This window comes from Ruegeria sp. AM9 (assembly GCF_056540565.1).
In genome coordinates this window covers 169,314-272,878 of record NZ_JBQFWY010000004.1, presented here as the reverse complement: position 1 = coordinate 272,878, position 103,565 = coordinate 169,314, and the positions used below count along the sequence as shown (strand labels likewise).

General features: G+C 60.2%; 105 protein-coding genes, 2 tRNA genes and 1 pseudogene (1 of these 108 only partly in view). 42 read left to right on the top strand and 66 right to left on the bottom strand.

What is annotated here, in order from left to right:
* A pseudogene (gene glyA / locus ACR0DO_RS10695) lies at window positions 1-143 on the top strand (serine hydroxymethyltransferase); the annotation flags it as partial.
* Window positions 144-204: 61 nt separating this feature from the next.
* Here glyA and ACR0DO_RS10690 read toward each other — a convergent pair.
* Window positions 205-579, bottom strand: coding sequence for a hypothetical protein (locus tag ACR0DO_RS10690; protein ID WP_480558568.1), 375 nt, complete (start codon window positions 577-579; stop codon window positions 205-207).
* A gap of 49 nt (window positions 580-628) precedes the next feature.
* Between ACR0DO_RS10690 and ACR0DO_RS10685 the strand changes: the two genes are divergently transcribed.
* Entirely contained in the window at window positions 629-1,429 is an 801-nt protein-coding gene (locus tag ACR0DO_RS10685) for an alpha/beta fold hydrolase (RefSeq protein WP_480558566.1), read from the top strand.
* Between the two features lie 89 nt (window positions 1,430-1,518).
* Here ACR0DO_RS10685 and ACR0DO_RS10680 read toward each other — a convergent pair whose 3' ends face one another.
* The 4 genes from ACR0DO_RS10680 to ACR0DO_RS10665 form a co-directional block, all read right to left on the bottom strand.
* Complete coding sequence (locus ACR0DO_RS10680; protein WP_480558564.1) at window positions 1,519-2,871, bottom strand: HlyD family type I secretion periplasmic adaptor subunit; 1,353 nt, start codon at window positions 2,869-2,871, stop codon at window positions 1,519-1,521.
* An 11-nt stretch (window positions 2,872-2,882) separates the two neighbouring features.
* Window positions 2,883-4,781, bottom strand: a complete 1,899-nt coding sequence (locus ACR0DO_RS10675) for a type I secretion system permease/ATPase (protein ID WP_480558562.1) — start codon at window positions 4,779-4,781, stop codon at window positions 2,883-2,885.
* Between the two features lie 373 nt (window positions 4,782-5,154).
* Window positions 5,155-7,098: a type I secretion protein gene (locus ACR0DO_RS10670; RefSeq protein ID WP_480558560.1), complete on the bottom strand. Its 1,944-nt coding sequence runs from the start codon at window positions 7,096-7,098 to the stop codon at window positions 5,155-5,157.
* A 129-nt stretch (window positions 7,099-7,227) separates the two neighbouring features.
* Entirely contained in the window at window positions 7,228-9,564 is a 2,337-nt protein-coding gene (locus tag ACR0DO_RS10665) for a hypothetical protein (RefSeq protein WP_480558558.1), read from the bottom strand.
* A gap of 604 nt (window positions 9,565-10,168) precedes the next feature.
* Between ACR0DO_RS10665 and ACR0DO_RS10660 the strand changes: the two genes are divergently transcribed.
* Both ACR0DO_RS10660 and ACR0DO_RS10655 read left to right on the top strand, forming a co-directional pair.
* Entirely contained in the window at window positions 10,169-10,939 is a 771-nt protein-coding gene (locus ACR0DO_RS10660; RefSeq protein WP_480558557.1) for a helix-turn-helix transcriptional regulator, read from the top strand.
* Entirely contained in the window at window positions 10,932-11,429 is a 498-nt protein-coding gene (locus ACR0DO_RS10655) for a hypothetical protein (protein WP_170445072.1), read from the top strand. The genes ACR0DO_RS10660 and ACR0DO_RS10655 overlap by 8 nt, the downstream gene beginning before the upstream one ends.
* A gap of 9 nt (window positions 11,430-11,438) precedes the next feature.
* Here ACR0DO_RS10655 and ACR0DO_RS10650 read toward each other — a convergent pair.
* Window positions 11,439-11,523, bottom strand: a tRNA-Leu gene (locus tag ACR0DO_RS10650).
* A 285-nt stretch (window positions 11,524-11,808) separates the two neighbouring features.
* Window positions 11,809-11,884 (bottom strand) — tRNA-Thr (locus tag ACR0DO_RS10645).
* A 182-nt stretch (window positions 11,885-12,066) separates the two neighbouring features.
* On the opposite strand from ACR0DO_RS10645, the gene ACR0DO_RS10640 reads away from it, so the two are divergent.
* Window positions 12,067-12,942: a hypothetical protein gene (locus ACR0DO_RS10640; protein ID WP_480558555.1), complete on the top strand. Its 876-nt coding sequence runs from the start codon at window positions 12,067-12,069 to the stop codon at window positions 12,940-12,942.
* 195 nt (window positions 12,943-13,137) lie between these two features.
* Here the strand turns inward: ACR0DO_RS10640 and ACR0DO_RS10635 are convergent, their stop codons facing one another.
* Complete coding sequence (locus tag ACR0DO_RS10635) at window positions 13,138-13,407, bottom strand: DUF2312 domain-containing protein (protein WP_170445087.1); 270 nt, start codon at window positions 13,405-13,407, stop codon at window positions 13,138-13,140.
* Between the two features lie 162 nt (window positions 13,408-13,569).
* Here ACR0DO_RS10635 and ACR0DO_RS10630 point away from each other — a divergent pair, with 162 nt between their 5' ends.
* Complete coding sequence (locus tag ACR0DO_RS10630) at window positions 13,570-13,788, top strand: hypothetical protein (RefSeq protein ID WP_170445090.1); 219 nt, start codon at window positions 13,570-13,572, stop codon at window positions 13,786-13,788.
* Window positions 13,789-13,797: 9 nt separating this feature from the next.
* On the opposite strand, the gene ACR0DO_RS10625 is transcribed toward ACR0DO_RS10630, so the two are convergent.
* The gene (locus ACR0DO_RS10625; RefSeq protein ID WP_170445093.1) at window positions 13,798-14,013 is read right to left on the bottom strand and encodes a hypothetical protein; all 216 of its coding nucleotides are present in this window, start codon (window positions 14,011-14,013) and stop codon (window positions 13,798-13,800) included.
* A 244-nt stretch (window positions 14,014-14,257) separates the two neighbouring features.
* Between ACR0DO_RS10625 and ACR0DO_RS10620 the strand changes: the two genes are divergently transcribed.
* Genes ACR0DO_RS10620 through ACR0DO_RS10605 form a run of 4 tightly spaced genes read left to right on the top strand, consistent with a single transcriptional unit; the run spans window position 14,258 to window position 16,447 of the window.
* A complete protein-coding gene (locus ACR0DO_RS10620; RefSeq protein WP_480558553.1) occupies window positions 14,258-15,121 on the top strand; it encodes an MBL fold metallo-hydrolase in 864 nt (287 codons plus the stop codon).
* 31 nt (window positions 15,122-15,152) lie between these two features.
* The gene (locus ACR0DO_RS10615) at window positions 15,153-15,575 is read left to right on the top strand and encodes a YeeE/YedE family protein (RefSeq protein ID WP_480558551.1); all 423 of its coding nucleotides are present in this window, start codon (window positions 15,153-15,155) and stop codon (window positions 15,573-15,575) included.
* Window positions 15,575-16,006, top strand: coding sequence for a DUF6691 family protein (locus ACR0DO_RS10610; protein ID WP_480558549.1), 432 nt, complete (start codon window positions 15,575-15,577; stop codon window positions 16,004-16,006). Before ACR0DO_RS10615 ends, ACR0DO_RS10610 begins: the two co-directional genes overlap by 1 nt.
* Window positions 16,007-16,015: 9 nt before the next feature.
* Complete coding sequence (locus tag ACR0DO_RS10605) at window positions 16,016-16,447, top strand: protein tyrosine phosphatase family protein (RefSeq protein ID WP_480558547.1); 432 nt, start codon at window positions 16,016-16,018, stop codon at window positions 16,445-16,447.
* Between the two features lies 1 nt (window position 16,448).
* Here ACR0DO_RS10605 and ACR0DO_RS10600 read toward each other — a convergent pair whose 3' ends face one another.
* From ACR0DO_RS10600 to ACR0DO_RS10580, 5 genes are all read right to left on the bottom strand, one after another.
* A complete protein-coding gene (locus tag ACR0DO_RS10600) occupies window positions 16,449-17,555 on the bottom strand; it encodes a FliM/FliN family flagellar motor C-terminal domain-containing protein (RefSeq protein WP_480558545.1) in 1,107 nt (368 codons plus the stop codon).
* A 77-nt stretch (window positions 17,556-17,632) separates the two neighbouring features.
* A complete protein-coding gene (locus ACR0DO_RS10595) occupies window positions 17,633-20,311 on the bottom strand; it encodes an ATP-binding protein (RefSeq protein WP_480558543.1) in 2,679 nt (892 codons plus the stop codon).
* A complete protein-coding gene (locus tag ACR0DO_RS10590; RefSeq protein ID WP_170445115.1) occupies window positions 20,299-20,613 on the bottom strand; it encodes a hypothetical protein in 315 nt (104 codons plus the stop codon). The genes ACR0DO_RS10595 and ACR0DO_RS10590 overlap by 13 nt, the downstream gene beginning before the upstream one ends.
* Window positions 20,610-20,990 (bottom strand): response regulator, encoded by a 381-nt coding sequence (locus ACR0DO_RS10585; protein ID WP_170445119.1) that lies wholly within the window; start codon window positions 20,988-20,990, stop codon window positions 20,610-20,612. The genes ACR0DO_RS10590 and ACR0DO_RS10585 overlap by 4 nt, the downstream gene beginning before the upstream one ends.
* Window positions 20,991-21,068: 78 nt before the next feature.
* Window positions 21,069-22,364 carry a helix-turn-helix domain-containing protein gene (locus ACR0DO_RS10580; RefSeq protein ID WP_480558541.1) on the bottom strand — a complete coding sequence of 432 codons (1,296 nt, stop codon included), beginning with the start codon at window positions 22,362-22,364 and terminating at the stop codon, window positions 21,069-21,071.
* Window positions 22,365-22,569: 205 nt separating this feature from the next.
* Between ACR0DO_RS10580 and ACR0DO_RS10575 the strand changes: the two genes are divergently transcribed.
* The 4 genes from ACR0DO_RS10575 to aat all read left to right on the top strand — a co-directional run bounded on the left by ACR0DO_RS10575 (window position 22,570) and on the right by aat (window position 25,799).
* Window positions 22,570-23,106 carry a LuxR C-terminal-related transcriptional regulator gene (locus ACR0DO_RS10575; RefSeq protein WP_480558539.1) on the top strand — a complete coding sequence of 179 codons (537 nt, stop codon included), beginning with the start codon at window positions 22,570-22,572 and terminating at the stop codon, window positions 23,104-23,106.
* A gap of 152 nt (window positions 23,107-23,258) precedes the next feature.
* The gene (accB, locus tag ACR0DO_RS10570) at window positions 23,259-23,759 is read left to right on the top strand and encodes an acetyl-CoA carboxylase biotin carboxyl carrier protein (protein ID WP_480558537.1); all 501 of its coding nucleotides are present in this window, start codon (window positions 23,259-23,261) and stop codon (window positions 23,757-23,759) included.
* A 9-nt stretch (window positions 23,760-23,768) separates the two neighbouring features.
* Window positions 23,769-25,118, top strand: coding sequence for an acetyl-CoA carboxylase biotin carboxylase subunit (gene accC, locus ACR0DO_RS10565; protein WP_170445129.1), 1,350 nt, complete (start codon window positions 23,769-23,771; stop codon window positions 25,116-25,118).
* Window positions 25,119-25,166: 48 nt separating this feature from the next.
* Window positions 25,167-25,799, top strand: coding sequence for a leucyl/phenylalanyl-tRNA--protein transferase (gene aat, locus ACR0DO_RS10560; protein WP_480558535.1), 633 nt, complete (start codon window positions 25,167-25,169; stop codon window positions 25,797-25,799).
* On the opposite strand, the gene ACR0DO_RS10555 is transcribed toward aat, so the two are convergent.
* The 6 genes from ACR0DO_RS10555 to ACR0DO_RS10530 form a co-directional block, all read right to left on the bottom strand.
* Window positions 25,754-26,122, bottom strand: a complete 369-nt coding sequence (locus ACR0DO_RS10555; RefSeq protein WP_480558533.1) for a DUF2155 domain-containing protein — start codon at window positions 26,120-26,122, stop codon at window positions 25,754-25,756. The genes aat and ACR0DO_RS10555 overlap by 46 nt on opposite strands.
* On the bottom strand, window positions 26,119-26,571 hold the full coding sequence (gene mlaD, locus ACR0DO_RS10550; RefSeq protein WP_170445138.1) for an outer membrane lipid asymmetry maintenance protein MlaD: 453 nt from the start codon (window positions 26,569-26,571) through the stop codon (window positions 26,119-26,121). The genes ACR0DO_RS10555 and mlaD overlap by 4 nt, the downstream gene beginning before the upstream one ends.
* A gap of 12 nt (window positions 26,572-26,583) precedes the next feature.
* Window positions 26,584-26,967 carry an NADH:ubiquinone oxidoreductase subunit NDUFA12 gene (locus ACR0DO_RS10545; protein WP_170445141.1) on the bottom strand — a complete coding sequence of 128 codons (384 nt, stop codon included), beginning with the start codon at window positions 26,965-26,967 and terminating at the stop codon, window positions 26,584-26,586.
* A 79-nt stretch (window positions 26,968-27,046) separates the two neighbouring features.
* The gene (locus ACR0DO_RS10540) at window positions 27,047-27,421 is read right to left on the bottom strand and encodes a Rid family hydrolase (RefSeq protein WP_170672191.1); all 375 of its coding nucleotides are present in this window, start codon (window positions 27,419-27,421) and stop codon (window positions 27,047-27,049) included.
* 63 nt (window positions 27,422-27,484) lie between these two features.
* Window positions 27,485-28,750: an ATP-dependent Clp protease ATP-binding subunit ClpX gene (gene clpX, locus ACR0DO_RS10535; RefSeq protein WP_058282413.1), complete on the bottom strand. Its 1,266-nt coding sequence runs from the start codon at window positions 28,748-28,750 to the stop codon at window positions 27,485-27,487.
* Between the two features lie 133 nt (window positions 28,751-28,883).
* The gene (locus ACR0DO_RS10530; RefSeq protein WP_170326811.1) at window positions 28,884-29,516 is read right to left on the bottom strand and encodes an ATP-dependent Clp protease proteolytic subunit; all 633 of its coding nucleotides are present in this window, start codon (window positions 29,514-29,516) and stop codon (window positions 28,884-28,886) included.
* Window positions 29,517-29,823: 307 nt separating this feature from the next.
* Here ACR0DO_RS10530 and ACR0DO_RS10525 point away from each other — a divergent pair, with 307 nt between their 5' ends.
* Window positions 29,824-30,165, top strand: coding sequence for a metalloregulator ArsR/SmtB family transcription factor (locus ACR0DO_RS10525; protein WP_170445147.1), 342 nt, complete (start codon window positions 29,824-29,826; stop codon window positions 30,163-30,165).
* Between the two features lie 133 nt (window positions 30,166-30,298).
* Entirely contained in the window at window positions 30,299-30,436 is a 138-nt protein-coding gene (locus tag ACR0DO_RS10520; protein WP_170445788.1) for an entericidin A/B family lipoprotein, read from the top strand.
* A 1,088-nt stretch (window positions 30,437-31,524) separates the two neighbouring features.
* Here ACR0DO_RS10520 and ACR0DO_RS10515 read toward each other — a convergent pair.
* The 4 genes from ACR0DO_RS10515 to ACR0DO_RS10500 all read right to left on the bottom strand — a co-directional run bounded on the left by ACR0DO_RS10515 (window position 31,525) and on the right by ACR0DO_RS10500 (window position 33,331).
* The gene (locus ACR0DO_RS10515; RefSeq protein WP_480558530.1) at window positions 31,525-31,971 is read right to left on the bottom strand and encodes a hypothetical protein; all 447 of its coding nucleotides are present in this window, start codon (window positions 31,969-31,971) and stop codon (window positions 31,525-31,527) included.
* A 169-nt stretch (window positions 31,972-32,140) separates the two neighbouring features.
* Complete coding sequence (locus ACR0DO_RS10510) at window positions 32,141-32,626, bottom strand: hypothetical protein (RefSeq protein WP_480558528.1); 486 nt, start codon at window positions 32,624-32,626, stop codon at window positions 32,141-32,143.
* Window positions 32,627-32,741: 115 nt separating this feature from the next.
* A complete protein-coding gene (locus ACR0DO_RS10505; protein WP_480558526.1) occupies window positions 32,742-32,921 on the bottom strand; it encodes a CTP synthetase in 180 nt (59 codons plus the stop codon).
* Window positions 32,922-33,010: 89 nt separating this feature from the next.
* Window positions 33,011-33,331, bottom strand: coding sequence for a hypothetical protein (locus ACR0DO_RS10500; RefSeq protein ID WP_170672202.1), 321 nt, complete (start codon window positions 33,329-33,331; stop codon window positions 33,011-33,013).
* 345 nt (window positions 33,332-33,676) lie between these two features.
* Between ACR0DO_RS10500 and ACR0DO_RS10495 the strand changes: the two genes are divergently transcribed.
* Window positions 33,677-34,477 (top strand): FRG domain-containing protein, encoded by an 801-nt coding sequence (locus ACR0DO_RS10495; RefSeq protein WP_170672204.1) that lies wholly within the window; start codon window positions 33,677-33,679, stop codon window positions 34,475-34,477.
* A 74-nt stretch (window positions 34,478-34,551) separates the two neighbouring features.
* Here ACR0DO_RS10495 and lepA read toward each other — a convergent pair whose 3' ends face one another.
* Both lepA and ACR0DO_RS10485 read right to left on the bottom strand, forming a co-directional pair.
* The gene (lepA, locus tag ACR0DO_RS10490) at window positions 34,552-36,351 is read right to left on the bottom strand and encodes a translation elongation factor 4 (RefSeq protein ID WP_480558524.1); all 1,800 of its coding nucleotides are present in this window, start codon (window positions 36,349-36,351) and stop codon (window positions 34,552-34,554) included.
* Between the two features lie 163 nt (window positions 36,352-36,514).
* Window positions 36,515-37,528 carry a hypothetical protein gene (locus ACR0DO_RS10485; protein WP_480558522.1) on the bottom strand — a complete coding sequence of 338 codons (1,014 nt, stop codon included), beginning with the start codon at window positions 37,526-37,528 and terminating at the stop codon, window positions 36,515-36,517.
* 193 nt (window positions 37,529-37,721) lie between these two features.
* On the opposite strand from ACR0DO_RS10485, the gene ACR0DO_RS10480 reads away from it, so the two are divergent.
* Together ACR0DO_RS10480 and ACR0DO_RS10475 are read left to right on the top strand one after the other, a co-directional pair.
* Entirely contained in the window at window positions 37,722-38,033 is a 312-nt protein-coding gene (locus tag ACR0DO_RS10480) for a hypothetical protein (RefSeq protein WP_480558520.1), read from the top strand.
* Between the two features lie 66 nt (window positions 38,034-38,099).
* Window positions 38,100-39,041 (top strand): LysR family transcriptional regulator, encoded by a 942-nt coding sequence (locus ACR0DO_RS10475; RefSeq protein WP_170445791.1) that lies wholly within the window; start codon window positions 38,100-38,102, stop codon window positions 39,039-39,041.
* On the opposite strand, the gene ACR0DO_RS10470 is transcribed toward ACR0DO_RS10475, so the two are convergent.
* Window positions 39,038-39,481 carry a low molecular weight protein-tyrosine-phosphatase gene (locus ACR0DO_RS10470; RefSeq protein WP_480558518.1) on the bottom strand — a complete coding sequence of 148 codons (444 nt, stop codon included), beginning with the start codon at window positions 39,479-39,481 and terminating at the stop codon, window positions 39,038-39,040. The genes ACR0DO_RS10475 and ACR0DO_RS10470 overlap by 4 nt on opposite strands.
* Before the next feature lie 28 nt (window positions 39,482-39,509).
* Between ACR0DO_RS10470 and ACR0DO_RS10465 the strand changes: the two genes are divergently transcribed.
* Window positions 39,510-40,205 (top strand): NAD-dependent deacylase, encoded by a 696-nt coding sequence (locus ACR0DO_RS10465; protein ID WP_480558582.1) that lies wholly within the window; start codon window positions 39,510-39,512, stop codon window positions 40,203-40,205.
* A gap of 69 nt (window positions 40,206-40,274) precedes the next feature.
* A complete protein-coding gene (locus tag ACR0DO_RS10460) occupies window positions 40,275-40,883 on the top strand; it encodes an HdeD family acid-resistance protein (RefSeq protein WP_480558516.1) in 609 nt (202 codons plus the stop codon).
* A gap of 88 nt (window positions 40,884-40,971) precedes the next feature.
* Here the strand turns inward: ACR0DO_RS10460 and ACR0DO_RS10455 are convergent, their stop codons facing one another.
* The 5 genes from ACR0DO_RS10455 to meaB form a co-directional block, all read right to left on the bottom strand.
* Complete coding sequence (locus ACR0DO_RS10455; RefSeq protein ID WP_480558514.1) at window positions 40,972-41,445, bottom strand: copper chaperone PCu(A)C; 474 nt, start codon at window positions 41,443-41,445, stop codon at window positions 40,972-40,974.
* Window positions 41,446-41,483: 38 nt separating this feature from the next.
* Window positions 41,484-41,834 carry a hypothetical protein gene (locus ACR0DO_RS10450; protein WP_480558512.1) on the bottom strand — a complete coding sequence of 117 codons (351 nt, stop codon included), beginning with the start codon at window positions 41,832-41,834 and terminating at the stop codon, window positions 41,484-41,486.
* A 404-nt stretch (window positions 41,835-42,238) separates the two neighbouring features.
* On the bottom strand, window positions 42,239-42,526 hold the full coding sequence (gene rpmB, locus ACR0DO_RS10445) for a 50S ribosomal protein L28 (protein WP_170445188.1): 288 nt from the start codon (window positions 42,524-42,526) through the stop codon (window positions 42,239-42,241).
* Window positions 42,527-42,679: 153 nt separating this feature from the next.
* The gene (locus tag ACR0DO_RS10440; protein WP_480558510.1) at window positions 42,680-43,831 is read right to left on the bottom strand and encodes a Hint domain-containing protein; all 1,152 of its coding nucleotides are present in this window, start codon (window positions 43,829-43,831) and stop codon (window positions 42,680-42,682) included.
* Between the two features lie 111 nt (window positions 43,832-43,942).
* A complete protein-coding gene (gene meaB, locus ACR0DO_RS10435) occupies window positions 43,943-44,920 on the bottom strand; it encodes a methylmalonyl Co-A mutase-associated GTPase MeaB (RefSeq protein WP_480558508.1) in 978 nt (325 codons plus the stop codon).
* Between the two features lie 130 nt (window positions 44,921-45,050).
* On the opposite strand from meaB, the gene hrpB reads away from it, so the two are divergent.
* From hrpB to ACR0DO_RS10420, 3 genes are all read left to right on the top strand, one after another.
* Window positions 45,051-47,504 (top strand): ATP-dependent helicase HrpB, encoded by a 2,454-nt coding sequence (hrpB, locus tag ACR0DO_RS10430; RefSeq protein ID WP_480558580.1) that lies wholly within the window; start codon window positions 45,051-45,053, stop codon window positions 47,502-47,504.
* Window positions 47,505-47,640: 136 nt separating this feature from the next.
* On the top strand, window positions 47,641-48,099 hold the full coding sequence (locus ACR0DO_RS10425) for an NUDIX hydrolase (protein ID WP_480558506.1): 459 nt from the start codon (window positions 47,641-47,643) through the stop codon (window positions 48,097-48,099).
* Between the two features lie 90 nt (window positions 48,100-48,189).
* Window positions 48,190-49,668: an inorganic phosphate transporter gene (locus ACR0DO_RS10420; RefSeq protein ID WP_480558504.1), complete on the top strand. Its 1,479-nt coding sequence runs from the start codon at window positions 48,190-48,192 to the stop codon at window positions 49,666-49,668.
* A gap of 6 nt (window positions 49,669-49,674) precedes the next feature.
* Here ACR0DO_RS10420 and ACR0DO_RS10415 read toward each other — a convergent pair whose 3' ends face one another.
* From ACR0DO_RS10415 to ACR0DO_RS10405, 3 genes are all read right to left on the bottom strand, one after another.
* The gene (locus tag ACR0DO_RS10415) at window positions 49,675-50,649 is read right to left on the bottom strand and encodes a 2-dehydropantoate 2-reductase (RefSeq protein WP_480558502.1); all 975 of its coding nucleotides are present in this window, start codon (window positions 50,647-50,649) and stop codon (window positions 49,675-49,677) included.
* A 66-nt stretch (window positions 50,650-50,715) separates the two neighbouring features.
* Entirely contained in the window at window positions 50,716-51,678 is a 963-nt protein-coding gene (locus tag ACR0DO_RS10410; protein WP_480558500.1) for a pirin family protein, read from the bottom strand.
* Between the two features lie 113 nt (window positions 51,679-51,791).
* Complete coding sequence (locus ACR0DO_RS10405; RefSeq protein ID WP_480558498.1) at window positions 51,792-52,622, bottom strand: phytanoyl-CoA dioxygenase family protein; 831 nt, start codon at window positions 52,620-52,622, stop codon at window positions 51,792-51,794.
* A 180-nt stretch (window positions 52,623-52,802) separates the two neighbouring features.
* Between ACR0DO_RS10405 and ACR0DO_RS10400 the strand changes: the two genes are divergently transcribed.
* Window positions 52,803-53,291: a twin-arginine translocation pathway signal gene (locus ACR0DO_RS10400; RefSeq protein WP_480558496.1), complete on the top strand. Its 489-nt coding sequence runs from the start codon at window positions 52,803-52,805 to the stop codon at window positions 53,289-53,291.
* A 6-nt stretch (window positions 53,292-53,297) separates the two neighbouring features.
* On the top strand, window positions 53,298-53,894 hold the full coding sequence (locus tag ACR0DO_RS10395) for a ferric reductase-like transmembrane domain-containing protein (RefSeq protein ID WP_480558494.1): 597 nt from the start codon (window positions 53,298-53,300) through the stop codon (window positions 53,892-53,894).
* Here the strand turns inward: ACR0DO_RS10395 and argF are convergent.
* Both argF and ACR0DO_RS10385 read right to left on the bottom strand, forming a co-directional pair.
* Window positions 53,891-54,817 carry an ornithine carbamoyltransferase gene (gene argF, locus ACR0DO_RS10390; protein WP_480558492.1) on the bottom strand — a complete coding sequence of 309 codons (927 nt, stop codon included), beginning with the start codon at window positions 54,815-54,817 and terminating at the stop codon, window positions 53,891-53,893. The genes ACR0DO_RS10395 and argF overlap by 4 nt on opposite strands.
* Window positions 54,818-54,890: 73 nt before the next feature.
* Window positions 54,891-56,078, bottom strand: coding sequence for an acetylornithine transaminase (locus ACR0DO_RS10385; RefSeq protein ID WP_480558490.1), 1,188 nt, complete (start codon window positions 56,076-56,078; stop codon window positions 54,891-54,893).
* 293 nt (window positions 56,079-56,371) lie between these two features.
* Between ACR0DO_RS10385 and ACR0DO_RS10380 the strand changes: the two genes are divergently transcribed.
* Window positions 56,372-57,262 (top strand): DMT family transporter, encoded by an 891-nt coding sequence (locus ACR0DO_RS10380; RefSeq protein WP_480558488.1) that lies wholly within the window; start codon window positions 56,372-56,374, stop codon window positions 57,260-57,262.
* On the opposite strand, the gene ACR0DO_RS10375 is transcribed toward ACR0DO_RS10380, so the two are convergent.
* A complete protein-coding gene (locus ACR0DO_RS10375; protein WP_480558486.1) occupies window positions 57,244-58,047 on the bottom strand; it encodes an ABC transporter permease in 804 nt (267 codons plus the stop codon). The two genes, ACR0DO_RS10380 and ACR0DO_RS10375, sit on opposite strands and share 19 nt — an antisense overlap.
* A 125-nt stretch (window positions 58,048-58,172) precedes the next feature.
* Here ACR0DO_RS10375 and ACR0DO_RS10370 point away from each other — a divergent pair, with 125 nt between their 5' ends.
* Entirely contained in the window at window positions 58,173-58,748 is a 576-nt protein-coding gene (locus ACR0DO_RS10370) for a GcrA family cell cycle regulator (RefSeq protein WP_170445228.1), read from the top strand.
* 222 nt (window positions 58,749-58,970) lie between these two features.
* On the opposite strand, the gene ACR0DO_RS10365 is transcribed toward ACR0DO_RS10370, so the two are convergent.
* The 3 genes from ACR0DO_RS10365 to ACR0DO_RS10355 all read right to left on the bottom strand — a co-directional run bounded on the left by ACR0DO_RS10365 (window position 58,971) and on the right by ACR0DO_RS10355 (window position 62,796).
* Window positions 58,971-59,234: a hypothetical protein gene (locus ACR0DO_RS10365; RefSeq protein ID WP_480558484.1), complete on the bottom strand. Its 264-nt coding sequence runs from the start codon at window positions 59,232-59,234 to the stop codon at window positions 58,971-58,973.
* A 216-nt stretch (window positions 59,235-59,450) separates the two neighbouring features.
* The gene (locus ACR0DO_RS10360) at window positions 59,451-60,527 is read right to left on the bottom strand and encodes a DUF2235 domain-containing protein (RefSeq protein WP_480558482.1); all 1,077 of its coding nucleotides are present in this window, start codon (window positions 60,525-60,527) and stop codon (window positions 59,451-59,453) included.
* Window positions 60,505-62,796 carry a xanthine dehydrogenase family protein molybdopterin-binding subunit gene (locus ACR0DO_RS10355; protein ID WP_480558480.1) on the bottom strand — a complete coding sequence of 764 codons (2,292 nt, stop codon included), beginning with the start codon at window positions 62,794-62,796 and terminating at the stop codon, window positions 60,505-60,507. The genes ACR0DO_RS10360 and ACR0DO_RS10355 overlap by 23 nt, the downstream gene beginning before the upstream one ends.
* Window positions 62,797-62,937: 141 nt before the next feature.
* Between ACR0DO_RS10355 and ACR0DO_RS10350 the strand changes: the two genes are divergently transcribed.
* The 3 genes from ACR0DO_RS10350 to ACR0DO_RS10340 all read left to right on the top strand — a co-directional run bounded on the left by ACR0DO_RS10350 (window position 62,938) and on the right by ACR0DO_RS10340 (window position 67,774).
* On the top strand, window positions 62,938-66,108 hold the full coding sequence (locus ACR0DO_RS10350) for a valine--tRNA ligase (protein ID WP_480558478.1): 3,171 nt from the start codon (window positions 62,938-62,940) through the stop codon (window positions 66,106-66,108).
* Between the two features lie 121 nt (window positions 66,109-66,229).
* The gene (locus tag ACR0DO_RS10345) at window positions 66,230-67,402 is read left to right on the top strand and encodes a benzoate/H(+) symporter BenE family transporter (RefSeq protein WP_480558476.1); all 1,173 of its coding nucleotides are present in this window, start codon (window positions 66,230-66,232) and stop codon (window positions 67,400-67,402) included.
* 39 nt (window positions 67,403-67,441) lie between these two features.
* The gene (locus ACR0DO_RS10340) at window positions 67,442-67,774 is read left to right on the top strand and encodes a DnaJ family domain-containing protein (protein ID WP_170445244.1); all 333 of its coding nucleotides are present in this window, start codon (window positions 67,442-67,444) and stop codon (window positions 67,772-67,774) included.
* Here the strand turns inward: ACR0DO_RS10340 and ACR0DO_RS10335 are convergent, their stop codons facing one another.
* The gene (locus tag ACR0DO_RS10335) at window positions 67,775-68,557 is read right to left on the bottom strand and encodes a crotonase/enoyl-CoA hydratase family protein (RefSeq protein WP_480558474.1); all 783 of its coding nucleotides are present in this window, start codon (window positions 68,555-68,557) and stop codon (window positions 67,775-67,777) included.
* Window positions 68,558-68,689: 132 nt separating this feature from the next.
* Here ACR0DO_RS10335 and ACR0DO_RS10330 point away from each other — a divergent pair, with 132 nt between their 5' ends.
* Complete coding sequence (locus tag ACR0DO_RS10330; RefSeq protein WP_480558472.1) at window positions 68,690-69,793, top strand: pyridoxal phosphate-dependent aminotransferase; 1,104 nt, start codon at window positions 68,690-68,692, stop codon at window positions 69,791-69,793.
* A gap of 7 nt (window positions 69,794-69,800) precedes the next feature.
* Here the strand turns inward: ACR0DO_RS10330 and ACR0DO_RS10325 are convergent, their stop codons facing one another.
* The 6 genes from ACR0DO_RS10325 to ACR0DO_RS10300 all read right to left on the bottom strand — a co-directional run bounded on the left by ACR0DO_RS10325 (window position 69,801) and on the right by ACR0DO_RS10300 (window position 78,600).
* Window positions 69,801-70,991, bottom strand: a complete 1,191-nt coding sequence (locus ACR0DO_RS10325; protein WP_480558470.1) for a pyridoxal-phosphate-dependent aminotransferase family protein — start codon at window positions 70,989-70,991, stop codon at window positions 69,801-69,803.
* 51 nt (window positions 70,992-71,042) lie between these two features.
* Window positions 71,043-71,675, bottom strand: coding sequence for a bifunctional 4-hydroxy-2-oxoglutarate aldolase/2-dehydro-3-deoxy-phosphogluconate aldolase (locus ACR0DO_RS10320; RefSeq protein ID WP_480558468.1), 633 nt, complete (start codon window positions 71,673-71,675; stop codon window positions 71,043-71,045).
* 5 nt (window positions 71,676-71,680) lie between these two features.
* The gene (gene edd, locus ACR0DO_RS10315) at window positions 71,681-73,519 is read right to left on the bottom strand and encodes a phosphogluconate dehydratase (protein ID WP_480558466.1); all 1,839 of its coding nucleotides are present in this window, start codon (window positions 73,517-73,519) and stop codon (window positions 71,681-71,683) included.
* Window positions 73,488-74,933, bottom strand: a complete 1,446-nt coding sequence (gene zwf, locus ACR0DO_RS10310; RefSeq protein WP_480558464.1) for a glucose-6-phosphate dehydrogenase — start codon at window positions 74,931-74,933, stop codon at window positions 73,488-73,490. Before zwf ends, edd begins: the two co-directional genes overlap by 32 nt.
* 138 nt (window positions 74,934-75,071) lie before the next feature.
* Window positions 75,072-77,315 (bottom strand): phosphoenolpyruvate--protein phosphotransferase, encoded by a 2,244-nt coding sequence (ptsP, locus tag ACR0DO_RS10305; protein ID WP_480558462.1) that lies wholly within the window; start codon window positions 77,313-77,315, stop codon window positions 75,072-75,074.
* A 46-nt stretch (window positions 77,316-77,361) separates the two neighbouring features.
* Window positions 77,362-78,600 (bottom strand): aspartate kinase, encoded by a 1,239-nt coding sequence (locus tag ACR0DO_RS10300; protein WP_170445267.1) that lies wholly within the window; start codon window positions 78,598-78,600, stop codon window positions 77,362-77,364.
* Between the two features lie 163 nt (window positions 78,601-78,763).
* On the opposite strand from ACR0DO_RS10300, the gene ACR0DO_RS10295 reads away from it, so the two are divergent.
* Entirely contained in the window at window positions 78,764-79,117 is a 354-nt protein-coding gene (locus ACR0DO_RS10295; RefSeq protein ID WP_480558459.1) for a hypothetical protein, read from the top strand.
* Between the two features lie 293 nt (window positions 79,118-79,410).
* On the opposite strand, the gene ACR0DO_RS10290 is transcribed toward ACR0DO_RS10295, so the two are convergent.
* From ACR0DO_RS10290 to ACR0DO_RS10275, 4 genes are all read right to left on the bottom strand, one after another.
* Window positions 79,411-79,866, bottom strand: a complete 456-nt coding sequence (locus ACR0DO_RS10290; protein ID WP_480558457.1) for a DUF1178 family protein — start codon at window positions 79,864-79,866, stop codon at window positions 79,411-79,413.
* Window positions 79,867-79,937: 71 nt separating this feature from the next.
* Entirely contained in the window at window positions 79,938-80,348 is a 411-nt protein-coding gene (locus ACR0DO_RS10285; RefSeq protein WP_480558578.1) for an NUDIX hydrolase, read from the bottom strand.
* 172 nt (window positions 80,349-80,520) lie between these two features.
* Window positions 80,521-81,264 carry an EcsC family protein gene (locus ACR0DO_RS10280; RefSeq protein ID WP_480558455.1) on the bottom strand — a complete coding sequence of 248 codons (744 nt, stop codon included), beginning with the start codon at window positions 81,262-81,264 and terminating at the stop codon, window positions 80,521-80,523.
* Between the two features lie 53 nt (window positions 81,265-81,317).
* Window positions 81,318-81,812, bottom strand: a complete 495-nt coding sequence (locus ACR0DO_RS10275; protein ID WP_170445282.1) for a GNAT family N-acetyltransferase — start codon at window positions 81,810-81,812, stop codon at window positions 81,318-81,320.
* A gap of 72 nt (window positions 81,813-81,884) precedes the next feature.
* Between ACR0DO_RS10275 and ACR0DO_RS10270 the strand changes: the two genes are divergently transcribed.
* Complete coding sequence (locus ACR0DO_RS10270; RefSeq protein ID WP_480558453.1) at window positions 81,885-82,490, top strand: flavin reductase family protein; 606 nt, start codon at window positions 81,885-81,887, stop codon at window positions 82,488-82,490.
* Between the two features lie 134 nt (window positions 82,491-82,624).
* Here the strand turns inward: ACR0DO_RS10270 and ACR0DO_RS10265 are convergent, their stop codons facing one another.
* Window positions 82,625-84,259 carry a SulP family inorganic anion transporter gene (locus ACR0DO_RS10265; protein ID WP_480558451.1) on the bottom strand — a complete coding sequence of 545 codons (1,635 nt, stop codon included), beginning with the start codon at window positions 84,257-84,259 and terminating at the stop codon, window positions 82,625-82,627.
* A 207-nt stretch (window positions 84,260-84,466) separates the two neighbouring features.
* On the opposite strand from ACR0DO_RS10265, the gene ACR0DO_RS10260 reads away from it, so the two are divergent.
* Window positions 84,467-85,339, top strand: coding sequence for an S-methyl-5'-thioadenosine phosphorylase (locus tag ACR0DO_RS10260; RefSeq protein ID WP_480558449.1), 873 nt, complete (start codon window positions 84,467-84,469; stop codon window positions 85,337-85,339).
* Here the strand turns inward: ACR0DO_RS10260 and ACR0DO_RS10255 are convergent.
* Window positions 85,336-86,208, bottom strand: coding sequence for an alpha/beta hydrolase (locus tag ACR0DO_RS10255; RefSeq protein ID WP_480558447.1), 873 nt, complete (start codon window positions 86,206-86,208; stop codon window positions 85,336-85,338). The genes ACR0DO_RS10260 and ACR0DO_RS10255 overlap by 4 nt on opposite strands.
* 247 nt (window positions 86,209-86,455) lie before the next feature.
* Here ACR0DO_RS10255 and ACR0DO_RS10250 point away from each other — a divergent pair, with 247 nt between their 5' ends.
* Complete coding sequence (locus ACR0DO_RS10250) at window positions 86,456-87,085, top strand: LysE family translocator (protein ID WP_480558445.1); 630 nt, start codon at window positions 86,456-86,458, stop codon at window positions 87,083-87,085.
* 4 nt (window positions 87,086-87,089) lie between these two features.
* On the opposite strand, the gene ACR0DO_RS10245 is transcribed toward ACR0DO_RS10250, so the two are convergent.
* A complete protein-coding gene (locus ACR0DO_RS10245) occupies window positions 87,090-87,263 on the bottom strand; it encodes a hypothetical protein (RefSeq protein WP_170445302.1) in 174 nt (57 codons plus the stop codon).
* Window positions 87,264-87,370: 107 nt separating this feature from the next.
* Between ACR0DO_RS10245 and ACR0DO_RS10240 the strand changes: the two genes are divergently transcribed.
* The 3 genes from ACR0DO_RS10240 to ACR0DO_RS10230 all read left to right on the top strand — a co-directional run bounded on the left by ACR0DO_RS10240 (window position 87,371) and on the right by ACR0DO_RS10230 (window position 88,773).
* Window positions 87,371-87,505 carry a hypothetical protein gene (locus tag ACR0DO_RS10240; protein WP_480558443.1) on the top strand — a complete coding sequence of 45 codons (135 nt, stop codon included), beginning with the start codon at window positions 87,371-87,373 and terminating at the stop codon, window positions 87,503-87,505.
* A gap of 80 nt (window positions 87,506-87,585) precedes the next feature.
* A complete protein-coding gene (locus ACR0DO_RS10235; protein WP_170332709.1) occupies window positions 87,586-88,125 on the top strand; it encodes an adenine phosphoribosyltransferase in 540 nt (179 codons plus the stop codon).
* Window positions 88,126-88,293: 168 nt separating this feature from the next.
* Window positions 88,294-88,773 (top strand): fasciclin domain-containing protein, encoded by a 480-nt coding sequence (locus ACR0DO_RS10230; RefSeq protein WP_480558441.1) that lies wholly within the window; start codon window positions 88,294-88,296, stop codon window positions 88,771-88,773.
* Window positions 88,774-88,812: 39 nt separating this feature from the next.
* On the opposite strand, the gene ACR0DO_RS10225 is transcribed toward ACR0DO_RS10230, so the two are convergent.
* The 11 genes from ACR0DO_RS10225 to coxB form a co-directional block, all read right to left on the bottom strand.
* Window positions 88,813-90,225 carry an FAD-binding oxidoreductase gene (locus ACR0DO_RS10225; RefSeq protein ID WP_480558439.1) on the bottom strand — a complete coding sequence of 471 codons (1,413 nt, stop codon included), beginning with the start codon at window positions 90,223-90,225 and terminating at the stop codon, window positions 88,813-88,815.
* A gap of 38 nt (window positions 90,226-90,263) precedes the next feature.
* Window positions 90,264-91,082, bottom strand: coding sequence for an MBL fold metallo-hydrolase (locus ACR0DO_RS10220; RefSeq protein WP_480558437.1), 819 nt, complete (start codon window positions 91,080-91,082; stop codon window positions 90,264-90,266).
* Window positions 91,083-91,184: 102 nt separating this feature from the next.
* Window positions 91,185-91,769: a GNAT family N-acetyltransferase gene (locus ACR0DO_RS10215; RefSeq protein ID WP_170445314.1), complete on the bottom strand. Its 585-nt coding sequence runs from the start codon at window positions 91,767-91,769 to the stop codon at window positions 91,185-91,187.
* Complete coding sequence (locus ACR0DO_RS10210) at window positions 91,769-93,031, bottom strand: M16 family metallopeptidase (protein ID WP_170445317.1); 1,263 nt, start codon at window positions 93,029-93,031, stop codon at window positions 91,769-91,771. The genes ACR0DO_RS10215 and ACR0DO_RS10210 overlap by 1 nt, the downstream gene beginning before the upstream one ends.
* On the bottom strand, window positions 93,028-94,416 hold the full coding sequence (gene thrC / locus ACR0DO_RS10205; protein WP_480558435.1) for a threonine synthase: 1,389 nt from the start codon (window positions 94,414-94,416) through the stop codon (window positions 93,028-93,030). The genes ACR0DO_RS10210 and thrC overlap by 4 nt, the downstream gene beginning before the upstream one ends.
* On the bottom strand, window positions 94,413-95,090 hold the full coding sequence (locus ACR0DO_RS10200; protein ID WP_480558433.1) for an SURF1 family protein: 678 nt from the start codon (window positions 95,088-95,090) through the stop codon (window positions 94,413-94,415). Before ACR0DO_RS10200 ends, thrC begins: the two co-directional genes overlap by 4 nt.
* Window positions 95,091-95,241: 151 nt before the next feature.
* Window positions 95,242-96,057 (bottom strand): cytochrome c oxidase subunit 3, encoded by an 816-nt coding sequence (locus tag ACR0DO_RS10195; RefSeq protein ID WP_170445325.1) that lies wholly within the window; start codon window positions 96,055-96,057, stop codon window positions 95,242-95,244.
* 22 nt (window positions 96,058-96,079) lie between these two features.
* On the bottom strand, window positions 96,080-96,655 hold the full coding sequence (locus ACR0DO_RS10190; protein ID WP_480558431.1) for a cytochrome c oxidase assembly protein: 576 nt from the start codon (window positions 96,653-96,655) through the stop codon (window positions 96,080-96,082).
* Window positions 96,655-96,816, bottom strand: a complete 162-nt coding sequence (locus tag ACR0DO_RS10185) for a hypothetical protein (RefSeq protein WP_170445328.1) — start codon at window positions 96,814-96,816, stop codon at window positions 96,655-96,657. Before ACR0DO_RS10185 ends, ACR0DO_RS10190 begins: the two co-directional genes overlap by 1 nt.
* Window positions 96,813-97,769 (bottom strand): heme o synthase, encoded by a 957-nt coding sequence (gene cyoE / locus ACR0DO_RS10180; RefSeq protein WP_170445330.1) that lies wholly within the window; start codon window positions 97,767-97,769, stop codon window positions 96,813-96,815. The genes ACR0DO_RS10185 and cyoE overlap by 4 nt, the downstream gene beginning before the upstream one ends.
* Window positions 97,770-97,842: 73 nt before the next feature.
* Window positions 97,843-98,754, bottom strand: coding sequence for a cytochrome c oxidase subunit II (gene coxB / locus ACR0DO_RS10175; protein ID WP_480558429.1), 912 nt, complete (start codon window positions 98,752-98,754; stop codon window positions 97,843-97,845).
* A 176-nt stretch (window positions 98,755-98,930) separates the two neighbouring features.
* Between coxB and tldD the strand changes: the two genes are divergently transcribed.
* The 3 genes from tldD to topA all read left to right on the top strand — a co-directional run.
* Window positions 98,931-100,352 (top strand): metalloprotease TldD, encoded by a 1,422-nt coding sequence (gene tldD / locus ACR0DO_RS10170; protein ID WP_480558427.1) that lies wholly within the window; start codon window positions 98,931-98,933, stop codon window positions 100,350-100,352.
* Window positions 100,353-100,581: 229 nt separating this feature from the next.
* The gene (dprA, locus tag ACR0DO_RS10165) at window positions 100,582-101,709 is read left to right on the top strand and encodes a DNA-processing protein DprA (protein ID WP_480558425.1); all 1,128 of its coding nucleotides are present in this window, start codon (window positions 100,582-100,584) and stop codon (window positions 101,707-101,709) included.
* Between the two features lie 154 nt (window positions 101,710-101,863).
* Window positions 101,864-103,565 carry the 5' portion of a type I DNA topoisomerase gene (gene topA, locus ACR0DO_RS10160; protein ID WP_480558423.1) on the top strand. The gene runs 917 nt beyond the window's last position, so 1,702 of the gene's 2,619 nt are visible here — the first part of the coding sequence; its start codon is at window positions 101,864-101,866; the stop codon falls past the right edge of the window.

Genomic DNA, 103,565 nt, shown 5'->3' with positions numbered 1-103,565 from the left:
TCCGCCAGATCGCCGACTGGATCATCGAAGTGGTCGATGGCCTGGCCGCCAATGGCGAGGACGGCAACGGCGAAGTCGAAGCCAAGGTCAAAGCCGAGGTCGCAGACCTCTGCGCCAAATTCCCGATCTATCCTAACTTGTAATTGGGTTTAAAATCAAAGACCTGAGCGGCGCCTTTTGGGCGCCGTTCTTTTTTGCCGCAGGTCAGATGAACCCCTGCCATCGCAGAAAAACGATCAGCAGCACAAACAAGGCCAGCAGATTGAACGCCAGCCCGCCCAGCATCCCCAGAAACCACCCCAGTCGCCGATCGGCACGGTTGATACCACTTAGATGCGCTTGAACCTCTTCGGACGCGCGCGCGAGTTTCGGAGTATCCAGCACCAGCCGCAGCTTGGGATGTGCCGCCATTTGCTCGGCATTCGCCAGCATCAGCGCCTGCTTGTATATACGTCGGGGCAGCAGCCGTTTGGCCTTGCGGATCGAGACCGCCAGCGTCTTGTCCTTCACACCCAGTTTCTTGCGCAATAACTGAACCGTTTGCGCAATCTGGCTTTGGATATCTATACTTTCCGACATGGCGGGGCCTCCGAAGCTGCCAACTTAACCCCCATAGGCGAAGGCGACAATGGGGCTGGTTGTTTCGGATCGCGGCAGGTATCACAGCCGCATGCTGAACACGATCATACATGGCGAACCGACTGCGAACCCACCTCTGCTGATTGCCCATGGGCTATATGGTTCAGCCCGGAACTGGGGCGTGATTGCCCGGCGTCTGGCGGATGAGCGGCAGGTTGTAGCCGTCGACATGCGCAACCACGCCAACAGCATGTGGACCGATCAGCACAGCTATCCCGAATTGGCCAATGATCTGGCCGAGGTGATCGAACATTTCGGCGGCAAGGCCGACGTGGTGGGTCACTCGATGGGCGGCAAGGCGGCGATGACGCTGGCCCTGCAACATGGGCATCTGCTGCGAAAGCTGGTGGTGGCCGATATCGCACCGGTGACCTACACACACAGCCAGATTCAGTTCATCGAAGCCATGCGCGCCGTCGATTTCTCGGCGATCGAACGGCGCTCGGACGCGGCGCAACAGCTGGCCGATCAGGGCGTCGAACCGGCATTGCAGAGCTTTTTCACGCAATCGCTTGATATCAAGGGAAAACGCTGGCTGCTGAACCTCGATGTTCTGGCGGCCGAGATGCCAAAGATCATGGGTTTTCCGGAACTGGACGGGTCGTGGGGCGGCCCGGCGCTGTTTCTGTCGGGCGGAGATTCGGAGTATGTCCTGCCCGAGCATCGCGATCTGATCCGTGCGCTGTTTCCGGCTGCCAAATTCGCGAAAATCCCCGGCGCGGGCCATTGGCTGCACGCCGAAAAACCCCGCGAGTTCGAAGCCGCCGTCCGGGCGTTTCTGAACGCCTGATCCTCAAGAACAAAATTTACCCTCCGGCACTTATCACCGGAGGGAAATCTCGTTAGCAGAGGGTACGGGCAGGTCTTTTGGCCAGCCCGTTACTGTTCGCGGAAGGCGCGCGACATGCTGTCTGTCACAGGTTTCGCGATATAGGCTGCGAATGTGCGCTCTTCGGTCTGGATCATGATCTCGGCGGGCATACCTGGGGTCGGGATAAAGCCCCGCACGCGCTCGATCTCTTCGGGCTCCAGTGAGATACGAGCCAGATAAACCTCTTGCGGTGCACCGGCGGAATCCTCGATCACCGAGTCCGCCGACAGATAGAACACCTGTCCGTTCAGCACCGGCGTCGTCCGCTGGTTCAGGGCGATCAGACGCACGGTGGCGTCCTGCCCGGTCACGACACTGTCGATCTCGGTGCGCGGGATTTGCGCTTCGATGATCAGGGGGGCATCTGCGGGCAGAATCTCGGCAATGGGTTCACCGGTTTCGATCACACCACCGGGCGTGTGATAGTGCAGCCGCACCACCGTGCCAGTCACCGGAGCACGCACGACCGCGCGGTCCAGAACACTGCGGGCCTGACGGGCTTTTTCGCGGACACTTTCCAGATCCGCTTCGATCACACCCAGCTCGTCCAAGGCCGCCTCACGATAGGCTGCCCGGGTACGGGAAATCTGTTCTTCGTATTTCAACAGCATCTGGCTGATTTCAGCCGCCTCGGCCGCTAGCCGCGCCTGCTGGCCTTCGGCTTCGGCCTGAACCCGGCGAATGGTGTTCAACTCGCCCTTGCGCACCAGCCCTTTTTCGAAAAGCGCCTGCTTGGTATCGAACTCTTCCTGAAGGATTTCCGACCGCCGCACCATGCTCTCCAACTGCGCCTGGAACCCGCTGGAGCGAATGCGCAGAGCTTCCATGTTGCGTTCCAGCAATGCGATGTCGTTCAGCAGGGTCTTGCGGGACAAGTCGAAGGTGATCTTCTGCCCGTCAAGGATGCTCATCACTTCGGTATCATCCGAAGCGGTGATCAGGTTCGGAGAAAACTCCAGCCGTTGTTTTTCACCGTACTCGGCGCTCAGGCGTTCCGACATCGCCTGCAGGCGGATTTTACGAATGAACAATTCGCGCTCATTGGCTTCGGCCGAAGTCTGGTCCAGCGTCATCATCACCTGCCCGGCCTTGACGGACTGACCTTCGACAACCTGGATTTCCTGAATGATTCCGCCTTCCAGGTGCTGAACGATCTTGTTGCGGCCAGTGGCGACAAAGCTGCCCTGCGCAATCACCGCAGCCGCCAGAGGCGCACGGAAGGACCAGACGCCAAAGCCGCCAAAGCACGCAATCAGCAGGACAAATCCGACAACGATCAGACGATTGATCGAGCGCGGCACCTCGGCGTACCAGACCGTCGGATCCTTGGGGTCGTTGTTCACGGGTACCAGTTCATTCATATCGCACCCCCTTACTGCTTCTGAATGCCGGGCGCATTGTTACGCGGCCCGTTCAATTGTTGCAGAACCTGTTCACGATGGCCAAACAGCGCCACCCGGCCATCCGTCAGCAGCATGATCTTGTCGACCACGTTCAGCAGAGTTGGCTTCTGGGTGATCACCACCACGGTGATTTTGCTTTCCTTGGCCTGCTCGATGGCCCGCGCCAGCGCCTTGTCGCCAGCGACATCCAGGTTCGAGTTCGGCTCGTCCAGCACCACCATCCGCGGATTGCCGAAGAAGGCGCGTGCCAGCGCGATGCGCTGTTTCTGACCGCCAGACAGCGGTGAGCCGTCCGCGGCCACCACGGTTTCATAGCCCTGCGGCAGCGTCGCGATCATGTTGTGCACATCGGCCAGAACGGCGGCGTCGTGGATTTGCTCATCCGTCGCGTCCGAGCGCATCCGGCCGATATTGTCCTTGATAGTGCCGGGGAACAGCTGCACGTCCTGCGGCAGGTACCCGATACTTTCGCCAAACTGACGCGGGTCCCAGTTGCGGATATCCATCAGGTCAAGGCGGACACTGCCCGATGTCGGCAGGATCGAACCAACCAACGTTTTACCCAACGTGGTTTTACCCGCACCGGAATTTCCGATGATTGCCAGCGTCTCGCCCGGATTCAGCGAGAAACTGATCCCGTTCAGGACGACGCGCTTGGTGCCGCCGGGCACGTAAAGCAGGCGCTCTACGTCCAGTCGGCCTTCAGGGCGCGGCAGGCGCAGTTTTTCGAATTGCAGCGCCGAGTTGGACAACAACTGATTGATCCGCCCAAAGGCCCCGCGCGTCAGCAGGAAGCTGTTCCACCCTTCGATCGACCCTTCGATCGGAGCAAAAGCACGGCCTGCGATGATCGAGGCCGCGATGACCATGCCGCCGGTAATCTCGCCCTGCAGCGCCAGAAATGCGCCCCAGCCCAGAATGGTGATCTGTGTCAGCAAACGCACCGCCCGGGAAATGGCGGCGAAAATCACGTTCCGGTCCTGCGCCCGAACCTGCCATGTCAGGGATTGCGCGGTGTCGCGGCCCCAGATGCGCACGGCCTCGGGGATCATGGCCAGAGCGTTGATGATCTGGCTGTTTCGCGACATCGAGTCCAGATGCAGGTTGGCCATGGATTGCGCCTTGTTGGCCTCGGCAAAGGGCTTGGCCGTCATGCGCTGGTTGATGAATGCAATCGTCATCAACAGCAGGGCCGTGACGATCACGATCATCCCAAGCTGCGGATGCACTAGAAAGATCATCAGGATGAACAAGGGGGCGAAGGGCACATCAAGGAAGGATATCAACGTGCCCGACGTCAGAAATCCGCGTACTTGTTGAAGGTCGCCCAGTGTTTGATATTCACGCCCGCTGCCATGCAGCGAGGCATGCGCCGCCGCACTGAGGATCGGGGCGCCCAGACGGGCGGCAACCTCGACCGCAGTCCGCATCAGCATGAACCGCCGTACCGCGTCAAAGGCCGATTGGAAAATCACCGCCCCGGCGACAATGGCCGTCAACATGATCAGCGTGTCCAGCGATCGGCTGGTCAGAACACGGTCACTGATCTGGAACAGATAGATCGGAATCGCCAGAATCAGGATGTTCGTCGCGCAGGTCAGAACCAGTACAAAGGCCAGATTGCGATAGATCGCCCGCAACGAGGTGCGCAGCGTTTTGCGAAAATCCTCGGGCGGGGTCCGTTTGTGAAATGTTTGGGGTGGCCCTTTCCCATCGCCGCCACCTGGATTGCTGCGCAGCAATGGTTCATTTGCTTTGGCCTCGATAGTGGTGCCCATGCGATCACCGCCATTCGAGCGCGACGCGGGGGGTATACGGTCGCTCGTCTTGTTGACGGGTTCGGGATCGGGGCTCTCAGCGTCGGCCACCCCAGCGCCGCTGCCCTGTTGGTCACTGTCTTCGGCAGGCTGCGGCTGCTTGCGCCGGGGGGGAGGTCCGGCGCGCAATTGCGGTTCCTCTTTCGCTTGAAGATGAGCTGGTTTTGCTTTCACGGTATTTTCGGCGCTCGCATCGCTTTGGGCGACTGCCTCCCGTTTACCGTCTTGCGGATCACTGATGCGTAATTCTTCGCTAAGGCGTAATCCGGGGGTTTTCTTAGATTTCTTATCAGACTGGCCCGCGCGAGGCGGTTTTGAAACGCCGCCGCCGTTACGATCCAATGGACTGGCGTATCGACTCGGGCGCGACGGAAAAACAATCGACATGTCAAAACTTTCAGGTCACTCGTAACAAACAGGGTTACTACGCTAGCATAGTTTGCAGGCCGTCGTCGATGGCTGCCATCTCAGAGGAGGTCAGAGTAGAGGCGCCGGACTGGTTTTCAGCGTCGCCTGCTGCATCGACCTCTTCCATCAGGATCGCGATCGCTTCGTTGACCAGCTCACTGTTTTCCTCTTCCGGGCTGTCGATCAGGCTTGCCTGATGCAACATCACTTCCGAATACTCTTCTTCCTGCGCCATAACGACAGAGTCGACGCCAATTTTGTGCACATTGGCCGAGTTCAGGAGCGCGTTGCCGGCACCCAGGGCGGAAACTTCTTGCCCGCCGGGGGTTTCGACATAAACGTCGTCATCGTCCTGCAGCAGGGTCACCTGTTCGATCACGTTGACCTGCAACAGGTCGCCCTCGATCTTGAGAACCCGGATCAGTTCGGTTCCGGCATACATGGGATCGTTCAGCAGTGCATCCTCGAGCGCATCGGAATCGACTTCCTGCATACCGATGGTACTGGCCATGCTCTGGCTCAGCGCTTCGTGGGTGTCTTCACCCTCGGCCGTCAGCGAGACCTGATTCATCACCAGATTGTCTTCTGCATCGGTCGGGCTTGCACCATGAACCACATCACTGTCCATCAAGACGATGGTCTGGTTCACAACATCGATCGAGATCATGTCACCGCCGATGATGATCAGGTCATAGAAAGTGCCAAGCTGAAGGATATCGGTCACGTTTGTCAGGATGTTTTCACCCAACGTATATGCAGTGGACGATGCCGTGATTTCAGTGGAAATTTGATCGATATCCGTGGCGTCGATAACTTGCTTGATAAAGTTCGTCACCAACAGGTCACCGCTGATCCAGTCGATCATAACAATCGGATCTTCGCCTTCCTCGTCGGCGACATTGTCTTCCAACCATGGGGCAACACTCGATTCAGAACTGATTTCTGACGCCTGAACCACATGCGTTTCACTCTGGACGCCATCCTCACCTTCGTCGACGTCCACAACAACAGCGACCTGGCTTACCACGGTCAGGTTCACCGAGTTTCCGCCAACCACGATATTGGGTGCGTCAACCCAACCCACAGAGACCGAAACCTCGTTGACGGCCCAATTGCCGCCCGCGACGACGGAATGGCCGTCCTCGAAATCGGGGTCTTCAGACTGATCCCACTCGGCGGGCAACGCCTCGGAGATCTCGTCCTCTTCTTCTTCCTCGATGTCCGCTTTGTGGTGCTCTGGGATCAATTCCAGGAAATCAGGCATTTCATCGACATGCTCGCCGTTCACGATCATGCCCGTGGCGCCCTCACCCAGGAACTGATGCACCGTGACACCGTCAACTTCGACATTCACGGGCGAATAAATCTGATCCAGCAAAAGCTCGACCGCTTCGCCGGTCTGGTAATCCAGAATATGGATCGACGGGGTTGAAATCGCGTGCAAGGACTGCGCCACCTGCAGCATCCCCTCACCCTGCGCCATCAGCGCCTCGACGTCGCGGAAGTCCCCTTCACCCACGGTGTCGTTGTCATTCAGGCGAATTTTCTGGACCGTGTATGTCACCGCCGAGCCGATCAGTTCGGTAATGAAAACCGGCTTCATCACGATGTTGATCTGCGTCATGGCCGCAAATTGCGCATCGGGAAAATATGCATCCGGGCCAAAAGCCGGGCCAGAGGACACGCTGGAGTCATGGATCGGGCCAGGGATCGGAGGTGGTGGGGGTACGTCGGCTTTCACGTCGGCAAATTTGTAGGGCAGCGGGTCGTATTCACCCGGGTCCATCTTCAAATGTGCTTTAACCTGAACTCGTGTCGGATCTTCCAGTTCTTCAAGTTCCGCTTTCCGTCTCAGAGCAACAAATTCTTCATACTGATCACGCCACCGGGCCTGCTCGGTCGTTAACTCAAATGTTCCAACGAAATGTGCAATCTGTTCCGTAATACTGTCGAGAGACATTTTTGTTTTCCTTTCCCCGCCCCGGCCTAAAATTTCCGGATTAGGTTCAGCTGGGCCGAGGCCGCCTGGTGCGGCCCCGGCGTTTTCTTGGAAGGGGTAAGAGCCCGCCGAAGCGGGCTCTGTTTCCGTTTATACGTCGGTGTCGTCGCTGGAGTAGCTGGACGACATGTTACCGCCAACCATCGTGGTATCGACATCGTTGCCAAGAACGTTGGCACCCATGACGATCGACTGGTTGAAGGCCGATGTGTCAACTACCGCAGCAGCCGATGCGTGCGACTCGCCGTTCACGATGCCGTCGCCACCGTTGTTCGAGCCCCAGGTTCCAGCGTTGCCACCGGCACCACCAGCGCCCGAGTTCGCGCCCCATGCATCGCCGCCGTCAACAGCGCCGCCAAAGGTGTTGCCCGTTTCAGCCATCCCGTGTGCGTTACCGCTGGTTCCGCCGAATGCCTGAGCAGCACCGCCGCCGCCACCGATGCCCGACTCGGATGTGCCTTCAGAATGGCCGTATCCGGTCGAAGTCGCATCGTTGTCCGAGTTGCCGGCACCGCCGTAACCCGAGATCGCCGAGGCCAGGCTGTCTGCGCTTCCGTCAGTGTCCGCTTTCGCGAATACTTCGGAATCTCCGCCGTAACCGGCGTCGTTGTCGGCATCTACAGAACCGGTGCCGGTGGAGTTCGCATCCTGATCGAGTGCGCCACCGCCGCCGCCGACGCCATTAGCCGTCGCCGTACCGATTCCGTCCGCGTCTGCAGTACCGTCGGTATCGTTGGTTCCACCGTTGCCGGCTTTCGAGTCCGCGTCCTGGTCGTTGCGGGCCGTACCGTCGACATCACCAGCAGTCGGGGTAACAACCGGACCAGTAGCGTCCTGATTGCCTACGCCTTGGGCGTCTGCGTCAGCATCGACGTTACCGCCGTTGCCGTTACCGCCATCGCCGTCACCGCCAGGACCGTCACCACCGGTACCGTCACCACCGCGGCCTTCACCAGCGTCACCGCCACCTGCTTTGACGTCACCACCATCGTTGGTGTCACTACCGCCGTTGTCGGCATCTGCGTCGCCTTTGTTCAGACCGACCAGACCGTTAAGCTGCTTATTGGCTGCAACTGCTACGTCAGTTTGGTTGGCATCGCCGGCGTCACCGCCGCCACCGTTGGCGTCGCCGCCATCACCCATGGCACCGCTGCCTTCGCCGCCGTCACCAGAACCACCAGTACCGGTTCCGCCGTCGGTGTCTGTGATACCTCCGGCACCAGCACCCGCGAGGCCGAGACCGATGTTGCCACCCGAAGCGTTTTCATTCCCTTCGGCTTCACTTTCGGCATCGTTTTTGGCCAAGCCAATGTTGCCGGCACCGCTGTCGCCGCCATCTGCGCCGTCAGCCGATGCATCGTTGTCAGCAAGTGCTCCGCCTTTGGCAAGCGCAACGCTGTCATTGTCACCACCGGTCGACTGACCGCTGTTGCCAGCGCCCGACAGACCCAGGCCCAAGCCCAGCGATGCAGCAGTTCCGCCGTCACCACCGGCGCCGTCGACATCCGACACGTCGGACGAACCGTTGTTGTTGGCATTGGATGCGCTGGCCGCATCACCAGAGTCGCCACCGTATCCGTCACCATCGGCGCTTGCGTCCGACTTGCCAACGTTCAGACCCAGGGTCTTTGCGTCACCCGAGTCGCCACCGTCTCCGGCATATGCGTCAGCATCAGCATCGCCGGTTTCACCGCCGTCAGCATAGGCAGAGCCGCCCTTGGTGAATGACAGAGCCTTGCCGCCTTCGGTTGAGCCGCCATCACCGGAGTTTCCTCCGTCCGCTTGCGATCCGATACCTTCGTCGGCGTAAGCTTCACCGCCATGGGCGTTACCTGACTGCGAGAAGTTACCATAGTCATTCGAGACACTGGCGTTACCCAGATGGTCATCGTCACTCAACTCAGCCAGTTGGTTGTTGATCGACAACATATCGTTGCCTTCGCCGTTCAGCGAAATGTCCAGGTTCATATCGTCGCCCGGATCATAGTCGAAGTCATTGCCAACAGAGATAACGTCTTCGACAGACCCAACGTTTTGCAGATCGACATCGATCTGATCATCGTCGCGCGGAATCCATTCGCCGCCGCCAAAGTCGATATTGACTTGGTTCGAGTTGTCGTTGTCATTGTCGCCGTTTTTCTGGGCTTGCTTCTGGCCTTGATCCTGACCCTGATCGTTGTTGTTTTTCACGTCGTTGTCGTTCTTGTTGTCAACGTCGTTTGCGTTATCAACGTCGGTCTTCTGACCCTGCAGCTGACCCTGTTGCTGGCCCTGATCCTGGTCATTGCTGTTGTCGTTGTCTTGCTTGTTCACATCAGCATCAATTTCAGCGTGCTTGATATCCACGTCTGCTTTGACCGGAACATATGCCTTGTCGACATTAACTTCGCCGATTGCGGTATTATTATACGGTTGACGTTTAGCCATTTCAAAATTCCACTTTTTAAGCGCACGACCGTCATTCATCTACAAAACGGCTACTGGCGCAGTTGAAACAAAATTTAAGCATTCAAGCGCAACACGCGCATGATGCGGTCTTGTTCAGTGAATTCGTCTCGCACCTCCCTTTCCCGGCTAAGCCGATGTGTTGCCCGCTGAATTGATAAGTCGCGTAAATGCGCGATTCGCAGGCACGTCAGGAAATTTGCTTCCCAAATTGAAGCAGGATCATGGTCGCAGCAGGAAGGCGGCGTGAATAGCTGCCCTAAAGCATTAGACAGGTTATCGATTTGATTTTAATCGCAAACTTTAGAAGATTATCGGGAAAAGCCGGGCGCAGGCACGAAAATGCGGCGGAAATTCGGCCAATCGGTTAAAACCATATTTTTGCACTACTTTTGCGAGAAGGCCGATGATGGACCTATACAAAAGTTCTAGTCCCTATCGGCAGGACAACACGGAATGTTGATGAAAAATAGACTTTAAGGTATAGTTACTAAGCAATAGCAGTTAATTTACCGTTAATTTACGCTCCGCGTTTTGTTTACGATTTCGCCACAGATTTGGTGGCGTGTGTTTATAGGGGGAAGTTATGAGCAATCCGTTGCAGGATAGTGTTGCCCAAATAAATGTTTGTTCCGAGGATTTTTCGATCAACTTCATCGGCAAAGAACTGTTCTACTCCAATCAAACTCTACGAAGTGTTCAGTCGGAGTTCGGCGTGTCCGCGCACCGCTATGAAGATGTCGCCGATCTGAAAGCGACAGCTGAGCCGGGATCGCTTGCTGGCACGGTGGTGGTGGTTGATCAGATCATGCTGGATGATCTGCTTGCCCGTCCGAGCGCCTATACCGAGGCCGCGGGGACAGGCTGCCTTGCTTTTGCATACCGCAAAGAAGACGCCGCACGGACTTTGTTCGAGACCTGGGACCGAGCCCAGTTCGGAGATATCGGATACCTGCCGATGAACGTTGCGCCGGATGTGTGGCGCTCGATCCTGCGACTGCTGATGCATGAAGAGCTTTACCTGCCCAGCTTTCTGGCCGATTGCGTCTCTGCGCCCCGCCGCCCTCACAGCAAACCCCGCCTGCTGAGCGAAAGCCGCGCAGAGCCGACATCGAAGCCAAGGGAACCTCATCCGGTTTATTCGCGGCTGACGCGACGGGAAAAGCAGGTACTGCAATTGGTTTCGAAAGGTCAAAGCAACAAGATCATCGCGGCGAACCTCGGCATTACCGAACACACGGTGAAGCTGCACATGCACAATGTTGCGGGCAAGATTGGTGTCAGCAACAGAACGGCGGCCGCGCAGTTCTATTTCGAAGTGACTGCAGATCAAACGCACGGCCAGACCGTTGACTGAAACACTAGAATCCCGTTTTGACCGCCTGATCTTGCTGGTCGGCAAGTTGAATTACATGTGGACCAACACTGAAAGCTTGTTGATCCACCTGATTGCCGGCCTGAGCGGCACCAACAAGGATATCGCGGTCATCATCTTCCTGACCCTCAACACCACACGCGCCCGGATCGATCTGGTCGAACGTCTGGCCAAGATGGAAGGTCGACCAGCCGAAATCCGCGATCCGATCCTGGAGCACACCCAGCGACTGAGCAAACTGTCCTTTATCCGCAACAGGTACAATCACTGCATCTACTCGTTCGATGCCAACAGCGGAAACCCCAAGACCATCCTGATGCGGATTGCGGATCGAAAGACAGACATAAAACTTGGGCGCGAAGACACCGTTGACGAGAAGGCCATTCAGGAGATCGAGGACATTGTCGCGCAGCTCTCGACCGCGAACCGCGACATCTGGCGCCTGATCACTCAGTTGGGTTTCCCGGTTTGACGGGGTGAGTGGTGCGGATGGCGGGGATCGAACCCGCAAGTCCTAGGACGAGGGATTTTAAGTCCCTTGCGTTTACCAGTTTCGCCACATCCGCGCGTCACCGAGGCCTCGGGGCCAGTGACGTCTGAAACCTCTTACTGCCAACCAAACTGATTGAAAAGCCGCTAAGTGGGCCTTTGCAAAGGGAACCGATAGAACCTTCCTGCCAACCGGGCCGACATTCGCCTTTGCCCGTCCTTTCACACAGAAGGGAAAGTGGGGTCGTTTCAGATTTCACAGTGCTGATTTGACGATCTTCACCGCCCTTGCGTACGGCAATTTTCACAAAAACCCGCCGGTCACCAACGCCAGCATCCATTCACATCAGTCTCTTGAAAAGTGGTGCCCCCACACGGACTCGAACCGCGGACCTACTGATTACAAATCAGTTGCTCTACCAGCTGAGCTATAGGGGCACTTGGTGTCGATTACTTTCTCTTGTTGTGGACTGCAAGCCCATATTTTTATCTTAACTTAGGGATTGGCGGATTTCCTGACAGCATAAAGAACGCTTTGTCCATGACGGCGCGGGTTTGACTGTTCCGGTCGCAGACTGTAACCCGGCAAGCGGGGCAAAAAGCAAGGACAAGAACCGAAAATGCAGGTTGCTATCCACGCAGGCGCAGCTTTTACCGACGAAGGTCGGGTGTTGGCCTCGTTGACAAAAAACGCACCCGCCTTGGCGACACACGGGGTCGCTCTTTTTGGTCCACGACGATACAACCGCGCGTTCAAGCCGGCATTTGACAGGCTCGAAGCCGCACCGGACGTGTTCTCCGTCCCGCCAAGTTTCAATAGTATTCTTCCGGGCGGCGGCGACAACCGGCGTGCAGTATACTCAAACCGCAGTTTTGCTGGTGACCCGGAATCGGCGTTGCGGGACGGGCAGTTGTACCCTCTTGCAGGCCGCAGAATGGCCTTGCTGGAACATGGCTTTCACGATCACCAGGTTGAGCTATTCATTGGGCTGAGAAATCCCGGCAGCTTTGTCCCAAAATTGCTGATGTCTCTGCCTCAGGAAGCGCGCACCAACGCAATGCGGGATACCGATCTGAGCTGCCTGAGCTGGATTGGCATGATAGAAGACATCCGTGATCTTGCGCCCAGTGTTCAGATTACATTGTGGAGCAACGAAGACACCCCCTTTATCTGGGGCGATATCATCCGTGCCCTGGCTGGCCTTGACGAAGACACACCCGTAGAAGGCGAGCACGATCTGTTGCTTTCATTGCTGGACGAAACAGGCCGGAACGAAGTGCTGACGCTGACCGATCCGGATGCCGGGCACAGCAAGGTGAGTCTGCACGAAAACATGGCTCGGATATTCGAAGAACATGCTCAGCCGGAAGAAATCGAAGAAGAGCTGGACCTGCCCGGTTGGAGCACCGAGATCGTCGATGCGTTTTCCGAACTGTATGAGCAGGATCTTGAACGGCTTGGCGCAATTCCCGGAGTTCGGGTTCTAAAGCCCTGATCGCGTCCCGGGAAACCGGAATTGCGTAGGCACCCGGATCATATCACGCACGACCGGCAAAAGTGATGACCCAAGTTGCAGTCACTTCAACGCCTTCATGAAGGGGAAAAGCGGTCATATGGTGCGTGCCCCGGATGGGCGTATTCCCTGCGGGACACGCATGAGTCGCACATCTGAAGAAACCCGTTAGGCGCCTCAGCTCATGCCCAGTGCTTCTTTGTACATTTCCAGTACGGCTTCTTCCTCGGCGATATCGTCTTTGTCACGTTTTCGCAGAGCGATCACCTTGCGCATGACCTTGGTGTCGTAACCGCGGGCTTTGGCCTCGGCCATCACCTCTTTCTGCTGTTCCGCCAGATCCTTCTTTTCCGCGTCCAGCCGCTCGAAGCGTTCGATGAACTGGCGCAGTTCGCCTGCGGTTACGCGATAGTTGGCAGAGGCCTGATCTTCGGTCATGTCATCCATTTACGTCTCTCCCAGAGGGTAATTTCTGTTTCTTTGGCAGCGGGCAATATGCCGGATACATTGCCACCGCCCGCGCCGCAAGCGCCCAATCGCAGGCGGGCTTGTATGCGCAGAGGTTCTCGGCTAAGCGCAGAGGAACGTGACAAGCAAATGTGGGGAACCATGTTCGAATTCATCACCTGGGGCGGTGCCGCCCTGTCGCTTGCCGGGCTTGTGGGCCTGGTCTGGTGTATTGCACACGTGATGAAAGCGCGCAAATCCGGCCTCTCGGACGAAGAGCTGCGCGCCGTTGTTCAGGGTGTTCTGCCGTGGAATCTGGCGTCGTTGTTTCTGTCAGTGATTGGCTTGATGGTGGTAATCTTGGGGATTTCCTTTGGCTAACCTGCCAGCCTAAACCGGCAGATTATCAAACTGCGCTTCCATGGCATCTTCGCACAGGGCCGCATCCAGTTGCCGCAGGCGCGACGGTATGTGCATACCCTCCTGACGCATCCGTTCGATCACTTTGGTCACACTTGGCTGAAGGGCCAGTCGCGTATCCAGGCACGCGCCGTTGAGTTTCTTTTCAAGTTGTTCAGCTTCCGAATATAAATTGATTGATGACATTTCCATCCTCCCAAATGTCTTTATTTACTCTGATATATGTGACCATTTTAAGACTGGCCGAGATTACCCGAAAATCGCGCGGGAATCCGCCTGCTGGTCCTGCCGTTCCGGTTGTCCAAAAGCAGATTGACTAAATTTTACCCATAGTGAGACTTCAGTGCCTTGACCAGCATCAAATTATGCATGTTGATTATGACATATTCCGTAATTAATATATGAAATGGCGGCACTGGCGGAGAGCAACATGACACCCATAGTAAAAGCGTTTTTCGACCCCGAGACCTTTACGGTTTCCTATCTGGTACAAGAGCCCGCAGGCCTTGCCTGTGCGATCATCGACAGTGTTCTGGATTTCGACCACGCCTCGGGTCGCACCAACACGCGCTCGGCGGATCAGATCATCGACCATGTGCGTAAGAATGATCTGCGGGTCGACTGGATTCTGGAAAGCCACGTCCACGCGGATCACCTGTCAGCGGCGCCCTACCTGCAGCAGGAATTGGGCGGCAAGATCGGTATCGGTGATCAGATCGTCACCATTCAGGAAACCTTCGGAAAAATCTTCAACGAAGGCACCGAGTTTCAGCGCGACGGCAGCCAGTTCGACGCCCTCTTCCGCGAAGGCGACAGTTTCCACGTCGGCCAGATGCGCGGTGACGTGTTGCACACGCCCGGTCATACGCCCGCCTGCCTGACCTATGTGATCGGCGACGCGGCTTTTGTCGGGGACACGCTCTTCATGCCGGATTTCGGCACGGCGCGCTGCGACTTTCCGGGCGGGTCCTCTGCCATGTTGTATGACTCGATCCAGAAAATCCTGTCGCTGCCGGATGAGACACGGGTTTTTGTTGGCCATGATTACAAGGCACCGGGGCGCGATGAATATGCCTGGGAAACGACGGTTGGCGAGCAGAAGGCGCTGAATGTTCATATCGGTCAGGGCCGCTCAATCGAGGAATTTGTCGAGATGCGCGACACCCGGGATGCAACGCTGTCCATGCCGCGTCTGATCCTGCCGTCCCTGCAGATCAACATGCGTGCGGGGCAGATGCCTCCGGCGGATGAACATGGTGACGTGTTTTTGAAGCTTCCCCTGAACAAGCTCTGAACCTCTGGCCGCGAACGGTAAAGGACACAAAATGCATACAGACTGGATTTGGGGCCTTGGCGGAGGCATTCTGATTGGCCTTGGCGCCGCCATTTACCTGTTGGGCAACGGTCGCATCATGGGGGCCAGCGGCATTCTGGGCGGGTTGGTCGACCAAAGCGACCGTTCGCTGGAACGGCTGAGCTTTCTGGCGGGCGTGATTGGGACGCCCCTGTTGCTGCGGCCCCTGCTCTCTCCGGCACCCGAAACAAATTTGACCAGCAATTTCACCGTAGTGATCATCGCCGGTCTGCTTGTGGGCGCCGGCACACGCATCGCCAACGGGTGTACCTCCGGCCACGGTGTCTGCGGGATTTCGCGGTTCTCGCTGCGCGGTATTGTTGCCACACTGATCTATATCGGGGCCGGCGTTGTGACGATTACCTTGTTCCGCCATGTTTGGGGGGTGATCTGATGCGTGCGCTCGTTTCCCTTCTCGCAGGGTCCCTGTTCGGCGCGGGCCTGCTGCTGTCCGGTATGACCAACACCGCCAAGGTACAGGGTTGGCTGGATTTCTTCGGGCAATGGGACCCGACACTTGCCTTTGTGATGGGTGGAGCGATCCTGCCAATGCTGATCGCCTGGCGCTTGACGGCCCATCGACGCCCCCTGACCGGCGGACAGTTTCCTAAACCCGCCGCACCCGAACTGGACCGCCGCCTGATCCTGGGTTCGGTACTTTTCGGAATGGGCTGGGCGCTGGCTGGGTTGTGTCCCGGGCCTGCCCTCGCCTCGCTCAGTTATGGCGGGATCGGCGGGGTTGTCTTTGTGCTAGCCATGATCGCGGGCATGTTCGCGGCGCCGACGTTGAGCGCCCAACTGGACAGAGTCGCAAACGCGGCCTAATCAATTGGCATGGAGATTCGCCCGATTACCCCCCGCTACGCCGTCTCGCCGCAAATCACGGTCGAGGACGTTCCAGCAATTGCCGAGGCCGGCTTTGTCAAAGTGATCTGCAATCGGCCCAATGTCGAGGTTCCGGCCAACATGCAGTCAGACGCGATCGGTGAAGCAGTGCGCGCGGCGGGGCTGGAATACGAAGTTCTGGAGCTGACCCATCAGACCATGACGCCCGAGAATGTGGCCCTGCAACGCCAGTTGGCCGAAAGCTGCGGCGGACCGGTTCTGGCCTATTGCGCCTCGGGCACGCGCTGTTCCGTGGTTTGGGCGCTGGGTCAGTGCGACCGGATGAGCACGGATGACATTCTGGATGCCACCACCAAAGCGGGTTACGCGCTGGAAAACCTGCGCCCGACCCTGGACCAGATCCGCGGCGGTGCAGACTGATTTAACTCAGCGCATCCGGATCCGTGTCTGATAGTTTCAGACCGGCCAGTTGCGAAATCTCGGCCACCATCTGATCTGAATCGGCGAAATTCAGGTTGGACTCTATGTCGCTTGTTGCGCCCGGATCGAATGCGACCGGCATCCGCGCTGGCTCCGTTGGCGGGGGCATGTCCGGGTCAGGTTGCGGGGTTGGGGTCGAGCGAGCCTCAAGAAATTCCTCAGCTTCGGATTGGGTCAACGCCGTCAGCGGCGCGTATTCGTTCAGACGTACCGCGCGCATTCCGCCACATTGTCCCAACCGGCCAATCGCGGCGCGATTGCGGTCAATCGTCAGGACCTCTGCCCGGTCCAGCCTTGCCCCCGTCAGGGGCAGGACGTCCCCCGCCATGAGATGAGAAAGTGACGCCAGAGGCAGCGACATGCGGCAGATCACCGTATTCAGCTCGGCCCGCAATACCCCCGATGCCTGTTCCAGATTTGGACCTGTGTCCTCTTGCGTGTTCTCGTCGGCATCTTCTGCGGTCCGGTCTGGCAGAAACACGGAAATCTGCCCTTGCCGCAAACCGCCGCCCAGTTCCACGGTCAGATCAAACACCCGATACGCGTCTTCGACCATGGCCAGCGACAATGTACGCAGATCTGCAAGACGGGTGGAAAACTCTAACCCGGACAAGCTGGATTGATCCACCGGGGCCTCTACCAGATCGACCGCACGCGCCAAGGCGTCTTCGACCAGTGGTGCCACCATTGCTCCGTCCGTATGCGTAAACGTGCGGGGGGTGGGCTCGTCCGCCATCACCTCGCCAATGGTTTGCACTTGAACAATGGCGGAAACCGCCCCCAGATCCATGCAGATGGCCGCCGACATCCCGTCGCCATCCACAAACTGCAACAGCAGCCAGTCTTCCCCGACCTGATCCGCCAACAGGTCCGGAGTTCGGTAGGATTGCCTGGCGCCAATGACAACCATGGGCAGTTGCAATCGATCCCCGGCAGCGCGGGCAAAGGCCAACCGCAGCGCGCGCAGAACCGAACGCGGCTTGTCGCCCTGCTCTTCCTGTCCCACTGAAAGCTTGCGCGTCAAAGCTGCGCTGACCGTTTGCGTCATGCCCGAAACCGCTGTTGATTGCTGTATCCGACATCCGGTCTAACCCGGTTTAGGTTACGAATGTCTTTACACCCGTGTCACTGCGCCGCCTGTTGATACGCCATTGGCAACCTGACACGAAACGCCGCCCCGCCCTGCCCCGGCAGATAGGTGATCTCGCCCCCCAGCCGCTGCATGATCTCGCGGCAGATTGCCAGGCCCAGCCCGGCCCCACCGGCCTTGTCGACGCCCACGCGGGCAAATTTCTCGAACACCATCGAGCGGGCCTCGGGCGGGATACCGCTGCCATTGTCGGCAAAATCAATCACCACCTGCCCGCCGACATCATGGGCCGAGATCGTCAGCACCGGCTCGTCGGCGTCGCAGTATTTCTGCGCATTGGAAATCAGGTTGATAAAGACCTGCCCCAACCGATCCAGATCGGTGTGTAGCGGAATGCGCTCTGCGGTCTTCGACCGCCGGACTGTGAGAACCCGACTTGATCCGGCCAGAGCGCTGGGCACAGCCCGATCCAGTACCGAGCGAAGCGTATCATCTCCAACATTCAAATGAACCCGTCCGCTTTCCAAAACGCTCAGATCAAGAAGATCGTCCAGCAACCGGGTCAGGCGCAGGGCTTCGTCGTGAATGATCGCGGCATAGCGCGTCTGTTCTTCCCCACTCAGCCCCTCGGTATCGCGCATGATCTCGGAAAACGCGCGGATCGAGGTCATGGGTGTGCGCAACTCGTGACTGACCTGGCTGAGGAAGCTGTCCTTCTGCTCCGAGATTTGCGTCAGCTTGGTATTCGCCTCGCGCAATTGCCGTGCGGTTCGGGTCAGTTCGGCGGATTTCACCTCTAGCTGGCTGGAATACTCCAGCAACTGTGCCGATTCGTCGGCCACGGCCAGCAGGTCCTCGACCGACACGGACGAGCCGCCGACGATCTGGCCAATCATCGCGTGGGCTGTGGCAGCGCCCACTGAACCGCTCAGCTCGCGCTCCAGCCGTTCCAGAAAGGCGGGGGTGGGTTCCGGAAGACCGGAGCGTCCGCCCTGCAAGTCCACCTCGGCCTGAAAGAACTCCTGTGCGGGGCCTGCCCCCAGTATTCGCTGGGTCATGATCATCAGGTCTTCGCTCTGTGCAACCGAGCCGGACCAACCGCGGGGCGCGACAGAGTGATCGAAGACATTGACGAATTGCGCGCCCTGCAGGCGCTCCAGCGGGCTGGGAAAGCTCAGCAGCGACGCAACGCAGAATGCGATAGTGTTCAGGGACAGGGACCACATTACCGTGTGCACCATCGGGTCCATGCCCTCGATCCCGAACAGGGCCTGCGGGCGCAGCCAACCCAAGCCGAACGGACCGTTTTGCAGCACCGTCTCGGGCATCAACACGCCGTCCATCCCCGGCAGCAACAAGGTGTAGACCCACAGCAGAAACCCTACCGTCAACCCCACCAAGGCGCCGATCCGCGTCGCCCCACGCCAGAACAGGCCACCGACCAGAGCGGGCAGAATCTGGGAAACCCCGGCAAAGGCAATCAACCCGATCGAGGCCAGAGCCGCACCGCCGCCGGATAGGCGATAATAATAGTAACCCAGCGCCATGATCACCGCGATCGACACCCGCCTTGCCAACAGCACGACGTTCCTGACATCGCCGGATACGGAACCGGACCCTTCCTGCGTGCTCAGCCAGATCGGCATGACCACGTGGTTCGACACCATCGTCGACAGCGCCATGGCCGTCACGATGACCATGGACGTGGCCGAAGAAAACCCGCCGATAAAGGACAGCATCGCCAGCCAGTCATTGCCTTGCGACAGCGGCACGGTCAAAACGAACAGGTCGGGGTTCGAGCCTTCGGGCAACAGGTCCAGACCGACAACGGCAATTGGCACAACGAAAAGGCTCATCAGCAGCAGGTACAGTGGGAAAGCCCATGCTGCGGTTCTCAGGTGACCTTCATCGGCGTTTTCAACGACCATGACCTGAAACATGCGCGGCAGGCATATGAAGGCTGCCGCAGACAAAAAGATGAAAGTGGTCCAGCGCCCGGCATCCACGTTCCATTGGCCGATCTCGGACGCGTCGATCTGGTCCATCATGGGACCGACACCCCCTGCGATGCCCCAAACCACAAACGCGCCCACGGCCAGCAAGGCGAACAGCTTCACCACCGATTCCAGCGCAATGGCGGTCACAACACCGTGGTGGCGTTCGTTGACGTCCAGATTGCGGGTGCCGAAAAGGATGGCAAAGACCGCCAGACCGGCGGCCACCCAGAACACGCTGGAACCTTCGCGATAAAGACCCGTGGGGTCAGCCTCGGCAAAGATCGAAAACGAAAGGGTGATGGATTGCAGTTGCAGCGCGATATAAGGGGTACCACCCAGCACCGCCAGAATGGTCACACAGATCGCCAGCGTGTTGGACTTGCCGTAGCGCGAGGAGATCAGGTCGGCGATCGAGGTCACCCGCTGGCTACGCCCGACCCGCACCAGCTTGCGCAGGCCCCACCACCAGCTGATCATGACCAGCGTCGGGCCCAGATAGATCGTGACGAACTCCAGCCCCGACCGCGCGGCATTGCCGACGGCCCCGTAAAACGTCCAGGCTGTGCAGTAGATTGACAGCGACAGCGTATAGATCAGCGGCGACCGCAACCACGCCCCCCGCCCGGCGGCAGCCAGTCTGTCGGCGGCAAAGGCGACACCGAACAGCAGCACCACATAGCCCAGACATACCAGGATCAGAACGTTCAGCGTTGCCATCGGTCCGTCTCGGGTTCGGATTCGTCATGGGTTCCCATGCGCCTGGCGGCAAATCCAAACACCAGGCTGGCCACGATCATGGCGCCCCAGCAGGTGAAGATGTAAAAGATCGCCGAGGACAGAGATACACCCTCCTGCGTGTTCTGGCCATCGGGCCATAACAATGGGATGGCCACCAGGGCCGCCCCCAGAAACGGCAACAGCCGTGCGGCATCCGACAACCTGCGCCGACGATAGCTCTGCCGTTCGAGAAACAGCGAAGGCCGGATGCCCGAAGGCTGACGGTCTTCGTCCGAACTCATGACTGGGTCGCCTGCGCATACAGGTCCCGTACTGCAGTCAGCATCTCGGTATTGGAAAAAGGTTTGGTCATGAAACGACTGACACCCGCGTTTTCGGCCATTTCCCGATCCCGAGACTGCCCCCGCGCGGTCAGCATCAGAACCGGCAGGCTCTGCATACCGTCCACTTCGCGCAGGTCTCGTAAAATCTCCATCCCGCTTTTGCCCGGCAGCATCACGTCCAGGATCACAAGATCCGGGCTTGCGCCCTGGATGACCTGCAATGCGTCGCTGCCTTCGGCGTGCGTCTCGACCAGCCAACCCTCACGTGTCAGCAGAAACCGAATGGCCTCGGCGATGTTCGGCTCATCCTCAATTAGCAGAACCTTGCGGCTCATGATTATCTGTCCTCCCCGTGACGGGACATAAACTTTTCGACCCATCTCAGCCAGCTTACGCGTTCTGTCAGGAAACTGTCAAAAACGTTCGCTCAGGATTGACGGTTCACGGCGCGACACACAATCGCTGCTGGGGCAGACCCGGCAGCTGGGACCAACCCGAGCAACTGCTTGTTCACCCTGCGCAACGTCCTCGACCGACCGCACCAGCATCACCGAGCGATAGACCGGCCCGTCATCAAAACCGGATATGTGCTGTGGCCACGCATAGGCATAACAATCGAATACCGCCGCCGTCCGCCCAAGCTGTACGATACGTTTGCGGATCGGCACCAACGGCCGGTTCAGCGCCTGAAACAGCGGCCACAGAGGGCAGGCCTCACCAAAGCGCGGCATGGCAAAACCGGGCACAGATTTGCTGAAAAGGATACTGCCAGAGGCATCGCACACCACCAGCCCGGTCGGTCGCCCCAGATACCCGCCCGGCAAAGCCGCCAGCCTCCTCAGCACCGTCGCGACATTCACCGAAAACCGCGCCGCCAGTTGCAACGGGTCCAGCGGGGCTTGGTCCAAGGCGGCCTGCAACTGGTCCAGCGGCATGGCGCGGGCATCCGCGGCATAGACTTTAAGGAAATCCATGGCCACGGTTTTTGCAGCCGTCGATTCCAGAGCACTCAGGTCGATGTCCGCGTCGCGCCCACCCTCTTCGACCTCTGGGAAATGGTGCCCACGGGCTTCGAAAAACGCTTCGACATCTTCCATCGGCACGCCGCGATGATCGCCGTCAGAATCGCTTTCATCCAGATAAGCGACCAGCGATTTGGAGCTTTCGGCCAAACGCTCGGCATCCTGGTGCAGGTTGCTGTGAAAGCGGTCCTGCCATTCGGGTTCAATGTCCTGCGTGTCCGCCAGAATCGCGGCGGTTGACCGAATCGCAGCCGCTGTCGACAGAACCTCGTGCATTGAGGCCGCCAGATGCGGGTCGTGGGTCAGACGGTCCGACAGGGTTTCAACGGTCCGCTCCAGCGACACGACCCGGCGGTGCATCTGCGCCAGCACACCTGCCCATCCGGGAAACCGCCCGGCGAACTCTTCGAGCCCGTCCAGTTCTGCCTGCTGGCCAACGGCATCGGCGGCAGCCTCGCGCAGCGCCGCGATCAGCGTGGCCTCAATCCCCTGCGTCAGCACCGACGGCTCTACCGCCAGCGCCCCGGCGATATCAACCAGCAGCTTGCCACCAATCCGGCGGCGGTTATGCTCGATAAGATTTAGATAAGATGCTGAAATCCCGACCTGACGCGCAAGTTCCGCCTGCCGCAGACCCGCGATCTGACGCCTTTCCCGGATACGGCTGCCCGTCAGCGTATCGCGCATGTTCCCACCCTTCCCAAAGCGAAACCAACCAAATTTCACTCTGACTGATTTTCAGAACTCTTGATGTATTTCTATCGGTTAAGGCAGAGTTTTCATAGACCATTTACAAGCTTGACAAAACACGCCCGCCCGACGTGGGCAAGGACGGCGCAGAATCTGCGCAGGCCCCCTTCTATTTCCCCTGAAATCCCTGCACGATAGCCGCATGAGCGACCCCGCCTTTGAATATGCACCAATCGGGCTTGTCGAATTGGAGAACCGGATCATCCGGCGCTGCAATTTGCAGTTTGCCCGCACCTTTGGCGGTGAGGCCGTGGATTACCGCAATATGCCACTGTTGCACCTGTATCCCTCTGTGGCCGATTGGGAACGTATCGGTGCGCGCAGCCTGCAGGTGATGCGCGACACCGGGTATTACACCGATGAACGCGTCATGCGGCGGCGCAACAGCGATCTGTTCTGGTGCCGCGCACGTGGGCGCTCACTCACCCCGGATGACCCGTTCCGCCACGGTATCTGGAGCTTTTCCGACATTTCGGAAGAACGCCCCCTGGTCGAGTTGACAGCACGTGAACGTGAGGTGGCGATCCTGTCCTGCCGCGGCCTGTCCGCCAAGGAAATCGGCGCGGAACTGGACCTCAGCTATCGCACGATCGAGGCCTACCGCGCCCGCCTTTTGGAGAAATTCGGAGCCCGCAAACTGCCCGAACTGGTGGCGAAACTTTCGGGAATGCCGCTTTAGGCCCTTTCGCCCCCTGAAATCTTCTTTAAAACCCTTACATCACACGCTCAGACTGCGCTTTTCATGACCGGGCGCATGGCTTATAACGCTGCGTAATCAGACCAAAGCCCGCATGGAACAGACGGGCCAAAGGGGAACCGTCGAGGACACTCATGACAGACACCAAACACGAAGCGGATGTGGCATTCATCAAGGCACTGGCAGAATTGCTGCGCGAAAACGACCTGACCGAGCTGCAGGTCAAACGCGAATATGGCGAGGAAGACAGCCTGAACGTGCGCGTCAGCCGCATGACCCAGGTCGCTGCCGCTCCGGTTCAGGTCGCGGTTCCGACCGCAGCGCCTGCAGCAGCGCCGGCGGCCGCTCCGGCCCCTGCCGCAGCCGAGGCGCCCGCCGCACAGGAAGATCCGGCCAGCCATCCCGGCGCCGTGACCTCGCCCATGGTCGGCACCGTTTACATGCAGGCCGAGCCAGGCGCGCCCGCATTCATCTCGGTTGGTGCATCGGTGTCCGAAGGCGACACGCTGCTGATCGTCGAAGCGATGAAAACCATGAACCACATCCACGCGCCCAAGTCGGGTACCATCAAGCGTATCCTTGTGGGCGACGGCGACGCGGTGGAATTCGGCACCCCTCTGGTCATCGTTGAGTAAGGCGGGCCCATGTTCGACAAAATCCTGATTGCCAACCGAGGCGAGATCGCCCTGCGTGTGATCCGCGCCGCGCGCGAGATGGGGATTAAGACGGTCGCCGTGCATTCGACCGCCGACAGCGACGCGATGCATGTGCGCATGGCGGACGAATCGGTGTGCATCGGCCCTCCGCCCAGTCCGCAAAGCTATCTCTCGGTGCCTGCCATCATTTCGGCCTGTGAGATCACCGGCGCACAGGCGATCCATCCCGGCTATGGCTTCCTGTCCGAGAATGCCGAGTTCGTGCAAATCGTCGAAGACCACGGCATCACCTTCATCGGCCCCACCGCCGAGCATATCCGCGTGATGGGCGACAAGATCACCGCCAAGGATACGATGAAAGCGCTGGGTGTTCCCTGTGTACCCGGTTCCGACGGCGGCGTCCCCACGCTGGCCGATGCCAAGCGTATTGGTGAGGAATTCGGCTATCCCGTCATCATTAAGGCCACCGCCGGCGGCGGCGGTCGCGGCATGAAAGTCGCCAACAGCGCCGCCGAGATGGAAAGCGCCTTCATGACCGCGCGCGCCGAGGGCAAAGCCGCCTTTGGCAATGACGAGGTCTATATCGAGAAATACCTGACCACGCCGCGCCATATCGAGATTCAGGTCTTTGGCGATGGCAAGGGCAAGGCAGTCCATCTGGGCGAGCGCGACTGTTCCCTGCAGCGCCGTCACCAGAAGGTCTTCGAAGAGGCTCCCGGCCCCGCGATCAGCCCGGAAGAACGCGCCAAGATCGGTAAGATCTGCGCCGACGCCGTGGCCAAGATCAACTATATCGGCGCAGGCACCATCGAATTCCTGTATGAGAATGGCGAGTTCTATTTCATCGAAATGAACACCCGCCTGCAGGTGGAACACCCGGTGACCGAGGGCATCTTTGGCGTCGATCTGGTGCGCGAACAAATCCTTGTCGCCGCCGGCGAGGACATGTCGTTCGGTCAGGACGATCTGGAAATCAACGGCCACGCCATCGAGGTTCGGATCAACGCCGAAAAGCTGCCCAACTTCTCGCCCTGCCCGGGCAAAATCTCGGCCTATCATGCGCCGGGTGGTCTGGGCGTGCGGATGGATTCTGCGCTGTATGACGGGTACTCGATCCCGCCCTATTACGACTCGCTGATCGCCAAGCTGATCGTGCAGGGCCGCGACCGGGCCGAGGCGCTGGCGCGTCTGGAACGGGCCTTGGGTGAACTGATCGTGGATGGCATCGATACCACCGTACCACTGTTCCACGCCTTGTTGCAGGAGCCTGACATTCACAGCGGCAACTACAACATCCACTGGCTGGAGCGTTGGCTTGCGGAGCATATGGCCGATTAAAACAACAGGGTCGAAGGGCACCAGCCCTTCGGCCTTCGGGCATTTCCAATGAGCCTTTCCCCGGAACTCCTACTCCACAGCTATTCCATCGGCATTTTTCCGATGGCTGAACACCGTGACGCACCCGAACTGTTCTGGGTTGATCCCAAATTTCGCGGCGTTTTTCCCCTGGATGGCTTTCACGTCTCGCGTAGCCTTGCACGGCGCATCCGCAAATGCGGCTTCACGGTAACGATCAATCAGGATTTCGCCGGTGTCGTCGACGGCTGCGCAGATCGCGCGGACACATGGATCAACGCCGAGTTGCGGGATCTCTACCAGCAGATCCACCGCTTAGGCCACGCGCATTCATTGGAGATATGGGAGGCGGACCATCTGGTCGGGGGCGTCTACGGTGTCGCATTGGGGGCGGCGTTTTTCGGAGAAAGCATGTTCTCGCGCCGGACGGACGCGTCGAAAATCGCTCTGGCCTATCTGGTGGACCGCCTGCGGCAGACCGGGTTTCAACTGTTCGACACGCAGTTTCTGACCGCGCATCTGGCCTCACTGGGCGCGATCGAAATTCCCCGAACGCAATACCGGCAAGAGCTGGAAGAGGCGATCAACGCCAGCGCGGATTTCACCGCGCCGCTGGCTCAGTCGCCCGAAGCAGTCATACAGCGGATCACCCAGACGTCGTAACGCGCATGATCCAGCGCGTTCAGCGCCGGTGAGGTGGCAATCATCCAGCCGTCAAACAATTCATCCGACTTGCCTTTTTCCCAGATCGTCAAATAGGCAAAGGCATCACCGGTCGGGTTCTCGGCCGGATAGCGGCAATCCCCAAGTGCAACGTCCAGACCAAAAACCGCTGCGGTCTCACCGTTTTGCATTTCCACGTCGACGGTCTGACCGCTGACCTTGTCGAGCCCCCGCAGGATCGCCCCGGGGCCTGACTGCGCCTTTTGCTGTGCCATTGCACCCGAGGCGGCCAATAGCGCTGCGATCAGGGCAAAACGCCTCATTCGCCGCCGTCTCCGGCCACGAATTTGACCAGCAGCGAGATCAGGCTGACCGCGCCCTGCGTGTCTTCGACCTGATCGCCGGGCTCAAAAAAGAAGGGCGAGCCACCCGGCATCACCTCAACGAAATTGCCACCCAGCAATCCTTCGGAGGAAATCACGATGGCGCTGTCATCCGGCACCAGAATGCCGTCCGCAATCGAAAATGTGGTGTCCGCGCGATAGGTATCCGGGTTCAGGGTCACGCCCGTCACAGTGCCGATCTTGACCCCGGCCAGACGCACATCCGTGCCAACGCCCACACCTTCGAGCGAGCGGAAAGAAGCCTCAAGCTGATATCCAGCACCGCCCTGCGACAGGCCGGTGGACTGGCTGGCATAAACGCCAAAAGCAACGGCGCAGGCCAGAACGGCCCCACCGACAAGAACTTCGGTAACGTTATAGGTCGACATCGCTCGCCTCGTTTATTCCGGGCTCCAGGCCTCGTAATCCGTGCGCTCGACGGGGTCGACGCGGCGCAGAGACCCTGCAGGGGTATAGGCCAGAGCCGTCCCCGTCAGGTTTTCCTGATGCGGTTTTTCCCAGGACTTATGCTGCAACGGCTTATCGGTCGGCGGCTCATCCCAGGTGCGGTGCAGCCAGCCGTGCCAGTCGGGGTCGATCCGGCTGGCCTCGGCCTCACCGTTGAAAATCACCCAGCGTTTGCTGTCGTCGGCATTGCGGTAGAAGACATTGCCTTCGTTGTCTTCGCCGACTTTCTCACCTTTCCGCGCAGTATAGATCTGCGTGTTCAAGGTGGCTCCGTTCCACCAGGTTACGGCCCGCAATAGACTGTTCAGGATACCCATCGGCTGCCTCCGACATTTCTGTTCCCGCAGATATGGACCAAAGGCTCGCCAAGGTCCAGAGCCACTAGGGCCGCACCTGCTATTCCGGCAAAACTGCGGTCACTTCGATTTCGATGCGGTCTTCAGGGGTTATCAGATTGCATTCGGTCACTGTCGCCGCCGGAGGATTGGCACCGAATGCTTCGACCAACAGAGGCCAACATAGTTCAAATTCGCTCATGTCGGGCAGGTAATAGTTCACACGGACCACATGCGCGAAATCCGTCCCAGCCTCAGCCAGCGCTTTTTCAATGGCATCAAGAGCGGATTTGCACTGACCGACAGTATCTTTGGGAATGTTGTCGCCCTGCGCGCAGGTTCCGGCAACAAAGACAAATCCATTCGCAACCACGGCGCGGCAATATCCGACTTTGGCCTCGTATTCTCCGCCCGAGGAAATACGTCTGATCGTCATGATGCCCCCCACAAGAAAACGGCGCGGTCAGTGCCGCGCCGTGATTGGTAAATCCGTTAGAACTTAACCGGCCGAGGCCGATTCCGCCGCATCCGCGTAGATGATCAACGGCTGTTTGTCGGACGATACCGCCTCTTCGTTGACCACAACCTCGGTTACGTTCTTCATGCCGGGCAGCTCGAACATCGTGTCCAGCAGAATATCTTCGAGGATCGATCGCAGACCACGTGCGCCGGTTTTCCGTTCGATGGCCTTCTTGGCAATCGACTTCAGCGCGTCGTCGGTAAAGGCCAGTTCGGCGTCTTCCAGTTCGAACAGGCGCTGGTACTGCTTGACCAGAGCGTTCTTGGGCTTGGTCAGGATGGTGACCAGAGCATCCTCATCCAGGTCCTCCAGCGTCGCCAGAACCGGCAGACGGCCGACGAATTCCGGGATCAGACCGAATTTCAGCAGATCTTCGGGCTCCAGATCCTTGAAAATCTCGCCCACGCCGCGTTCGTCATTGTCACGCACATCGGCGCCAAAGCCCATGGCCGAGCCTTTGCCGCGCTGCGCGATGATCTTGTCCAAACCGGCAAACGCGCCACCGCAGATGAACAGGATGTTCGTGGTGTCGACTTGCAGGAATTCCTGCTGCGGATGCTTGCGCCCACCCTGCGGAGGAACGCTGGCAACAGTACCTTCCATCAGCTTCAACAGCGCCTGCTGCACGCCCTCACCCGACACGTCCCGCGTGATCGAGGGGTTTTCGGACTTGCGCGTGATCTTGTCGACCTCATCGATATAAACGATGCCGCGCTGCGCGCGTTCGACGTTGTATTCGCTGGCCTGCAGCAGCTTGAGAATGATGTTCTCGACATCTTCACCCACATAACCGGCCTCGGTCAGCGTGGTTGCATCGGCCATGGTGAACGGCACGTCCAGAATCCGCGCCAGCGTCTGCGCCAGCAGCGTCTTGCCGCAACCGGTCGGGCCGATCAGCAGGATGTTGGATTTCGCCAGCTCAATATCGCTGCCCGCTTTCTGGGCATGGTTCAGACGCTTGTAGTGGTTGTGCACCGCGACCGACAGAACCCGCTTGGCCGTCGCCTGACCGATCACGTAATCGTCCAGGACCTCGCAAATATCCTTGGGCGTCGGCACACCGTCCGAGGATTTCAGCCCGCTGGCCTTGGTTTCCTCGCGGATGATGTCCATGCACAGTTCGACGCATTCATCGCAGATAAACACGGTCGGGCCGGCAATCAGCTTGCGTACCTCATGCTGGCTCTTGCCGCAGAAGCTACAGTAGAGCGTGTTCTTGCCGTCACCGCCTGAATTCGTCGCCATGTTCTACCTTTCGGGCTTCGTCCCTGCGGCCCGTCCTGAACCGCGCTTGCCGCCTGTTGGTGCAGCTTAGGACAGCACCGAGACAGCTACAATCTCAAAATGCGCCCCGCGCAATGCGCGCGGGGGCTCAACGTCAGGCCTCGTCGCCGTCCAATTTGGCGCGGTTTTCGACGATTTCGTCGATGTGGCCCCAATCCTTCGCCTCTTCCGGGCTCATGAAATTGTCACGATCCAGCGCTTTTTCAACCGCCTTTTTGGTCTGGCCGGTATGACGCACGTAGATGTCATACAGGCGATCTTTCAGTTTTTGCGTTTCGGCGGCGTGAATCATGATGTCACTGGCCTGGCCCTGGTAACCGCCGCTGGGCTGGTGCACCATGATACGGCTGTTGGGCAGCGAGAACCGCATTCCCTTCTCGCCACCGGCCAGCAGAACCGACCCCATCGAGGCCGCCTGACCGATCACCAATGTCGAACATTTCGGCTTGATATACTGCATTGTGTCGTAAATCGACAAACCGCTGGTCACAACACCGCCGGGCGAATTGATGTAGATCGAGATCTCTTTGCTGGGATTTTCCGCCTCGAGATGCAGCAGCTGGGCGACGACCAGATGGCTCATCCCGTCGTGGATCGGGCCGTTGATGAAGATGATCCGCTCTTTCAGAAGGCGCGAGAAAATATCATAGGCGCGTTCGCCACGGCTGGTCTGTTCGACCACCATCGGGACGAGCGTATTCATATAGGTATCAACTGGATCGAACATTCTGAACCTGCCTGCTTTGCTATGGATCGGGACATTACCCGAAGAAACGTTACCCGAGTCTTAGTGTTGCCACCGGGGGGCTGCAAGGGGGACCGGAGACTTCGTGCCTCGCGGCCGTGATTTGAATGCTGTACCCGCTCTTATGAAATCAGCGCGAACAGCGCTCAACACATATTTCCGACGTCACATCACATCATTTTGATTCATGCATATGGAAATACATGCGCAAAATATGTACGCAAGAACCTCGCGTCAGCGAACCCGCACTCAGCGTCCACTAAGTTTGCGCGTAAACAAGGAAAACACGATGGCCCTTCCACAGCTTTCCCAAGATATGTCCCCCGAGTCGTTCGACAAGATGGTTGAAAACGCAACGCGTGCGTCGAATTTTCTGAAAGCCATCAGCCACGAAGGCCGCCTGATGATCCTGTGCCATCTGGTGTCGGGCGAAAAATCCGTAACCGAGCTGGAAGAGCTGCTGTCCGCTCGTCAGGCGGCAGTGTCTCAACAACTGTCGCGTTTGCGCCTCGAAGGTTTGGTGACGCCCCGCCGCGAGGGCAAGGCGATCTATTACCGCCTGGCCGATGACCGCCCCCGCCGCATGATCGAACTGGTTTACGACATGTTCTGCGGCGAGGAAAATGGCTGATCGCACAGCTCTGCCGCGTGCCGGTTAGCGTAATTGCCCCACCGACCTTCAGAGCCTGAACCGGCTTCAAAGCACTGGTTCCATTCAAGGAAAGCTGTTACGCAACACGGGACTGACACGAATGGAGACACTGATGATCCGTGCAATTCTGATTGGGCTTGCCCTTTTCACCCTCACCGCCTGCGAAACTGCAAAAGGCGCTGGCAAAGACATCGAGAAAGCGGGTGACGCGATTCAGAACGCGGCCACGGACGTTCAGCAGAACCTTTAATACACCATATATCGACTTTCCGCGACCAGTGCCCCCGGCATATTGCTGAAAACCCAGCCGACCTGGCGTAGGGTACAGGTGCATGGACGTGGTATTGCCTTTCTGACAAGACGACGGGGTTCTTGTGAACGCACAAGAACCCCGTAGTTTTTTGACAAGGGTAAAGTGGCAGCCTGTTTCACGTCTAAAGGAAAAGGCGTCAGGTGCGCAGACGCGGTCTATGCACGTATCCTCTCAGACACTCCTGACGCCTTGCCGGGTCGACACGTCCGGGGGACGTCCCGAGCCAGTTGCCCTGACCCTGACAAGGGCCACGGCTGCTATGCCGCGCCAAAAGGCGCCTCACAGCACGCGTCGGCCTTCTGAGAGGCTGGTCATCTGATCCGGATGCAATATCCCGATCACAAGACCACCCACCGGTAAGTCTCTGCGTAACAAGTCAGATCCTAAAACCCGCCCTCACCGCGCCGACCCCCTGGCCTTTGCGTACCACTCAGGTTCCCAAGAACCGATGTGGTTGGGTGATGGTTGCACCGGCGCCGGGATCCGACAAGAAATTAGCACTGCAGCATGAAAATTAGACGGGGATAACGTGTTGATATCCTCTGGGAGAATTTTGGGGATAAGTCCGGAAGTCGCGCGACTCTGCCAGTTTGAGGCAGGAAAACTCTGAATCACGTCAAAACGCCCGTTCAGGCCGCTTTTCTGCAACTGCGAAGGGGGTAAGCAGGCTTCTATGCGCGCAATCAGAACGCCCTGCCCCCGAATTTTTGATTTTGCGATTCGTCTCCCGGCTCCTGACGGTCGAGAGACATGGAAACGGAACCATGGTCGGACGCACCCCACCTGCGACGCCGCGCTGAAGGTTCACGAGGTCCGGACCGCCCGTGCCGGGCTACGCCGTATTCCGGCATGTGCCGATCCAAACCCTGTCGCAGGTGATGCAATGGTCGTCCGACCCGTCTCCATTCGTCGGAGACAATGGTTCCGTTTCCTGAGAAGCGCTCTGGCCAGACCGGGATTACCAATTCCACGCTGCACCGAACAGCAGCCAGTACCCCCTACAGACCGATCGGGCCAGAGACGCTTCAGTTCACCTGACGTTCCAGAACGGTGCTGTAGGTCGTTCCATTACGCAGGCTACGGAAATCCGCAAATATCTTTCCGTCTTCGTACCGGGCATCGATCAACGCATTCGCGCCGATGACCAGTGGTGAGGTTTCGACGATCCCGATACTGCCGGACCCGTCCAGGCTGATGGTGCCGGTGGCCTCGTTCTCATTCCATTCGGTGTCGCCATCGCGCCGCCACTTGCTTGGGCCCCAAAAGACGTTTTCTTCCTGAATCTGAATATCCAGCATCCACTCGGCCTGATTGAACCGGGGCTCATCGCCGCGCTGGGCATGAGATGGCGAGACGGTCGTGTACGACCCCAGCCATGTGCCGCGCAAATCCGGCGCGTCGGCCAAAGCGGCCGTTCCAAGGGTGAGGGTCGCGGCCAGAGCGGCTGCTCCGGCAGTCATGTATCTGGTCATTGGCTCTCTCCTCCAAACGGTGGCCGTCCTTGGCCTGCTGAACAGATTGGAAGCGAGAAAGCCGGTTGCAACTTACGTGAGGGAAACTTCATCTGTGGTTCATTGAACCCTCAGACGTTTCCGGTGGACGGGGATATACTCCCCGTCCTAAGCCATTGTGAAAAATTACTTATTCCACCGTAATACTACCAGAGATCGTATTGACGAATTTCTTGGTATCGGGGTCGGTCAGAGACGAAAAGCTGCCGCCCCCGGTTGCACTCGCCCAATTGCCCGAGCCGCCCGAGACCGTCCAGTCACCGGTCAACGCGCCACCCTCGCCAAGCCCAGTGGCCGTCCAGGTCATCACCGCCTTGTCGCCCGATGCGGTGTCGAACACGCAATTCCCAGTGCCCGACACCCCGGCCCCATTGATCAGCACCGCGCCGAAACACGACCCGCTCGCGCCTTCCAGAGGGTGCCCGGCGGCGACCTCGAAACTGTCATAATCGGTTTGCGATTTGATCACCGCGTGACCGTCCGAGATGCCGTAGACCTGGTTCTCATTTGTCCCCATGCCCTTGCCGGTGGCGTCAAAAGTCTCTGCCATGGCCGGGCCTGCGAACAGGCCCAGAGTCAAGGCTGTGGTTGCGGTCGCAATTAAGAACTTGTGCATAATAACCTCTCATTTCTGAGGGTCTGGCGTTGCAAGCATGTAAAGAAAAAACCGCCTGAACGCGGTCCCCCGCGCGGAGGATAACACATTCCGTTCTTTGCGTCTAAACCGGGCCTCAGCCTTCCAGCTTGCGTGCCACCAGAAACGAGACCGGGAACGCCGCGACAAAGCCGACAACCGCAGCGATCAGGATGGTCGTCCACGCGGAATACCCCATGGCCAGAACCGCAATCACAGCGGACCCGGCGAGGGTGGAACCAAGGAAAATGTGAAGGATCAGCGTCAGGGGCGACATAGGGGCCTCGTTGTTTTCGGTGTGTTTTCGCAGAGCCTAGAACCGAGGCCGGGAGCGGTCCTTGATCTGGGTCAGAAATCGCAGCGCAATCAGGCCCATGCCAGTGCGGTTCCGACCAGGACAAGGCCAATCCCTATAGCTTCGCGATAAGAGAAATTCTCACCAAACAGGAAGTACGACGCGATGGCGATCAGGATGACCTCGGCCCCCAGAATGCCGGTATAGATGATGCCCAACCTCTCCTCACGCAGGGCGGCGAGTTCCAGCGATGCGGCGGCTAGCAAAGTTGCAACGATCAGCAGGCTGAGGCCGATCCCGGGGATTTTCCACCAGAACTTCATCGCGATCATGGCAATGGAATAGAGACCCGCCGATCCGAAGGCGATAAGGGGGATGAGCGATGTAGACATAGGGACCTCCCACTGAGGTTGCCGCTAGGTCAACGATAGCAGGCGGGAGGGGTTGGGGCTGTGAGGTGGGTCACAGAGGGTCAATCAGCAGAACTGAGGGCCGCGACCAACCCGAGGGGAGGCGCAAACGCGCCGCCCATTTTGCCGAAGGCAAACCTCCGGTTTGACGGGGGCGGGTCATGCCAGAGGCATGCTTTCAGCATGACGCGGTCCGGCGGTGCCACCGGGTGGGTGGGTTGGTACGAGACAAATGTAACTGACGTTTTCTAACGACTTGCAAGCTATTCAACGCGATGATTTATCTGCGAAGCCATTCGCTTCAAGCAGACAAATAGGCCCTACTCTATGAAACCAAAACTAGCTGAAACAAAACTATTTGGAAAAATTAGAGCACCAGTCTGCTTCGAAGAATTGATAAGTAGTGTTTGTGAGATGGACAATAGCGCCTACTTTTCCTCAAGATTCTGGAGGGGGCAAGCAGAAGCGGATTGGCCGATTGAGACCACGTCGATGAGGCGCGTCAAAAACTCCATGAGGTTCTCGATTGAGAATTTTAACGACCAGGCGATAGCAAACGATGTAAGTATGCTCAAACGGGCAAAGCACAGCGGCTTTAGCTTTACGGATGGTCGCGAACTAAACGATTGGGAATTAATCACAAAACTACGGCACTACGGTGCCTCTACATGCTTATTGGATGTGAGCAAGAACCCACTTGTTGGCCTCTGGTTTGCCTGTTCCAGCAAACCAAAATCTCCAGGAATCTTATTTGGACTGCATTGCGATCAAGTCGGCGGAATGGAAAAAGAACATCCTAGTGAAGAATACCGCGCTGAGTTGGTGATCGCTAAGAGCTTTAAGCATCCAATGCTCTATGATCCGTCGACAGTAACACCTCGTGTCGCGGCTCAATCATCATGTTTTCTGTTTGGATCGGCCAGTAGCAGTCAAATGGGGTCGATGGTTTATGAAGAAACTAATGAAGGCCAATGCTTCTATTACATTTCACCTGAACTAAAGTCAGACTGTCTCAAAAAGCTTGATCAAGTGTTTTGCATCAACCGACTGTCTTTGTTTCCAGACATTGAGGGATTTTCTCAAGCCAATTCGAGTGAATACGATGCTTCATCTGACTACAGGTGGTAGTCAATCGCTTGGATGGCCCACCTTTCCATCTTAAATATTGAAGTCATCCAACGTCGGTCCGACGTTGGATGACTTCAACTATCCATCTTCAACGCAGAAATAAACGCCTCCTGCGGGATATCGACCTTCCCGAACTGGCGCATCTTTTTCTTACCGGCCTTCTGCTTCTCCAGCAGTTTGCGTTTCCGCGTGGCGTCGCCGCCATAACACTTCGCGGTCACGTCCTTGCGCAGGGCCGAGAGGGTCTCGCGGGCGATGACCTTGCCTCCGATGGCGGCCTGGATCGGGATTTTGAACATGTGGCGCGGGATCAGGTCCTTGAGCTTTTCGCACATTGCCCGGCCCCGCATCTCGGCCCGGTCGCGGTGAACCATGGTCGAGAGCGCGTCCACCGGCTCGTCATTCACCAGCACCGACATCTTGACCAGATTGTCCTCGCGATACCCGGTCATCTGATAGTCGAACGAGGCATAGCCCTTGGTCACCGATTTCAGGCGGTCGTAAAAGTCGAACACGACCTCGTTCAGCGGCAGGTCATAGACGACCATGGCGCGGCTGCCCGCATAGGTCAGGTCCATCTGGATGCCGCGGCGGTCCTGACAGAGTTTCAGCACGTCGCCAAGGTATTCGTCGGGCACCAGAATGGTCGCCTTGATGCGCGGTTCCTCAAGGTGGTCGACCTTGGACAGATCCGGCATGTCGGCGGGGTTGTGCAGCTCGATCATCTCGCCGTCTTTCATGAAGACGTGGTAGATCACGCTGGGCGCGGTGGTGATGAGCTCGATATCGTATTCGCGTTCGATCCGGTCACGGATGACCTCAAGGTGCAGCAGGCCCAGGAAGCCGCAGCGGAAGCCAAAGCCCAGCGCCGCCGAGGTTTCCATTTCGTATGAGAACGAGGCGTCGTTCAGGGCCAGCTTTTCGATCGCGTCGCGCAGGTCTTCGAATTCGGCGCTGTCCACCGGGAAGAGGCCACAGAACACCACAGGCTGCGCGGGTTTGAAGCCCGGCAAAGCGACCTCGGTGCCGTTGCGATCATTGGTGATGGTGTCACCAACGCGGGTGTCGCGGACCTGTTTGATGGAAGCCGTCAAGAAGCCGATCTCACCGGGGCCCAGTGAGTCGACCATCTCCATCTCGGGGCGGAAGACGCCGACGCGGTCGACATGGTGCAGGGTGCCGTTCGACATGAACTTGACCCGCATCCCCTTTTTCAACGTGCCGTCCATGATGCGGACCAGAACGATGACGCCGAGATAGGCGTCGTACCACGAATCCACCAGCATCGCCTTGAGCGGCGCGTCCAGATTGCCCTGCGGGGCGGGCAGATGGGTGACGATGGCCTCAAGCGTCTCGTGAATGCCCTGCCCCGTCTTGGCGCTGACCTGAATGGCGTCGGTCGCGTCGATGCCGATCACATCCTCGATTTGCTCCGCCACGCGGTCACAATCGGACGCAGGCAGGTCGATCTTGTTCAGCACCGGCACGATCTCATGATCGGCGTCGATGGCCTGATACACGTTCGCCAGCGTCTGCGCCTCGACCCCTTGGGTCGAGTCCACAACCAGCAGAGAGCCCTCAACCGCACGCATGGATCGCGAGACCTCATAGGCAAAGTCCACGTGGCCCGGGGTGTCGATCAGGTTCAGCACATAGGCCTCGCCATTGTCGGCGGTGTAGTCGATGCGGACCGTGTTGGCCTTGATGGTGATGCCGCGCTCGCGCTCGATATCCATGCTGTCGAGCAGCTGTTCCTTCATGTCGCGATCCTTGACCGTTCCGGTCTCTTGAATGAGCCGGTCAGCAAGGGTGGATTTGCCATGGTCGATATGCGCGACGATGGAGAAATTGCGGATATGAGCGAGGTCTGTCATGGGTTGGGGATATGCGTCGGAAATGGGCTGTGGTCAATGGTTCTAGGCGATCTGCGATGTCCAAAATAATCTCATGGCCAATTGCATACAAATCGGTTCTAGAAATATACTTAGATTCACACCTGATGCTAAAGCTCAACTTGTTTTGAGGTAACGCGCCAGTTCATGGCCAGTGCGCTCGCTGAAGTGCCTGCATGTTGGATGTAAAGCACTGATTGTAAGTATACTCTGAAGCAAATTCCACATCCCGAATGTCCCGAATTGAACGCGCAACGTCGCCCTCTATGCGATCACTCGACCAATAGTCTCCATTGGCGATCAAGCTCTGGAGCGGGCTTCTTGGAGAATAAGGTGAGGCGAGCAACGCAGCAGCAGTCACCGTACAATCGGCGACCTCATCCGCACAGTAACTACTACATAAGTTACGAATGGGGGTCCAGGCCGCTATCTCTGAGCTAAGTTTAGTTGCCCTATCCCTGATGGCGGCGTCGCTAATCAATTCTCTTGGAGTAAATAAGCCCCAAGCGAGTTCGGAAGATAAGAAGCGATCATCTCCAGTATTAAGCCAAGCGAGCGATGCCGAACCTCCCAGATTGAAACCCTCCGAATTATGTTTCTGCAGGTACAATGCCCAGAACAAGAAGACGCTGGCGTCTTGGGGCAGTTTGTGGTCGAGGCCTTGCAAAACCTCAACCAAATCAGTCCCTTCACCATCGTAGAGCATAGATTGCGCTGCAAGCATCGCGGTAACTGGTTCACCAAGTTCGACCAATACTGCAATCGCAGGCGCTTTATTCTCGAATTTGGCAACTTGCAGCAGGGCAAGGGCCAGAGGCTCAGAGTTCTGAGCTTCGGTCAGCCATGATTTACCGGACAAACCGCCGGGTTTTCGCAATAGCGCGATGCGCTCCTTTCGCTCTAGATCAGATGTTACATGAGCGTGAAACCGGCTTTGGCTTGCTATACTCGCCAGCAAGATCTGAGCTGCAGCATTTCCATTTTGGGCCTGCTCAGAGAGGCTTCTCAGTGCAACCAGATCTTCGCCATCCAACCAAGTTTGAACCGCTTCTTTGAATTCCGGCGCGTCTTCACCTTGCAAAGGTGGCACTTGCGACAAGGCTGCCATTGGAAAAACCCAAACTAACGCTGACACAAATATATTTTTAATCGAAATCAATACCCTAACCCTTGTATTCGCCGATCTAAATCGCTTGTGGCGCATCCCGAAGCGCGGCTTTTGTCCCGGTCAAATCAACACCGTTTGATCTGACTGTCAAAACAATTGATCCCGATTCCAGTTTGATTCATACTCCCACCCAGACCGAGAGGGGCATAAGACCCGTCCGGGCAGGCAAAAACGAGGCTCGAGCATGAAACAGTTCCTCCTAATCGCACTCTGTGCCACGTCGATCTCGGCGGTGGCACCTAAGACCGCCGAGGCGGCGCAGATCAAGCGGGCGTGTCTGGCGTCCGACCGCACAGCCGCGACGCGGGACCGGTGCAGCTGCATCCAGCGGGTGGCCAATCAGGCGCTGACCCGCAGCGATCAGAAGACGGTCGCCAAGTGGTTCAGCGACCCCCATCAGGCGCAGGAGTTGAAGATGTCGAAAACCGCGCGCGACGATGCGTTGTGGGATCGGTATCGAAACTTTGGCCAGATGGCGCAGGCGATCTGCAGCTAAGCTGACCTCAATCCTTGACCTGATCGACACTGCGCCCCAGAAAAGGCGCAGCGAAAGGTGTATCAGATGGTAATGAAAGGGCTGACCCTGCGCGGGCTCGAAGTGTTCGAGGCCCTGGCGCGGACGGGATCGGTGGCGCAGGCTGCCGAGATCACGGGGCTCAGCCAGCCCTCGGTATCGCAGCAATTGCGCAATCTGGAAAATGCCCTGGGGACCGAACTGGTCGATCACGGACGTCGCCCCATGCGGCTGACGCAGGCGGGGCGCAGCTTTCTGGCCCGGACCGAGGCGGTGCTGGCTGAATTACAGATGGCCCAAAGCGAGTTGACCGTGATGGACCTGGGCCATCTGACCACTCTGTCCATCGGGCTGATCGACGATTTCGACAACGACCTGACCCCGCGGCTGGCGACTCTGCTGGCCGACAGCCTGACCCGTTCGAACTTCAAGCTGCTCACCCTGCCCAGCCTGGATCTGTTCCAAGAGTTGGAGGCCCAGCGCCTGCATCTTATGGTCTCGGCCCATTCCGGCGAGGTGCTGGAAGGCGTGGTCGAATACCCCTTGGTTCAGGACCCGTTCATTCTGGTGACGCCCAAAGGGGTTGAGAACGCCGTTCAGGACCTGCCCTTTCTACGCTATGCCCGCGAACAACTGATCAGCCGCCAGATCGAGGCACATCTGGCCCGGCAGCGGCTGGAATACGAAGAACGGTTCGAAATCGGCTCGCATCTGGCACTGATGGCGATGGTCGCACGAGGGCTGGGTTGGGCGATAACGACGCCGCTGGGCTATATGCGGGCAACCCGGTTTCACGACGCGCTTGAGGCACACCCCGCCCCGTTCGGGGATTTTTCGCGCACGATTTCCCTGTTTACCCGCACCGACTGGTCCGATCAGGTACCGCGAGAGGTTGCCGACATGATGCGCCGCCTGATGCGCAACCAGATCGTCGATCCGGCACTGGCGCAGCTGCCGTGGCTTACCGACCGCCTGAAGGTGATGGGCTAGGCCCGCAAATGCGCATCGAGTCCCGCCACGGCGACCTCGATCAGATCCAGCGCCCCGTCAAAATCCCGCGTATAGTACGGGTCGGACACGTGATCCGCCCCTGTCTCAGGCGCGAAATCGGTCAGCAGACGGACGGGGGTCTCATTCCCTGCGGGCCGCAAGGCTTCGATGTTCCTGATGTTCTCGGCGTCCATGCCGACGATCAGGTCGAACTGATCAAAATCCTCAGCCACGAATTTCCGCGCCCGCAGGTCGCTTAGGTCGATGCCCCGTGCCCCCGCCGCTGCCTGCATCGGCTCATAGGGCGGTTCTCCGATATGCCAGCCGGAGGTTCCGGCACTGTCGGTCATATGGTGGGGCGCACGGGCGCGAAACGCGCCTTCGGCGGCAGGAGAACGGCAGATATTGCCCAGACAGACAAAGAGGATACGGTGGGTCATGGGCCAAGGTGTAGCGCGTGAGGCAAAGATGGAAAAGATCGTCATTCTGACAGGGGCGGGAATCTCGGCCGAAAGTGGGCTGGGCACGTTCCGCGACGAGGACGGCTTGTGGGCGCAGCACAGGATCGAGGATGTCGCCACACCCGAGGGCTTTGCCCGCAACCCCGCCCTGGTCCATGGGTTTTACAACGCCCGCCGAGTTCAGGCTGCTGAGGCTCCACCAAACGCAGCGCATAAGGCTCTGGCCCGCCTGCAACTGGACTTTCGCGGTGAAGTGGTAATCGTCACCCAGAATGTCGATAGCCTGCACGAGGCAGGCGGTGCCCGAAACGTGATCCACATGCACGGGACACTGGCCGGTGCGCTGTGCGCGGCTTGTGATCACCGCTGGCCCGCACCGCCCGAGATGGCGGTGGGTGAGACCTGCCCGGCCTGCAACGCCCCCACGGCACGGCCGGATGTGGTCTGGTTTGGCGAGATGCCTTACCACATGGACGCAATCTACGACCATCTGGCCGATGCAACCCTGTTCGCGGCCATCGGCACCTCGGGACAGGTCTACCCAGCCGCCGCCTTTGTGCACGAGGCCCGCATGTCCGGCGCACAGACAGTCGAGCTTAACCTCGCTCCGTCGGATGGGGCATCCAGCTTTGACAACGTTATCCTCGGCCCTGCATCGGAAACTGTCCCACACTGGGTCGAGGGGCTGCTGGGGCAATCCTGATCGCAAACCCCGCAGACAGCGGCGAATTTTCCTGTTTATAGTAAAGGCCTAACGCGACGGGAGAGCCCAATGACAGACCCCCAGTTTCCACGAGAAGAGATTCTTGACGACGACAGTCTGGACAGCCGCGACGCAGTGGGCGACCAGCTGGCGGGGCTGTGGTGGACCTTCCTGTTGCGCGGGCTTCTGGCCGGGGCGCTGGGCATCGCGGCCCTGTTCTGGCCGACGGGCAGCATTTCCCTCTTGCTGCGGCTTGTCGGCCTGCTGTTGGTGTTCGACGGCGGCCTGACCTTGCTGGGCTTCGGACGGCGCGGCCTGATCGGGGGCGTTGGCATCGGCGCGCTGCTGATCGGACTGGTGTTGCTGATCTGGCCCGAGGGCGTGGCTCGGCTGGCCTTCTTCCTTCTGGGCGCGTGGGCACTGATCATGGGTGTCGGCTCTATGGCGGCGTGGCGGCAGATGTCGGATCAACACCCCGATGCCGCATCGATCCGCAACTCGGGGATCGTGGCGCTGGTGATCGGTCTGGTGCTGATCTTCTGGCCCGGCAGCGGTATGGTGGCACTTGGATGGGCCATCGCGTTCGGCGCGCTCGCCTTCTCTGCAGTGATGTTCTGGCTGACTGCACGGTTCAAACGCGCCCATGACCGTGTGGCGATGCGGGTGGTCAATCGTTGATCCGTTCGGCAAAACGCAAACAGGCCGGGCAAAGCCCGACCTGACGCATGGATGAGGGCCGCAGAGCGGCCCGAAGACAGGCGTTCGCTCAGTTCGAGTGCGATCCGTGACCGCCCTTGTCCTGACGTTCCAGATCGACTGGGATCTCAATCTCAACCTCGCCCGCCTTTTCAAAGATCAGGGTCACGGGAACCGTCGCGCCCTGCTCGAACGGAGCAGTCAGGCCCATGAACATGACATGGTCGCCACCGCGTTTCAGCATGTGCATCTCGCCTGCCGGAATGACAAAGCCTTCCTCGACATGCACCATCTTGGCCACGCCACTGTCATCAACCTTATGGGTATGCAGCTCGACCCGCGCGGCGGCATCCGATTCCACACCGATCAGCCGGTCATCGGTTTCGCCGGCATTTTGGATCATCATGAAAGCGGCACCGGCCTTGGCCGACTTGCCCGATGATCGGGCATAAGCGTCGTCAACGGAAATTGCATCCTGCGCCCAGACAGAGGTGGCGAGCAGTGCGGTGGCCATCGAGGCCAGGAGTTTGGATTTGAGGGACATCGCGCCTCTCCTTGTTTAAGTGTCTGAAAAGAGAAAACTCAGATCAGAGCCGGAGGCGCGCGTGCCGGTCTGTAAGGAAGCGGAAGAGCAATCAGGTTGTCGGCCTTGCGCAAGGGCGCTGGCCGATCGGTGTCAGGAACAACAGGTAGTTCGGGTTCCGGAACCGCAATCGCACCCAACAGGGTCAGCGCATAATCCGGGCAGAAATGCGGGGGCTGCGCCGGCTGACCTTCGGCGTCCATATAGACCACCACCGGACCCGAGCCAGTGCACAGCACCATCTGCCCCACCGCCCTGTCCATTCCGCGCGACGCGGCCACACCCTGCCCTGTCAGCATGACGAGCAGCGAAAGTGCCAAAGGCAGGAATCTGTTCAGAGCGGTCTTCATCCTGCGCCGGATATAAGCCCGACGCAAAGCGGGCTTCAAGCGCAATCGGAAACGCCCGAAGCCCGCAAGGTTGGGTTTGGTGTCAGCCGTCCACGCCGGGACGTTTGACAGACCCTTTGGTCAGGCTCGTATGTAACCTGTTCACCTGTCGTTGCATCCGAAAGCATGTCCCAAACATTTTGCCAAAAAAGGCAGCCAACAGGGAGAGATAATCAGATAGTTTGAAAGACATGAGATAGAACTCCGCCAGATGAATATGACTGAACATAAAACGAGCGGAGCCAAGTGTATGTGAACAATGTCACCAACAGCGGAATTTTAGTTCCAATCCGGGAACAGCCCACAAAATAAAAGGCCCTGCACCGCGCGGTACAGGGCCGAATTCTTTGCAGGTAAAAAAGGGCTTAGGCCGCGGCTTGCGCCTTGGCGATTTCCTTTTTCACTTTCAGCGCGTTTGCCGACAGCTCTTCGTCCTTGGCTTTGGCCAGGAACGCGTCCAGACCACCGCGGTGGTCAACCGAACGCAGAGCAGCAGCCGAGATGCGCAGCTTGACGCCACGGCCCAGAGCTTCGGACTGCAGGGTAACGTCGTTCAGGTTCGGCAGAAAACGACGACGAGTTCTGTTTTTGGCGTGGCTGACATTGTTGCCAGTCATCGGGCCTTTTCCGGTCAGTTCGCAACGGCGCGACATGGTTTCTTCCTTTGTTTCTGGAGGCCGGGCATGATGCCAGCGGCCAAATCACAAGGGGCGCAACCCGAAGTCGCGCCCGAAAACTGGTTGGATGCGTGTAGTGGGAATCGCGGGAAGGGTCAAGACAGATCACGCGAATTCTTTAAACCAACGTCACTGACCGGGGAAAGTTTGCGCCCGCAGCAATGGTTTGTTGTTCTTTCGGTGCCGCTCCAACAGGCGCGCCTGCTGCCGTCCGCGCGGAATAAAGCGCGCAGGTCTCGGTGTCAGCCGCTTTTCGATCAGCTCAGGGAAAATGTCGAGAATCTCACGCCTCGCCTCTGCGCCAAGCGACTTCAGAGCCTCAACGCCGGTGAAAAGGCTTTCGGTCGGGGCGTTTTCGGCGAAAATCACCTGATGGCGGTCGAACAACAGATGAAAATACTCAACCCCTGTTACAGTTTCATCGACAAATATCCCAGGCAGAACAGTCAGCTTGATCGCCGGGATCAGCACCTCGGATGTGCCGAACATGCGCTCGGCGATTTTTGACTGCACCAGCATCCTGTGCTGACGCGAAACCAGCAGATCGCGCCGGGGCAGGCCGTTGCCCAGCGCACCGGCCAGAATGCGCACCGGCCAAAGGCGCGGATTGTTCAGCAATTCAGCCCGGCCGAACCCACGCCGGCCAATCCACCGGATGCCTTGCAACCCGTGCTCCATGGTGGGGATCATGTCCCCGATCCGCAGCTCTTGAATCGGGCGCTTTCCGGTTTGCGTCAGAATAGCGGTGTCACGGGTAAAGCATGGAACGCCCGAGCCGTTTTCGAACGCAGAATACGTGACCACGATGCCGGACGGCAGGGTAAACGTGCCGCTGGACAATGAATAGCCGACACCATCCTCGACCGTGATGGTGCCGAAAACGCTGTCATTGATCACGGTCCCAACGGGCAGGTTCAGCGTATCCGTTCCGTTGCCACCACGAATGTCGCCGTCGACGGAAGTACTGCTGAAATTCAGTGTATCGTTGCCGCCCCCCAGCCGAATGGCTCCGACGGTCGAGCCGGTTATGTCAACGGTGTCGGCATCCGACCCCGAAGAAACGCGACCGCCTACGGTGCTGTTGGTGACGGTAATGGTGTCACTTCCGGCATTGCCGATCACGTTGTCGGCGATGACGCTGTCGGTGACATTTATATCGTCGTCACCGCCCCGTCCCCGGATATTGTCAATCGGAGACCCCTGCGGGTTCCCGTTCAGGGTGCCGCTGTTGCCTGTGACGTCGATATCGTCGTCGCTATTTGTCCCATTTATTCTGGGCATTTGGACCGGTCCACTACATCAGGAGGCCAGACTAACACGTTTCCGCGCCATCGTCAGTCCACAACACAACCCTGGATGGAATGTCCGCTACACTCCGCTCAGGCACACACCCTATCGCAAGATGAGTGACGACAGCATGGTTTCCGCAGCCGCCGAGGGGCTCAGCCCGCCTGCACGCACTTGCGCACCCAGATGATCCATATCGGCCCGCGCCTGCGCGGTGGACAGTTGCGCCAGCAGGGCGGCGCGCACCTCCTGCTCGAACCAGTACTGCGCCTGTGCCGCCCGGTTCGCATCCCAGTGCCCCCGATCCCGGCGCGATTGGGTGAGGGATTGCATTTCAGCCCACGCGCCCTCAAGCCCATGTTCTTCAACTGCAGAAACCGTCATCGCCTTGGGAAACCCTTCCGGATCCTGCGGGCGTTTGCGCAACAGGCGCAAGGCACCGGCGTAATCGGCACAGGTGCGGGTGGCGGTGGCCTTCAGGTCTCCGTCCGCCTTGTTGACCAAAATCATGTCGGCCATTTCCATGATGCCGCGTTTGACGCCCTGCAGTTCGTCCCCGCCCGCCGGGGCCAGCAGCAATAGGAACAGGTCCGACATCTCCGACACCACGGTTTCCGACTGGCCTACACCGACGGTTTCGATCAGCACCACATCGAAGGCCGCCGCCTCGCACAAGGCAATCGCCTCGCGTGTGCGGCGTGCGACACCGCCCAGATGCGACTGGCTGGGCGACGGGCGGATAAAGGCGTTTCTCTCGCGGCTCAGACGCTCCATCCGGGTTTTATCGCCCAGAATCGAGCCCCCCGACCGGGCCGAGCTGGGATCGACCGCAAGCACCGCCACGCGCAGCCCCTGCCCGATCAGCATCATGCCGAAGCTTTCGATAAAGGTGGACTTGCCCACACCGGGCGTTCCCGACAAACCGATGCGCAGGGATTGCCGCTGGGACTTGGCGACATGGGCCAGCAACTCGGTCGCCTGCGCCCGGTGATCGTCGCGGCCGCTTTCAACCAGAGTGATCGCACGGGCCAGCGCGCGGCGCTCGCCGTTCAAAATTCTGTCGCCCAGTTCAGCAGTTTTCATGCGCGTCCCCATACCCGATTTTCGCCTTGATGGCGTAGCGGAATGGGGTTTGTCCAGTGCCAAGCACCATGAGAATTGCCGCAGCCTGTCGGAACTGGACCTTGTGGAACGGTTGGCGGATAAAGTCCGCATGACACGCCTGCCAATCGACGACGCCATCCCTGACCTGCTTGCCGCCCTCAAGGCTTCGGGCCGTGCTGTGTTGCAGGCGCCTCCGGGCGCAGGCAAGACGACACGGGTGCCTCTGGCGATGCTCGAAGCAGGCGTGTGTGACGGCAAGATCGTGATGCTGGAACCGCGCAGGCTGGCTGCACGCGCCGCCGCCGAACGCATGGCGGAAACGTTAGGCCAGTGTGCCGGTGAAACGGTCGGCTACCGGGTACGCGGCGACGCCAAGGTTTCGAAATCAACCCGGATCGAGGTGGTCACCGAGGGCATTCTGACCCGGATGCTGCAATCCGACCCCGATTTGCCCGGCGTGGGTGCGGTGATCTTCGACGAATTCCACGAACGGTCCCTGAACGCCGATCTGGGGCTGGCCCTGTGCCTCGAGGTCACCGGCGCGCTGCGGGACGATCTGATCCTGCTGGCTATGTCCGCAACATTGGATGCTGAGCCCGTGGGGGGGCTGATGGAGGCCCCTCTGGTCACCTCCGAGGGGCGCAGCTATCCGGTTGAGACCCGCTGGCTGGACCGTCCCTTGGGGGCGCAGTCAAGACGGCTGGACGCTCTGATCGATCTGGTGGTTCAGGCCGAGCGGGACACGCGCAAAACCGGTGGCGGTATACTGGTGTTCCTGCCCGGTGAGGGCGAAATCCGGCGGGCCGAGGCCGCCTTGTCCGGGCGTTTGCCTGGCGATTGTGCGGTGCGCCCCCTGTTCGGGGCGATGCCCTTCGCCGCCCAGCGCGCGGCGATTGCGCCTGTTGAGGCCGGACGCAAAGTGGTGCTGGCCACGTCGATTGCCGAAACCTCGCTGACCATCCCCGACATCCGCGTGGTGGTTGACATGGGCCAGGCACGGCGGGCGCGGTTCGATCCGGGCTCGGGCATGTCACGACTGGTGACCGAGCGTGTGACACGGGCCGAGGCCACCCAGCGCGCAGGCCGCGCCGGACGTGTGGCCGAAGGGGTCTGCTATCGGCTGTGGTCCAAGGGCGAAGAAGGCGCGCTGGCCGCCTACCCCCCGGCCGAGATCGAAGCCGCCGACCTGACCGGACTGGCGCTGGAGCTGGCGCTGTGGGGCGCAGAACCGAACGATCTGGCCTTCCTGACGCCTCCGCCCGAAGGCACGATGGCCGAAGCGAAGGCCTTGCTGACAATGCTGGGCGCACTGGATGCCAAAGGGCGGATCACCGAACACGGGCGCGCGCTGGCCGCGCTGCCTCTGCACCCGCGCCTGGGGCATATGCTGGTGCGCGCCGGGCCGGGCGCCGCGCCCTTGGCCGCGTTGATGGCCGAACGCGACCCGCTCAAAGGGGCCCCGGCGGATATGCTGCTGCGGCTGGAAGCGCTGCGCGATATACGCGCGTTTCAACGCAATCGGGTCTGGCAAGTGAACAATGGCGCCGTGGATCGGATCAAGGCCGAGGCCAAACGGCTGCGCTCACGGGGCAACGCCACCGATCTGAGTCCTGCCGCGATGGCCGCGCTGGCCTATCCCGACAGGGTCGGACAACGCCGCAAGGGCGATGCGCCACGCTATGTCCTGTCGGGTGGCAAAGGTGCTGTGCTGGACGGTGGCGACACGCTGGCCGCCGCACCTTATCTGGTGGTCACGGATACCGACGGCAATCCGCGTGAAGCCCGCGTGCGCATGGCTGCCCAGATATCGGAACGCGAAATCCGTGACCTGTTTGAGGGGCAGATCAACTGGGCCGACAGTTGCGAATGGTCCAAGCGCGACCGGCGGGTCGTGGCGCGCCAACAAGAGCGGTTCGGTGCAATCACTCTGAGCGACCGCATCTGGAAAGACGTCCCGGACGAAGCAGTGGCGCAAGCCATGCTGGACGGCGTGCGCGATCTTGGCCTGCGGCTGGACGGCGCCGCGGCACGTCTGGCCGCCCGGGTGGAACTGGTGCGGGCCGAGGGTGCGGACCTGCCTGATTTTACCATCGAGGGACTGACAGAAACCCTGGAAGACTGGCTGCTGCCAATACTCTCAAACGTACGCAATGCCGACGAGTGGAAACGGTTCGACCTGCTGCCCGCCCTGCGTGCCCGGATGGACTGGAACCAGACGCAAGAGCTGGACCGCCGCGCACCGGGATCGTTCGAAACGCCGCTGGGCCGAAAGGTGCCGATTGATTACGGCGGTGCGGTGCCCGAGATATCGGTGCGCCTGCAGGAACTGTTCGGTGTCACGCGGCACCCTGTCGTGGGGGGCCAGGCACTGAAGATCACCCTGCTTTCCCCGGCCCAAAGACCAATCCAGATCACCCGCGATCTGCCCGGTTTCTGGGCCGGATCCTATGCGGATGTCCGCAAGGACATGCGCGCGCAATACCCAAAACACCCCTGGCCCGAAGATCCGACCCAGGCCGATCCAACCTTGCGCGCCAAACGGCGGGGACAAAACCGCGATTGACCAATTGATTGGGTTTTCAGGCGAGCTCTCCAAGCTGATGAACGCGCATGAAATTCAGAGGGGCTCATTGAAGAAACCGCGCGTTGTTGCTATATGACTGCCTCTTGACGGTAACGCGCGCGCAAAAGATCAAATTATGACCACATGGTTGCGGAACATCTGGGAGGAGGTCGCAAGACCCATTTTCCTACGCCCCAAGCGGGTGCAGTTCGCTGCACTGTGCACTCGGGAAACCGAAACCGGGCCAGAGGTTCTGCTGATCACCAGCCGCGATACTGGGCGCTGGATCATCCCCAAGGGCTGGCCGATTGACGGCAAGGACGGTGCCGAAACAGCCCTGCAGGAGGCTTGGGAAGAGGCTGGCGTGCGTGCGCCCAGCATCGCCAAAGAACCCATAGGCTGTTTTACCTATGACAAAGTCCTGAAAGACGGCTCGGCCCTTCCGGTTCTGACCAATGTCTACCGGGTCGAAGTGCAGGATCTTGCGGATTGCTTTCCCGAAGCGGATGAGCGCAAGCGGGTCTGGGTGGCTCCTGCCATTGCGGCCGAACGCGTCAACGAACCGGAACTGCGCGACATACTGCTCCAGTTGTAACAGTTTCGCAAAAAATTGATGACGAGGCGGTTGCCCGCGCGGGTGAAACCGTCTAGCCGCCTGTGTCAACTCAAGCAAGCCGCAAATCCCATGTCGAACATCACTACAAAAACCCGTTGGCAGGCGCTGGACAGCGACCTGCATCGCATCTCGCGTGTTGAAAATGCGAGTGTCCATGTGGCGCGCCCGATGCTGGCGCCCGGCATCGCGCTGGCCTTTATCGCGCTGGCCGGTTTGTCGGCTGCAGTGGTTTTTGGACACGCGGATGGCGGATTGATCGTTGTCGCGGCAGCGGTATTCGGGGCCTATATGGCGGTCAATATCGGCGCGAACGATGTGGCCAACAACATGGGTCCGGCGGTTGGGGCCAATGCCCTGACCATGGGTGGTGCGATCGTGATCGCGGCCATCGCTGAAAGCGCGGGCGCGCTGCTGGCCGGTGGGGATGTGGTCTCGACCATTTCAAAGGGAATCATTGATCCGGCCTCGGTGCAGAACAGCAATGTGTTTATCTGGGCGATGATGGCCGCGCTGATTTCATCAGCCATGTGGGTCAACCTCGCCACCTGGGTCGGCGCGCCGGTTTCGACCACACACTCGGTCGTGGGTGGCGTGATGGGCGCAGGCATCGCCGCAGCGGGTCTGAGCGCCGTCAGTTGGGGCACAATGAGCGCCATTGCCGCAAGCTGGGTGATTTCACCAGTTCTGGGCGGGGTGATCGCGGCCGGTTTTCTGGCGCTAATCAAGACCAAGATTCAGTATCAGGACGACAAGATCGCCGCTGCTCGGCGTTGGGTTCCGATCCTCGTGGCCGTCATGGCTGCAGCGTTTGCAACCTATCTGGCCGTCAAAGGCCTGAAACGGATTGTGAAGATCGAGCTTGAGATAGCCCTGCTGATCGGTCTGACCTCGGGTCTGCTGGTATGGTCGTTGACGGTGCCGTGGGTACGGCGCAAGTCCGAAGGGTTGGAAAACCGCACGAAGTCCCTGAAGACCCTGTTTGGCCTGCCGCTGGTGATCTCGGCCACGTTCCTAAGCTTCGCGCATGGCGCCAACGACGTCGCCAATGCGGTAGGCCCATTGGCAGCCATCGTGCACGCGGCGGAATTCGGCGATTTCGCCTCGAAAGTGGCGATCCCAACCTGGGTCATGGTGATCGGCGCATTCGGGATTTCATTCGGCCTGTTCCTGTTTGGCCCCAAACTGATCCGGATGGTGGGCAGCCAGATCACCAAGCTGAACCCGATGCGCGCCTTCTGCGTGGCGCTATCGGCGGCAATCACCGTGATCGTGGCCAGTTGGCTGGGCCTGCCGGTCAGTTCCACACACATCGCCGTGGGGGCCGTATTCGGGGTTGGGTTCTACCGCGAATGGCACTCGGACCGCCGCTGGAAGCAATCGAACCTCCAGCGTCCCGCCGAACAGCGTCTGGCCCGCGAAGAGCACCAGCGCCGCAAGCTGGTGCGTCGCTCGCATTTCATGACGATTGTGGCAGCCTGGGTCATCACCGTTCCGGCAGCTGCGGCCATGTCGGCGGCGATATTCATGTTTCTGACAGCCTTTATCTGACGCTGCCTAAGGCCTGACCTGATCCGGCGACAGAGCGGTTTCCGGCGCTTGCTCGATCAGCGCCAGCACTTTGGCGCATATCGGCGTCGCCACACCGAACTGTGCGCCAAGGCGGATGATCTCGCCTTGCAGGCTGTCAATCTCGGTCGGTCGCCCCGCCATCAGATCGTAAGCCATTGATGTCCGCGCGCTGGGATCAATCGTCAGCATCCGCGCCGCGATGCGGGTAAAGATCGGCGTTGGCAGCCGCAGGATATGCGGCGTCATCCACGCGGGCAGAGGAGTGGTCGAGGCCGCCGGGTGATCCGCAGCCTTCAGAACCGCCAGAGCTTCGTTCATCTGATCCGCCATCACCCGCCGCCAGTTGCGGTCCAGCAGTTGCTCTTTCAGCGTCAGACCTGACAGCGCGTTCAGCGCGTTGTTGAGGTTGATCACCAGCTTGCCCCATTGCACCGCATCGATTTCATCGCTCTCGACAACCGGCAGATCGGCGCTGCTGAGCCGTGGGCCCAACGCACTGGGGCCACTTTGAATAACGATCTCGCCCGAGGTTGCCCTGTGAAAACACGCGGGCTCGGTCGGCACGACGTTAAAAGGCACCATCCCGGCCCGCACGTCGTGATTCGGCAGAGCCACACGCAGTGTGCGGGCGTTATCCATCCCGTTCTGCCAGGACAGGACCGGGGCGGACGTGGGTGTATGCTGGGCGATCCGGGCGGCTATTTCGGCCGTTGCACCGGTCTTGACCGTCACGATCACGGCTTCTGCGGCGGTCAGACAGTTTGCGTCACCGGTCAGGATCAAATTCCGCGCAGCCACGTGCCGATTCAGGCCCGAGAAATCTGTAACCGTCAGCCCCTTGTCGCGGATCGGGTCCAGAATGCGCGACCGGCCCAGCAGGGTTACGTCATGGCCCGAATTGGCCAGCAAGGCCCCGCAATAGCAGCCGATACTGCCTGCGCCTGCGATCACGATCTTCATGGTGCGCCTCCCCCGCGCAAAGGATCGCCGGGATCTGGGCGCCGGGCAAGGCCCCATGACGTTTGGTCAGCGCACCCGTCTGGGCCGCGTGCGCTCCAGCTCATCCGAGATCGGAATGAACTCCTGATCATCCCCCGGCGGCAGGTGGAACGCGCCATTCGCCCAGTCGGCGGTTTTCCATTCACGGGTGGCGGCATCAATCTTCTCCTTCGAGGACGACACGAAGTTCCACCAGATATACCGATCCTCATTCAGCGTCGCGCCACCCAGCAACATCAGCCGCGCACCCAACGGCCCTGCCTTGACCGACAGTTGATCGCCAGGGCGGAACACCATCATGCGGCCTTCCTCGAACCTGTCACCGGCAATCTCGACCGAGCCCTGCGTGACATAAACACCCCTGTCCTCGTGATCATCCGGCAGGGGGAACGCGGCGCCCGGATCAAGCTGGACGTCCAGATAGAAGGTCTCCGACAACATCGTGACCGGGCTGGTTTCGCCATAGGCCGACCCGAGGATCAGGCGGGCGCTGACCCCATTGTCCTGAATGTGCGGCAGCGCGGTTTGCTTGTGATGCTCGAAATCGGGCGCCATATCCTCATGCGCCTCGGGCAGAGCAATCCAGGTCTGGATGCCGAACAGGCTGTGTTTCTTGCCCCGCGTTTCCGCGCTGGTGCGCTCGGAATGGGTGACGCCGCGCCCGGCGACCATCCAGTTGACCTCGCCGGGGTAGATCATCTGATGTGTGCCGAGACTGTCGCGATGTTCGAACTCGCCCTGATACAGGTAGGTAACAGTGCCCAGACCGATATGCGGATGCGGGCGGACGTCGATGCCGCCATCGGTGATGAACTCAGCCGGCCCCATCTGATCGAAGAAGATGAACGGCCCCACCAGTTGGCGTTTGACGGAAGGCAGCGCACGGCGCACTTCGAACCCGCCCAGATCTCGGGCACGTGGGATGATCAAGGTTTCAAGTGCCGCGTTTTCCGACAGGCATTCGGGGTTGTGGGTCGGGTTCCAACTCATTCCGGCTCTCCTGCGATCAGAGGTTAAATGTTCCCAAATGAAGGATATAGGGCGTATAGTCACAGGAAAACGCGCAATTTTGCACAATCAGGGTGCAGGTGCTGTTGCGCTATCTACGGCCATAGCTGGGGGAAGAACGTCCCGTCGATACGATCCCCTTCACGGTATCCCGCCGCTTCGAACTGCGTGCGCTCATCTTTTGCCCAGTCACCGCGATACCGGATGATCCCGTCCGGGGCCGTCATCCGCAGGGTAAAGCGCCGGACCGTTTCGGTTGGGGTGACCGAAGACAAGCCACCATGCAGCGTGCGCATGTCGAAAAAGATGCAGTCGCCCAACTGCATATCCCATTGCAACAGGTCATAGGCTTCCGGGTCGGCGTTGATATCGGGTGGCGGGTGATAGGTCCGGCCGGCAACCTCGGTCGGTTCATAGCTGGGGTGCCCATCCGCAAACCGGACCCGCATGAACAGTTTGTCCCACAGATGAGAGCCCCTGACGAAGGCAATCCCGTTCTCCTTGGTCACGGGTTCCAGTGGCAGCCAGAGGACACACATCGAGCCTTCGAAGTCGAAATAGGACAGATCCTGATGGAAGGGCGGTCGCGAGGTCGACCCGGCCTCACGCAGGAACCAGTTGTCCATGACGAGGTTGATCGACGGTGCGCCCAGCAGGTGCGCAGCAAGCACGGCGCAGGGGGAATTGCGCACAAAATCGGTGAATTGAGGGATTTTGTTCCAGGCCCAGTAATCCTCGAAATAGGCTGGGGCGCGCGGGTCTTTGGTATGGCGGGTGAAGTTGTCGGTTGGGTCGGCAAGGTCCGCATCGATCCCCGCGCGCAGCAGCGACAGCCAATGGTCCGAGAATTTCGCGCGCAGAACCACAGCCCCGTCGCGTTTGAAAGCGGCGATTTCGTCGGGTGACACCGTTTGCATCTTGTCCATCGGGCGACCTTTCGGATCGGTATCGCAAGGATGGCACCCCCGCTCGCATGGGGTCAAAGAAATTCGCGCGGGGCAATCACAGGGCTGTGAAACCCGCCTCGGAAAAGGCGTGAACCGTGCTATCTTTGCGTCGTGGCGCGCCTCGGCCCCATTGGATGACGCCTTGCAGGAGGTTCCGACATGACGAATACACGCTTTTCCCGTCGTTCCCTGATCGCCCTCGGCGGTGCTGTTCTGGCGACCGGCACATCTGGACTGCTGTTGCCTGCGCGCGCGGCGGGGCTGCCCCCCACACCCTCCATGCGCGGCGGGTCAAACAATTACCGCCCCGGCGCGCCTATCGTTGATCGGATCGGCGGCGGCGGGTTCTGGATGACCGGCACGGTGCGCCGCGCAGGTGACGGAGCCCCCCTGCCCGGCCAACGCATCCAGATCTGGGCGCACACGACCGAAGGCCACGAACGCGACCCGCAAAGCCATGGTGCAACGCTGACCGACGCGAACGGAGAGTTTCGGCTGGAGATGCCGCAGATCGTGCCTGCGTTTGGCCAGCCGCATGGCCATCTGACTTATGACAGCGGCGAGTTTGAGACCGTGTTCCTGCGGCCGATCATGGCGAGTTCAAAGGACAAGACCCTCACCGCGCATTTCGTCTTGCAGCCCCTCTGACCATTCGTGACACGTGCCCTGCTGATCTGGACGGTTCTGGCCCTCGTTCTGGCAGTGCCGCTGATCGCGGCGGCGAACAGCCCGCTTCTGGCGTGGCGTGATCCGCTCTACATCATCGCAGGGTTTGCGGGCGTGGTTGGTATGGGGTTGCTGTTGCTGCAGCCCCTTCTGGCCGGGCGATACCTGCCCGGACTTTCGCCGCTGGCCAGCCGCCGATGGCACCGGTGGGTTGGCCTCACTCTGATCGCGACCATCCTGATCCATGTCGGCGGCCTGTGGGTCACCAGCCCACCGGATGTCGTGGACGCGTTGCTGTTCGTCTCTCCCACACCGTTTTCGGCTTGGGGCGTGGTGGCGATGTGGGCGAGTTTTGCAGCCGCATTTCTAGGCATATATCGGCAACACTTGCACCTGCGGTTCCGGGTCTGGAGGCTGGGTCACACGGTTTTGGCCGCCGTAACGATCATCGGCAGCGTCGTGCACGCGTTGCTGATCGAAGGCACGATGGAGATTATCACCAAAACCGCTCTGTGCGCGTTGGTTGTGTTGGCGAGCGTCCGGACGCTCGCCAAACTGCGTGTTTGGGATGTGCGCAGGCGTTAAACGCCCAGACACCAGCGCATCACGGCCTTTTGCGCGTGCAGGCGGTTCTCGGCCTCGTCAAAGATCACCGAGTTGGGGCCGTCCATGACCTCGGACGTTGCCTCTTCCTCGCGGTGCGCGGGCAGGCAGTGCATGAACAGCGCGTCTGGCTTGGCGTGCGACATCAGCTCGGTGTTCACCTGATACGGACGCAGCAGATTGTGGCGGCGTTCCTTGGCCGACTGGGAATCGTGCATTGAAACCCAGGTGTCGGCAACCACCAGATCGGCGCCTTCAACGGCTTTGTACGGGTCGCGCTCGACCACGATTTTCGAACCCTTCTGACGGGCAAAACCCATGAATTCTTCCTCGGGGTCGAACTGCGCCGGGCCGGTGAAGGTCAGGTCGAACCCAAACTGGCCTGCTGCGTGCAGGAACGATGCGCAGACGTTGTTGCCATCGCCGGTCCAGACCACCTTTTTGCCCGCTATGGGGCCGCGGTGTTCCTCGAAGGTCAGGACATCAGCCATGATCTGGCAGGGATGGGTGCGGTCGGTCAGGCCGTTGATCACCGGCACGTCGGAATATTCCGCCATCTCGGTCAGGATCGTTTCATCAAAGGTCCGAATCATGATCATGTCGACATAGCGGGACAGCACGCGGGCGGTGTCGGCGATGGTCTCGCCGTGGCCCAGCTGCATGTCCTTGCCCGACAGCACCATGGTCTGCCCGCCCATCTGGCGCACGCCGACATCAAAGGACACGCGGGTCCGGGTCGAGGGTTTTTCGAAGATCAGCGCGACCATGCGATCTTTGAGCGGCTGCTCGTCGTCCAATGCGGCCTTCGGCTGCCCCAAGCGGGCCTGCTTCATCGTACCGGCCTGATTGATCATCGCCCGGAGGTCAGCTGCGTCAGTTTTGTGGATATCGAGAAAATGGTTCATTTCGTTTCGCTTTTGGCTGTCGGGTGGTGGGGGCCAGCCCCCACACCCCCGGAGTATTTGGGAAAAGATGAAATCAGGCAGTCGCAAGCGCGCGTTCGACCTGCGCAGCGGCCTTGTCGAGGCGGATCATGGCCTGAGCGATGTCGTCTTCGGTCAGGGTCAGCGGCGGTAGCAGGCGGATCACGTTGTCGGCGGCGGGAACGGTGATGACCTCGTTGTCATAACCTGCATTCACCACATCCGTGTTTGCCGCCTTGCATTTGATGCCCAGCATCAGGCCAGCGCCACGCACGTCTTCAAACACCTCGGGGTGATCGGCAACCAAACTTTCCAGCTTTTGGCGCAGCAGGCCAGCCTTGCGGTTCACACTTTCCAGAAAGGCGGGTGTGGCGACCTGATCGATCACCGCACAGCCGACGGCGCAACCCAGCGGGTTGCCGCCATAGGTCGAGCCATGGGTGCCCGCCGTCATGCCGCTGGCGGCGTCTTCGGTGGCCAGCACTGCGCCCAGGGGGAAGCCTCCGCCGATGCCTTTGGCAACCATCATGATGTCCGGAGCAATCCCCGCCCACTCATGCGCGAACAGCTTGCCTGTCCGGCCGACGCCACATTGCACCTCGTCCAGGATCAGCAGCAGGCCGTTTTCGTCGCAAATCTGGCGCAGGGCCTTCATCTCTGCATCGGGTACCGGGCGGATACCGCCTTCGCCTTGCACCGGTTCGATCAGGATCGCAGCCGTCTTGCCGGTGATGGCATTGGTGACGCCGTCGAGATCTCCGAATGTGACATGCACGAAGCCCGGCAGTAGCGGGCCGAAACCCTTGGTCATCTTCTCGGACCCGGCCGCCGCAATACCGGCCGAGGACCGACCGTGGAACGAGCCGCTGAAAGTGATGATCTCGACCTTTTCCGGCTGCTCTTTGTCATAGAAATACTTGCGGGCCATCTTCACGGCAAGTTCGCAGGACTCGGTGCCCGAATTTGTGAAAAACACCGTGTCGGCAAAGGTATGCTCGACCAGCTTGTCGGCCAACGCCTGCTGTTGCGGGATGTTGTAAAGGTTCGACACATGCCACAGCGCGTGTGCCTGCTCGGTCAGTGCATTAACCAGCGCCGGATGCGCATGGCCCAGCGCGTTCACCGCGATCCCGGCGCCGAGGTCCAGAAAACGTCGACCGTCCGCCTCGGTCAGCCAAGCGCCTTCGCCCTTCACAAAGGTCAGGGGCGCACGATTATAGGTCGGCAGAACGGACGGGATCATCGGATCATCCTTTTCGATATGTTGAGCCCCGTGAGTGATACACGAAGGCAGGGTTCGTCAACAGATTTGGTGGGGTTTGCGCGGATTTACAGCGCGCAATGGATCAAACGGGCCGGTTACGCGGCAATGCGTCGGCGTCGGAGTCGCAGGGTATGTGCGTGTTTGATCATGGCGGCGCGTATAGCGGGGCGCGGGCGGTCTGAAAACCCTGAAAATTGCTGCGCTTGAAATTTCATCCTGAGACCTGCGTTTCCTGCTTGCTATTTTCCCGATGCTGGCCCACCGCTAGGGGCATGACACCCGTGCGCCAGAACCCTGCCCTTGCGGCCTTGCTGATCGCGACCGCCAGCGCGTTCATCGCGGGCACGACGCTGCTGGCCAAAGCGCTGGGGACGGATACGCTGGGTCCGGCGTTGCATCCGATGCAAATCAGCCACGGGCGGTTTCTGTTTGCCTTTCTGGTGATCGTCAGCGCCGTGGGCATCCTGCGTCCAAAGCTGCGCCGCCCGCATTGGGGGTTGCATATCGGGCGGACCAGTTTCGGTTGGGTCGGGATCACGCTGATGTTCGCCTCGGTCGCGTTCATCCCGATTGCGGACGCCACGGCGATTTCCTTTCTGAACCCGGTTTTTGCCATGGTGCTGGCGGTCCCGCTCTTGAAAGAAAGTGTTGGCCCTTGGCGCTGGCTGGCCGCAGCAGTGGCGTTGGCCGGAGCGCTGGTCCTGCTGCGCCCGACACCCGACAGCTTTCAACCCGCCGCTTTGCTGGCGTTGGCCGCTGCGGTGTCGATCGGGATGGAGCTGATTTTCATCAAGAAACTCTCGGGTCGGGAAATTCCGATTCAGATCCTTCTGGTCAACAACGCGATGGGGCTGACGATTGCCTCGGTCGCGGTCAGCTTCGTGTTTCAGATGCCAACGCCGTCGCAATGGGCTGCACTGGCGGGGATTGGCGTGCTGATGGCCTGCGCACAGGCCTGCTTCGTCAACGGCATGGCCCGCGCGGATGCGTCCTTTGTGGCCCCGATCAGCTATGCCACGCTGATCTTCGCCGCGCTATACGACTTTGCGGTGTTCGACGTTATCCCGGACGCGGTCAGCCAGATTGGCTCGGCCATCATCCTGACCGGCGGGTTGATTCTGGTCTGGCGCGAAACGCGGCAGCGTCAGGCCTTGAGCCGGTAACCCGTGCGCAGCATCTGCCAGGTGATCGCGCCCACAACCAGCGTCGCACCAGTGCAGACGATCATGCCCAACCACGGAGAGCTGTCGGAAACGCCGATCATCCCATAGCGCAGCCCGTCAATCAGGTAGAAGACCGGGTTCAGGTGGCTCAGGCGGTTCAAAACAGGCGGCAGCGCCTCGACCGAGTAGAAGGTGCCGGACAGGAAGGCCAAAGGCGTGACGATGAAGTTCGTGATCGCCGCCATTTGGTCGAACTTGTTGGCGAAGATGCCGGCAAACAGGCCCAATGCGCCCATGAACGCCCCGCCGAGGACTACAAAGATCAGGGTGATCAGCAGGTTCTGCGGTGCGATGGACAGGAACACCAGAAACGCGGTCGCGACGACCAAGGCGATCAGGGCGCCGCGGGCAACGCCTCCGGCCAGATAACCCAGCAGGATTTCCAGCGGCGACAGTGGCGGCATCAGGGTGTCGACGATGTTGCCCTGAACTTTGGCGATCACCATCGAGGACGAGGTGTTGGCAAAAGCGTTCTGGATCACCGTCATCATCATGATGCCCGGCGCCAGAAAGATCAGAAACGGCACCCCCATCACGTCGGGCCGCCCCGGACCAATGGCGATGGTGAAGATCAGCAGGAACAATCCCGCCGTCACCAAAGGTGCCAGCAGGGTCTGCGTCCAGACCGCCAGGAACCGCAGGGTTTCACGTTTGGCCAGCGTGTAGAGGCCCATCCAGTTGACCGCCCCAAACCGGCGCGCGTCCTGATCCACAAGATTCTGCATATCTGCCCCATAGCTGATTCGAAGACCGCTTGTAACTCGGCCCGCAGTGATTAAAATAGGGGGCTGAGACGAATTCCCAAGGCGGCCCGAATCCGGGGCCGCTTTCCGCTTTTGAAAGGCAACCGATGTCCTGGACTGACGAGCGCGTAGAACTTCTGAAGAAAATGTGGGGCGAAGGCCAGTCGGCCAGCCAGATCGCCAAGGAACTGGGCGGCGTGACCCGCAACGCCGTGATCGGCAAAGTGCACCGTCTGGGCCTGTCGAACCGCGCAACCGGGGCAACACCGGCCAAGGCCGAGCCCAAGGAAAAACCGGCCCCCGCACCCAAGGCCGAGGCCAAGCCGAAACCCGCGCCCAAGACCGAACCGGCGCGCCCGGCCCCTGCCCCGGCAGCCGAGGCGAAACCCGCCGTTCCTGCCCGCCGCCAGATCATCCCGGCAGGTCAGCCGCTGCCGCCGCAGCCTTCGGCCAACGAGATCAGCCCCGAGGCGCTGGCCAAGGTCAACGAGATCGAAAAGAAAGCCAAGAAGCTGACGCTGATGGAACTGACCGAGAAGACCTGCAAATGGCCCGTCGGTGACCCCGCGACCGAGGATTTCTGGTTCTGCGGCCTGCCCGTTGAAGCCGGAAAGCCCTATTGCGAAGCGCATGTGGGCGTGGCCTTCCAGCCCATGAGCTCGCGCCGCGACCGCCGACGGTGATTGGGAACACCAGAACCCAAATCTCTATTGTGGAATGTGGAAAGGGTGCAGGCGTTTCTCCAAGCCTCTTATCCGAAGTGTTGCAAAATCAAAAGCAACGCGAGGCATAACGGACCCTTTCGAGGAAAACACCCTCGCAGACAACTGCGAGGGTGTTTTAGATCGGGGCGTCGGACGTGTGGACTTTGCTGCCTTCTCTTAAGTTACACTTATCTAATTGGATTAGTTATCGGCGTCCCATCCTAGGTCGGTGGCAGGAACAGTAATGCCTCCCATTGTCCTGATGAATTCAGCTTCTATGTCCTTTTTGTGCTGGTCACGGAAACCCAAGTTCGAATCTGGGCCAATGTTTTCAGCTAGCATGACCCATTCAGAAAATTCACTTGCAGACACGTCCCCATTTTCAGGAATGAAATGTGTCACATGCATTGGTTTTCCGTCTTTGACGCCTCCACAATAGCCATAGCGGACGCACACAAAGTCCATGAGTTTATCAAAACGATTTTGGGGCATTTTGTAATCGACACGCTAGAGCTGTCGTGCGGCGCTAGATAAGCGCATCTGCGTAAAAGTAGCTCACTGATAACGCAGTGAACAGTAAAACGTAAAGGGTCATTTTTCGCATGATGTGTTGTGGGTTTGGGCTCAAAGCGGACATTGAGGTTCCGGCGATCTTGGAGCCGCTGGCACATGATCAGCCCCTCACTGCGCCGGATGTGACGGCAAATCCGGCATCGGCACCCAGCCCGGCAATTCATCCGGTGCGACCGAGACATGCAGGCGTTCTGACGGATCGCGCCCAATCTTCCGATGCTTGCGCAGCAGGAAAATCTTGCCCCAGCCGCGCCAGGTTCCGACCGACGGCGCAGCGGTCGCAGTCGGGAAGCGGTCGCGCCAGCCTTCCGGCAGAGGCAACCCGTGCAGCTCGGCCTTGTCCAGCATCCAGATCAGAGAGATGTTGCTAAGGGGCCGCGCCTGCTCGAACCCGTTCAGTTGCCCACCGACATCGCCATGGGTGCCACGGAACCAGACCTGTTCGACATGGCCGTCGAAATCAGAGGTGCACTCCCACAGAACCGGCTCATAAACCTCGCGCGTCTCATCCAGCGCCATGGCGTGATAGCCGTGCCGCGTTGCAGGTCCGAGTTGATGGTTGTGGAATGCGTGCTTTTCTTCGGCCCGGCGCCACAGCAGCGGCAGGCGCAGGCCCAGCGCCTTGACCGTGTCCCAAACGCCGATCATCTCGATGGCGATTTCCTCATGACAGAACTGGCGACGAAAATCGCGGGCTGCCTTGCCCTCAGGGTTGCATTCGTAATGGCGGTAGGCCTGCTTGATATTGCGCACCGTTGCGTGCTCGGCCTTGAGCAGGCCAATCATGTCAATCACTCCGGCAAGGCTGCGTACACCGTAGGCCCCGCGCGAATAGCCGATAAAGAAGATCCGATCACCGGGTTTGTAGCGCGACGCCAGATAGCCGTAGGCCCGACGGATCTGCCGGTTGATCCCCCGCCCCATCATCACGTCAAGCGAGGATTTCCAGCTTTCCCACTGCACGCCCGCTTCGTAGAACACCGAGACCTTGCCGCCCATCTCCTGGCACAGGCGGAAGGTCCGCCCGGCATGGGTTTCAAACCCCGGTTCCAACGTCGACATCGTGCCGTCGAGGATGATGACATGGCTGACAGGTTCGCGGTGCAGCGCCTCGGCCGAGTGTTCGGACCGCAGAGGCCGTCCGAGCCATCCCAGAACCTTTCTACTCAGCCGCGACAGAACCATGTGTCAACAATTCCCAAACTCTGAGGGGTGTGAACGGCATATCCGCCTGTCGCACCCCGTGATCCCAAAGCGCGTCCTGAACCGCGTTTGCCACAGCGGCCAGCGCGCCCACGGTGCCGGCCTCTCCGCAGCCTTTCATACCCATCGGGTTGGAAGTTGACGGAACCGGTGCCGAGGTAAACTTAATCATGGGTATCTCGGCCGCGCGGGGCAAGGCGTAGTCCATCAACGAAGCCGTGAGCAGTTGCCCTTGCGCATCATGCACAACATGCTCGGTCAGGGCCTGTCCGATACCCTGCACCACACCGCCATGCACCTGCCCTTCGGCCAGCATCGGGTTGATTAGGTTACCAAAATCATCAACGACTGTATAGTGGTCCACCCATGTTTCACCGGTGTAGGAATCGATAACAATTTCGGCAACATGCGCGCCGTTGGGATAGCTGCGGGCATCAAGGTTGGCGCGCGCTTGGTGCTGCAGCAGATCGGTGCGGCCATCGGCGCGGGCCATCTCTGCCGCCTCGGTCAGGGTGGGCGTCAGGTTCGACCCGGGCGCGCGGAATGTTTCGTGATCAAAGCTCACGTCAGCCTCCTCGACCCCCATCTTATCGGCCAGATAAGGCGTGAATGCGGCGATCATGACGTCGATTGTGGCCAGCGTCGCCGTGCTCTGCACCGTGACCGAGCGCGACCCGCCCGTGCCGCCCCCGTGGGGCAGCTGGTCGCTGTCGCCCTGAATGATGGTGATCCGGTCCGTGGGAATGCCCGTCTGGTCGGACAGAAACTGGGTATAGGCGGTCTCATGCCCCTGCCCGTTTGACTGGGTACCCACGTAGAGGTTCACGGAGCCGTCCTCACAAAACGCAATCTTTGCGTTCTCGGAGGGGGCACCCAGAATGCTCTCGATATAGTAACACAACCCCTGCCCGCGGATCAGGCCGCGTTCGGCATCGGCGGCCTTGCGGGCGACAAATCCCTGCGTCTGTTCACCTGCGCGGGTCAGCACCATGTCGAAATCGCCGACATCATAGGTTTCGCCGGTGGCTGACATGTAGGGAAACTTCTCGGGCCGGATGAAATTCTTGCGCCGCAACTCCCACGGATCAACCCCTAGTTCACGTGCCGCGCGGTCCATGATCCGTTCGAGGACGTAGATCGCCTCGGGTCGTCCCGCCCCGCGATAAGCATCAACCTGCGTGGTGTTTGTATAGAAACCTTCGACCCGCATAAACGTGGTCTGAACGTCATAGACACCCATCAGAACCTTGCTGGCCAGGTCGGTCTGAATCGCCTGACCGAAATGGCTGTTGTAAGCGCCCAGATTGACCTTGCTGTGCACCCGGTAGGCGGTGATCTGGTGATCTTCATCAAAGGCCAGCTCGGCCAACGAGCTCAGGTCCCGGCCATGATGGTCGGACAGCATCGCCTCAGATCGGTCGGACATCCAGTGAACGGGTTGGCCCAGTTTCATGGCCGCAACCGCAACACAGAAATACTCAGGATACGGCATCACCTTCATACCGAACCCACCGCCCACGTCGGGGGTGGTGACGCGGATCGCCTCCGGCTCCAGCTTCAGCTTTTGCGCCAGTTGCGCCCGCATGGCCCAGACACCCTGCCCGCTATACGCAAATTGAAGGCGCTCATTGACCCAATGCGCCTGACAGCCACGCGGTTCCAGCGAGGTGATGATCACCCGATTATCCGCCACGCTCAGCGAAACGGTACGAGCGGCCCGCTGAAACGCGGCCTCGGTCGCGGCCTCATCACCCAGCCCCCAGTCAAAGGCCCGGTTGTCCGGGGCCTCGGGGTGCAGCGTCTCCCCTCCGGCGTCGATATCCAGCTTGGCGGGCAGATCGTCGGTCTCCATCCAGATCATCTCAACCGCATCGCGGGCCTGCATCGGAGTTTCGGCGATGACGACGGCCACGGGTTCGCCAACAAACCGCACCCGGTCCTTGGCGAGCATATGCCGGTCCGGTGCCGCCGCTTTCGATCCATCCCGGTTGGTCACCGTCGCCGCGTTCATCACTGTATCGATCCCCGCCTTGGCCAGATCGTCCAGCGTCAAGACCAGCCGCACGCCGTCCGCCTCTCGCGCTGCGTCCAGATCCAGCGCGGTGATCCGGCCATGCGCAACCGGGCTGCGGAAGAAGGCCGCAAACAGAGCATCGCCCGGCACATCATCATCCATGTACCGCCCCTGCCCAGTCAGAAACCGCTGATCTTCGACCCGCTTGACCGGCTGGCTTTTTCCGAATTTTTCCATTGCCTGTTCCCGTCGCTGCCTTAGAGGCGACATTAGGCTGCGCCCGGTCGATGTCCAGAGGACCCGCTTGGGCCTTCCCCTTCCCCTGCGCATTCGTTATTGCAGGCGCTGACCTAGGATTGATGACGCAGGACGCACCCCATGGCGATGGAAAAGACATTCAACGCGGCCGAGGCCGAGGCTCGCATCTACGAGGCCTGGGAACAGGCCGGAGCCTTCAAGGCAGGCGCGAACAAATCGCGCGACGAGAGCTTTACCATCATGATCCCGCCGCCCAACGTGACAGGCGCGCTGCACGTGGGCCACGCCTTCAACAACACGCTGCAGGACATCCTGATCCGCTGGCACCGGATGCGCGGTTTCGACACGCTGTGGCAGCCCGGCCAAGACCATGCAGGCATCGCCACCCAGATGCAGGTCGAGAAAATGCTGGCCGCCACGCAGCAACCCGGTCGCCGGGAACTGGGCCGTGAGAAATTCCTTGAGAAAGTCTGGGAATGGAAAGGTGAATACGGCGGCACGATCATTGAGCAGTTGAAGCGTCTGGGCTCCTCCTGCGACTGGTCGCGCAACGCCTTCACCATGGCCGGTGCTGCGGGTGATCCGCGCACGGGGCATGAGAACTCGGCCAACTTCCATGACGCGGTGATCAAGGTCTTCGTCGATATGTACGAAAAGGGTCTGATTTATCGCGGCAAGCGACTGGTCAACTGGGACCCGCATTTCGAGACCGCAATCTCGGACCTTGAGGTCGAAAATATCGAAGTCGCCGGTCACATGTGGCATTTCAAGTACCCGTTGGCGGGCGGTGAGACATATGAGTATTTAGAAAAAGATGAAGATGGGAATGTGATCTTCCGCGAAGAGCGGGATTATATCTCCATCGCAACCACACGCCCCGAAACCATGCTGGGTGACGGCGCGGTTGCGGTTCATCCATCGGATGAGCGTTACGCGCCAATCATCGGGAAACTCTGCGAAATCCCGGTTGGACCAAAAGAGCATCGCCGTCAGATTCCGATCATTGTGGATGAGTATCCCGATCCCGATTTCGGCTCGGGCGCGGTGAAGATCACCGGCGCGCATGATTTCAACGACAACATGGTGGCCAAGCGCGGCGGCATTCCGATGTATCGCCTGATGGACACCAAAGGCGCAATGCGGGCCGATGGCGCGCCCTATGCCGAAGCGGCGGATTTAGCGCAGGAATACGCGCGTGGGCGTGAATTTACCGAGAACGAGATCGACGCGATCAATCTGGTCCCCGATCACCTACGCGGGCTCGACCGGTTCGAAGCGCGCGCGAAGGTCGTCGAAGAAATCACTGCTGACGGTCTGGCCGTGATGACCCGCGCGGATGATCCGCGTCTGGACACCAAGCTGGGCGAGGATGACGACCCGGCGGCGCTGGTCCCGCTGATCGAGAGCAAACCGATCATGCAGCCCTTCGGCGACCGCTCCAAGGTCGTCATCGAGCCGATGTTCACCGACCAGTGGTTCGTCGACGCCGAAAAGGTCGTCGGCCCCGCGCTGGATGCGGTCAAGGACGGCACGGTCAAGATCATCCCCGAGTCGGGCGAAAAGACCTATTACCACTGGCTGGAAAACATTGAGCCCTGGTGCATCTCGCGCCAGCTGTGGTGGGGGCATCAGATTCCGGTCTGGTATGGACTCGACTTGTCTGCGGAAGGTTTCAAAGACGACGAGAACGACGGCGACCTTGATCTGGTCGAGTTGGGCCGTTTGCTGAACGAAGGCGGTATGCTGCACCGTGGCAGTGTCATGGAATGCGCACCCAGCCTAGAAGGCGTTACCGAAAAATTCCTCGATGACAACGCAAATATTCCCAGCCCGCTGAGCCATGCAACTGTCATCGAAGTTGCTGACAAACAGGAAGCAATTCATCAATTCGCCGAAAGCCTTGCGCAATATGCGGTGGAACAGGACCCGACCAAATTGGTGTACCCGATCTGGCGCGACCCTGATGTCCTCGACACCTGGTTCTCCTCCGGCCTCTGGCCCATCGGCACGCTGGGCTGGCCCGAACAGACCGAGAAACTGGAACGCTACTTCCCTACGGATGTTCTGATCACCGGCGCGGATATCCTGTTCTTCTGGGTCGCCCGGATGATGATGATGCAACTGGCCGTGGTCGACCAGATTCCGTTCCACACCGTCTACCTGCACTCGCTCGTCCGCGACGAGAAGGGCAAGAAGATGTCCAAAACCACTGGCAACGTCATCGATCCGCTGGAAATCGTGGACGAATTCGGCGCCGATGCGCTGCGCTTCACCAACGCCTCGATGGCGGCGATAGGCGGCGTGCTGAAACTGTCCAAGGAACGCATCACCGGATACCGGAACTTTGTCACCAAGATTTGGCAGGCTTCGTCCTACGGCTGCAACGTCATCGGTGCCTTCGACGCCGAGCGCGGCGCGATGCCGCCCAAGGCCAGCCTGACGCTGAACCGTTGGATCATCGGTGAAGTCGCCAAGCTACGTGAAACGGTTGATAGCAGCTTTGAAAGCTATCGCTTTAACGACGCTGCGCAGGCACTGTATTCCACCTTCTGGAATACCTTCTGTGACCGGTATCTGGAATTCACCAAACCGATCTTTCAAGGGGATGACGAAGCCGCCAAAGCTGAAACACGTCAAACCTATGCGTGGGCAATTGACCAATTCATGATCCTGATGCACCCCGTTATGCCATTCGTCAGTGAGGAAATCTGGAACGCCACGTCGAACCGTGGTTACGAGACCGGCGACACTTCCAAGATGCTGGTTCATCAGGATTGGCCAACTTACACTGCGGCGGATCTCGTTGACCACGAAGCCGAAGCCGAAATGAACTGGGTGATCTCGATGATCGACAACACTCGCTCGGCGCGGCAGCAAATGCGCGTTCCAGCGGGTCTATTCGTTTCGATGCTGGTAACGGATATCAATCCGAAAGGTCAGGAGGCTTGGGATCGCAACGAAGCGCTAATCAAAAGTCAGGCTCGCATTGAAAGTTTGACCAAAGCGGATTCGTTTCCCAAAGGCACCATCTCGATCGCCGCGCCCGGCGCGTCCTTCGGCCTGCCGCTGGCCGATATCATCGACATCGGTGCCGAAAAGGAACGGCTGGAAAAAGCCAAGGGCAAACTGGCCAAGGAACTGGGCGGGTTGCGCGGACGTCTGAACAACCCCAAATTCGTGGCCTCGGCCCCGGAAGAGGTGGTTGAGGAGGCCAAAGCCAACCTCGCCGCCCGCGAAGAAGAAGAGGCCAAGCTGAATGAAGCCCTCGCCCGTTTGGCCGAAATCGCCTGATCTTCATCTTTTCATAAATACTCAAATCCTGAACCCCGCCGCAAAGCTGACGGCGGGGTTTTTCGTGCCGCGCCAGAGTTTTGCCCTGTTCACCCGCACGGGTGATTGTTAGCACAGACACATGACCAAGCCTGCATCCCCGTTTCCCCCGATACAGACTGTCTCGACCGGGCTGGTTGTGGCCATCGTCGGGTTCTTCAGCTCGTTCCCCATCGTTTTGCAGGGGTTGGCCGCCATGGGGGCATCTCCGGCTGAATCCGCCTCGGGCCTGATGATGGCAGCCATCGCCATGGGCCTGACGGCCATCGGTCTCAGCCTGTGGTACCGGCAACCCATCAGCGTCGCGTGGTCGACGCCGGGCGTGGCGCTGCTGGCCGTGTCCGCAATGCCTGCGGCGGGCTTCTCCGAAGCCGTGGGGGCGTTTCTCTGTGCAGGCGCGCTAACCGGGTTGGCCGGGCTTTGGCGCCCATTGGGGCGGCTGGCCTCGGCAATCCCGACGACACTGGCACAGGCGATGCTGGGAGGCGTTCTGCTGCCCCTGTGCATCGTCCCCTTCAAGGCCGCCGTTGACCTGCCCTGGCAAGCCTTGCCGGTGATCCTGACATGGTTTGTCGCCGGGCGGATCAATCGGTTGTTTGCGGTCCCGGCTGCAGTGCTCGCCGCAGCGATTGTCGTGATCCTGAATGCGGGCGATGCATCGGTTGCGCCATCTCATCTGGTGGCCGCACCGGTCTGGATCATGCCGACCTTCTCGCTGGCTTCGGCCCTTGGCATCGGACTCCCGCTTTTCATCGTAACTATGGCCACACAGAACATCCCCGGCATCGCCGTGATGCGCAGCTTTGGGTATGCGCCCGCATCGGGCAGGCTGTTTTCTTCGGTGGGAGCGGCCAGCATCCTGTCGGCCCCGTTCGGGGCCCCCGCCACCTGCCTCGCCGCGATCACTGCCGCGATGTGTTCCAACGAGGACAGCCACCCCGATCCAACCCGGCGCTACTGGTCCGCCGTGATGGCGGGTGTGTTCTATTGCCTTTTCGGCATCTTCGCGGTGGCGATCACAGGCTTTGCCGTCCACGCCGATCCTCTGCTGATGGGTACTCTGACCGGGATCGCGCTGATCGGCGTATTGGCCAACGCCACCCATGCCGCGCTTGAGGTCCCCGCCGAACGGGAAGCCGCCATACTGACCTACGCCATCACTGCCTCGGGGATATCCGTCTTTGGCTTGGGTGCCGCCGTCTGGGGGTTGCTGGCCGGTGGCATTGCCTATTTGGTGACGAACCGAACGCGCTAGCCGCTTTCACCTGTCGCAAGTCCAGAGTATCGTCTCGCCATGTTTGGATCGCTTGGAAAACTGATCGAACGCCAGATCAAAAAAGCGCAGGCCGAGGGACAGCTGCAGGGGCTGGAAGGCGAAGGCCACCCTCTGCCCGACCGATCGGGTGAGGCCCAAAGCGACCCGGCCATCGCAGCCGGGCACCGGATTATGGCGCAGGCCGGTGTGCTTCCCGAAGAATTCGAGATCCGAAAAAAGCTGGATGCAGCCCGAAAGGACTATGCAGCGCTCACCAACCCGAATGACCGCAAAGCGGCGATGGCCCGGATTGCGGACCTAGAAATGCGGTACAACATGGCACGCGACGCGCGGCGTGCCTTTATGCGCTGATCACTTGAATTCGGGCTTACGGCCCTGCATTTGCGCCATCACCACCTCCACCTGATCGGGTTTGCCGATCAGTTCGACCTGTTCCGCAGATTCCTCCAGCAGAATTTCGGCGCGGGGCTTGGTCTCGGCCACTTCGATCAGGCGCTTGGCGGCGCGGATTGCCGACGGGCTTTGACCCGCGATGTCTTCGGCCAGCGCTTGTGCTTCGGTCAGTGGGTCGTCCGAGAGTTTCGTCACCAGCCCCCAGTCCACCGCCTGCTGCACCCCGATCGGACGCGCGGTATAGGTCAGCAAACGCAACACGTCCGAGCGTACAAGCTGCGGCAGCAGAACCATCCCGCCCATATCCGGAATGATGCCCCATTTCATCTCCATCACGGCCAGCTTCGCCTCGGGGTGGGCGATGCGGATATCGGCACCCAGCGCGATCTGAAGCCCGCCACCATAGGCCACCCCCTGAATGGCGCAAATCACCGGCACCGGCACGCGCCGCCAGACCAGCGCCAGTTCCTGCATCTCATTGGCGTCTTCGTGGCTGCGGGTCATCAACCACTCCGTCGGGTCCATATGGGCCATCTTGGCAAAGCTGGCCATGTCGAGCCCGGCGCAGAAGCTTTTGCCCTCGCCGGACAGCACCACGGCGCGGGCGTCCGAGGCCGCGACCTCGTGCCCGGCGGACAGCAGCGCCTTGACCATTGCGTCATCCAACGCGTTCATCTTGTCGCCACGCGTCAAGGTGACATGGGCGATGTGATCTTTGTACTCGACGGATACGCGTGACATGCGGGCCTCCCAAATTCTGTTGCCTCAACCATGCCCGGAAGGGTCGCCAAGTTCCACCGCAACGTCGGGGCACGTCTGGCGGCGGAATTGCAGGTGGTTGCCTGACGGGCGGCCTTGGGGTTATCTCGCATCATGACTGACCCACGCTATACCCCGCTCTCCCTGTCATTGCCCGCAACCGTTCCCTTTGTCGGACCCGAGACACAAGAACGTCAACGCGGCGCACCCTTTGTGGCCCGGCTGGGCGCAAACGAGAGCGTATTCGGCCCCTCACCCCGTGCGATTGAGGCAATGTCAGCGACCGAAATCTGGATGTATGGCGACCCCGAGAACCATGATCTGCGCCACGCGCTGGCGGATCACCACGGGGTGACGCCAGAGAACATCGTGGTTGGCGAAGGCATCGACGGGTTGCTGGGCTACCTCGTGCGGTTGCTGGTCGGTCCCGGCGATACGGTTGTTACTTCGGACGGGGCTTATCCCACCTTCAACTACCATGTCGCGGGCTTTGGCGGCGTGTTGCACAAAGTGCCATACCGGGGCGACCACGAGAACCCCGCAGCATTGTTCACCAAAGCGGCGGAGGTGAATGCAAAGCTGGTCTATCTGGCCAACCCCGACAATCCGATGGGCAGTTGGCACAGTGGCGCAGATATCGTCGCCGCGATGGAGGCCCTGCCCGAAGGCTGCCTGCTGGTGCTGGACGAAGCCTATGTGGAATGCGCACCCGAGGGAACTGCGGCCCCGGTCGCGGCCAATGATCCGCGCGTGATACGGATGCGCACGTTTTCCAAGGTCTACGGAATGGCCGGTGCACGGGTTGGCTATGCGATAGGTGCACCGGTGCTGATCGCGGCCTTCAACAAAGTACGCAACCATTTCGGCATGAACCGGGCCGCACAGGCCGGTGCGCTGGCGGCGCTGCAGGACACTGACTGGCTGACCCATGTGCAGGCGCAGATCGCAGCCGCCCGCAACCGGATCGGGCAAATCGCACAGGACAACGGGCTAACCCCCCTGCCCTCGGCCACAAACTTTGTCGCCATTGATTGCGGGCAGGACGGGGCCTTTGCCAAGGCCGTTCTGGAGGTACTGGTGGCACAGGGCGTTTTTGTGCGAATGCCTTTCGCCGCCCCTCAGAACCGGTGCATCCGGGTCAGCTGTGGCGCGGCGGCGGATCTGGATGCTTTTGCGGCCGCGCTGCCACAAGCTTTGGCGGCAGCCCGGGCTGAATAGGCCTCGTTTATTGGGATAGAACGGCCGCTGCGGCCTCAAGCGCGCCTTTGCCGCGTGCGATGTTCTGGGCGGCCATTGCCGTCTCGATCCCCCCCAGCATCGCCATCACCATCTGACCATTCACATGGCCCATATGGCCGAGACGGAAAAAGCCGTTCCAATCCTCCATCCCAAGGCCAATTCCCAACGTCAGGCCCATCTGTGTCTCGGTAAACTGGCGTAATGGCGTGCCGCGCTCATCCGTCAGGCGCAGAGTGGTGACGGCGTGGCTGCGATTAGCACGGTCGGCGACGTTCAAATGCAGCGCACCCCCTTCGGCCCAGGTTTCGCAGGCTGTCCAGATCGCCGTGGCAAGGTGTTCGTGGCGAGCCCAGACATGCTCGATGCCTTCTGCGTGGATCATGTCCAGCGCCGCACGCAGGCCGTACAGATGATGCGTGGGCGCGGTGCCGTTGAAATACTGGTAGAACAGGTCCGGTTTCACCCGCGGCTGCCAGTCCCAGTATTGCGAGACCCGTGGCATCTCGGCGCGTTTGGCCTGCGCTTTGTCGTTGAAGAACACGAACCCGACACCGGCCGGCGTCATCAGCCCCTTTTGGCAAGCTGTGACCATGACATCGACGCCCCAGGCATCCATCTCGAACCGGTCGCACCCCAGCGAGGCGATGCAATCCGCCATCAACAGCGCCGGGTGATTCAGGTCGTCCAGCAACGCCCTGAGCGCTGGAATATCGTTGCGGATCGAACTTGATGTGTCCACATGCACCGCCAGAACCGCCTTGATCCGATGCCCCGTATCCGCGCGCAGAGCGTCTGCGATGCGGTCCATATCCCATGGCGAAGACGTGCCGAAATCGATCAGATCAACCTTGGCACCGATCGCCTCGGCCATCTCGGCCCAGCCATGGGTGAACCGGCCCGAGGCTGGTGCCAGCACGGTTTCCCCCGGCGCGATCACGTTGGACAGCGCGGCCTCCCACGTACCGTGACCGTTGGAGATGTAGATGGCGACATTGTGCTCGGTCCGGGCCACGCGGCGCAGGTCGCGGGTCAGGGCGGGCATCATCTCGATAAGCGCGCCGTCATAGATATTCGGCGACGGGCGGTGCATGGCCTGCAAAACCGCATCGGGCATGACCGACGGGCCGGGAATGGCCAGATACTCACGCCCCTGCGCGAGAGAAATTGGGTTTGTCATGGGGTCAACCTGTGTGAATTGTCGCCCAACCTAGCGCAGCAAAAAACGGCGTCAATCCGTCAGGTTGGCGGCCTCACGCGCAAGTGCTTCGATCCCTGCCCAGTCGCCATCCAGAACCATCTGCTTGGGCGCGACCCAGCTGCCACCCGCGCAAACGACATTTGACAGCGACAGGTAATCCCGCGCATTCGCAGTCGATACGCCACCGGTCGGGCAGAAGGTGATCTGCGGCAGGGGTGCGCCGATGGCCTTCAGGGTGGGCGCACCGCCCGACGCCTCGGCCGGGAAGAATTTCAACATGTCATAACCCCGCTCGAGCAGGCGCATCGCCTCGCTGGCCGTAGCGGCACCCGGCAGCAACGGCAGGCCTTCTGCCTCACAGGCGGCGATCAGAGCGTCGGTTGCGCCGGGTGAGACACCGAACTGGGCGCCTGCTTCTTTGGCGGCGCGCACGTCTTCGGGGGTGACCAGTGTGCCCGCGCCAACGACACCGCCGGGCACATCGGCCATGGCCCGGATCGCATCCAGCGCGGCGGGGGTGCGCAGGGTGACTTCCAGCGCCGGAAGGCCTCCGGCGACCAGAGCTTCGGCCAGGGGGCGGGCATGGGCCGCGTCATCGACAACCAGAACCGGGACGATGGGGGCCAGCGCGCAGATTTCGCGGGTACGTTGGGTTTTCGGCATGGGGATTATACTCCGAAAATGCTGGCGCCAGCGTCGGCGGAACCGACGGTGTTGCGGAAGGTGGCGAACAGGTCGCGCCCGACACCGTGTTGATTGGCAGACAGATCGGCGGTGACAGGGGCGCGATCCAGCACGCCCGGGGTAAGAATTTCCAGATCACCGTTCACTGCATCGACACGCAGCAAATCACCGTCCTGCAGATAAGCGATCGGACCACCCTCCAAAGCCTCGGGGCAGACATGGATGGCAGCGGGGACCTTGCCCGAAGCACCAGACATTCGGCCATCGGTGACCAGCGCCACCTTCTGCCCCCGGCCCTGCAGGATCGACAGCATCGGCGTCAGCGAGTGCAACTCGGGCATACCGTTGGCCTTGGGGCCTTGAAAACGGACGACGACAATGACGTCGTCGGTGAACTCTCCGGCCTTGAAGGCGGCTTTGACCTCGTCCTGATCGTGGAACACGCGCACGGGAGCCTCGACCACCTGATGTTCCGGGGCCACGGCCGAGACCTTCATGACGGCGGTTCCCAGATTGCCAGTCAGGCGCGACAGGCCACCAGTGGGCTGGAACGGGTCCTTGGCAGGGCGGACGATCTTGTCGTTAAGGCTGTGGCCTGCGCCCTCTTCCCAAGTCAGTTCGCCGCCCTTCAGCTTGGGTTCCTTGGTGTAGTTGTGCAGGCCCTGCCCGGCCACGGTCAGCGTGTCGGGATGCAGCAATCCGTCTTCAAGCAGCGTGCCGATGCAGTAGCCCAGGCCGCCAGCCGCGTGGAAATGGTTCACGTCGGCCAGCCCGTTTGGATAGACCCGCGCGATCAGGGGCACCACGGCAGAGATGTCCGAAAAATCCTCCCAATCCAGCACGATCCCGCCCGCGCGCGCCATCGCGATCAGGTGAATCAGCAAGTTGGTCGAGCCACCGGTCGCCATCAGGCCGACGATCCCATTCACAAAGGCGCGTTCGTCCAGCACCTGATAGACCGGCGTATAATCGTTGCCCAACGCGCTGAGAGACAGGGCACGGCGCGCGCCTTCTTGCGTCAGCGCATCGCGCAGGGGCGTATTGGGGTTGATAAAGCTGGAGCCCGGCAGGTGTAGCCCCATGAACTCCATCAGCATCTGGTTGGTGTTGGCAGTGCCGTAGAAGGTACACGTGCCGGGGCCGTGATAGGCGGCCATCTCAGCCTTCATCAGCTCGTCGCGGCCCACCTCTCCGGCGGCGAATTGCTGGCGGACCTTGGCTTTTTCGTCGTTCGGCAAGCCGCTGGTCATCGGGCCTGCAGGCAGGAAGACCGCAGGCAGATGACCGAACGCCTGTGCGCCGATGATGAGGCCGGGAACGATCTTGTCGCAAACACCAAGAAACACCGCCGCATCATAGGTGTTGTGGCTAAGCGCCACACCGGCCGCCAAAGCGATCACATCGCGTGAGAACAGCGACAGCTCCATCCCCGCCTCGCCCTGTGTGACGCCATCACACATGGCAGGCACGCCCCCTGCGACCTGTGCGGTGCCACCCGCTGCGCGGATCGCATCGCGGATCAGAGTAGGATAGCGTTCGAACGGCTGGTGGGCCGAAAGCATGTCGTTATACGAGGTGACAATACCCAGATTTCCGGCAGCACCGGTCGCCATCGACTGCTGGTCCTGACCCGCCCCGGCATAAGCGTGGGCCTGACCGCTGCAGGACAGATGCGCGCGCGCAGGTCCCTTGGACCGGGCTTGCTCCATCCGCGTAACATGTGGCCCGCGCAGGTCGGCGCTGCGGTCGATGATCCGCTGGGTGACGTCGGTGATAACAGAGTGAACCAATTTAACCTCCGATCTGACGCCAGCGGCGCCCATCGCGATGCATCAGCATCAATGCTTCTTCGGGGCCTGAACTGCCCTGATCGTACCGCGCCGGGCGATCACCCCGATCTTCCCAGCCCTGAATGATGGGATCAACCCAGGCCCAGGCAGCCTCGGCCTCATCCCCGCGCATGAACAGGGTCTGATCGCCGCGGATCACATCCATCACCAACCGTTCATAGGCATCGGGCACGCTGGCCTCGGCGCCCAGCGCGTCGGCAAAGCTCATGTCCAGGGCCACATCGGACAGGCGGAACCCACCGGGACCGGGGTCCTTGATCGTGGTGCGCAGGGTGATGCCTTCATCCGGCTGCAGGCGGATCACCAGCACGTTGCCGTGCAGCGGGCCAACATTCGGAAAGATAGTATGTGGGGGATCGCGGAAGAACACGGCAATCTCGGATTCCCGTGCCCGCAGGCGTTTGCCGGTGCGCAGATAGAACGGCACCCCGGCCCAGCGCCAGTTGCCCAGATGAACCTTGAGGGCAATAAAGCTTTCGGTTCGGCTGGAAGGATTGCCGACATGATCGACATAACCGCCTTTGCCGTGCTCAGCGCGATATTGGCCGCGTGCGATGTCTTTGGGCTCAACGGGTTCCAACGCTTCGATCACCTTGACCTTCTCGTCCCGCACAGCGTTCGGGGCGAATTTCGAAGGCGGCTCCATCGCCGTCAGACACAGAAGTTGCACCAGATGGTTCTGGATCATGTCCCGCATGGCGCCGGATTGATCATAATACCCTCCGCGCCCCTCGACGCTGACGGTTTCGGCGACGGTGATCTGCACATGATCGATATGGGTCGAATTCCACAGGGGTTCAAACAGCGAGTTGGCAAAGCGCAGAGCCATCAGATTCTGCACCGTCTCTTTACCAAGATAGTGATCGATCCGGTAAATCTGATGCTCTTCGAAACAGGCGCGCAGACCTTCGTTCAGCGCCTTGGCCGTGCCCAGATCATGACCAAAGGGTTTTTCCACAACGATGCGGCTGTCCGCCGTGGCCAGCCCGTGATCATGCAGGCTTTGCGCAATGCCCGAAAACAGGCTGGGGCCGACTGACAAATAGAAGGCGCGCACCACATCCGGGCGCAGGGCCTTGGCCAGATCGGGCCAGCCCGCCTCTCCCATTGCGTCGACCTGGACATATTCGACCCGGCTGAGGAACTGATCCAGCACGTCCTTTTTGAACTTGGGCGCGAATTCCTTCATCGAGGCGCGGATCTGTTCGCGGAATGCGTCGCTGTCCATATCCGACCGGGCCGTGCCGATGATCCGGGCGTCCTCGGGCATCTGGCCCACTTCGAACCGATGATAGAGGCCCGGTAGAATCTTGCGCTGTGCCAGATCGCCAGTGGCGCCGAACAACACCAGATCGAACGGGTTGACCGGAATTACGCGTGAAACCATCGAGAGGCTCCTTCAGTTTTCACCTGAGCCACCATAGCACCCCTGTTCACGGTGCCTGCGGCATGGGTAATGTTATCGCTAACATTCACGGTGTGAATAGGCAATGCAGATGCAGAAAGCAAGCCCGGATTTGGAAAATCAGTTTTGATTGCGAAGCCATTCCATGACGGCGGGGCGCACCGATTGCTCTCCGCGGTGGCGTGCATCGGCGATGATCTTGCGCAGCGATTGCAGATCGGCCCGCAACAGAAGGCTTTTGACCGGACCGATCGAAGCCGGGCGCATCGACAGCGACCGAATGCCCATCGCGGCCAGGCACAGTGCCTCGACCGGGCGGCCCGCATCTTCGCCACAGAAAGACAGCGGCGTGTCCGAGATGTTGCAGCGCTCAACGATCCGCTCGATGAAGCTGAGGAAGCTGACATTCAGCGTGTCATAGCGGCGGCGCACCAGTTCATTCTCGCGGTCGGCAGCAAAGAAGAACTGCTTTAGGTCGTTGCCGCCGATCGAGACGAAATCCACCTCGTCAAAGAACTTTTGTGGCGCAAAGGCAAGCGATGGCGTTTCCAGCATCGCTCCGACCTCAATCGTTTCGGGCAGGGCGTGGCCAAGACGTTTTTCCCGCTCGATGGTCTTGTTGACCTCCCATTTGGCCTCGCGGAATTCGTCGGCCTGCGCCACGAAAGGGAACATGATGGTCAGCGGCCGTCCATTGGCGGCGCGCAACAGGGCCTGCAACTGCATCCGCATCACGCCGCGCTTGTCCAGACCAACGCGAATCGCGCGCCAGCCCAGCGCCGGGTTCGGCTCGGCCACGTGTTTCATATAGGGCAGAACCTTGTCCGACCCGATGTCCAGCGTCCGGAACACCACGCGCTTGTCGCCAGCCGCATCCAGAACCCGCTGATATTGCGCCACCAACTCCGACCGTTTCGGCATCTGGTTGCGGATCAGGAACTGCAATTCGGTTCGGAACAGGCCCACGCCCTCGGCGCCCGAGTTGTTCAGCGACGGCAGGTCCGCCATCAGGCCCGCATTCATCACCAGATTGATCCGCTCCCCATCCCGCGTCACGGTCGGCGTTTCGCGGATCGAGGCATAACGTTCCTGCGCCTTGGCCTGCATCGCGATCTTGTCGCGGAAGGCGCTGACCACGGTATCCTCGGGGCGCAAATGCACGACGCCATGATCACCATCGACCAGGATATGGTCGCCGTTCAACGCCTCGGTGGTGATGCGGCCCACGTGAACAACCAGCGGAATCGCCAGCGCACGGGCGACAATGGTGGCGTGACTGCCGACCGAGCCTTCCTCGAGCACGATGCCTCTTAGCGAGCGGCCATATTCCAACAGATCACCAGGGCCGATATTGCGGGCAATCAGGATCGGGTCAGGCGGTAGGTCGGCCCCATCGGTTTTGCCCTGCCCGGTCAGGATACGCAGCAATCGGTTGCTGAGGTCGTCCAGATCGGCCAACCGCTCGCGCAGATAGGGATCGGTCACCTGCCCCATACGCGCGCGCGCCTGCGATTGCTCTTTCTCGACGGCGGCTTCGGCACTGAGGCCACGGTCAATGTCCTCTTCCATCCGCCGCATCCAGCCCTTGGAATTGGCGAACATCCTATAGGCTTCCAGAACCTGAAGCTGTTCCTTGTCGGCCCCCTGCGAGATTTCCAGCATCTTGTCGACGCCGACGCGCAGCTCTTCCACGGCTTCGGTCAGGCGTTCAAGTTCACGGTGGGGGTCTTCGGCGATGGGGTTGGTGACCACCACACGCGGTTCATGCAGCCAGACATGCCCTTCGGCCGAGCCTTCCTGTGCCGGACCACCGCTTAACTGCACCGATTGCTGGTGCAAGGGCGAAAGCGCCGCGCCCTCACCGACAAAAGCGCCCAGTTCGGCCATTTCAGCCAGAACCATGGCGACCACTTCCAGCGCATACACCTCATCCGCCGAAAGCTCGCGCGCTTCGCGAGACTGAACCACCAGCACGCCCAGCTTTTCGCCCAGGCGCTGTATGGGTACGCCCAGGAAGGACGAAAACCGTTCCTCGCCGGTTTCGGGCATATAGCGGAAACCCTTGGCCGACGGTGCATCCGCCGTGTTCATCACCGTGCCGGACTGGGCAACGCGACCCACCAGCCCCTCACCCATGCGCATCCGCGTCTTGTGGACGGCCTCGGGCGACAGGCCTTCGGTGGCGCACAGCTCCAGCGTATCTTCATCGCGGAACAAGTAGACCGAGCAGACCTCGGCCCGGATGCTGTCCGCAATCAGGCTGGTGATCCGGTCAAGACGTTCCTGGCCGGCGGCCTCGCTCGCCATCTCTTCGCGCAGCCGCCCCAGCAGCTTGCGAGATTCTGTTTCTGTACCGTCCGCCATGGCCCACCCAAATTAGTGCGTCAGGCAAGACCCTTGGCTGAAACGCTCAGGCCGCCTTGTCCAATTCAAAGGCATCATGCAGTGCCTGAACCGCAAGTTCCATGTATTTCCTGTCGACAAGGACGGAAATTTTAATCTCAGAGGTTGTAATGACCTTGATGTTGATACCCTCATCCGAGAGAATCTTGAACATTTTGGCCGCAACACCGGACTGAGAGCGCATCCCGATACCTACCACCGAGACCTTGCAGACATCTTCATCCGCAACCAGTTCGGCATAGTTCAGCTCACCCGCATCCTTGATCGCCAGCAGGGCTTTTTCCGCCCGTGCCACCTGATCGGTGGGGCAGGAAAAGGTCATGTCCGTGCGCCCCTCGTCCGAGATGTTCTGCACGATCATGTCCACATTCACGCCCTCATCGCTGAGTGCGGTAAAGATGGTCGAGGCGATACCGGGGCGGTCCGCCACCGATACGACGGTCATCTTGGCCTCGTCACGGGAATAGGCCACACCGGCCACAACATTGGATTCCATGATATCCTCCTCGTCAACGACCAGCGTACCGGCCTCGTCGGATTGTTCTTCGAAACTTGAGAGAACGCGCAGTTTCACCTTATAGCGCATCGCCAGCTCGACCGAGCGGGTCTGCAGCACCTTGGCCCCCAGCGAGGCAAGTTCGAGCATTTCCTCGAACGAAATGCGGTCCAGTTTGCGTGCCTTTTCACAGATGCGCGGGTCAGTGGTATAGACGCCGTCCACGTCGGTGTAGATGTCGCACCGCTCGGCACCAAAGGCGGCGGCAAAAGCCACGGCAGTCGTATCCGAACCACCCCGGCCCAGCGTGGTGATGCGGCCTTCGGGGCTGATGCCCTGAAAGCCCGCAACAACGGCAACCTTCATCCCTTCGCCGAACTTCTGGTTCAGGTTCTCGGTCGGGATTTCCTCGATCCGGGCCTGGCTGTGGGCGCTGGTGGTCTTCAGCGGCACCTGCCAGCCCTGCCAACTGCGAGCCGGGATATCCATTTCCTGCAAAGTCAGGGCCATCAGACCGGCGGTCACGTTCTCACCCGAAGACACCACCGCATCATATTCGCGCGCGTCGTACAGCGGCGAGGTTTCGTCAACCCACCCGACCAGTTCGTTGGTCTTGCCGGACATGGCCGAAACGATGACGATCACGTCATAGCCCTTGGCCACCTCGACGCCGATGCGTTTGGCCGCGCGGCGGATGCGGTCGAGATTGGCAACCGATGTGCCACCGAATTTCATAACGAGTAAGGGCATGGGGGTGGTCTCTCCGCGCCTTGGACTTCAGGTTCCGTGCGTCTTATGCGAGGGGGGCCGCAAGGGCAAGGGTTCAATACCACCCCGAATGCCGCATGGGCGCGCTTTACATCCGGCTGAGGGGGTGTCAGCCTTAGGTGTCGAATTTTCCAAGAGGTTTTCCATGCTCCGCCTTGCCATCGCAGCCATGCTGCTATCTTCGCCCGCTTTTGCGCAAGTTGCCACACTGGCCGCGACCGACGGCAAGAATGCCCTGGGGACGGTACCCTGCGCCACGGGCGGAGAGCCGCTGAGCAGCTGCCATGCCGAGTTGCGCCACCATGACGATGGCACCACCACGCTGGCTGTTTCGTTGGGTGCCGGCGAGGTGCGCAGCATCTATTTCACCGATGGCGTCCCAACGTCCAGCAGCTCGCCCGCCAAGATCAGCCATGAGACCCGCGGTGACCTTACGGTGGTTTTCGTCGACCCGGATGAGGTCTACGAAATCCCCTCGGCAGCGCTGATCCGTCAGTAAGCATGCGAGCGGCCATCCCGGGTTTCTAAAAGGCCCTTGATGGCCAGCGACAACCCGTCGAACCGCTCGATCATTCCCCTGGGGTCTTATCCGATGTGATCTCGGCGTCCGATCCGCCCCGGTTTCAACGCGGCGGCCTTTGAAGCACGGTAGATGTGGGCACCACAGACTGAGCGGTCAGCAACACGGCGGTGACACTGGAGGCAACTTTCTGCGCCCTTATGCCGACAGAATGATCGCCGATCCCCTGCCCAAGTGTCACGGCCTGCGCCAGTGATCACAACATGCAGGGGTCAGTTGGTCTTTCTGCTGGGAACAAACGGCAGCGGAGCCACCGGCACGCCGTCATCAATCAGGGCCTGCGCGTCTTCCGGTCTTGCCTCGCCATAGATCGCCCGTTCGGGGGCGTCGCCCAGATGGATTTTGCGTGCTTCGCTGGCGAAGTCCTTGCCGACATAATCCGAGTTCTCTTCGACCTTGCGGCGCAGCTCGGCCAATACCTTTTCGACGTCAGGTGCCGGGGCTGCCACCCCTATCGTTTCGGCCTCAGGCGTCGTCGCCAGAGGTCGCGCCTCGGCGGTGCGGGCCGGACGGACGCGCGGTGTCATGATGGCCTTATCAACATCGCAACACCCGCACACCGCGCATGTCACCATGCTCGCGGATGCCAATTTGTCGTAAGCGGCCGCTGATTGAAACCAACTGTCAAATGTATGGCCGTTGCTGCACTTCAACGCGTATTGAATCATGGTCCGTCCAGATGTCGGTTGCCGAATAGATACCGGGGCACATGGCAAGATCAAGCCCTTCCAAGGGCACCTCAGTGCCTAACAGGCTCGAGCTTGCGTAACAATAGTGAGAGTTCAGGTGAATTGACCTTTGAGGCCGCCTTTTTCAGCGAAAACCACTTTCTGTCCCGTTGCCTGCATTCGGGAAAACGCGATGAGACCGATTGCACCAACAGCGGAAAAACATCCACGACGCACAAAACGGGCCCCTTTTTGCTGCGCTGCTTCTGATAATGAAACCGTCCCAATGCCCGCGTCTCGCACAGACCGCGAATACCGGCCTCTTCCCAGGCTTCCTGACAGGCCGTCTCGGACGGGGTCAGACCGTTGATCAGCCACCCTTTGGGAATGATCCAACGGCGGGATTTTCGTGTCGTTATCAGCAAGACCTCCGGGCGCCCCTGCGCGATACGATAGCACAGTGCAGCCGATTGCTGCCGCACCGGAAGGTGCCGGGTCTTTCGCGAAACATATGGCGCAAGTCTGGCGTCAACCACGCTAGCCGCCTTTCAAATGGAATCCTTGCCTGTTTTCCCGCAGTTATTTGCTTATTTAGCGGGCCCTCGGATACTGGATACCATATAAAGCGTTTTTCTCCAAGCCCTTGGCTTTGGGTCACATACGCGTCGCCAGTTTTCGCACCAGGTCATCATGCGGAATATCGGCATCGATCGCCAATCGCCGCAGGCCAAAATGCACGCGGGCGATCTGCTGGTAATAGCGCGTGTAGACAAAGTTGGTGCTGCCACCGGCAATCGCCCCCAGCACCGGTACGGACTGCGCCGCCAGTTTCTGCCCCAGCACAACGGACAAGCGCGGAGCAACCGCCGCGACCAGCTTCTGCATGGCCGGTCCAGTCAAAGTCAGCCTGACGGAAAAGAACCCAAGATCGGCGCCATCGTCATTGGACAACGGACCGGCAGCCGACAGCACACGGACGCAATCGAACTTTACACCTTCTTCCGAGGGATCAAACCCTTCGCGCGCCGCGGCCCCCTGTATCGCGCGCAACAGCATCGCGGTGGTCGCGGGCAACTCCATCAAAGCGGTGGATACTCCACCCAAGCCACCCGCCGCGCCCATGGCGGTGGTCACTGCGGTGTTGACCCACGGGCGCTGATCGGGAACCGCGCGGCGCGATCCTTCCGCCGCGTGCATTGCCAGCCACAGGGCCTGTTCCGTCGCTCCCGTAAGCCCCAGCCTGATCGGTTCGGGCAATTGCTCCAGCAAGGATTCGGCCGACCCGCCCAGACCGTTCAACAGTTTGACACCCGGGCCACCGGCCGTTCGGTAATACCCGGCCAAACGGTCCAATTCGGCCTCAGCATCCAGTTTTTCGACAAGAACCACGTCCTGCATAAATACCCTCCTGCCCTTTAGAGATCGGGGTTTATGCCCACGGTTTCAATAGTTCAGCGGCTCCAGCGGGTCACCGGGCCATGGATGCCTTCCCAAACGCCGGGCGACAATTCCACACCCAGAACACGGTCCGGGTTGGTGGGGGGCGGCATCTCGACCTCTGTGAGGAGAGTAAACCCGAACCGAGCGTAATAGGGCGCGTCGCCGACCAACATGACACGTTCCCAACCCAAAGCGCGGCCAGCCTCAAGGCCTTCGTGGATCAGAAACCCGCCCAGCCCTTCGCCCTGATGGGTGGGATGCACAGCCACCGGCCCCAACAGCAGCGCATCGTGATCGCCCACATGCACCGGCCAGAACCGGATGGCCCCGGCCAGAATGCCCTGCCCATCCCGCGCCACCAGAGACATTCCGGCCACGGGCGGCACATCATCGCGCAGGCGATACGAAGACAGCGCCTCGCGCCCGGGCGCAAAGCACAGGTCATAGAGGGCCTCAACCTCCCACCAATCATCCGGCTCTTCCGGCCTGATCCCGAACTGCTGCACCCCGGCCCTCTTTTCCTTGCTGGCTTTCGCCCTAGCACTTCGGTACGCCTTGGGCAAACGCTTGGAGATCAGATGTTCTACCGCCCCGAAGACGGCCACGGCCTGCCCCACAACCCGTTCAACGCCGTTATCACGCCCCGGCCGATTGGCTGGATTTCCACCCGCAGCCCGGACGGGGTCAATAATCTGGCGCCGTATTCGTTCTTCAACGGTGTCGCCTACACGCCGCCGCAAGTGATGTTCGCATCAACCGGCACCAAGCACGATCAGGACGGCGGCAAGGACAGTGTGTCGAATATCGAGGCAACAGGCGTGTTTTGCGTGAACGTCGTCGCCCACGCGCACCGCGACGCGATGAATGCCAGCTCAGCGGGCTTACCCAAACATCACGACGAATTCGATCACGCCGGACTGACACCGGTTGAATGCGAAACCATCCCTTGCGCCCGAGTCCAAGGCGCTCCGGCTGCACTGGAATGCAAACTGACGCAGATTGTGACCCTGCCCGGAGAGTCAAACCGGGTCGTGTTCGGTGAAGTCACCGGTGTTCACCTGCGCGATGATTGCCTGAAGGACGGTATTTTCGACGTCACATCCTTCCAGCCGCTGGCCCGGCTGGGGTATCGGGACTACTCGGTTGTTACCGAGTTGTTTTCACTGAGCCGTCCGGACGATTGACTTGTCTCAGGGGAGCTCTGCCCCCGCCGCCCTTCGGGCGTCTCTCCTGGGATTTTTGAGGCCAGATGAAGGAAGGATCCCCTACTTCATCTGGCTGGAAATATCCCGGAGCGCGAGGCAGAGCCTCGCAAAAATCAGTGACCGCCGAGGATACCGGTACGGACTGAATAGTCGACGGCCACCTCGTAATCCGGATCATCATCACTATCGACCATCAGGTGACCGGCTTTGTTCAGCAGCTTGTGGCAATCACGGCTGAGGTGGCGCAGCATGACTCGTTTACCTGCGCCCTCGTATTTGGCGGCGATGTTCTCAATGGCTTGCAGCGCCGACTGGTCGACCACGCGGCTTTCGGCAAAGTCCACGATCACCGTTTCCGGGTCATTCGGCACGTCGAACAGTTCGACAAACCCATCGGAGGAGCCAAAGAACAGCGGACCTTGGATTTCATAGACCTTGGCGCCCTTTTCGCTAGAAGAGTCGCGGGTAACGGCGTGAATACGCTTGGCATTGTTCCACGCATAAGCCAGCGCCGAGACGATGACGCCGACGACCACGGCAACCGCCAGATCTTCCATCACGGTCACGACGGTCACCAGGACGATCACGAACGCATCGGTCAGCGGCACTTTGCGCAGGATCTTGAACGAGTTCCAGGCGAAGGTTCCGATCACCACCATGAACATCACACCGACCAGCGCTGCCAGCGGGATCTGTTCGATCAGAGGCGAAGCGAACAGGATAAAGATCAGCAGGAACAGCGCCGCCGCGATGCCGGCGATGCGGGTGCGGCCGCCGGATTTCACGTTGATCATCGATTGACCAATCATCGCACAACCACCCATACCGCCGAAGAATCCGGTGGCCACGTTTGCGACGCCCTGCGCGATACACTCCTGAGAGGCTCCTCCACGTTTGCCGGTGATTTCCCCCACGAGGTTCAGGGTCAGCAGCGATTCAATCAGGCCGATGGCGGCCAAAATGACCGCATAGGGCAGGATGATCTCAAAGGTTTCCCATGTCAGAGGGACCATCGGGATATGGAACGCGGGCAGCCCGCCCTCGATCGACGCCAGATCGCCAACGCGCGGCACGTCCAGGCCAAAGCCAATCACCAGCGCAGCCACGACCAGAATACCAGCCAGAGGCGCAGGAACGATGCGGGTGATACGCGGCATGACCCAGATCACCGCCATGGTCAGCGCCACCAGACCCAGCATGGTATAAAGCTGCAGGCCCGAGAGCCACTCACCCCCACCAACGCCGTGGCCGGTGTTTTCCATGGTACCCGGCACCTTGAACTGGCCCAATTGCGCCAGGAAAATCACGATCGCCAGACCGTTCACAAAGCCCAGCATCACCGGATGCGGCACCAGACGGATGAACCGCCCCCAGTGCATGGCCCCGGCAATCAGCTGCAGGATGCCCATTAGCACAACGGTCGCGAACAGGTACTCGACCCCATGTTCGGCCACCAGCGCCACCATCACCACAGCCAACGCCCCGGTTGCGCCCGAGATCATGCCTGGACGGCCGCCAATCAGTGCGGTGATCAGGCCGACCATGAAGGCCGCGTACAGACCGACCAGCGGATGCACACCGGCAACAAATGCAAAGGCCACCGCTTCGGGCACCAGCGCCAGGGCTACGGTCAGACCGGACAGCAACTCGATCCGTAAACGCGAGGCGGTCAGCCCCTCGTCCGGCACCCAACGCAAATCGGGTTTGGCTATACGATTGGCAAAGCTTGCCAGCATGGCTCGGGGCATGGAACGGTCCTGTCGGTCTGTTTTTGTTCGCGCGAAAGGGGTCTTTTAACGGTCAAACCCCGCCAGAGATACCGCGTCAGGCGGGACCCTGGTATGCGCTAGGCGCATACCAGGCCAGCGCCCAACACAAACCGTTGATGCCACTTGCCAAATCCTCCGGCGCCCCTCAGAAATTCGTCGACGGAATTATTCACGCGGAGAGCAGCCATGACCCAGACCAAAATCGCCATCATCGGTGGATCAGGCATTTATGACATAGATGGGCTGGAGAATGCAGAATGGGTCACCGTGGAAACTCCGTGGGGTGATCCGTCGGACCAAATCCTGACTGGATCGCTGAAAGGTGTGGGCATGGCGTTTCTGCCCCGCCACGGGCGCGGTCATGTGCATTCCCCGACCGAAGTGCCCTATCGCGCCAATATCGACGCGCTGAAGCGGCTGGGGGTGACGGACGTGATCTCGGTCTCTGCCTGCGGGTCGTTCCGCGAGCATATGGCACCGGGGGATTTCGTGATCGTCGATCAGTTCATCGACCGGACGTTTGCCCGCGAAAAGAGCTTTTTCGGCACCGGTTGCGTCGCCCATGTCAGCGTCGCCCATCCAACCTGCCCACGTCTGTCGGACGCCTGTGAAACCGCAGGCAATGCTGCGGGTATCACCATTCATCGCGGTGGCACCTATCTGGCGATGGAGGGGCCTCAGTTCTCATCTCTGGCGGAATCCAAGATGTATCGCGAGCACTGGGGCTGTGACGTGATCGGCATGACCAACATGCCCGAGGCAAAACTCGCCCGCGAGGCCGAGCTTTGTTATGCCTCGATCGCCATGGTCACCGATTACGACAGCTGGCACCCAGACCACGGTGAGGTCGACGTGACCGCCATCATCGCCACCCTGAGCGGCAATGCGGAAAAAGGCCGGGCGCTGGTCAAGGGTCTGCCGGATCTGCTGGGTGCCGAGCGCGCGCCCTGCCCCCATGGCTGCGACCGGGCGCTGGAATATGCCATCCTGACTGCACCGGAAAAGCGCGACCCCGCGTTGCTGGCCAAACTGGATGCGGTAGCCGGCCGGATTCTCTAATCCAGCTGTTGCCCCAGTGCACTTTGTACCTCGGCCCAGAGCCCATGCGACCACAGGTCGTTATGGGTTCCCCCGGGGATAACGTGCAACTGAGCGGCGTCCCCTGACATCTCTGCCAGCGCCTCACCATGGTGCAGCGGGATGGTTTCGTCCTCGGTCCCGTGGAAGATCAGGGTTGGCACGGTGATACTGTCGATCAAGTCGCGGGTGGCGAACTGATCCCTCATCAGGGCCGAGACCGGTAGAAACGGATAGCGCTCGGCCGCCACATCGACGGTGGCAGTGAACGGCGCCTCAAGCACCAGAAGCTGCGCATTCGGGCGCTCCTCGGCCACCGCGGCGGCTACGCCCGTCCCCAGGCTCTGGCCATGCAGCACAATCTCCACGCCTTCAGCCTCCAGCCGGTCGAACAACTGAACCCCATCCGATATCAGCGCCAGTTCCGAGGGCTCACCCCCACTGCCCGGAAAGCCGCGATAACTGGGTGCAAGCAGGCCAAAACCGCTGTTGAGGATTTCGCGCATACGATCCGCCCGATCGCCCAGATTGCCGCTTTGACCATGGAAGAACAGAACCGTCGGCGCGCCCTCGGTCGCCGGAGGCGCGGACCAAGCGGTCAACACCACCCCATCGGACATGGGGACCGTGATCACATCCACATCGGCCAGCCCGACTGTCCTGGGATCCGGCAACTCGCCCGAAGGCTTGTACAGCAACGCGTTCTGATTTGAATACATATACCCCAGAATCCCGGCATATAACGCACCCCCGATCAGGGCCATCAGGATCAGCACACGCCTTACAGGCCAGATTCCTGACCGTGCGGACTCGGAGAACGTTCCGATGTGATCTGGATGTGTCTGCGTCATTTTCTCCTCCGATCCTCTGGTATCTCTTAGGTTGGAAAGCCGGGGGCGTGTTTCAAGGAAGATGCACAAGCCTTAATTCAATCTTTAACCTGCTCAGGCGGGGCAACTTGTTTGCGGCAGCCCATCAGGACACACGCCTTTGCCGTCCATGTGAGTTCACTCGAACCAGAACACCCAAGCGTTTCACGAAAGGCTTGACCTGGCGACTGCGTCGGGGCTTGGTGAGGAAACAAACACAGGAACCCCCATGTCCATCGACCTTTGGCTGGCCTTTGTGGCCGCATCGACCGCCTTGCTGCTGATCCCCGGCCCGACTGTTCTGCTGGTGCTCAGCTATGCCCTGTCGAAAGGCCGCAGCGTCGCCGTGGCCTCAGCCACCGGGGTTGCGGTGGGGGATCTGGTGGCCATGACAGCGTCGCTGCTGGGCCTGGGGGCGCTGGTGCTGGCCTCGGCAACACTGTTTTCCGTGCTGAAATGGGTAGGTGCAGCCTATCTGGTTTGGCTGGGTATCAAACTGCTGCGCAGCGCGCCCTCGGGCGGGTTGCAAACAGTGGAGACCGGGCGCGACGTCACCGCCCGCAGCGTCTTTGGCCACGCTGCCGCCGTCACGGCGCTGAACCCGAAATCCATCGCGTTCTTCATTGCCTTCGTACCGCAATTCCTGCGCCCGGCCGAGCCTCTGGGCCCACAATTCGCCATCCTGATCGCAACCTTCGTCGGCCTCGCTTGGCTGAACGCCCTGGCCTATGCGCTGCTGGCCGACCGGCTGCGCCGAATGATCGGACGGGCCGGCTTCATCACCGCTATGACCCGGTTCGGAGGGCTGGCTCTGATCGGAATGGGGTTTGCCACCGCCGTGCTGCGCCGCCCGGCCTGAGGGCTTAATCCTCGGCGTGTTCTTTCATGAAACCGCGGATGAACCGCCGGATTTCCCGCGCGGCTGACGTGTCCAGCTCCTTGCACAGCTCGACAAAAGCGTCGCGTTCGCCCTTGTCCAGACGCAAGACCAACTGACTGTTTTTCTTGGTAGAAATTTTACCGTCTTTCTTAGCCACGCGCCTTTTCCCCGTTCAGCTCTTGATTCTATTTGCGGTGCATTGTATATACATCGCATAGAAATTGTAGTTATCGAGCACCTAACAATAAAAAAGGGAATATGGCAATGAACCTGCACACCGCTCAGGCATTTCTTTTGCGAGACCAGCGCAACTGGCGCAAACCGCATCTGTCGTGGCTGCCTGCCGCGCTCTATCGGTACAAAAGCCTGCCGAACTCTGTTTCGCAACGTAGCAAGTAAGGCGGCGGTAATCTTTCCTTGCAAGGCTGACCCCAATGGGCCAAACACGCCCGCGTGTTTTGACGCCAAAGGGGTTGGCCATGTCCAGAAACAAGTCGGTCAAGGATTACATCCGAACCATCGTTGATTTCCCGCATGAAGGGATCATGTTCCGGGACGTCACCACCCTGTTTGCCGACCCGCGTGGGTTCCGCATGGCGATCGACCAGATGCTGCACCCCTATGCGGGCGAGCGGATCGACAAGGTCGTCGGCCTTGAGGCCCGCGGGTTCATCCTCGGTGGCGCGATTGCGCACCAGCTGAGCGTCGGCTTTGTTCCGATCCGCAAAAAGGGCAAGCTGCCCGGCACCACAATCAGCCAGGACTACAAGCTGGAATATGGTGAGGCCATCGTTGAGATCCACGATGACGCCATTCAACCGGGCGAGAAGATCCTTGTGGTCGATGACCTGCTGGCCACCGGCGGCACCGCCGCCGCCGGGATCAAGCTGATCGAACGGCTGGGGGGTGAGATCGTCTCGTGTTCCTTTATCATCGACCTGCCGGAACTGGGCGGTCGCAAGGTTCTGGAAGAGATGGGCATGGACGTGCATATTCTGTGCGAATTCGAAGGGCTTTAGGGGCGCTGTCTTCACAAGATTGTGAGTGGAAATCCGGCCCTGCACGAGCTTAGCGCGACGCGGCGCAATATCCACCCCGTCTCATAGACACATTCAGTGATCTTGTTGCGAGGATTACCCGTACCCCTGTTGATGCCGCCTGAGGCATTTCAACAAGGGATTTGTATCATGTTCCGCAACCTCGCTATTGCTGGCGTGGCCAGCGCACTTCTTGCCTCCACCGCCATTGCCGGCGACAACAAAGACATCGTCGACACCGCCGTCGGCGCTGGCAGTTTCGAAACTCTGGTCGCAGCCGTGCAGGCCGCTGATCTGGTGGACACGCTGAAAGGCGAAGGCCCGTTCACCGTATTTGCTCCCACGGATGAGGCGTTCGCCGCCCTGCCCGAGGGCACGGTCGAAACGCTGCTGATGCCCGAAAACAAGGACCAACTGGTCGCGGTGCTGACCTATCATGTGGTGCCGGGCAAAGTGATGTCGGGCGATCTGTCCGACGACATGACTGCCGCCACGGTTCAGGGTGGAGACATCACCATCGATCTGGACAATGGCGTGATGGTGAATGACGCAAACGTCGTTCAGGCCGATATCGAAACCTCGAACGGCGTGATCCACGTCATCGACAAGGTCATCCTGCCGGGTTCGTAACTGCCCCGGCGCGGCCCGGCACAACCACGGGCCGCGTCTTTACCTCAAAACCGCGCCCGGATTCATGATCCCCAAAGGATCCAACGCGGTTTTGATGGCGCGCATCGCAGCCAGTTTTGTCGCATCCCCGTATTCCTCAAGATCACCGGTCTTAAGCCGCCCGACCCCGTGCTCGGCGCTGACAGACCCGTCAAACGCGTGGACCAGATCATGCACGGCGTGTTTCACAGCCTGCCGCTGTCCATCGAATTCCGACCGGTTCTGGCCCAGCGGCGGAAACACGTTGTAGTGCAGATTGCCATCCCCCAGATGTCCAAAGCAGTTGATACGGAACGGGCCAAGCGCCGCCACCACCTCAGCACCCCGCTGAATAAACTCAGGAATTCGCGAGATCGGGACCGAGATATCGTGGCTCGACACTGACCCGATCAAGCGGTTCGCCTCGGGGATACGTTCACGAACGGCCCAGAGGTCCATGCGCTGTGCCTCGCTCTGCGCGATGACCGCATCGCCAACAAAACCCGCCTTGTCCGCTGCGGCGTAGAGCGTTTCCAGCGCCTCTGACGGTGCGTGCCCGGCAAACAAACCCAGTTCGATCAGCACGCACCATTCGGGCTGTGTGGCAAAGGGTTGTCGCACCTCCGGCAGCACCTCGGTCAGGAATTGCAGCCCCTGCCGGTGGATCAGTTCAAACGTGCTGACCGCATCCCCCAACTGATCCCGCGCCAGCGCCAGCAACTCGATGGCCGCCTCAGGCGAGGTGACCTGCAACATCGCAGTCCCCACCGCTTCGGGCCGCGGAAACAGATGCAGCGAGGCCGCCGTGATGATCCCCAGCGTGCCCTCGGACCCGATCAGCAGATTGCGCAGGTCATATCCGGTGTTGTCTTTGCGCAAACGGCTGAGCCCGTGCCAAATCTCACCGCTGGGCAAAACCACCTCCAGCCCCAGACAAAGGTCACGGGCATTGCCATAGCGCAGCACGTTCACCCCGCCCGCATTGGTGGCGAGGTTGCCGCCGATCCGGCAAGACCCCTGCGCCGCCAACGCCAGAGGAAACAGCCGGTTGGCGTTCTCAGCGGCGGCCTGCACATCGGCCAGTATTGCGCCTGCCTCGGCGATTAGAATGTTCTCGGTCGGGTACACTGCCCGGATCGCCGCCATCCGCTCCAACGAGATCAACAGCGGCGCGGGGCCATCGGGCATGACCTGCCCGCCAACCAACCCGGTGCCACCGCCATAAGGCACCACCGGTACCCGCGCGCCCGACGCCAACCGCACCAGCGCCGACACGTCTTCGACCGTGCGCGGCAGGGCAAGCAGCCCAGCGTGCCCGACAAACCGGCGGCGCGGTTCTTCCAGATATCGCTCAGCAACGGGACGCAGGATATCGTCGCCCAGATCAAAGCGGATCAGCTTGGCAAGGGTCTCATCGGCAGGATTCAGTGTCATACCCATTCCTTGCCCAAGCGGGCCTGCCCCCACAAGCCCTATTCCAATTCAATAAGATAGCGCGGCTCCAGAACCACCACCGTGGGCCTGTTCGGCAGCGTCTTCAAAGAAACGACCAGTTCCGACACTCCGTTTCGTTCAATCGGGAAGTCATTTCGGATATCGACCAGGAACCGGTCCAGCGAAAAGCCGGAAAACCAGTGCATCGGGATGATGACCGAGCTTTGCAGCCGCTTCAGAACCGAAATCATGTCAGGCAGCGGCATGGTCGTTCCCCCATCCACCGCAGCCATCACCACATCCAACCGTCCCAGGGCGGCAAATTGTTCGTCCGAAGGCACATGATGCAGGTGACCCAGATGCCCGATGCACAGCCCTTCGACCTCGAACACAAAGATCGAATTGCCGCGCTCTTCGACCCCGCCATAGGGGGACCGGATATCGGTCGGGACATTGCGCACCAGCATCTCACCCAGATCGAGGTGATGCTCGATCCCCTGCCCGAACTCTCCCCAGCCGGGCAACACATGCGGAATGGCCGGATCAGGATGGGCGGTCCAATGGGTGCTGTGGGCGTGGTTCATGGTGACCACGTCCGGGATCAGATCGGCGCTGCCGATAAATCCGGTGAAATCGGTCACCGCGTTCAACCCGCCCTGCGTCTGGATCAGAAACGTGGCATGGGCGACATAGCTGATCCGAACCGAGAACTCGGGCACCGGATCAGACCAGGCCGCCTTGTGAATATACTCAATGCCCGGCGCGGCATCCGCTATGGCGATACAATGGCTCGGCCGCCGCTCCTGCGCTACGGCCCCGCCCGAGATTACCATCAATGCTGCAACCAACCAGCGCATGAGGGAAGTGTAGCGCAGAACACCCCCAAGTCATGCCCCTTGTTCATCTGTCCAAAAATATCCCGGGGGAGTCGCGGCTTGCCGCGGCGGGGGCAGAGCCCCCTACCCTGCATCCGTCTTCCCGCGACGGTCGGATCGCAGAGAGGCGTACAACACATGCGTCCGCCAACGCCCGTTGATCTGCAAATACGACTGCGCGACACCCTCGTATTTAAACCCCGAGCTTTCCAGCAACCCGCGCGAAGGCTTGTTTTCGGGCAGGCAGGCGGCCTCGATCCGGCTCAGGTCCAGACGGGTAAAGGCGTGGTGCACCACGGCCCCAATCGCCTCGCGCATATAACCGTTGCGGGCGAAGGCCTCACCGGTCCAATACCCCAGCGTCCCCGCCTGTGCCGGACCGCGACGCACATTGTCCAGGGTGATTGCGCCCAGCAACACATCGTCAGATCGGCGGAACAGGAACAAAGGTATCGCCGTGCCGCTGGAAACCGACCGCTGCGCCCAATAGACCCGATTGGTAAAGGATTTCCGGCTCAGGTGATCCTTGGCCCAGACCGGCTCCCACGGGGTCAGGAATTGCTTGGACGCACGCCGCAGCGCCGCCCAGTCGTTAAAGTCGGAATGCACGGGCGGGCGCAAACTCAGGCGCTCGGTTTCGAGTTTCAGCTTGCGTCTGCCCAGAAGCATCACGCCGCACGCCTCTCCTGCAGTTCCGCCAAGGTGGGTGCGCCTGACACCGGACCGTATAGCGCCAGCGCCGCCGGGGCCTTGACGGCCATGTCTTCGGCAAAGGCGCGTACGTCCTCGGTGCTGACCGCATTGATCTTGGCGACGGTATCCTCAAGCGAGGGCACCCGGCCCCATATCTGCACCAACCGCGCCAGGCGCTCGGCCCGGTTCGACGGGCTTTCCAGCCCCATCAGCATCCCGGCCTTCATCTGGGCACGAGCACGGGCGACCTCTTCGGGGCTCATGTCCTCGGCGGCGCGCTTCATCTCGTCAATGGTGATAGTCGCCAGTTCCGCGACCTGATCGGCCGAGGTCCCTGCATAGATCGTCGTCGTCCCGGTATCGGCATAGGCCCCGGTCTGGGCGAAGATCGTATAGCAGAGCCCGCGCGATTCACGCACTTCCTGAAACAGGCGCGAGGACATGCCGCCGCCCAGAGCGGTCGAATAGATTTGCGCCGTATAGATCGCATCATCGCGATAACCGGGGCTTTCCAGCGCCAGCGCGAAATGGGCCTGCTCCAACTCTTTCTCCTGCCGCGCTTCGCCACCGGTGAAGCGGGCGGTTTCGGGGATCAGACCTTGGCGCGGTTTCAGATGACCGAACATCTCTTCGGCCATTTTCATCAGCGCATCGTGATCAACGGCACCCGCTGCCGACAGGATCATCTGTTCCGGCCCGTAGTGCTCGGCCACAAAGCCCGACAAATCCTCGCGCGAGAACGTGCTGACCCGTTCAGTTGGCCCCAGAATGGTGCGGCCCAAAGGCTGATCGTGATAGCTCTGCTCCTGCAGCCAGTCAAAGATCACATCGTCGGGCGTGTCATAGGCCTGACCGATCTCCTGCAGGATCACGCCGCGCTCGATCTCAATCTCGCGCGGGTCGAACACCGGGTTCAGAACGATGTCGCCGATCACATCCATCGCTAGCGCCACGTCGTCCTTCAGAACGCGCGCGTAGTAAGCCGTCACCTCGCGCGAGGTATAGGCGTTGATATACCCGCCCACATCCTCGATCGCCTCGGCGATTTGCAGTGCGGAACGCCGCTCGGTGCCCTTGAACGCCATATGCTCAAGGAAATGCGCGATGCCGTTCTGCTCGATCCGTTCATGCCGCCCACCGGCGGTCACCCAGATGCCGATGGCCGCAGATTGCAGCCCCGGCATATGTTCACTGACGATACGAAAGCCGTTCTTCAGCTGGTCTTGTCTGACTGTCACTCAGCAATATGCCTTCTGATATGATCCTCAAGGGCGCCCAGATCATTGGCAATGCGGGTCACCCGTTCCGGACGTTCATACAGATCAGACATGCGAGAGGGAAGAGGCGGATGCACGTCGCTGGCTTTCTCTACCGCGGCAGGGAATTTCGCAGGGTGTGCGGTGGCCAGCGTGATCATCGGTACGTCTGCTGCACGGTGGTCTTCGGCCACTTTGATGCCAACGGCCGTGTGCGGGCAGACCAGTTCGGCACTATGGGCCAGCGTGTGCCTGATCGTCTCCAGCGTTTCCTCTTCGGAGACGCGGCCCGAGTCGAAATTCTCGCTCAGCGCTTCCATCGCACCCTGGCTGACGTTGAAGCCGCCGGTCTTGAGTTCATCCATCAATTGCGCAACGGCGCCGCCATCTTCGCCATAGGCATAGTACAGTGCACGCTCAAAGTTCGAGCTGACCTGAATATCCATCGACGGGCTGATCGAAGGGATGGTGTCGCCCTTGAAATACCCTTCACCCGACAGGCAGCGATGCAGAATGTCGTTCTGGTTGGTCGCCACAACCAGACGGTCGACCGGCAGCCCCATGCGCTTGGCCAGATAGCCCGCGAAGATGTCGCCAAAATTGCCGGTCGGCACGGTAAAGCTGACCTTGCGATGCGGCGCACCAAGGCTGACCGCCGCCGAGAAATAATAGACGATTTGCGCCAGCACACGGGCAAAGTTGATCGAGTTCACACCGGCCAGCTTCACACCATCGCGGAAGTCGAAATCGTTGAACATGTCCTTCAGCGCGGCTTGGCAATCGTCGAAATCGCCATCGACGGCCAGCGCATGCACATTGCTGTCCGCAGGTGTGGTCATCTGGCGGCGCTGAACCTCGGACACACGGCCATGCGGGAACAAGATGAACACGTCCACTGCGTCCAAGCCCCGAAACGCCTCAATGGCCGCCGAGCCGGTGTCACCGCTGGTTGCGCCGACGATAGTCACGCGGTCTCCGCGCCGTTTCAATGCCACCTGGAACAGCTGGCCGATCAACTGCATGGCAAAATCCTTGAAGGCCAGCGTCGGGCCGTGGAACAGTTCCAGCAGGAAGTGGTTCTCGTTCAGCTGCTTCAGCGGCGCGCGGGCGTCGTGGCCGAACCCTTCATAGGCGCGGGCGATGATCGCCTTGAACTCATCTTCGGCGAACGAGCCGCTGACATAGGGCCACATCACTCGAAACGCGATTTCCTCGTAGGGCAGACCGGCCAGAGCCGCGATCTCATCCTGCGACATCACCGGTATCTCGGCGGGCAGGTACAGGCCACCGTCGCGGGCCAGCCCGGTCAGCATCGCCTCTTCAAAGGTCAGTTCAGGCGCTTGGCCACGGGTCGAGATGTATTTCATTGCTCTTCACTCTTTGCGGGGGCGCGGTTGCGCCACAGGAAATAACCGGTCATCGCGGCCCAGACCAGAGCCAGACCAAACCATGTGATTGCATATTGCAGGTGATCGTTCGGGATGCCCGCCGTGTCCACCGGCAAGGGTGTCACGTTCGGGTCCGTTGCGGACCGGGCGATCAGCAGGACGGGTTCAGCACCCAACGCCGCCGCCAGATTGGGAACATCGCGGGCAAACCAAATGTTGCTGTCGATGTCCGGCTGGGGCGTATAGCTGTCAATTTCATCGGGCCAGTGCAGGTTACCGGTCACTTCCATCGGCCCTGCCAGACGCTCAGCCTGCTTTGCGGTTGTGGGTACAAAGCCCCGATCCACAAGGATGGTCCGGCCTTCCGTGCTGAAGGGCTGGATGATCCGGTACCCTGGCCCGACCTGTTTGACCGAGACCAGAACGTGGATTTCCCCCGGCTCCATCTCCCCCGAGACGATGACAGGCCGATATTTGTCCTCAGCCTCCGAGACCTGCGGCGGCAACGCGATCGGGTCTGCAGAAATGCGGCTTTCGATCTCAGCCAACACCCCTTGTTTCCAAGCCAGCCGCTGCACCTGCCAGACGCCCAGCCACAGCAGCACGCCCAGACCGACGAGGCCGAAGATCAGCAAAAACAGAGTGCGGCGCATGACAGAGTCTCGTTGCAGGAACCGGCGTCTTGTTAAGTGTGGAGCGGACAGAAATGCAACCACGCAATTGTACGGGGCGCAATCTTGCGCCCCTGATAGTGAAAAAGCCGCCCCTAAAGGCGGCTTTTGCAATTGAACAGTCTGGCCGGCATTATATCAGCGGCGCCTGCCCCCAGATGTAGACGGCAAAGAACAGGAACAGCCAGACGACATCCACGAAGTGCCAATACCAAGCCGCAGCCTCGAAGCCGACGTGCTTCTCAGGGGTAAAGTCACCGCGCAGCGCCCGGATCAGACAGACGGACAGGAAGATCGTCCCGATGATCACGTGGGCACCGTGGAAGCCGGTTGCCATGAAGAAGTTGGAATAGAACTGGTCGCCGCCGAATTTCCATCCGTCATGGGCCAGCAGTTCATAGTACTCAAAGCCCTGCAGGAAGGTAAATGCGATGCCCAGCGCGATACCGATGGTCAGACCCTGCACCAATGCGCGGCGGTCATTGCCATGCACCAGCGCATGGTGCGCCCAGGTGATGGCACAGCCCGACAGCAGCAGAACCAGCGTGTTGATCAGCGGCAGGTGGAACGGGTCAACCGCGTGGATATCCGGCTGGATGTACTCGGTACCTGCATAGTCGTACATCGGGTACATGCGATGCTTGAAGAACGACCAGAACCAGGCAAAGAAGAACATCACCTCGGACATCACGAACAGGATAAACCCATAACGCAGGCCGATACGGACAACAGGCGTGTGATCCCCGGCGCGGCTTTCGGCCACCACTTCGGACCACCAGGCGAACATGGTGTAAAGAACCGCCACTAGGCCGGCCCAGAACATGAACGAGGTAATGCCGTGCATCCAGAGGACAGCTCCGAACAGCATCACAAAGCCGCCGACCGCGCCGAATAGCGGCCAGATCGACGGGGTCAGAATGTGATAATCGTGGTTTTTAGCGTGTGCCATCAGCGTCCCTCACCTACAGGCGTTAGTTCGTGTTTGTATCTGCCTGCGCTTCAAGGGCGGCGTAGCCCTCGGGCAGGTCTATTTCATAAAATGTATACGACAGAGTGATCGTATGCACATACTTGGCTTCCAAATCCTCGACCATTTCAGGATCGACGAAGAAAGTTACCGGCATCTGAACCCGTTCACCGGGTTGCAGCACCTGCTCTTCAAAGCAGAAACAGGCAATTTTCTGGAAATACCCTCCGGCCGAATAGGGCGCGACGTTATAAGACGCCTGCCCTGCAATCGGGCGGTCGGTCGGGTTGTAGGCCTCATAGAAGGCCAGCCCGGTCTCACCAATGCGCACGTCCATTTCGCGCTCGACCGGCTTGAACTCCCAGGCCATATCCTTGGCTTTCGAGGCATCGAACCTAACGGTCACAGTGCGGTCCAGAATATCCTCGGGCGCAGTCGCAGCCACGCCGGTGGCGCCACCAAAACCGGTGACACGGCAGAACCAGTCGTAGAACGGGACAGCGGCCCAGGCTAGGCTGCCCATCAGGACAACCACACCCACCGTCTGCGCCACCGTTTTCTGCGGGCCGGTCAATGCCATCAGTTCTGCACCTCCTGCGCTGGTGCACCCAGGCTTGTGCCCGAGACCTTGACGATGGTCAGGCCGAAGACAATCACGATGAAGGCCGCCAGTGTCAGGCCAACCCCCAGATTGCGGCTAAAGCGGCGTTCGTGCAGTTCGTGACTTTTGCGCAGGCTCATGACCACCCTCCCAAGCCATAGGGTTTCAGCAACGCCTCGGCCAGAATCGCACCGAAGTGCAGGAACAGGTAGAGCAGCGACAGCTTGAAGAAAGAGCGCTCGACCTTGAAATTGTCCGCCTCTGCATCGTCCTCGGTCCGGCGCGAGATCTGCCACGCACCACGCAGGAACAAGGCATTCATCACCACCGCAACGGTCAGGTAGATCGGGCCACCAATGCCCGAGAACGCGGTGCCAACCGCCAGCGTGGCCAGCAGCGCAGTATAGATCAGGATATGCCAGCGGGTCGCGCGGCGTCCGTGGGTCACGGTCAGCATCGGCACGCCCGCATCGTCGTAATCCGAGCGCATGAACAGCGCCAGCGCCCAGAAATGTGGCGGCGTCCACATGAAGGTCAGGGCGAACATCAGCCACGGTTCCAGCGTCATCGACCCTGTGGCCGCCACCCAGCCGATCACCGGCGGGAAAGCCCCTGCTGCGCCGCCAATCACGATGTTCTGCGGCGTCAAACGCTTCAGCCACATCGTATAGACGACAACGTAGAAAAAGATGGTGAAGGCCAAGAACGCACCAGCAAACCAGTTCGTCGCCAGCCCCAGCATGATCACGGACAGGCCCGACAGCGCCAGTCCGATCGCCAGAGCTTCGCCCTCTTCCACCTTGCCGGATGGGATCGGGCGGCGCTTGGTGCGTTTCATCACTTTGTCGATATCCGCATCCCACCACATGTTCAGCGCGCCGGATGCGCCGCCACCGATGGCAATGAACAGGATCGCGCAGAAGCCCACAAACGGATGCACCGGCACCGGCGCTGCCAGCAGACCGACCAACGCCGTAAACACGACCAAAGACATCACACGGGGCTTCAACAGGGCGAAATAGTCGCCAAAGCTGGCCTCGTCCGCGTGCGCCGTGGCGGTCACAGTGCTGGCATTGATGCTTGCGTCGCTCATATCCGGTCCTTCTGGGGCGAAAACTGCGCGGTCGCCGCGCAGCTCGCGAGTGTTTACCTAGGCCTTAGCGGGCTTAGTTCGAGGCAACCTGAAAGGACGCAGGCTGGCCAGCATATTCTTCCAGAGCGCCCTGCAGCCATTGCTCGTACGCCTCTTCGCTGACCACTTTGACGGTGATCGGCATATAGGCGTGGTCCTTGCCGCACAGTTCCGAGCACTGGCCGAAATAGACGCCTTCCTTGTCGGCCTGGAACCACAGCTCGGCCAGACGACCGGGCACACCGTCCTGTTTTACGCCAAAGGACGGGATGGTCCACGAATGGATCACGTCGGATGCGGTGACCTGCATGACGATGATCTTGCCGACCGGCACGACAACGGCGGTGTCGGTGGCCAGAAGCCATTCGTCATCGCTGTAACCTGCGTCAGAAAGCTTGGCGCGCATCGCATCATCCAGAACAAACGGGGTGACGTCGGCATCCGCCGGGCGCGTGCCTTCGTCCAGCGTTGCGGGGTGGCCCAGCAGATAACTGTCGAATGCAAAATCGTGATCGACATATTCGTAGGTCCAGTACCACTGGTTGCCCACGACCTTGATCACGACGTCGCCCTCGGGAATCTCCTGCTGCTTGAACAGGACCGGCAGCGAGAAGGCACCGATGAAGACCAGAATCAGGATCGGACCCAGGGTCCATGCGATCTCAACCGGGGTATAGTGCGAAAAGCGTGCCGGTGTCGGGTTCACACGCTTGTTGTAACGCACGATGCAGTAGATCAGCAGGGCAGCCACGAACAGGCAGATCGCGGTGATGATCACCAGAATCATGCCGTCCAGCCGATGAATGCCGTCGGCAAGGCTGGTGGCCGCGGGCTGGAACCCCATGCCGCCGTCAACCGGTTTGCCAATAATCTCAAGCTCCTGAGCCATGGCGGGAAGGCTGGAGAGGGCTGTCATGAACCCCGAAAGCATCAAAGCATTCTTCATTTTCTGTCCTGATCGTTTGATCTTTTCTTCTCTCGCGAAAAGGTGTGAATCGGTCGCACCTCTCCCGTTGTCTTTGGCAAAGTTAAAAACCATATTCCGGTTGTTAGATAAAGCAAAATGCTTGCGTCAAACAGACGCTATTTTTGATCTGGATCAAACCCGAAAGGTCCCAAGTGATGCCCAACGACCCGTTTCGCCCCTTTGAACGCGCTCTACCGCAGGACGAAGCGCTTGCGGTTTTGCAGTCTGCCACCGCCGGGGCCGAGGACGGTGAGCTGTTCGTCGAGCGCCGGAAGTCCGAGTCGCTGGTCTTTGATGACGGGCGCCTGAAGACCGCGTCCTATGACGCGTCTGAAGGATTTGGCCTGCGCTCGGTTCAGGGTGAGGTGGCCGGGTATGCCCATTCCACCGACGTCTCGATCCCGGCCCTTAAGCGGGCGGCGGAAACCGCACGACTGGCCGTGGGTGACGGCGGCGGCACGCTGGCCGAGGCACCGCGCGCCACCAATACGCGGCTTTACACGGATGAAGACCCCATCGAATCAGCCAGCTTCCCGGTGAAAATCGAAACCCTGCGCGAGATCGACGCCTTTGCCCGCGATCTCGACCCGCGCGTCGTTCAGGTCAGCGCATCGCTCATCGCCGCCATGCAAGAAGTCGAAATCCTGCGCCCTGACGGCGTTTTGGTGCGTGACGTGCGCCCCATGACCCGCCTGAACGTGTCGGTCATCGTGGAACAGAACGGCCACCGCGAAAGCGGCTCGGCGGGTGGCGGGGGTCGCGTCGGTCTGGACGGTCTGATTGATCCCTCAGATTGGCAGGACAAAGCGCGTGAGGCGCTGCGGATCGCACTGGTCAATCTGGACGCCATCCCTGCCCCCGCCGGTGTGATGGAGGTTGCGCTTGGCCCCGGCTGGCCCGGTATCCTGCTGCACGAAGCCATCGGGCACGGGCTGGAAGGCGATTTCAACCGCAAGGGCAGCTCGGCCTTTGCCGGGCTCATGGGGCAACAGATCGCGTCCAAAGGCGTAACGGTGGTGGATGATGGTACCATCGCGGACCGGCGCGGCTCGATCACGGTTGATGACGAAGGCACGCCCAGCTCCCGGACCGTGCTGATCGAAGATGGTGTCCTGACCGGCTACATGCAGGACCGCCAGAACGCCCGCCTGATGGGGGTTGCGCCCACCGGCAACGGACGGCGGCAGAGCTATGCGCACAAACCGATGCCGCGCATGACCAATACTGTGATGCTGGGCGGGGACGCTGATCCTGCGTCTTTGGTTGCAGATATCAAAGACGGCATCTGGGCCGTGGGATTTGGCGGCGGTCAGGTTGATATCACCAACGGAAAGTTCGTGTTCTCCTGCACCGAGGCCTATCGCGTCGAAAACGGCAAGATCGGTGCCCCTGTCAAAGGCGCGACTCTGATCGGCGACGGGCCGTCGGCATTGAACCGCATTCGCGGATTGGGCAATGACATGGCACTTGATCCGGGCATGGGGACCTGTGGCAAGGACGGTCAATGGGTGCCGGTCGGTGTTGGTCAGCCCACGGTTTTGATGGATGGTCTGACGGTTGGCGGATCGGCGGCCTGAGAGAGAATCGGCCGTCGTCACGGTTAACGGCACACTTGTTGAAAACTCGGTTTACCTGCGTCCGCTTGATATTTCCCTCAAGCGGACGTTTTTATTTTATGATTTAAAATCAATGGCCTGGATAATTAACCGCATCAAATTTCGAAAATTTTCCGAATAATTTGACAGGATTCACAAGCTGTTAACCCCTGCAGCCGTAAACCAGTTCTGCAATCAGGCGGAGCAACGGATGACCGAAGAGCAGCTTTCTTCCTATCACCCCACACTCCCACCCACCACGGAAGAGGACCGGTTTTCCTGGCTTCGTCTGTTGCGCTCGCGCAAGGTCGGTCCGGCGACATTTCGTCGGCTGCTGCGCGAACATGGCTCGGCGCAGAACGCGCTGGCCGCGCTACCTGAAATGGCACGCGCTGCCGGAGTTGAAGGGTATGAAATTTGCCCGCCCGGCGTGATTGAGGCGGAACTCAAGGCCGCAAAAGCCGCAAATGCGCGGCTTTTGTGCCTTGGGTCCGCTGATTTTCCTGATGCTTTGAATGATCTGTCCGACGCCCCTCCGATGCTGTGGGCGATTGGCGATGTGTCTTTGCTGCACAAACCCTGCATTGCGATGGTCGGGGCGCGAAACTGTTCGTCGCTGGGGGCCCGGATGGCACGCGGGCTGGCGACCGATCTTGGGAAACAGGGATATGTCGTCGTGTCCGGGCTGGCGCGTGGCATCGACACTTCGGCACATATGGCCGCATTGGATACAGGCACTGTGGCGGTCATGGCTGGCGGCGTGGACGTGATCTATCCGGCCGAGAACACCGATTTGGCCAAAGACATCGCTCAATCAGGGTTGCGCGTGTCAGAACAACCGATGGGCGTGACCCCGCAGGCCCGGCATTTTCCACGCCGCAACCGGATCATCTCGGGGCTGGCGCGGGCCGTCGTGGTCGTGGAAGCGGCCGCCAAGTCCGGTAGCCTGATCACCGCACGCGACGCTCTGGATCAGGGGCGCGAGGTTCTGGCCGTACCCGGCCATCCCTTTGATGCCCGCGCCGCCGGATGCAATCTGCTGATCCGCGATGGGGCGACATTGGTGCGGTCCGCCGAAGACATCATCGAAGCATTACCGCAGCACCAGGCAGACTTGCTTGAAGCGCACCCGCCCGAAGCACCCGCGGTGCCATCTCCTTCGGGCGCCGCGCTTCACGACGAAATACTCGCCCGGCTTGGACCGTCGCCAATCGCCGAAGACCAGTTGATCCGCGACATCGCGGCCACGGCGGGTGAAATTGCTCCGGCTCTGGTCGATCTGGAACTGGACGGACGTATTCAGCGCCAGCCCGGCGGGTTGCTGTCCCTGACGGCTTGACGCTGCGGGGCACGCCGAGACTTCCACGTCTACAACGCTGAAATCACCGCCAAATTCCGGTTTTTAAAGGAACGCATTGACAATTCGCTCTTGCCCTACACATTTTGCACGATCATAGAAGGCGCCCAATTCGTCGAGCGAGGTTTTCCCTTAAATGCCTGTAGTTGTTGTAGAATCCCCTGCCAAAGCCAAGACAATCAATAAGTATCTTGGCTCCGACTACACGGTTTTGGCGTCATATGGTCATGTGCGGGACCTGCCGCCCAAAGACGGATCGGTCGATCCCGAGCATGAATTTGCGATGAAATGGGAGGTTGGCAATGACAGCCGCAAACATGTCAAAGCCATCGCCGACGCGCTGAAAGAAGACAACGCCCTGATCCTCGCCACCGACCCCGATCGCGAGGGCGAGGCGATCAGCTGGCACCTGCAGGAGGCGCTGACCAAGCGTCGCTCGATCAAGAAGGACACGCCCGTCAGCCGCGTGACCTTCAACGCCATTACCAAGGACGCCGTGACCGAAGCGATGCAGAACCCGCGTGAGGTCGATATGCCCCTGGTCGAGGCCTATCTGGCCCGCCGGGCGCTGGACTATCTTGTGGGCTTCAACCTGTCTCCGGTTCTGTGGCGCAAGCTGCCAGGTGCGAAATCAGCGGGCCGTGTGCAATCGGTCTGCCTGCGCCTGATCGTTGAACGCGAAATGGAGATCGAGGCCTTCAAGCCGGTCGAATACTGGTCGGTCCGCGCCCTGTTCGAGACTCCGCGCGGCCAGACTTATGAGGCGCGTCTGGTCACTCTGGCCGGCAAAAAGCTGGACAAGCACGACCTGTCAAACGCTACGCAGGCGGAATTGGCGGTGCAGGCGATCACCAGCCGGGCGCTGAGCGTCACCTCGGTCGAAGCCAAGCCTGCTGCGCGCAACCCCAGCGCGCCGTTCATGACCTCAACCCTGCAGCAAGAGGCCAGCCGCAAGTTCGGCATGGGTGCGCGCCACGCGATGCAGGTGGCGCAGCGGCTGTATGAGGCGGGTTACATTACCTATATGCGGACCGACGGCATCGACATGGCGCCCGAGGCCGTGGCGGCCACCCGCGATGCGATCCAGGATCGCTACGGTGCGGAATACGTGCCGGACAGCCCGCGGATGTACAAGAACAAAGCCAAGAACGCGCAGGAAGCGCACGAATGTATCCGACCGACGGATATGTCGCGCGATGCCAAGGCGCTGAAGGTGACGGATGAGGATCAGCGCAAGCTTTATGATCTGATCTGGAAGCGCACCATCGCCTGTCAGATGGCTGCCGCCCGTTTGGAGCGTACGACGGTCGAGATCGGCAGCGATGACGGTCAGGTTGGTCTGCGTGCCACCGGTCAGGTGGTGCTGTTTGACGGGTTCATGCGGGTCTATGAAGAAGGTCGCGACGATGTGGCCGACGAAGACGAAAAGCGCCTGCCGCAGATCATGCAGGGCGATCCGGCTCCGTTTGCCAAGGCCTCTCTCAAGGATCAGTCTGCAAAAGCGGACGACAAGGCGGCCATCCTGTCCGACAACGAAGCCGTGCTGGCGTTGCAGCACCACACGCAACCGCCGCCGCGCTATACCGAAGCCACCCTGGTCAAGCGGATGGAAGAGCTGGGCATCGGGCGCCCCTCGACCTATGCCAGCATCGTGACCACGATTCAGGACCGGGAATATGTGCGCAAGGACAAGAACCGGCTGATTCCCGAGGAAAAGGGCCGGATCGTCACCATCTTTCTGCTGAATTTCTTCCGGCAGTATGTGGGCTATGAGTTCACCGCCAATCTGGAAGAACAACTGGACGATGTCAGTGCCGGAGGCCGGGACTATAAGGATT

Bases quoted from the DNA above. Each gene is read 5' to 3' on its own strand.
- ACR0DO_RS10690 (WP_480558568.1), bottom strand. From the start codon at position 579: ATGTCGGAAAGTATAGATATCCAAAGCCAGATTGCGCAAACGGTTCAG.
- ACR0DO_RS10685 (WP_480558566.1), top strand. From the start codon at position 629: ATGGGGCTGGTTGTTTCGGATCGCGGCAGGTATCACAGCCGCATGCTG.
- ACR0DO_RS10680 (WP_480558564.1), bottom strand. From the start codon at position 2,871: ATGAATGAACTGGTACCCGTGAACAACGACCCCAAGGATCCGACGGTC.
- ACR0DO_RS10670 (WP_480558560.1), bottom strand. From the start codon at position 7,098: ATGTCTCTCGACAGTATTACGGAACAGATTGCACATTTCGTTGGAACA.
- ACR0DO_RS10665 (WP_480558558.1), bottom strand. From the start codon at position 9,564: ATGGCTAAACGTCAACCGTATAATAATACCGCAATCGGCGAAGTTAAT.
- ACR0DO_RS10660 (WP_480558557.1), top strand. From the start codon at position 10,169: ATGAGCAATCCGTTGCAGGATAGTGTTGCCCAAATAAATGTTTGTTCC.
- ACR0DO_RS10640 (WP_480558555.1), top strand. From the start codon at position 12,067: ATGCAGGTTGCTATCCACGCAGGCGCAGCTTTTACCGACGAAGGTCGG.
- ACR0DO_RS10635 (WP_170445087.1), bottom strand. From the start codon at position 13,407: ATGGATGACATGACCGAAGATCAGGCCTCTGCCAACTATCGCGTAACC.
- ACR0DO_RS10630 (WP_170445090.1), top strand. From the start codon at position 13,570: ATGTTCGAATTCATCACCTGGGGCGGTGCCGCCCTGTCGCTTGCCGGG.
- ACR0DO_RS10625 (WP_170445093.1), bottom strand. From the start codon at position 14,013: ATGTCATCAATCAATTTATATTCGGAAGCTGAACAACTTGAAAAGAAA.
- ACR0DO_RS10620 (WP_480558553.1), top strand. From the start codon at position 14,258: ATGACACCCATAGTAAAAGCGTTTTTCGACCCCGAGACCTTTACGGTT.
- ACR0DO_RS10615 (WP_480558551.1), top strand. From the start codon at position 15,153: ATGCATACAGACTGGATTTGGGGCCTTGGCGGAGGCATTCTGATTGGC.
- ACR0DO_RS10610 (WP_480558549.1), top strand. From the start codon at position 15,575: ATGCGTGCGCTCGTTTCCCTTCTCGCAGGGTCCCTGTTCGGCGCGGGC.
- ACR0DO_RS10605 (WP_480558547.1), top strand. From the start codon at position 16,016: ATGGAGATTCGCCCGATTACCCCCCGCTACGCCGTCTCGCCGCAAATC.
- ACR0DO_RS10600 (WP_480558545.1), bottom strand. From the start codon at position 17,555: ATGACGCAAACGGTCAGCGCAGCTTTGACGCGCAAGCTTTCAGTGGGA.
- ACR0DO_RS10595 (WP_480558543.1), bottom strand. From the start codon at position 20,311: ATGGCAACGCTGAACGTTCTGATCCTGGTATGTCTGGGCTATGTGGTG.
- ACR0DO_RS10590 (WP_170445115.1), bottom strand. From the start codon at position 20,613: ATGAGTTCGGACGAAGACCGTCAGCCTTCGGGCATCCGGCCTTCGCTG.
- ACR0DO_RS10585 (WP_170445119.1), bottom strand. From the start codon at position 20,990: ATGAGCCGCAAGGTTCTGCTAATTGAGGATGAGCCGAACATCGCCGAG.
- ACR0DO_RS10580 (WP_480558541.1), bottom strand. From the start codon at position 22,364: ATGCGCGATACGCTGACGGGCAGCCGTATCCGGGAAAGGCGTCAGATC.
- ACR0DO_RS10575 (WP_480558539.1), top strand. From the start codon at position 22,570: ATGAGCGACCCCGCCTTTGAATATGCACCAATCGGGCTTGTCGAATTG.
- accB (WP_480558537.1), top strand. From the start codon at position 23,259: ATGACAGACACCAAACACGAAGCGGATGTGGCATTCATCAAGGCACTG.
- accC (WP_170445129.1), top strand. From the start codon at position 23,769: ATGTTCGACAAAATCCTGATTGCCAACCGAGGCGAGATCGCCCTGCGT.
- aat (WP_480558535.1), top strand. From the start codon at position 25,167: ATGAGCCTTTCCCCGGAACTCCTACTCCACAGCTATTCCATCGGCATT.
- ACR0DO_RS10555 (WP_480558533.1), bottom strand. From the start codon at position 26,122: ATGAGGCGTTTTGCCCTGATCGCAGCGCTATTGGCCGCCTCGGGTGCA.
- mlaD (WP_170445138.1), bottom strand. From the start codon at position 26,571: ATGTCGACCTATAACGTTACCGAAGTTCTTGTCGGTGGGGCCGTTCTG.
- ACR0DO_RS10545 (WP_170445141.1), bottom strand. From the start codon at position 26,967: ATGGGTATCCTGAACAGTCTATTGCGGGCCGTAACCTGGTGGAACGGA.
- ACR0DO_RS10540 (WP_170672191.1), bottom strand. From the start codon at position 27,421: ATGACGATCAGACGTATTTCCTCGGGCGGAGAATACGAGGCCAAAGTC.
- clpX (WP_058282413.1), bottom strand. From the start codon at position 28,750: ATGGCGACGAATTCAGGCGGTGACGGCAAGAACACGCTCTACTGTAGC.
- ACR0DO_RS10530 (WP_170326811.1), bottom strand. From the start codon at position 29,516: ATGTTCGATCCAGTTGATACCTATATGAATACGCTCGTCCCGATGGTG.
- ACR0DO_RS10525 (WP_170445147.1), top strand. From the start codon at position 29,824: ATGGCCCTTCCACAGCTTTCCCAAGATATGTCCCCCGAGTCGTTCGAC.
- ACR0DO_RS10520 (WP_170445788.1), top strand. From the start codon at position 30,299: ATGATCCGTGCAATTCTGATTGGGCTTGCCCTTTTCACCCTCACCGCC.
- ACR0DO_RS10515 (WP_480558530.1), bottom strand. From the start codon at position 31,971: ATGACCAGATACATGACTGCCGGAGCAGCCGCTCTGGCCGCGACCCTC.
- ACR0DO_RS10510 (WP_480558528.1), bottom strand. From the start codon at position 32,626: ATGCACAAGTTCTTAATTGCGACCGCAACCACAGCCTTGACTCTGGGC.
- ACR0DO_RS10505 (WP_480558526.1), bottom strand. From the start codon at position 32,921: ATGTCGCCCCTGACGCTGATCCTTCACATTTTCCTTGGTTCCACCCTC.
- ACR0DO_RS10500 (WP_170672202.1), bottom strand. From the start codon at position 33,331: ATGTCTACATCGCTCATCCCCCTTATCGCCTTCGGATCGGCGGGTCTC.
- ACR0DO_RS10495 (WP_170672204.1), top strand. From the start codon at position 33,677: ATGAAACCAAAACTAGCTGAAACAAAACTATTTGGAAAAATTAGAGCA.
- lepA (WP_480558524.1), bottom strand. From the start codon at position 36,351: ATGACAGACCTCGCTCATATCCGCAATTTCTCCATCGTCGCGCATATC.
- ACR0DO_RS10480 (WP_480558520.1), top strand. From the start codon at position 37,722: ATGAAACAGTTCCTCCTAATCGCACTCTGTGCCACGTCGATCTCGGCG.
- ACR0DO_RS10475 (WP_170445791.1), top strand. From the start codon at position 38,100: ATGGTAATGAAAGGGCTGACCCTGCGCGGGCTCGAAGTGTTCGAGGCC.
- ACR0DO_RS10470 (WP_480558518.1), bottom strand. From the start codon at position 39,481: ATGACCCACCGTATCCTCTTTGTCTGTCTGGGCAATATCTGCCGTTCT.
- ACR0DO_RS10465 (WP_480558582.1), top strand. From the start codon at position 39,510: ATGGAAAAGATCGTCATTCTGACAGGGGCGGGAATCTCGGCCGAAAGT.
- ACR0DO_RS10460 (WP_480558516.1), top strand. From the start codon at position 40,275: ATGACAGACCCCCAGTTTCCACGAGAAGAGATTCTTGACGACGACAGT.
- ACR0DO_RS10455 (WP_480558514.1), bottom strand. From the start codon at position 41,445: ATGTCCCTCAAATCCAAACTCCTGGCCTCGATGGCCACCGCACTGCTC.
- ACR0DO_RS10450 (WP_480558512.1), bottom strand. From the start codon at position 41,834: ATGAAGACCGCTCTGAACAGATTCCTGCCTTTGGCACTTTCGCTGCTC.
- rpmB (WP_170445188.1), bottom strand. From the start codon at position 42,526: ATGTCGCGCCGTTGCGAACTGACCGGAAAAGGCCCGATGACTGGCAAC.
- ACR0DO_RS10440 (WP_480558510.1), bottom strand. From the start codon at position 43,831: ATGCCCAGAATAAATGGGACAAATAGCGACGACGATATCGACGTCACA.
- meaB (WP_480558508.1), bottom strand. From the start codon at position 44,920: ATGAAAACTGCTGAACTGGGCGACAGAATTTTGAACGGCGAGCGCCGC.
- hrpB (WP_480558580.1), top strand. From the start codon at position 45,051: ATGACACGCCTGCCAATCGACGACGCCATCCCTGACCTGCTTGCCGCC.
- ACR0DO_RS10425 (WP_480558506.1), top strand. From the start codon at position 47,641: ATGACCACATGGTTGCGGAACATCTGGGAGGAGGTCGCAAGACCCATT.
- ACR0DO_RS10420 (WP_480558504.1), top strand. From the start codon at position 48,190: ATGTCGAACATCACTACAAAAACCCGTTGGCAGGCGCTGGACAGCGAC.
- ACR0DO_RS10415 (WP_480558502.1), bottom strand. From the start codon at position 50,649: ATGAAGATCGTGATCGCAGGCGCAGGCAGTATCGGCTGCTATTGCGGG.
- ACR0DO_RS10410 (WP_480558500.1), bottom strand. From the start codon at position 51,678: ATGAGTTGGAACCCGACCCACAACCCCGAATGCCTGTCGGAAAACGCG.
- ACR0DO_RS10405 (WP_480558498.1), bottom strand. From the start codon at position 52,622: ATGGACAAGATGCAAACGGTGTCACCCGACGAAATCGCCGCTTTCAAA.
- ACR0DO_RS10400 (WP_480558496.1), top strand. From the start codon at position 52,803: ATGACGAATACACGCTTTTCCCGTCGTTCCCTGATCGCCCTCGGCGGT.
- argF (WP_480558492.1), bottom strand. From the start codon at position 54,817: ATGAACCATTTTCTCGATATCCACAAAACTGACGCAGCTGACCTCCGG.
- ACR0DO_RS10385 (WP_480558490.1), bottom strand. From the start codon at position 56,078: ATGATCCCGTCCGTTCTGCCGACCTATAATCGTGCGCCCCTGACCTTT.
- ACR0DO_RS10380 (WP_480558488.1), top strand. From the start codon at position 56,372: ATGACACCCGTGCGCCAGAACCCTGCCCTTGCGGCCTTGCTGATCGCG.
- ACR0DO_RS10375 (WP_480558486.1), bottom strand. From the start codon at position 58,047: ATGCAGAATCTTGTGGATCAGGACGCGCGCCGGTTTGGGGCGGTCAAC.
- ACR0DO_RS10370 (WP_170445228.1), top strand. From the start codon at position 58,173: ATGTCCTGGACTGACGAGCGCGTAGAACTTCTGAAGAAAATGTGGGGC.
- ACR0DO_RS10365 (WP_480558484.1), bottom strand. From the start codon at position 59,234: ATGGACTTTGTGTGCGTCCGCTATGGCTATTGTGGAGGCGTCAAAGAC.
- ACR0DO_RS10360 (WP_480558482.1), bottom strand. From the start codon at position 60,527: ATGGTTCTGTCGCGGCTGAGTAGAAAGGTTCTGGGATGGCTCGGACGG.
- ACR0DO_RS10355 (WP_480558480.1), bottom strand. From the start codon at position 62,796: ATGGAAAAATTCGGAAAAAGCCAGCCGGTCAAGCGGGTCGAAGATCAG.
- ACR0DO_RS10350 (WP_480558478.1), top strand. From the start codon at position 62,938: ATGGCGATGGAAAAGACATTCAACGCGGCCGAGGCCGAGGCTCGCATC.
- ACR0DO_RS10345 (WP_480558476.1), top strand. From the start codon at position 66,230: ATGACCAAGCCTGCATCCCCGTTTCCCCCGATACAGACTGTCTCGACC.
- ACR0DO_RS10340 (WP_170445244.1), top strand. From the start codon at position 67,442: ATGTTTGGATCGCTTGGAAAACTGATCGAACGCCAGATCAAAAAAGCG.
- ACR0DO_RS10335 (WP_480558474.1), bottom strand. From the start codon at position 68,557: ATGTCACGCGTATCCGTCGAGTACAAAGATCACATCGCCCATGTCACC.
- ACR0DO_RS10330 (WP_480558472.1), top strand. From the start codon at position 68,690: ATGACTGACCCACGCTATACCCCGCTCTCCCTGTCATTGCCCGCAACC.
- ACR0DO_RS10325 (WP_480558470.1), bottom strand. From the start codon at position 70,991: ATGACAAACCCAATTTCTCTCGCGCAGGGGCGTGAGTATCTGGCCATT.
- ACR0DO_RS10320 (WP_480558468.1), bottom strand. From the start codon at position 71,675: ATGCCGAAAACCCAACGTACCCGCGAAATCTGCGCGCTGGCCCCCATC.
- edd (WP_480558466.1), bottom strand. From the start codon at position 73,519: ATGGGCGCCGCTGGCGTCAGATCGGAGGTTAAATTGGTTCACTCTGTT.
- zwf (WP_480558464.1), bottom strand. From the start codon at position 74,933: ATGGTTTCACGCGTAATTCCGGTCAACCCGTTCGATCTGGTGTTGTTC.
- ptsP (WP_480558462.1), bottom strand. From the start codon at position 77,315: ATGGCGGACGGTACAGAAACAGAATCTCGCAAGCTGCTGGGGCGGCTG.
- ACR0DO_RS10300 (WP_170445267.1), bottom strand. From the start codon at position 78,600: ATGCCCTTACTCGTTATGAAATTCGGTGGCACATCGGTTGCCAATCTC.
- ACR0DO_RS10295 (WP_480558459.1), top strand. From the start codon at position 78,764: ATGCTCCGCCTTGCCATCGCAGCCATGCTGCTATCTTCGCCCGCTTTT.
- ACR0DO_RS10290 (WP_480558457.1), bottom strand. From the start codon at position 79,866: ATGATTCAATACGCGTTGAAGTGCAGCAACGGCCATACATTTGACAGT.
- ACR0DO_RS10280 (WP_480558455.1), bottom strand. From the start codon at position 81,264: ATGCAGGACGTGGTTCTTGTCGAAAAACTGGATGCTGAGGCCGAATTG.
- ACR0DO_RS10270 (WP_480558453.1), top strand. From the start codon at position 81,885: ATGTTCTACCGCCCCGAAGACGGCCACGGCCTGCCCCACAACCCGTTC.
- ACR0DO_RS10265 (WP_480558451.1), bottom strand. From the start codon at position 84,259: ATGCCCCGAGCCATGCTGGCAAGCTTTGCCAATCGTATAGCCAAACCC.
- ACR0DO_RS10260 (WP_480558449.1), top strand. From the start codon at position 84,467: ATGACCCAGACCAAAATCGCCATCATCGGTGGATCAGGCATTTATGAC.
- ACR0DO_RS10255 (WP_480558447.1), bottom strand. From the start codon at position 86,208: ATGACGCAGACACATCCAGATCACATCGGAACGTTCTCCGAGTCCGCA.
- ACR0DO_RS10250 (WP_480558445.1), top strand. From the start codon at position 86,456: ATGTCCATCGACCTTTGGCTGGCCTTTGTGGCCGCATCGACCGCCTTG.
- ACR0DO_RS10240 (WP_480558443.1), top strand. From the start codon at position 87,371: ATGAACCTGCACACCGCTCAGGCATTTCTTTTGCGAGACCAGCGCAAC.
- ACR0DO_RS10235 (WP_170332709.1), top strand. From the start codon at position 87,586: ATGTCCAGAAACAAGTCGGTCAAGGATTACATCCGAACCATCGTTGAT.
- ACR0DO_RS10230 (WP_480558441.1), top strand. From the start codon at position 88,294: ATGTTCCGCAACCTCGCTATTGCTGGCGTGGCCAGCGCACTTCTTGCC.
- ACR0DO_RS10225 (WP_480558439.1), bottom strand. From the start codon at position 90,225: ATGACACTGAATCCTGCCGATGAGACCCTTGCCAAGCTGATCCGCTTT.
- ACR0DO_RS10220 (WP_480558437.1), bottom strand. From the start codon at position 91,082: ATGCGCTGGTTGGTTGCAGCATTGATGGTAATCTCGGGCGGGGCCGTA.
- ACR0DO_RS10215 (WP_170445314.1), bottom strand. From the start codon at position 91,769: ATGCTTCTGGGCAGACGCAAGCTGAAACTCGAAACCGAGCGCCTGAGT.
- thrC (WP_480558435.1), bottom strand. From the start codon at position 94,416: ATGAAATACATCTCGACCCGTGGCCAAGCGCCTGAACTGACCTTTGAA.
- ACR0DO_RS10200 (WP_480558433.1), bottom strand. From the start codon at position 95,090: ATGCGCCGCACTCTGTTTTTGCTGATCTTCGGCCTCGTCGGTCTGGGC.
- ACR0DO_RS10195 (WP_170445325.1), bottom strand. From the start codon at position 96,057: ATGGCACACGCTAAAAACCACGATTATCACATTCTGACCCCGTCGATC.
- ACR0DO_RS10190 (WP_480558431.1), bottom strand. From the start codon at position 96,655: ATGGCATTGACCGGCCCGCAGAAAACGGTGGCGCAGACGGTGGGTGTG.
- ACR0DO_RS10185 (WP_170445328.1), bottom strand. From the start codon at position 96,816: ATGAGCCTGCGCAAAAGTCACGAACTGCACGAACGCCGCTTTAGCCGC.
- cyoE (WP_170445330.1), bottom strand. From the start codon at position 97,769: ATGAGCGACGCAAGCATCAATGCCAGCACTGTGACCGCCACGGCGCAC.
- coxB (WP_480558429.1), bottom strand. From the start codon at position 98,754: ATGAAGAATGCTTTGATGCTTTCGGGGTTCATGACAGCCCTCTCCAGC.
- tldD (WP_480558427.1), top strand. From the start codon at position 98,931: ATGCCCAACGACCCGTTTCGCCCCTTTGAACGCGCTCTACCGCAGGAC.
- dprA (WP_480558425.1), top strand. From the start codon at position 100,582: ATGACCGAAGAGCAGCTTTCTTCCTATCACCCCACACTCCCACCCACC.